We start from the raw sequence: 115,343 nt of genomic DNA, 5'->3' as shown, positions 1-115,343 counted from the left end.
ACAACAGATAGTGGTAGCGGCAGTGGTAATGACAGCGATACCTCATCTCTACTAACTCCTCCACCAGAGTCAAATTCAAGCAGTTCAAGCCAATTTGATCTTGGTAGTAATTCAGCTTATGATGATAAAGTTAGCAGTGGAAGTGGTCAGTCATCTGACTCAGGTTCGTCCTCAGATGTTACATCACCCCAGTTTGGATCAACGTGATTAAAACAGCTCGCGCTAATTTATTGATTTATCTTTCCAATAATTTATGCGGCAAACTTTCTATACGTCCAGCCTGAGTGACAATGACATAGTTTAATTTTCTTTGTAGTTCACTGATAGAATCGGCTCCAGCATAGGTGAGGCCAGATCGTAATCCCCCTACTATATCGGCAATAATGCCATCAGGATTCTCTTTAAATGGAACTTCAGTTGCAACGCCTTCAGCAGTTTTCCATTCATGCATTTGTCCAAGGAATTCTTCTTGTGCTTCCCGGGATGCCATGCCTCTATAGCGTTTGACTTTAGTGCCGTCGTCTTTTTGAATGACTTCTCCAGGAGTTGGTGCAGAGCCAGCTAACATGCCGCCTATCATGACAAAATCCGCGCCGAAGGCTAACGCTTTGACGATATCGCCAGATGTTTTTATGCCTCCATCGGCAACGATGGAGCGATCTGCGCGTGAGCAATCTTGAATACAGGTCAACATAGGTACACCGAAGCCAGTTTTAATTCGTGTACTGCACACCGAACCTCCTCCAATACCTGCTTTTATGATATCAGCACCGCAAGAAGCAAGGTAATCTGCTCCTGCATAAGTAGCCACATTTCCAGCCATAATGCAGCGGCTCCCCAAGAGCTGACGCAAGCTTTTTAAAGTTTTGCCCACGTACTTGGCATGAGCATGAGCGACATCAACGCAAAAAAAATCCGCTCCTGCATCCCGTAATGCTTCAGCTCTTTGCAGTTCAATTTCGGTACAACCAACCGATACAAAGACATGTCCCTTGCATTTTTTAAATTCCTGAATGTTTTCTTCTATGGTCATAAAACGGTGTAACGCTCCCATGGCTCCTTTACTGTGCATAAAATTAGCCATATTGCTTTCGGTAATAGTATCCATATTGGAACTGATTACAGGAAGATTTAAAGTAAGTTTTCCTAACCTGTCTGTACTGCTGGTTTCAACGACTCGTCTTGATTCATGATGGTTGTATGATGGAACGAGTAGGATATCATCGAAAGTGATCGCTTGATCAGTCATTTTTAATCCTCATAAACAAATACTATAAATGCTCAGCGGCATAAAACGCCAGCCTTGAGCGCTCACCTCGAGTTAAAGTCATATGAGCACTGTGTTCCCAACTTTTAAACCGGTCTACTGCAAAAGTAAGGCCGGAAGTTGTTTCAGTTAAATAAGGAGTATCAATTTGTTTGATATCTCCCAAACAAATGATTTTACTACCAGGACCGGCTCTTGTAACCAGCGTTTTTATCTGCTTTGAAGTAAGGTTTTGGGCCTCATCAATAATGATGTATCGATTTAAAAAGGTTCTTCCTCGCATAAAATTTAATGAACGTATTTTAATTTTATTTTGCAATAAATCCTGAGTAGCTCCGCGTCCAAAACTGCCACCTACTTGAGAGCTATGAAGTACTTCAAGATTATCCATTAAAGCGCCCATCCAGGGCGTCATTTTTTCTTCCTCAGTACCTGGCAAGAAGCCTATATCTTCACCAACGGGAATCGTAACTCTGGTCATTAATATTTCATTATAACGATTTTGATCCATAACTTGAGTTAATCCTGCTGCTATGGTTAATAATGTCTTACCTGTCCCTGCTGAACCTTGCAAACTTACAAAATCAATATCAGGATCAAGTAACAAGTTTAAGGAAAAATTCTGTTCACGATTTCTTGCGGTAATGCCCCAGACTGAGTGTTTGGGCTGAGTATAATCACGTATTAGTTGAACTATGGCATTGCTTCCATCAATTTTTTTGACTAGCGCTTGAAACTGATCATCTTCTGTACTAAGGCAATCATTTGGATTCCATTGTGCTACTAATGGACCTGTTACCTTATAAAAGGTTTTTCCACTTTCTTGCCAGGATCCCATATCTTTAGCATGAGTATCCCAAAAATTATTATCCAGAATATGCAATCCTCGGTGAAGCAGGTTGACATCATCGAGCACTTGGTCATTGTAGTAGTCTTCGGCATGAATACCTAATATTCCAGCTTTAATACGCAAGTTGATGTCTTTTGAAATAATGACAACCTGTCTTTTTCCAAGATATTTTTTTTGTAGACCTAAGGCGGTTGCCAATATTGTATTGTCCACTTTATGGCCTGGTAATGTGGATGGGACCACTTGATCAAATTCATCAGTTTGAAAAAACAATCTACCACTGGATCTATTGTTGCTATTACTGATATAGGATGGAATAGGTAATCCCGAGACAATTTGCTCATGAGTCGCGTTACTCATCAGCTCAACCAACATTCTATTAGTTTGTCTAACGTTTCTGGCAAGTTCTGATGTACCTGTTTTATGACTATCTAATTCTTCCAGCACTACCATAGGCAAATAAATATCGTGTTCATCGAAATGATAGATGGCTGTGGGATCATGCATTAGAATGTTAGTATCAAGCACAAACAGCTTAAGTCCAGTATCGGTATTATCCATAGGTTCATCCTGTTAGCTAAAGTATTCTTCTTTTCATTGTAACCCGAGTTTGGAGTTTTTATGCTTTAAAATCTTCGATAAATCAACGATTATTTCGTTAAATACTCTAAAAATGCTCATATTAGCCCTGCTAGTGCTGCGTTTTTTTAGAGTGTTTGCCTTGTACTCGTGGATTTCCCCGATTTGAAAGCATAAAACTCCGAACTGGGGTTCAAGTAGAATTTGTTGCCTGCCCATGCAGGCAGGACGTTTAAATTCTTGAACTCCAGGTTCTATCTTCATTGTGATGAGCTATAGTAATTACGTCAAGAATTATATTAGGGGCTGTTTATATATAAATATAAAACCGCTTATTTGGTAAAATATTTTTCAATTTTTGCTTTTTTTGTTTCCACAACATTTTTATCGGGGGCATTTTGTGAAAATATACTCGGATAGCTCGGCTTGTTTAAAATTTGATTCTCATCACTTTTATCCAGGCTTTCATTAGTCGCATTGGTTACTTCCGTCGGCTGTTGATTTGATGCATTAAGTTTGTAGATGAAGTTGTGGTAAGGAGTTAAAAAGTTACCAAAATCTTCAATATATAGATCTGCTTCCCTAGGAGTATAATCTTCAACAATATGCTTCAGATTGATTGTTTTCGGGAATTTATAAAATTGGCCTTTGAATATTTCTGGCACAAAGATCAATGTCGACAATAGTATCGGTATTTTTGGTTGAACCAATGTTTAACTTAAATTTTGCCACTTAATTTTAATGCGGTATTAGTTTATATGTTAAATATAGCATGTTTAAATATTTGTTAAAGTGATATATGTTTGAGCAATGATTTTTACGTGTCCAATCTGAGTCTTGCCATCGTGAACAATTGGTTACCCTTCAGTTATATACGTCGAGGCTTTTGCCCGAGTTGTGCCGCAAAACGCATGGCAATGGACTCAGCTTGGCAAAATGTTGGATTTTGTTTTTAAGTTAAATGGTGGCTTCTCCAGCGAGTCGTTCTGTTTTTAATTCCTTATTATTGAAAACAATCAATGCAAACAAAGCCATAAAGAATAAAAACAACCCAACCGGGTAGAGGCTATTATGATTGACTAATCGACCCGAATAAGTGCCAAAAGCAGCAAAGCACAATAATATCAAACTGCGAATGGCGGATGCTGAACCTCTATAGTCATCAAAGCACTGTAGGGCTCTTGAGGTTGTTGCACCCCATAACAGAGCTGAACTCAGGATATAAATACCAATATCTATGGCGTTATAGAACTGATATTGACTCCAATGGAAGTATTCTCCTATCAGCAGCATCAGACTACTCATTAAAGCCAATTGGATCCCCAATGCAATGGTTTTATCGATCCCAAAGTGTTTAAATAGTCTTGACGCCAGTAATGAGCCGCTAACAAACCCCATTGAGGTAACCATTAATAAGATCCCCATTTTGTCGGGAGCAATATTAGCATGTGAATAATAAAATGGAGCTACAGTAAGGAAGCACCACTCACCACAGTTTAATAATCCAAATAAAGCGATGTAGGAAATAAACGTTTTATTTTTTATAATTCGAATATAAATATTTAGTTTTTCTTTTAAATTTGGGTTTCGTGAGTTTTGTACCGGGATATGCTTTGGTAAAAACAGCATAATCATACACAGAATGAAAGAGTAAAGTGCAATACAATAAAGGTTTGATCGCCAACCATATAATACATCTAATTTACCCCCTAATGCCGGGGCAAAAAGTGGAATGACAGCAGTAAGTGTTCCAATCCATGTCATGATGCGAGCCCCTTCGTCTTTTGGAAAGAGATCTTGAATCAAGGCCCAACCAGCAACAGGAACGACGACTGCACCTGTTCCTTGTAAAAAGCGACAGGCTAGCAACAGTTGTATTGAGTCAGCTCTTAAACTTAAGATTGATCCAATACAGAAAATCAGCATCCCCAACAACAATGTTTTTCTTCTTCCCAATTGGTCCGCAATGACTCCCCAAATAAGAACAGTAGTAAATTGCCCTAACATGAAAATAGAAATGAGCATCTTGGCTTCATTTGATGATACTGCGAGTGAGTGGGCAATATGTGGCAGGCTAGGTAATAAAATATCTGTACCAATTAAAACCAGTACACAGGAGGCAACAACAATAAAAAGTTGCAGGTTGCGGATAAACATAGTGAGCTCTTAAGAAAAGGGTGGATTTGGTGAAATTTACCCTCTGCAATAATAGCAAAAATTAATTAAATATTCTATAAAAAGTACTATTTTAGATCATATCAACAAATATCATTATTCATCACGCTAATGATTTTATCGTATTAAGAACTTCTTCCACGTGACCATTAACTGTCACTTTGCGCCATTCGTGAGTCAAGACTCCTTTTTCATTTATAAGGAAAGTACTTCGTTCTATTCCTCTGACTTGTTTGCCATACATGGATTTCATCTTAATGACATCGAACATCTGACATAATTTTTCATCACTATCACTGATTAATTCAAAAGGAAAATTTTGTTTGGCTTTGAATTGTTCATGGGACTTCAAACCGTCTCTGGAAATCCCGAAAATGATTGCGTTTAAATCTTTAAATTGCGGATAAGTATCTCTAAAATCTTGACCTTCGGTAGTACATCCCGGGGTAGCGTCTTTAGGATAAAAATAAAGTACGACTATATGTCCTTTATAATCATCGAGATGTGCCTGCAGGTTGTTAGTAGCATTAAATGCAAAATCAGGAATAACCTCACCAACTTTCATAAATTATTTCCTCAAGTGTTCTTTTTCATTATTCGTGAACGGTCTCTTTGCCACTCTCTGTCTTTGATAGTATCCCTTTTGTCATGCTCTTTTTTTCCTTTGGCCAGAGCAATTTTTATTTTGATTCTGTTTTTCTTCCAATACAAGGAAAGCGGAACTATCGTATAACCTTGTCTTTCAACGCTACCTATCAGATGGTTTAATTCTTTTTTATTCATTAGTAACTTACGTGTCCTTACTGGATCTGGAATAAAATGAGTTGATGCTGTTGGAAGTGGTTGTATTTGAGCACCTAATAGATAGGCTTCACCATATTTAATAATAACGTGCGAGTCTGATAAGTTGATTTTGCCAGCTCGCAGGCTTTTTACTTCCCAGCCCTCCAAAACCAGACCGGCCTCGTATTGATCTTCAATAAAATAATCAAAACCAGCTTTTCTATTTAAGGCTATGGTGGAATCCGGTTGTTTTTTGGTAGTCATAATTTATCTGGTTTATTGAAAAAAGCAGCGTAGCAGTATAACTGATGTGTTGTCATTTGACTGCTTTTCTGAATCGCTTGCTGATTTGAATGGTTTTTGGCAAACATAAAAAGTATTTTATACTATTTCCGTTCTCTTTCGTACTTATAATCCTGTGGTAATTGTGGATAAACACGCTCGAGCTTTTGATCAACCGCGACACGGTCATCAAAAACAAAACACTTTCCTTCCCATAGGGATTCACTTTCAGGAATAGACTCAATATAGTTCAGTATACCATCATGAAGTTGATAAACATGTTGGAAGCCTTGCTCCTTCATAAAGGCAGTCGTTTTTTCGCACCGGATGCCTCCTGTACAAAACATAGCTATTTTTTTGTCTTTTTTGTCACTTAAATTTTTCTGGACATAGTCAGGAAATTCTCTGAAATTTTCGATGTCTGGATTAATTGCATTCTTGAAAGTACCGAGTTCGTATTCATAATCATTGCGTGTATCTAATATAATGACATCGGGGTCTTGAATAAATTGATGCCATTCCTTAGGGTCTAAGTAGGTACCTGTATTTTGGTTTGGATCAACATTGTGTATCCCCATAGTGACTATTTCTTTACGGAGTTTTACTTTGGCTTTATCAAAAGGATTTTTTTTATCGTGGGTTTCTTTAAAATGCAGGTCGCCAAATCGTGAATCAGAACGCAGGTAATGATAAAAAGCATTTATTTGCTCGCTATTTCCCGCGAATCCACCATTGATCCCTTCATGAGCCAGGATGATAGTACCTTTTATACCGATTTCATGCATTTTAGTGAGCATGGGTTCTCTCATAAACTCAAAATCATTTAGCGGGATAAATTTATAAAAAGATGCAATGATAATTTCTTTCACTTTGCTACCCAAAATTAACAAAAATTAATCCGCAAAAATTATCATTTACTCACAATTTAATCAATAGGAATGAATTAAATGCATTTCAAGGAATTTGGTTTTAGTCATGTTAGTCAAGATTATTAAAAGTTTGTAGATAGGGATTTTGGTTGCTTCGTTAGCGTCGTAATGACTTGATTTCTAGTTTTGGTGTTGTGAAAAGATTTAAATTTAAAGAATCGTTGACAATCTTTAAATTACGATCATATTCTAAAGGTTAAGCTGCCGTTTTTTGTTTTGCTAGCTTTGATATAAGGAGATTTTTATGGTCCAAAACAATAGGATTTGTCGCTGGCTCTTTATTGCACTACTATCCCTGCCCTTAGCCGGATTCTCATCTACACCCGTGAAATCAATGGTGGTATTTGGAGATAGCCTATCTGATAACGGTAATACCACCCACTTGCTTAAAAGCTTGCGTCAGGAAGAAGATCCCGCATTTTTAGTAGCCCCGTTCAAGATTTTTGTGGTAAACAAAATGATAGAGTTTGCTAATGAATATTATGTCCCACAAATAGTACTTGATGCAGGAATTTCAGCAGTCACTGATTTTTTTGATCATGATTTAGCTCCTTATATTGCAAACTTGGTAAGCAAAGTAAAATTAGTTCCAGTTCTACCCGGTAAACCATATTGGAAAAACCGATTTTCTAATGGTCGTGTATGGATTGAGTACTTGGCTGAAATGTTATCCATACAGAAAAGTGATGAAGAAGTTTATCTAAATAAGGCATTTGGTGGTGGTTGGGCAGCAACTTATGATTATCAATTAACAGTTTGGAATTTGATACGCCATCCATTGGGAACAATTAAAACTTTAATAGTAGGAAAATTAATTCCTCCCAGCCTTGGTTTAACTGTTCAAGCTTATTTGTTAGAGCATGGGCAATTAAGTGATGAAACACTTTATTTTATTTATTCAGGAAGCAACGATTACATTAATGTTTTGTTTTTTGAAGACAATTACAATACTGAAATAATGAGCACCTATATTGACAACGTCGTGGATGGACTAAGTTCTGCCGTTCTGAAACTGGCTAATGCAGGAGCAAGACGCTTTGTAATTATGGGAATCCCTCATGTCGGAGATACCCCCAAGTTTGTGAGAACTACAGACCGTGAAGTGTTAAATGCTGCGGTGGATCTACATAATGAGCGTCTCGCAAAACGGGTTGAATCCTGGAAAGAGCGATACCCGACCGCTGACTTCTTGTTTGTAGATACAGAGCAATATCTGAAAAAAGCATTTGATGATCCTGAAAAATATGGATTCTTCAATGTGAAAGATGCTTGTATTGATGTTAAATTCCCTATGTTTAATGCATTTATTCACTCGCCATTTGCTCGCAACTATGTATTGCAATACGCGCAGGTTCTACAATATCGAGATAAGCAATTTGCTCCAGGAGAAAATAACTATCATATGTGTAGTGAGCCAGAAGACTATTTATTCTGGGATGAAATTCATCCGACAACACGGGCACATAATTATCTTGCCTATGAAGTTTGCTCAGCGATGGAAGAACATGGTTATGAAGTGACTTGTAAAATGCCAGAATCTGCATAATGATAAATGTTACTTATCACCTGAATCACTTTAAGTGTCTTCAGGTGATTTGATCAGGACTTACGATAAACTCCAATCTCTTCGTTAAAAAATTATTTTGTCTCAGCCCTGGAGTTTATTGTAAGCCCTATTCATATGTGGTTTGCCAGTTTTAGTTGTCATTTGAGTAAGTCCGAAGTAGTTTGCAAGTTGCTTTGGATTACCGAAATGCTGGCCCAGCTCAATTTGTCTTAGTGATTTGTAAATGTTTATGTCATAATTCCCCTTTTTTATTGATATACTTCATTCATATGAGGGAATATTATTTACAAAATTAAGAGCGCTAGGTACTTAAGAAATTAGCTCTATTCTTATGCATTTCTTCTTTTCTATTGTAGATAGAAGACAGTATTAATGAAGTTAGCTGATTTCTAAAAAGCGGTTGCTGAAAAGAGGAGCAGGTTATGTGCGGGATTATGGGAGCAATTTCAGAAAGAGACATTAGTAAAGTTCTACTGGAAGGTTTGCGCCGATTGGAATATAGAGGATATGATTCTGCAGGTATTGCTGTTATAGATAACCAGGCACGTTTAAAACGTGTAAGAATTCAGGGAAAGGTACAAAATCTGGCTGATGCCATGCAAGAGACAGCCATTGCTGGAAATACTGGAATAGCCCACACCCGTTGGGCAACCCATGGCAAGCCCTCTGAACAAAATGCTCATCCCCATTTATCTCATGGAGAGATAGCATTGGTTCATAATGGAATTATTGAAAACCATGAGCATTTACGTCAACAACTCATTGCCAATGGTTATCAATTCACATCTGAAACTGATACAGAAGTTGCTGCCCATTTAATTCATTATCATTATCAACAGCACGAAAATTTACTACTGGCTGTACAAACAGCGGCCGCAGAAATGCAAGGGGCTTTTGCTTTAGGAGTTATTCATCAGCAAAGACCAGAAGAGTTGGTCGCTATTCGCAAAGGGAGTCCTTTGGTTTTGGGATTTGGTATTGGTGAGAATTTTATTGCTTCAGATGCATTAGCATTAAGATCTTTTGCTCAATCTGTTATTTATATGGAAGAAGGTGATAGCGCTTGTATCACTACACATGAGATTCAAGTATATAATTCAAGTCGGGTGTTAGCCAAGCGACCAATCCATACATTAACTAGTGATTCCGAGATAGTGAATAAAGGCCCATATAGGCATTTTATGCTGAAAGAAATATTTGAACAGTCCAAGGTTATTACTGACACCATAGAAAGTCGAATTAATAGTTTTGAAGTGCTGAGGGCAAGCTTTGGCGAACGAGCGTCACATATTTTTCCAAAAGTGAAACAAATACATATTGTAGCGTGTGGAACCAGTTATCATGCAGGCATGATAGCCAAATATTGGCTTGAATCACTGGCAGGGCTGCCTACTCAAGTTGAAATTGCAAGTGAATACCGATATAGAGATGTTGTGGTTCCAAACAATACTTTATTTGTAACCATTTCCCAGTCAGGGGAAACCGCAGATACTCTTGCTGCATTATTTAAAGCAAAACAATTGAATTATTTAGCGAGTTTGGCCATATGCAATGTTGCGACCAGTACTTTGGTCAGAGAAGCAGATTGTGTGTTCTTAACCAGAGCAGGAATCGAGATTGGTGTTGCATCTACCAAAGCATTTACCACTCAATTAGCAGCATTTTTGATGTTGGCGGCATCACTTTGCAATGATGATCGTGCACAAGAGGTTCTAAAACAATTACAGGAATTGCCTGCAAATTGCGAGCGTGTCTTACAGATGAATGAAGAAATTGAATCTTTGGCTTCTTTGTTTGTGAATAAAGCTCATGCCTTATTTTTAGGTCGTGGTGTTCAATATCCCGTAGCTCTGGAAGGAGCTTTAAAACTTAAAGAGATCTCTTATATACATGCCGAGGCGTATCCTGCTGGTGAGTTAAAGCATGGTCCTTTGGCTTTGGTTGACAAAGACATGCCTGTGATTGCCGTAGCTCCAAATGATGAGTTGTTAGATAAATTAAAATCTAACTTACATGAAGTAAGTGCAAGAGGAGGTCAATTATTTGTATTTGTTGACGATTCTCAAAGTTGGAAAGCAAATGGTGCTCGCTTAATTAAAGTTCCATCTTGCGGTGTTTGGATTGCACCTATTGTTTATACTATACCTTTGCAATTGCTGGCTTATCATGTTGCTGTGGCTAAGGGTACCGATGTAGATCAACCTCGGAATCTTGCGAAATCGGTGACTGTGGAGTGAATAAAGGTCAACTTTTTTGGACTGAATTATGGCGTGAAGGGCGAATTTCTTTTCATAAGGAAGAAGTAAATCAGGATTTGATTAACATCTTTCCAAATCTAAATATACCTGCCAGAGGAAGAGTCCTGGTCCCTTTATGTGGAAAAAGTCTGGACATGCTTTGGTTAATTCGACAAGGGTATCATGTAGTTGGTATAGATCTTATTGAACAGGCCATTCATCAGTTTGCTCAAGAACATCAAATTGCATTTCAGCAAGAAATTATAGGTCAAGTAAAGCATTTCTTTACAGATAATATGGATTTATGGGTTACTGATATTTTTGCTTTAAATTCAGAATTGATACAGTCAGTTGATGCGATTTATGATAGAGCAGCTTTAATTGCATTGCCAAAAAAACTGAGGTCAGAGTATGTAGATATTTGCCTCCAATGGCTTAAGCCCAAGGGAAGCATTTTGTTAAAGACTTTGGAATATAACCAAGAGGAAATTCAAGGTCCTCCTTATAGTGTTTCTCCTGAAGAAGTCGCTTTATTATATCGGCAATGTGCAAAAATAGAATCATTAAAGTCGCAAATACGTGAACCAAACCGCAATGATCCTTTGTTTACGAAAGGCATAAGTCGAGCTAATGATCATGTATGGTGTATTAGAAAAGAGTAAAACTTAGTGAAACGATATACACTAGGGCAGGTTGTTTGGATATTTGGTCAATTTCTATATCGCATTATGGTATGTGATAAGTATATAATAAGACGATTTTATCATGTTTTACGGGGATATGAATGGCACAAGTAATGTTGGCGTCAGCCGCAATTATTGCGCAAGAACTTAAAGTCAAAGTATCGCAGGTAGAAACTGCTATTCGGTTGTTGGATGAGGGTGCAACAGTGCCTTTTATTGCTCGTTATCGCAAAGAGGCAACAGAGGGGCTTGATGACGTTCAATTACGGTTTCTTGCCGAACGGCTAATTTATTTGCGTGAGTTGGATGAGAGACGTGGAGTCATTTTACAATCTATTCGTGAACAAGAAAAGTTAACACCGGAATTGGAAAATAGCATATTAGCTGCTGAAACCAAAACACGTTTGGAAGATTTGTATTTACCTTATAGACCGAAACGTCGTACAAAAGCGCAAATGGCAATTGAAGCTGGATTGGAACCATTGGCTCATGCTTTATGGAAAGATCCTACTTTGGAGCCAGAAGAACAGGCGACACAGTTTATCAATGCTGAATTGGGAATTGAAAATACCCAGGCCGCACTTGAGGGTGCACAACATATTTTAATGGAACACTTTGCTGAAGATGCTGAGTTGATTAATGAGCTACGAGAGTATTTATGGCAACATGGCATAGTCAAATCAGTAGGAAACAGTAAGAAAAAAGAACAGGTCAATAAATTTTCCGATTATTTTGATTATTCTGAAGCCATTAAAAAGATTCCATCCCATCGCGCATTAGCACTGTTCCGTGGTCGACGTGAAAGTATTCTGCAAGTAGGACTAATTTTACCTGAGCAAGACGCTAATTATGGTGAAAACAAAGTTGCAGCGTATTTTAATATTACTGATAATCAAAGAAAAGCAGACGGTTGGCTTTTAGATACTGTCAAACTGACATGGAAAATTAAATTATTTACTAAATTGGAACTCGAGTTATTGACTCGTCTACGTGAAATAGCCGATGAAGAGGCAATCAAAGTGTTTTCCAGGAATTTACGGGACTTGTTGCTTGCTGCTCCTGCAGGCCCGCAAGTAACAATAGGTCTTGACCCGGGCATTAGAACTGGAGTCAAGGTGGTTGTAGTAGATTCTACAGGAAAACTGTTGGATTACTCTGTTATTTTTCCATTTGCGCCTCAAAATGAATGGCATCAATCCATTGCGGATCTGGCCAAACTTGCTGTGAAATATCAGGTTAATTTAATCAGCATAGGAAATGGTACTGGTTCACGTGAAACAGAGCGTTTGGTAACAGACTTAATTAAAATGTACCCTGATTTGAAATTAATAAAAATGATTGTTAATGAGGCGGGGGCATCGGTTTATTCTGCTTCAGAAATAGCGACTAATGAATTCCCGGATTTAGATGTTTCTCTAAGAGGCGCAGTATCCATTGCACGAAGGCTGCAAGATCCATTAGCTGAATTAGTAAAAATTGAAGCCAAATCAATAGGTGTTGGTCAATACCAACATGATGTTAATCAGGCAAAATTGGCACGATGTCTGGACGGTGTTGTTGAAGACTGTGTGAATGTAGTTGGTGTTGATGTGAATACCGCTTCTGCTGCTTTGTTATCACATATTTCTGGATTAAATGATACTTTGGCTAAAAATATTGTGCAATTTCGAGATGAAAACGGTGCTTTCATAAACAGAGCTCAATTAAAAAATATCAATCGAATGGGTGAAAAGGCCTTTCAACAAGCGGCTGGATTTTTGCGTATTATGAATGGGGATAATGCCTTGGATGCCTCGTGTGTTCATCCTGAAGCTTATCCTTTAGTAGAAAAAATTATTTCAGATCAAAATGTTAGTATTAAAGAAATAATAGGTAATAAAGAGTTGTTGCAAAGTATTAATGCCGAACAATATGTGGATGAACATTTTGGTTTGCCAACAATAAGGGATGTTTTACGTGAGTTGGAAAAACCGGGGCGAGATCCGAGACCAGAATTTAAAACTGCCCAGTTTAAAGAGGGAGTTGAGGATATTAATGATTTACATGAAGGAATGATTCTTGAGGGTGTTGTAAGTAATGTTACTAATTTTGGTGCTTTTGTTGATATTGGGGTGCATCAAGATGGTTTGGTACATATTTCAGCAATGACTAATCGGTTCATTACGGATCCTCGTTCTGTTGTTAAAGCAGGTGATATTGTAAAAGTGAAAGTGGTTGAAGTGGATAAAGAGCGTAGAAGGATAGGTTTAAGTATGAAGCTCAGAGAAGAGCAGGATTCCGCAACACCACGGAAGGTCAACAAACAACCAGCAGCTAAAAAACAAGTAGAACAGAAACAACCTGAATTTAAAAATAAGCAAGAGATTAAGAAAAAACAAGAGAAGATAAAAAAAGCAGAACCAGTCAGAAAAACGGTGTTCAATACTGCTATGGCTGATGCATTAGCCAAATTAAAGCGTGGTGGAGAGTAAACATGTTAACACCCAAAGGAGAGCTAACTATCCAGACTCTGGCTATGCCCCTAAACACTAATGCCAATGGCGATATATTTGGGGGGTGGATAGTATCACAAATGGATTTGGCTGCAGGTGTTTTAGCAAAAAGAATTTCACAAGGACGTGTTGCTACCGTTGCAATCAATTCGATGACTTTTTTAAAACCAGTTCATGTGGGCGATGTGATCAGTTGCCATGTTGAGTTAGTTAAAGTGGGTAACACCTCTATGACCATCCGTGTTGAAGTATGGGCTTTCTCATCGATAAAAATGGAAAAATATCAGGTTACTGAAGGTGTGTTTGTTTTTGTTGCAATTGATGAAAATGGAAAACCAAGGCAGGTACCAAAAACACAATGACTAATAATACTCAAGAATTGCAGCGAGTAATTGCTGACATGGCTGTGCTGATTGAGCAAAATGCAGAACCCGACCCTCAATTGTATGCCTTTTTTTTTCAACATCCAGAAATCGGCTTTGAATTAATACAACTAATTAATAATTTGGGTGAAGAATGGGTTCATGATGGCCCTCCTATATACTCAGCATGCGTTTTCGCTCTGGATATTTGTATCGCCCAATTGCAAGCTTCCACAGAAGCAAATAACAAAAACGCAGCAAAATTATTATCTCAACTGATGAATTACTTAGCGGAAGTAATTGATACTCACCACCATAGTTTAAGTTTTTGGTTGCCTGTATTGAACGCCTTTTATGAGGTGCATGTTGAATTAACTGACGAGTTGAAAGATGCTTATTATGATTTAGCGAGTCAAGAAGATAATACGAGCGAAGTCGATGATCACTTTGATCATTTGGATTCAATAAAAGATCTAATTCATGAATTATCTGACTTAACTATTTTTGATATAACAGAGAATTTTTTTGCACAAAGTTATGCTATGCCGCCTGATTTTTTTGCAGATTTGATAGTTGATTTATACAGTATTGAAGAGGGGAAAGATATCGCATTACTGACTTTGCTGCATCCTAAGGCAGAAGTACGGGAGATTGCAGTAACTACTATAGATCAATTAATGAGTACAATTACTCTGACATCAACATCACTCTCCAGACTACAAATTATAAAATATTGGTATTCTGCCCATTATCATGCAATTTTTGATCGATGGATTAAAATTCAAAGAAAAAAGGGAGTTGTATTTGAAGCAGAGCCTCTCCCAGCAAAAATGGCTATCAAAGCAACAGAAGTGGACGGCAGCGGTTCGCAAGGTGTTTTTATTCACGGACGAAAAAATAAAAAAAACAGACTTTGTGGTTTATTATTAAAGCATGAATTAGGGATAAAAGATGCTTGGATAACTCCAGATATTCCAGCGGCAGAAGTGGCGGATTATTACAGTAAAGCTTTTGAAGACAGTGTGACATTACGTGAAGTAGATCTTCCCTATCTTCAAACCATAGCGGAGCATTTTCTAGCGATTACAGTTGAAAAGGGTGATATTCCTAGTTTGCATTTTTTAGAGATGTTGGAGTTTTTAGGAATTCGTTTTAGACCTAATAAGATTGATTTGGATTATTTGTTTGAGCAATTGAGCGTTCAAATTATTCCTTTTACCCAAGAGAAAATAACGGAGTCTTTACAACGCTCAAAATCCTGGCTTAAAACCAAACAATTTACTGAGTCATGGTATATTGAAAATCCAACGATTGATAAAATTGTTAACCACAACAGTAGCTTTGTTGAAGGGGTGAAAGTATGCCGTTTGGCAGACGCGATGGATGCGGTATTTTCTGAGGAAATGGAGTTAAATAGAGATAAGTGGCAGTTTCATTTTTTATGGATAGCGCTTTGGGTCAAAGCAAAACCTAGGAAAAATGAAAAGGTTTGGCAAGACAGTTTTCTGATAGCTTATGCTATTCATCAGGGATATCCCTTAAAAGATATTCCTGTCATGAAAGAGATATGTTATCAAACAGTTATCAATAGTGTAGAAACCATGCAAGAAAGAAGAACACATTTGAGCAAGGAATGATTTTAATCCCTTAATTCTTTTATTACGATTTCCTTTTTTAACATTTTTCTGCCATACACTTATATAGCGTGACTAAAACTAATATAAGCACATGATAACTATACAGTTGCGTTTTTATGAGGAATTAAACGATTTTTTACCTTTAGAAAAACGCAAAAGAAGTTTTCCTTATACTGTTATTCATCCATCTACAATTAAAGATGTGGTCGAATCACTAGGTGTTCCACATACTGAAATAGAGCTAATTTTGGTAAATGGTCGATCAGTAGATTTTGAATACCTTATTCAAAATCAAGACTATATTTCTGTTTATCCAGTTTTTGAGTCCCTGGATTTAAGTCATGTTGTCCACCTTCGCCCTAAACCTTTAAGACAACTTCGCTTTATACTCGATGTTCATTTGGGAAAGCTTGCAAAATATTTACGATTACTTGGTTTTGATGTGGCATATGAAAACAACCTTTCAGACGAAGTAATAATTCAGCGTAGTCAAAAAGAAAAGAGAATTGTTTTAACGAGAGATGTGGGCATATTAAAGAATAATAAGATAACTCATGGTCATTGGATGCATGATACAGATCCTGAGAAACAGGTGATAGAAGTATTAAAACGATTTGACTTAACAAAACAATGTCATCCATTTACTCGTTGTTTGACTTGCAATGGGTTGCTTAAAAAAGTGGAAAAAAATGCAATTGCCTCAAAAATACCACTATTAACCCAAAAATATTATGAAATATTTATGCAATGTCAATTATGTCAAAAAATTTATTGGGAAGGATCTCATTATAATAAATTGAAGCATTGGATTGAAAAAATTATTCCTGAATGTTAAGGAATTAAGTCAACATCTAACCGTATTAAGTATCAATGTTTAGAAATTGTTTTTCAAAGACCAAGAATTCATCATTGCATAAAATAGTACTAAACTTTAGTTTATCCCCCTCTTGGCAAAGCTTCATTAGCTATTTGTTGTAAAAAATCTAAGATACAATATTCCCTTATGAAAAAGTAAAATTGATTTATTAGCTTAAGATACGATATGAAACAACAATATCCTTTTTTTGTTAGTCAGAATGAACAGGAATTTTTTCCAGAGGTCAGTTGTGTGGTACAGCTTATCTAATGATGCTTTTAAAAGCGTCAAAATTTAATAATATTCCGAATTATTGCTGTGATACAGACAGGGGCTGAACTTTTCTCTAATCCACGTATCGAACATTATAAAGTTCTAATAAGCAAATTTGGTTTCGAAAGTATCAATTAATGTTTTTAAACGTCCGTCCATCAAGGCTATCCTCTGAAAAAAACTTAGCTGAACAGGAATCCCTTGAATCCCCTGTTGTATTTTTTCAGCGGCTTCACATTTTGTTTGCCCAGAAGGTGAAATGGGAGAGAATCTTGGGCGCGGATCTTCTTTACGATGTATTTTATATTTTTCTAAACAAAAGTAATAGAGGGCATCATGGACTATTTTTCTTTCTTTCTTTGTCAGGATAATGGTCTGAGTTTTAAGTATGTTAATGGCAAATTTCAAGGCTGAGGGATATGATTTATCAGTTTCTGATGCGAAATCAACATCTAATAAACGTACTGTATAGTTTAGCAAATCATGTCTGGAGTTTAAGGCATCTGTCCTGCTTTTTTGGATAAAGAGATATATCCACCGATCTTCATTGGTTTCTTTAATAAAATTCTTACGTGCCGTTGGAATGAGATGACATACTTGTTCTAAAGCACTAATTTGCTTAAATGACCTTGTGTCAATGTAATATTCATTGGCGCTAAAAAAATCAAGGCAACCTGTCGTTTTTTTTGTTAACCAGTTAAAAATAGCTAATTCAGAGCGTCTTTCTTCATCAGTAGTGAAATTACGAAAATAAATGAGGTAAGGAATTAAGGCTAATTGCTCAATAGTGCAAAAATGATAAATTAAATAGAAACTGGATCTTAAAAGACATATGATATCTTTTAGTTTTGTTAGTTCCTGAGGTCTTTTCGCTTTGATTTGTTCATTCAACCGTGAAAAAGGATAATTACTAAGGTCTTGTGGATCTTTATTAGCATAGCCTGTCATCCGACTGCTGCAAATCAGCAACGGCATTAACCTATCAATTCCCAATGGACTGTTGCCAAAATTTTCATATTGACTCTTTAAGCGCTGGTATAAAATAGGGTGGTGAAAATCTTCCGGGAGTATGTCTGCTTCAGATAATGAACGTTGGAAAGTGACCCAGGGAGCAACTTGATTGTCATTTTGCCATTTTTCGTAAGGTAATGTATTACTAACTAATCTCCAGAAATCACAAATTACTTCTTCTATTTGGTGTATGAGTTCAGTGCCAACATCCTCTTCTTGGTTAAAACGTTCAATGATTTCCGATAAATTGGCAGCTAAAGTAATTATGTCCACAGAGCCGGTTTCCAGTAAAACCTCTTTATTTAACTCAGTAACGATTTTTTTTAATTCACTAAATTTCATTGTAACTCCATGTCTGAATAATTAGTGTTTTAGAGAATATCTGAAAGGAAATTAAACTGGTAGAAAAATTTTTTGAACTTTTATTTTAATAAAAAATCTCCGCCATCATACATCGAGTACTTCCGCCTCCGATAGCTTCTATTGTGGGAATATCTATTGATAGTAATTTTGAATATTGTTGGATGATTCGTAGCTGCTCATGTGTAAAGTGTCGTTTCGCTTGTTCTGATAGAATTAAAAGACTATCACCTCTTTTATTATAAAGCTCCAAAACATTGCCGCACATGTGCTGAACCTGATCCCAACTAATATCTATAATTGTTTTTCCCGCTTTTTTGAAACTTTCTAAAAGTATCGATCTTTGTTGATAATCATTAATAGAATCTAAACAAATAATAGCGTAATGCATGCCAAGACTCATTATAACATTCGTATGATAGATGGGCTTGTTCTGCTTATCTAAGCTACTAAACAGGATTGAAGTATATCCTAAAAAGTTAGCCACTTTGTTTACCAAATTTGTGGAAGTTCTTGGGGATAATGAAGCATAAAGAAGACGGTTTTCTCTATCCAAAACCAGGCTGCCAGTTCCTTCAAGGACTTCATTATTATCATTTCTTAAATCTACTATTTCATTGACTTCAAATTGAGCTTTCTTCAGTACTTCTATTAATCCTTTAATGTTTACTTCTGCTTGTCTGTTTTTAGTTAATAAAGGATAAATAATCAGGATATTATTTCCTTTGGAATCGATGTGTGTTGAAAACCAGTTATTTGGAAAGACTGCATCTGGTAAATCCTTGCTTTGGGAGAGGGTTAGTACCTGTATATCTTCTTTCTTTAATTGCATTACCATGTTGGTAAATTCTTCTAATGCTTTGCTACTTATATCTTTGATAGGAATTAGTGATTGGAAGGAGTTGCTGCATGCAGTTTCATAATTAAAGCAAAACCCTTCCGGAGGAACCATTAATACGGTAGAGCTTTTTAGATTCATAAACGCGTCTGAGGAAAAATCATTTTGCTTAGAATACTGATAGTATTTCCAAAAAGCCATATCCAAGAGGTTCATTTTAAAGGAATTTTCATTCCTGGCCCATTAATTTTTATTCTTTATTTTTTGCAAAGTGATTCGCTTGGATTTAATGATGCTATAAACTGCTGGCAAAACAAATAATGTAAATATTGTTCCAAGACAGAGACCTCCAATGAGTACAGTTCCTATAGCATGTCGCGATTCAGAGCCTGCATCATGCGATAACACTAAGGGGATAGCACCAAAGACCATAGCTCCTGTTGTCATTAATACGGGTCGTAAACGTAAAACGGCCGCCTGTTGTATAGCATCAAGCAACGAGACCCCTTCTTTGTGGAGTTTATTAGCAAATTCCACTATTAAAATACCATGTTTGCTAATGAGACCAATTAAGGTAATAAGACCTACCTGAGTGTAAATGTTTAAGGATTGTCCGAATAGATAAGTGAATATTAAGGCGCCTGAGCAGGCTAGTGGTACAGTAAAAAGAATAATGAACGGATCGGTAAAATTCTCAAACTGTGTGGATAAAATGGCATAGATGAAAGCTAAGGATAAGAAAAGCAAAAATAGCATGGAATTGGATGACTCATGGAGTGCTTTGGCTGCGCCTGTCCAGGTCAGTTTATAGTGTTGGGGCATCGCTTCTTTGGTTATGGTCCATAGTTTTTCAATGGCCTTAGCCATGGAATCTCCCTTATGTAATTGTACGTGTAGAGTGGTTGAACGCATTTGCTGGTAATGATCCAGGGTAGCGGGTTGAGCTTTGGGTTGCATTTTGGTAATGGCACCCAATGAAACAGGTTTTCCGTCATTGGTTGTTAAATAAAGTTCATTCAAAGTCCAGGGGGATGAATCTCCTCTAATCGATAAATTATAAACAACCCCATCCTTTTCAAAGGTTTGTGATTTGTCACCACTGAAAAATACTTCAATAGTTTTTGCAACCTGACCAGCTGTAAGTCCTAGTTTTGCCAGTTGATTATAATCGAGTTCAATATTATATCCCATGGTATCAAGACGAAGGTCATAACTCACTGTTTCAAATAATTTGCTTCTGTCCAGAATTCCTTTTAATTTTTCGGTTTCATCAAATAATTGCCTGAAGTTATCTGGTGTAGAAATCACCAAGGTCAGTTCTGAGCCATTGCCCGCATCATCAATTCCTGGTAAACCAGTATCCCAACTCCATACATGAGGATCCATGGAAGGGAAGTGATTAAAAGAAGGTTTTAATTTATCAACAATCTGACTGGAAGTTTGATTACGTTGAGAATGAGGTAATAATGGTAGTACTATTGATCCGCCCCAATCACCAATAAAAGTCAGGCGATTAGTAGACTCGTGTATGGCATTAAGGTTTTTTTCAAGTTTGGCTGTTTTGTTATCCAGTATACCTATGTCTTCTCCCGCTACGGGTGGGATATAAATACCTACTAAACCTCGATCTTCTTTAGGGGCAGTCTCATGATTAATTAAATTATAAAATCCGATACACGCTACAATGGAAATCAGAGCCATTATAAAAGTAATCTTTTGGCGTTCCAGAACGAATTGCAAGATATTGGCGTATTGTTTTGTTATCTTTTCAAGAAAATTATCAAATTGCGGCCACCAGTTTTTAGAATCTTTACTTAAAAAATTGGCGCACATCAATGGTGAAAGAGTGAGGGCAACAATGCCTGAAATAAAAACACTACCTGCGAGAGCAACTGCAAATTCAATAAAAAGTTGTCCTAACATACCTTGAATAAAGGCAATAGGTAAATAAACGCTGGTAAGGGTAAAGGTCATTGCTACAATAGCAAAACCAATTTCACGTGCTCCTTTAAGTGCTGCTTCAGAAGGAGATAAGCCGTCTTCAATATGACGCCAAATGTTTTCCAAAACAATAATCGCATCGTCTACAACTAAACCAATTGCCAACACCATAGCCAGTAATGTCATTAAATTAATGGAAAAACCAAATAATTTAAGAAAAAGCAAGGATCCTAATAATGAAATTGGAATAGTAATCAGAGGAATGATGGTCGCTCGAATGTTACGCAAAAAGAGAAAAACGATGATTAAGACTAAAAAAATGGCCTCACCTATCGCCGAACGAATATTTTTAATCGATGCATTAATAAAGTCAGATTGATCAATAATTGTATTAATTTTCAGGTCGTCTGGTAACCCTTGTTGTAATCCTTTAATGACTTTGCGAACTTCTTTAGAGACTTCAAGAGGATTCGCATCGTTTGCTTTATTGATGGAAAGTACGACCCCAGCATGACCATTGACACGAACACGCATTCGTGTGTTGTCGGTTTCCAAAGCAATTTTGGCAAGTGATTTGAGCAAAATTGGGTGCCTGGAATTTGTTTTAACTAACAGATTCTCATAATCCTCGCGAGTTTTCAGATCGGAATTAAGAGTGCTGGGAATTTGATTTCTATAATGACCAGCTGGCAGTGAAATACGACTTTTTACAAGTGCATTCACTATTTCGTCAACATTAACCCCAAAAGAAAATAATTTTTCGGGTTGAAGAAGAATATTGTAAGTATAAGGTTGTCCCCATACTTCAACTGAAGCGACTCCTTGCACACTGCGAAAGACATTTTTTAAATTAAGATTAGTGTAATGAGTCAGTTCTCCAAAGTCTTTAGAAGTTGATTCCAGTGAAATTCCAATAAATGGAAGGCCATTCGATTTGCGTTGGCGTTCGACCGAGGGAGATTTAATTTCTGGGGGCAGGAGAGCTTTTGCCATCCCAACTGCATCTTGAGTGGCACTAAGTGCTCTATCCATTGATGTGCCAGGGCGAAACACCAAGGTGATTTGTGTATTGCCAGCGCTTGATTGGGAAGTAATCGTTTCTAAACCTTCAATTCCAGCCAGATGGTCTTCAAGTACATTCGTCACTGTTGTTTCTACTAAATCAGGACTTGCATTCGGATAGTTTGCTGAAACAGTTATTGTAGGAAAACTGATATCAGGATATTCTCTAACGGATAAGCTATAAAGACATAACAACCCCAAAACAACAATCATAGAGTTTAAGACAATAGCAATGACAGGGTGTTTGATGAAATAGCCAGTTAGTTTCATAATATTAGCTGCTGGTAGTAATAGCTGGATGATAAATATCAACGGCCATTTCAGGATATAAACGCTCCTGTCCTTTTATAACCAGTTGTTGCCCAGCGTTTAATCCTTCAACAATTTCAATTTTGTCCTGTTGCTGGAGTCCAGTTTTTACTGAAACCAGAACAACTTTTCCTTTTTTTACGATATAAACAAAAGGTTTACTATTTCTCAAAAACAGAGCTTGAAAAGGAATTACAATAGTGTCGTTTTTTTCAGCAACAACAAGCTCAACATTCGTTGTGGCGCCAATAAGACATTCTTCGCATTGTATATCCACATCGGCAGGGCACATATGAGTTTCTTCGTCGAGCATTTTTTGTAAATGACTTAATGAATACTGTTTTTCCATTACATAAACAGGTTGGCCTTCATTAAGGGTAGTTAAATTACTGCAAGGAATATCAAAATCGACAACTAATGAAGACGGATCGTAAATACTTACAATGGGTTCACCTGCATTGACCTGTGAGCCTTCTCGCTTTTTGTATGCTCCAATTATTCCATCAAAGGGGGCATAAAAACGTAAGTTGTCTAACTCAATTTTAGTTTTTGACAATTCTTTTTGAGCATCAATCCAAGCTTGTTTTTTTTCCTCTACCTCCTTAGTACTTACATATCCTGATTTAACTAATGGGTTTATGCGCTCATATTGAGCTTTGGCTAATTCAACTGCACTTAATGAAAGCAGTAGATTTTTTTCCAGATCGGGGTTGTCAATTTTTGCAATAAGAGTCCCTTTTTTGACTTTTTGACCCGTTGGAATAAGAGAGTCTAACATACCCGCTTCCTTGGCAATTAATACCGTTGTATGTTTTGGATGAATAGTACCTAATAAATGAATGGTTTGTTGTAAACGTTGTTTTTTAATGAGTTCTACTTCAACCAGCTTATTGGGGGTGCTTTCTGATACACTCTTTACGTGGAATAATTTTTTACTGATGAAAAACAGAACACTAATAAAAACTAATATCAGCACTGCTATTTGCCAATAATAGTTCAAACGCCATTTATTTCTGCCGAATCGAATTCCCAACACGTTTTTCCACAATCGAATTGAACGATGGCACAAATTTTATCATATAATTGAACCTATCTTAACCAAAATTTGCTAAAGCATCTTCTTATTGAACTGGATTTTTCTGTAATGTAGAAAAGAACTTGGGGATTAACGCACTTTAGATAAAAAAAGCCCTGTTTCCTTAAGAATAAAATTATCCTTAAAGAAGCAGGGCTAATATAAATAAATTAGACTACTTCAACTTCCTCAGCTTGAGGCCCTTTTTGACCATTGCAAGCTTTGAACATTACAGTAGCACCTTCAGCCAGGGTTTTAAAACCGCTGCTTTGGATTGCACTAAAATGTACAAAATAATCTTTACCGCCACTTTCTAAAAAACCGAAACCTTTGGACTCATTAAACCACTTGACTGTACCACGAATTTTTTCTGACATGTTAATTTCCTAAATTGTTACGTGAGTATTGTAGCATTATTTTATTAATTGTGCTGTTTTTTTATTAATTTTTTTTAAAAAAATTAAATTTATTTAGATTATATATAAAAAAATTAGCAAGTTCATCATTAATTGGGCTAATAAGGCTACGGATTGGTTATTAAGATAGTTGCTCATTACTCAAAAATAAAAGCTCTTTGGCATGAGACAGGGTTTGTTCAGTTATAGTGAGCCCACCCAGCATTCTGGCAATTTCCGCAATTTTGTCGGATGATTTTAGCAAAGTAATGTTGGTAAACGTTTTATTTTTATCACTTTTTTTTGTGACAACGAAATGATTATGTGCTGAGGCAGCAACTTGAGCCTGGTGAGTAACACAAAAGACTTGCAACCTTTCGCTTAGTTTTCTCAGCATTTGCCCTACTAAGGCTGCTGTTGAACCTCCAATCCCGACATCTACTTCATCAAATAATAAGGTAGGAGTTGAACCTTTTTGTGCGGTGATCATCTGTATTGCAAGACTAATACGTGATAATTCCCCCCCAGAGGCAATTTTGCTCAATAAATCAGGCTCCATACCCGGATTGGTACAGACCTTGTATTCCACTCTGTCTAAACCATATGCTTGCATTTTCTCTAGAGGAGTTATTTCAATTTCAATCCAACCTTTGGGCATACCGAGTTGTTGAATGCTGAGAGTTATTTCTTGGGCTAATTTTTTGGCATGAATTTTACGTGATTCTCTCAGTTTTAACGCAGCACTTTCGTAAGTTTTATTGATTTGGGCCAATTGTAAATTTAGATGAGCTAATTGGCTTTCTGTGTTTTGCAGGCTCACCAATTCATTTTGTAATGTTTTTTCATGCTCCGAAAGAGATTTGCTGTCAAGGTGATATTTCCGTGCTAATTGATGAATAGAACTGATTCGTGTTTCCACTGCATGTAATCTTTCGGGATCCAGTTGAATTTTATCAGCGAATTGTTGCATTTCACTAATCGCTTCTTCACATTGAATTAAAGCAGAATTAATTAATTCAATGGTGTTTTTTATTTGTGTTTGTTCTTGGGGAAGTTGCTGAATAAGTTGACGTACATGATTTAAACCTGAACAAACATTGGGCTGATCTTCGCTGTTCAATAATTCATTGATGTGTTGACTTAACTCCAGGTATTCTCTGGCATGATGTAATATTTGGTGCTCTTGATTTAAAGCCTCAATCTCCCCTTCCTGGATATCCAGAGCTTGTAATTCATCAATTTGGAATTGCAATAATTTGATTCGGTCAGTTTGTTGCTCCTGATTTTGCAGTGAATTAATTTCTTGCTGTATTTGCTGATGCTGTTTATAGAGTTTATTTACATCATGTAACAAGAGATGGTTATTGCCATAACGATCTAATTGTTGTCGATGTGTGGCATGTTGCATGAGTGTTTGGTGTTGGTGTTGGCCATGAATATGTACCAGTTTTTCACTTAATTCTTTTATTTTGTGTAAGGGAAAAGGTTGTCCATTAATATAAGATTTGGAGCGGCCTTCTGCGTATATGATACGTCTCAAGTAGATTTCACCGCCATCACAAGGGACGTCGTGTTCCGTTAACCACTGGGCTGGTTCAGAGGATTCATCAAAATGAAATCCTGCTGTTATATCGCATTTTTCTTCACCCGGGCGAATTACGGAAGTATCTGCCTTTTCACCCAATGCCAAGAGTAAGGCATCAATCATGATTGATTTGCCGGCACCCGTTTCACCAGTAAAGGTGGTCATGCCTTGTGTAAAGTCTAATTCGAGTTGTTTAACAATAGCAAAATGTTCAATGCGCAGTGTCGTGAGCATATTTTATCCCTGATGCTTTGATTCCCAACCAAGTTTGCTTCGTAATGTATCATAATAATGGTAATCAAGGGGGTGTAGCAAACGCAATCGATTACCGTTTTTTTTGACAGATACTCTTTGCCCCGGTTTCACTATTCTGGATTCATGGCCATCACAACTGATGCGTAAATCGGATTCATTAAACTCACTGATATAGAGTTCAATTTCTGCCTCCCCACCAATGACTAGTGGTCTGGAGCTTAGACTATGTGAAAACATGGGTACCAGGACAATAGCATTGAGCTGTGGATGCATTATGGGTCCCCCTGCTGATAGGGCATAGGCCGTAGAGCCTGTTGGGGTGGATAAAATCATTCCGTCTGAGCGGTAATGACTAACCAGCTGCTGATTGATGTAAACATCGAACTCGATCAAATGTGTTTCACTACCTCTTCCTAATACCACATCATTAAGCGCGTCCCCTTCAAAATAAATGTTTTCTTTATCATATATTTTGGTGTGCAACAAAAACCGTTCTTCTTCGTTATATTGTCCTCTGAGAACAGGACCCAGATGGGATTCAATGTCTTGTGGCAAGATATCAGTTAAAAAACCTAACCTTCCTCTATTAATACCTATTACTGGTGTATTAACTTTTATAGCCATTCGTGACGCGGAAAGCAAACTGCCATCACCACCAACGACAATAATCAAGTCGTGCTTTGCCCTCATATTTTCTCTTGGCAATACAGGGATTTTTAATTCAAAACTAGCCGCAGTATCTGGATCCTGATAGATTTCTATGTCTTGAGTATTTAAAAAATCAACCAATCGATGCAAGCTTTCACTAACCCCCTGGTTGGCTCTGTGTTGGCGGGCATATAAGATGGCTCGTTTAAATTTTTGTTTCATAGTCTTTATTATTCTTCATTTGTGGTAGTTCGAGAGGCTTTTTTTCTATCGTGTTCCTTTAAAAATTTCTTACGCAAACGAATAGATAAGGGGGTCACCTCAACTAACTCATCATCATCAATAAACTCCAGAGCTTGCTCAAGAGATAATTTTACTGGAGGGGTAAGTATGATGTTTTCATCCGAACCCGAAGCCCTGATATTGGTTAATTGTTTTTCTTTGGTGACATTAACAACCAAATCATTATCTCTGGCATGAATCCCTACAATCATTCCTTCATAACATACTGATTGTGGCTCAAGAAATAACCTTCCACGCTCTTGTAAATTAAATAAGGCAAAAGCACGGGCTGTTCCTGGGCAATTCGCTATCATGACACCATTGATACGTTTCCCTATGCGTCCTTTAATCAAGGGGCCATAATGGTCAAAGACATGATACATTAATCCTGTGCCCGAAGTACAAGATAAAAATTCATTATGAAAACCAATTAATCCTCGAGTAGGTATGAGGTAATCTAAACGTACTCTGCCTTTCCCATCTGGCACCATGTTTTGCATTTCTCCTCGGCGTTCACCTAATTTTTCCATTATGGTGCCTTGGTGGTTTTCTTCTACATCGACCGTTAAATGTTCATAAGGTTCTTGTTGTTCGCCGTCTAATTCACGAATAATCACTTCTGGTTTGCTTATGGCTAATTCATAGCCTTCACGACGCATGGTTTCAATGAGAATAGACAGATGTAATTCCCCTCGCCCTGAAACTCTGAATTTGTCGGGGTCGTCACTGTCTTCGACACGAAGTGCCACATTATGTAGTAATTCTGTATTTAATCGCTCACGAATTTTTCTGGATGTGACAAATTTACCTTCTTGCCCGGCAAGTGGAGAATCATTGACCTGGAAAGTCATACTGATTGTTGGTTCATCTACTAAAAGTGCGGGCAATGCTTCTACTTGATTGGGATCACAAATGGTATCGGAGATATTAAGACTCTCAATTCCCGTTATTGCTATGATATCTCCTGCGCTGGCCCCTTCAATTTCAACGCGTTCGAGACCTTTAAAGCCTAATAATTGTAATAGCCGTCCGCTGCGCATATTGCCGTCTTTATCAATAATTTTAACGGGAGATTTTGCTTTGATTTGCCCACGTGTAACGCGGCCAATGCCTATGGTGCCTACATAAGAAGAATAATCCAGAGAACTGATTTGCATTTGGAATGGGCCATCAGCATCGACACAAGGCGGTGTTACTTTATCTATGATTGTTTGCAGTAAAGCCGACATATCTGATGTATTATCCTCTAATTTGAGTTTGGCGTAGCCATTTAATGCAGAGGTATAAACTACTGGAAAATCCAGTTGTGTGTCATTGGCGCCTAAATTATCAAATAAATCAAAAACCTGGTCCATTACCCAATCAGGCCGTGCTCCTGGCCTGTCTATTTTATTAATCACTACAATAGGATTTAATCCACGGGCAAATGCTTTTTGGGTAACGAATCGAGTTTGCGGCATTGGTCCGTCAACGGCATCAACCAGTAGTAAAACGCTATCTACCATAGAGAGTATACGCTCAACTTCCCCACCAAAATCAGCATGACCCGGGGTATCTACAATATTAATTTGATACCCTTTCCAGTAAACACATGTATTTTTGGCTAGAATAGTGATCCCGCGTTCTTTTTCAAGTGCATTGGAATCCATTACTCGTTCAATTTTGGGTGCTCTTTCATTTAGCGTTCCTGTTTGCTGAAGGAGTTTGTCCACGAGTGTAGTTTTGCCATGGTCAACGTGTGCAATGATGGCAATATTGCGAATTTTTTCAATCATAAAAAACCTTTAGTTGGGGAATAGCGAGATTTAATTATTTAAGGTAGTAACTGACGATTGTTCATAGATTTAACATTATACACTATTCACTCATTAAAGAATATCACCTCAAGAATTTAGGATTGTCTTGAATAGTAAAAACCTTTTACATAGAATGCATTCGAGTTATCTAAAGGGATTTATCATGTGCTTTAAGGGAGTTAAGGTTGTACTTTTAATATTATTATCGATACAAGGTTATGCATCCAAGCAGGCTTCTTCCAGTATTTGCGATTCAACTACGGAAAACCCATGCATTGTTCAAGACAGTAAAACTCAATTTTCACCTGTAACCAGATTTCGAGACGCCTCCTTGATTGCTGAGGTTTACAGCGGTAATACTAGAGGGATCAAAGGTTTTCATTTATCAGGTAGTGAACAACCCAGTGAGAAGGGTTGGGGAATGATCACGGATTATATTGCTAAAAAAAGAAATTCTGACGCACAAAAGGTCATAGTAGTGGATCTTCGACAGGAGAGCCATGGTTATTTGAATGGTAGGGCAATTACTCTGGTTAATTCTTATAATTGGATAAATTTAGGTAAGACAAACACTCAAAGTGCTCTGGATCAAGAAAGTTGGTTGGCTGCTTTAAGAGGCAAGAAAATTGTGGCTGGAGTTTTAACTGTACCTCAATATGTAGCTAAAGAATATTCTCAAGGCAAATCCATGGTGGTCAGTACAATAAAAAACGAAGAGTATTACATTAATAAAAAGGGATTTGACTATTATCGTATTTTTATCTCCGATCATCGAGCTCCTTTAGATTCTGAAGTCGATGCACTTGTGGCATTAATAAAAAATAATCCTGAAGACACCTGGTATCATGTTCATTGTCGCGGAGGGAAAGGTCGCACTACAACCTTTTTCGCTATGTATGATATGTTAAAAAATGCGGATAAGGTTAGCTTTGAGGAGATTATTGCACGACAGGCCTCTATTTCACCTTTTTATAATTTGATGGTAACTAATCGAGAAGTTCCTGAATTAACCCCTTATTATGAACAAAGACTTCAATTTTTAATTAATTTTTATGAGTTCGCACGTCAATCTCGAATGGGATATTCAGGTACCTGGACAAAATGGAAAAAACTAAATACATAGGGCAGGACTTACGAAAAACTCCAATCTCTTCGTTTAAAAAGGTTTTTAATTCGGTCATTTAGTTTGCCTAAACTCTCTCATTAAAAACCTTTTTTGCCTCGACCTTGAAGTTTTTCATAAGCCAGCAGGGCTGCAAATAGTCAATACGGCGTGCCTTCAGTGCCAGGTAATATTATATACCATTTTGATTTAATTTAACCCACCTGTTCTGCCCAAATTATCGTCATCCTGAGCGTAAAGAAGGATCTTCTGGTGAAAATTTCTTATGTCCAAACGAGGGGATCCTTCGGTCTCGCTCAGGATGACATCGTGTTGTTTATATTGTAGGCAAAATATGATTTTGCTCTGCCCTCAGTGCTAAGAAACTTGAATAAATTATAAAAATATATTACGAATTAGTTATTAGTCATAAAAACAATTGGTATTTGTTTGCTAGACTAATAGTAAGAAGTAAACAAGGGGGATATTTATGAAACAACTAATATTACATCCCACCGATATTAGCCAATGGCACGCCTTGGTTAATGAAGCACAAGCTGCTACGAGGCTGGTATTGAATGAAAACACGGAAAGTTATTTAGTGTTTTTACTGATGCGTTTCTCACACGGTCCGAAACTTATAGAGTCCGTTGTTGCACTTGATTTTCTTGAGTCCATGCGTAAACCTCGCCAATTACAACTAGAATTATTACGGGATGTGGGCGACAAGAGCTTGTTATTTTGTGGCTTGTTTCCCGGTATTGCTGAAAAGCGTCATGTGAGTTTGAGTTATTTTTCTGACATGGGTCAAGCGGCCTATTTGACAGTGGGAGAGCTCGAAGAGAATCAGACAGCAGATTTATATTTTCAATTAAGTCAACAATTTATTACCTTGCAACAAGTATTGCAGGCTATGAGAGGAGAATATTTCCAATTTAGTCAGTCTGATTGCGGGATAATAGCGGATCCTGATTTGACTTTACAGTAAATCAGGACTTACGAAAAACTCCAATCCCTTCGTTTAAAAAGGTTTTTAATTCGGTCATTTAGTTTGAACTCCCTCATTAAAAACCTTTTTTTGCCTTGACCTTGAAGTTTTTTGTAAGTCCTGTAAATATAAGTTTTTTTATTTGTGAAACAGCATAGCAACGTCTATTGAATCAAAGGTGTATTTTTGGTTACAAAAATCACAAGTGATTTCTATTACACTTTTTTCTTTAATTAAATCTTTGGCTTCCTCCTCTCCCAAAATAGTAATGACTTGTTTCATTTTTTTCTCATTACAACGGCATTGGAAGCGAGTAGTACGACTTTCAAATATTCTTATCTCTGTTTCATTATAAAGACGATACAGTAGTGTTTGGTTGTCTATGGTTAGTAATTCGTTTTCAGTAACCGTTTGCCCCAGTTGGACGGCATACTCCCAAAATTGTTCTCTTTGAATTGTATCTTGGCCTGGCATAAGTTGTAAGAGCATACCTGCAGCCATATCTTCGTTGACCGCCAACCAGACGCGAGTAGCAATTTGTTCCGATTGTGCAAAATAGGTCATCAGGTTTTCACTCATAGAAGTGGATTGAAGCGGAATGAGACTTTGATAAGCCTGGGTTTGGTTGTCTTGGTTGATGGTAATGACCATTCGACCTTGCAGAAAAGCTGTGGCGTAATCCGTAATTTCAAGACCTTCAGTAAATTTGGCAAAGCCCCTTATATTTAAGTTATGATCGCACTGAACAAGAAGTAGTGATAATCTTTCATCACTTTGAAATTGTAGACTCAAACTTCCTTCAAATTTGATACTGCTTGCCAAGAGTAGACAAGAAACCAGAGCTTCACCTAAAAGATTTTTTACCATGGGTGGGTATTCGCGTTGGTTCATGATGTTTTGAAAGGTTTTTTTAATATGAACTATTTCGCCACGGATATTCGCATGTTCAAAAATAAATCGTTGTAAGGCGTCCGCTTCTTTCATTTCAAACCTATAATACAAAATTATCTATTCTATCATAAAAATGTTCATCTATACGTGATCATTCAAAATGATTGATTTTTGGTTTGTAGAAGATCATATTTGTCAGCATACAAAGAATTTACCTGACAGAAGAAAAAAAATCAGCCTTGGAACAGTGTCATATTGCCTATACTAATTCAAAGGAAAATGACCATATAAACACAGTACTATTACGTTCAGAAGGCTGGATAGTCCCGATAATATTCCTAAGTATTTTGTCGTCATGAGAGTACGATTAAACACCATTTACCCTCTACTGTTTGCTCTTATTGAGAGGATATTTTCAGAGCGATTGGAAATATCAGGATCAGCCTTAAAGAAACCAAATTCAGTATTTTGATAGAAACTTACTTCACCTGTTGAAATATCATGATTGCCTCCAACAATTCCACACTCGCCTGTTTCAATAAGCTCTTTTAAAATGGGACTTCGCTCCATGACGGCATGCACCGTTCTTTGTACATTAATAGCTGTAACCTTTTCCACAAATTCATCGTTGCTTGAAGTGCGATTTTCGATTATGGTTTTTTCAGCACTAACTGCCGGTTGTATTTTACTTAACAAGGCCGTCAAACTACCCATCTCCACGTGATCGCATGCACCTTTTATTGCGCCACATTTTGTATGGCCTAAAATCACTATTAACTTAGCCCCGGCTACTTTACAAGCGAACTCCATACTGCCTAAAATATCTTCATTAATGATGGTTCCAGCAATGCGTGCACTAAATACATCTCCTAAGCCTTGGTCAAAAATCAACTCAACAGAGGTCCGCGAATCAATGCAGCTTAAAATGATTGCAAAGGGATTTTGTTCATCAGAGGTTTCATTAACTTGTTGCAGCAGGTTGCGATTAACTTTCAAGTTATTTACAAATCGTTTGTTACCTTCTTGCAATAGATGCAATGCAATTGCTGGTGTAATCGCTTTTTGCATTTCTTTAGTCAATGTTTTCATTTTTCATGCTCCTAAGTAGGGTTTGAGTATTAAGCCGGCTCAATAAAATCGATTGTTTCAACAGCAATATTTTTCAGTTTTGCGTTTACTCTATAATCACGTATGTATTCAACTACATCGTAGGCAATAGACTTAGAGTTTGAGCAATCAATAATCACTTTTGAATGAGATGGGATAGCATCAAGAGCCTGAATGATGCTTGCCTTATTAAAGAAAGATACCTCTTCTGCCAATACGAGATGATGAACTGCATGCTCATTTTCCTTGGTGATTATATCTTTCATATAATAGGCATTGCGATAACTGTGGCGTAAGGTGTAAAAAATACCAAAAGCCATACCAATACAAATTCCTTTAAGTAGGTCAGTTGCCAAAATGCCAACAATAGTAGCCATAAAAGGGATAAATTGCTCGGAGCCTAATTGATACAATTGTTTAAACAATACAGGTTTAGCTAGCTTATAACCTACCATAATCAGTATAGCTGCAAGGCTTGCAAGAGGAATCAAATTTAGAAATTTAGGGATAGTGGCAGCACTGATTAATAAGAAAATACCATGAAATATTGTAGAAAGTTTGGTTTTTCCACCAAATGCAATGTTTGCAGAGCTACGAACAATGACTTGGGTAACAGGTAATCCACCACACAGTCCCGATACTATATTACCAAGTCCCTGAGCCTTTAGTTCTCTATTTGTCGGCGTTACTCTTTTAAAGGGATCTAACTTGTCGGTGGCTTCTACACAAAGCAGAGTTTCTAAACTTGCAACTATGGCTAAAACAATAGCAATTTTCCAGATCTGAAGATGGGTTATTGCAGAAAAGTCTGGGAAGGTAAACTGTTTGAAAAATTCGATTAAATTATTCGCAACAGGGATCTTCACTAAATGGTCTGGGGCTAAACTAAAATTTAATATATTCGATTGAAACATCAGGTTCATTGCAATTCCCATTAAAACAACCACTATAGGGCCTTGTATTAATTGAAAAACCTTATGTTTTTTGGCTAAAACAGTTTCCCAAAATATCAGTATTACTATTGATAAGGTAGAAATTAAAATTGCCCCTGGCGTAATGGCATTGAATGCGCTGCTAATCGAGGTAAACGTGGTTTCGCCATCCGTTTGAAAGTATGAAAGGTCTCCAACTAAATCATTATCATAACCTAAGGCATGGGGGATCTGTTTTAAAATAATCAATAGTCCTATACCTGTAAGCATCCCCTTTATGACTGAAGAAGGAAAAAAATAAGCAATAAATCCGGCTTTTGCAAAGCCCATAATAATTTGAATAATACCGGCTAGAATCACGGCCAATAAGAATGCGGGCCAAGACCCCAATGTATTGATGGCCGTAAATACAATAACTGCTAATCCCGCGGCAGGTCCGCTAACCCCTAGCGGCGAGCCACTCGCTACCCCAACTACAATCCCACCAACTATCCCTGCTATAATACCGGCAAACAAAGGGGCGCCAGATGCCAGGGCGATACCAAGACATAATGGCAGAGCTACAAAGAATACTACGATACTTGCCATAAGGTCGCTTTTAAATTCTTTGAACATATCATATATCTCCACAGGTGAACGCATGTTGCTTGCTAATTGTTGGAAAGCTTAGATTTTTTAAGTGTCTAGAGCATGATATTTCATATATTTGATTCACTATCCTTAAAGGGATTATCTGGAGTATGACTCCAGATAGTCTTTACTTCATTAACTGCTGAGCGGATGGCTTCATCAGACTGCAACCCACCTTCAAGATAGGCTAGCCCTTGAAGTAGCCAGTTTGCTAATTCTGGTTGAGCCAGTTGATAATAAACCTGGTTCCCTTCTTTGCGTTGTTTGACTACCTTTTTGGCTCTTAAAATAGACAGATGTTGTGATACTACCGAGTGACTCGTCCCTAAAATGGCTTGCAGACTGTTGACGTTTTGTTCGCCTATATGCAGTTCTTCAATGATTCGAATGCGATGTTGGTGAGCTATCGCACTTAAAAATTCTGCCATTTTCTCGGAAATTAATTTTCTAGCAGGCATAGTACATTCCAATATTATTACATTCTAATATATTAATATATATATTGTTCTTTGCAACTTAAAGTTAAAACTTTCGTATTTTTTCTTGCTAATACAGAGGTGTGGTAACTACTTAACCTACTTATTGGAAATACACTGAACGATAGAACTAACGACAATTTTCAAATGTTGAAAACTTAGCATTTTGAAGTTTATTGTGTATATTTCAGATTAGATCTCTTTCAAATTGGTTATTTTGAACAAGCTCTCGTATAAAGAACGATGTTTTTGTATCGAATTTATGTTAATTATTTTTTCAATTTCCCTGGAGAAATTTATTTCATGGACTATTCTTAAAAAACCCCTTTTAAAAATTCTAAGGAGTTATTATGAAAAACAACAGCTTACTTCTCCCTTTGTTTAAAACAATAGATAAATTACTGTTTGGTATTGAAGAAATTAATGAAATAGAAAAAGAACCAGAGTACATCGTATGTGACAATGAAGAGGAGTTTGATGTAGAGCGCTCAATCAATTAACCCTTGCGTAAAAAAGTGAGCCTGGGCGATAATGCCTTTTTTTTGAACGAGAATAATGTATGTTGAATAGCCAACAAATGGCTGCAGTAAAATATATTGATGGGCCTTTGTTGGTGCTTGCCGGTGCTGGAAGTGGCAAAACTCGAGTGATTACCCAAAAAATTGGGTATTTGATCAATACATGCGGCTATGCTGCTAAATCGATTTGTGCGGTCACTTTTACAAATAAAGCGGCTAATGAAATGCGGGCCAGAGTGGCGGCTTTTTTACCACAGTCCAGCAGGCGGGGATTAAAAATTGCAACCTTTCATACATTAGGTTTGAGTATTGTGAAACGTGATGTCGAACGTTGTGGTTTAAAGTCTGGATTCTCGATTTTTGATAGTGAAGATTGTTTGCAAATTCTGCGGGGTTTTCTGCCTGTAAATAAAGCAACGGACAGAGATTTTATCCTAAGAATTCAACAGCAAATTTCATTTTGGAAAAATAATTTATTAAGCCCTGAATCAATACTTCAAAATCCGCCATCTGTGCTTTCATGTGAGGAAGCAGTAATGATTTATCCACGCTATCAACAGGCATTAAAAGCATATAATGCTGTTGATTTTGATGATCTCATTCGCTTGCCCGTCAGTTTATTGAGTGATTTTCCTGAGGTGTTAGAGTATTGGCAGAATAAAATTCGGCATTTGTTGGTGGATGAATATCAAGATTCAAATACCAGCCAGTATCTCTTGGTTAAAAAATTAGTCGGTGTCCGCGCCCATTTTACTGTAGTAGGTGATGATGATCAGTCAATTTATGCCTGGCGTGGTGCCAAACCAGAGAATTTGGCACAGCTGCAAAAAGACTATCCGCAATTGAAGATTATTAAATTGGAACAGAATTACAGATCGACCAGTAGAATTTTACATGTTGCAAATCATCTGATTGCCCATAACCCGCATTTATTTGAAAAGAGATTATGGAGTGACTTAGGGCATGGCGAATTGTTAAGAGTTATTAGTTGTAAAGACGAACAGGAAGAAACTGAGCACGTCGTAGCTGACCTGATAAGTCATAAATTACGCGCACGTACCAATTATCGTGATTACGCCATTTTATATAGAGGAAATCATCAAGCCAGAGTTTTTGAAAAGGTATTAAGGCATTACGGCATTCCTTATCACATCAGTGGAGGCCAATCCTGGTTCGCCAAACTGGAAGTGCGGGATGTTTTTGCTTATTTGAAATTACTTTGTAATGATGCCGATGATGCGGCTTTTTTACGAGCAATCACCACACCTAAACGAGGGGTAGGAGATAGCAGCCTGGATGCTTTAGGTCGCTATGCTCAATCCAGAGGAATAAGCCTATATAATGGAGCAGATCATTTGGCTCTGTCGGAGTTAATTGCTGATAAGCAAAGAATCGCTTTACATAGTTTTAAATCATGGCTGGAAGACATTAAAGCACGCATCAGTTCAGGTTTTGCCTTGGAGCATTTGAGACAAATGGTCGAAGAGAGTGGATATGAAGCTCATATTTACGAACAAAGTGATGCTCCTGCCAAAGCGCAAAAAAGAATGGATAATGTATGGGAGCTTTTAGAGTGGATTGATCGTTTGTATAGCAAGGAACCCGAGCAATCACTAGCGGATGTAGTGAACAAATTGATATTAATCGATATATTAGAACAATCAGAAGAATCTTCAAGTGATGTCGTTCAATTAATGACACTTCATGCATCAAAAGGATTAGAGTTCCCCTTTGTCTATTTGGTAGGAATGGAAGAAGAGTTATTGCCCCATCGAGTCAGCATTGATGATGATCAAATTGAAGAAGAAAGACGATTGGCTTATGTAGGGATTACCCGTGCACAGAAGGGTTTATGCTTCACTTTGGCTAAGCAAAGACGTCGTGGTGGGGAATTGCAGGATTGTGTTCCAAGCAGATTTTTAGATGAATTGCCTCAAGATAGTCTGGAGTGGTATGGAAAAGGAACAGAGCGTTGTGAAGAGCAATCAAAAAAACTGGCTAAATCCCACCTGGATGGGTTGAGGAGCTTGTTGACTTAGAAAGAGGTTATATTTTGATTTTCAGATCGATGTGATATCAAAAAAAACAAATCGTTAATATTTTGTTAATATTGTTGCTTTAAAATATTTCCCATTAATAATTAGACCAAAGGTATTATTATGGGAAAAGTTATTCTGGTTCATGCCAATTGTCATAATCCAAAAGCAAAAGGAGATTTTACTTTTGCTGGAAATATCGCAAAGGATATTATGCGCGAGCTCACTAGTCAGTCGATATATGATATCGATGTTATTTTAGTAAGTACGCTTGATGGAGTTAGCAAATTTGAAAGTTTGTATGGTAGAGATGGGCCTGACCGTGTAGACGTGGAAGGTACTAGTATTGGCCTTTCTTCTCTGGAAGAGTTTGACTCTGTGGAAAATACTGTTATAGCTTTTATTGATGCAAATCGCTGTAAGCATTCACCAGGGGATATTGTAAAACGAGTGCTTTCTCCTGACAGTAAATTTTTATTTGTGGGGAATGTAAACCAACAGGCCTATTCGGACCTATTCATACAAACTCTATACCGTATGCAAGTTAAGAAGGATCAACCTGGCGTCTATGATTATTTCGATGATAACGATATGCTGATTGGTAGTTCCGGTTTTGGTATTGACAGGCTAGGATTACCCACAATTACCAAATCAGAGGATTTGCCTGAATTAAGTCAGACACAAAAGCAAATGGTTCCCTCAGGCCAATATGGTTTTATGTATGTTAATGCAATAGATAGTTCGAAAGATTACAAATTGATAGCGCAGTATATTAAGTTGACTGGCCATGATCAATATATTCTTGTAGGAGATTTCAGTGGCAAAAAAACCGAAATTCAACAAGCTTATGGGCTGGATACTACTTTGATGACCTCAAAGTCTTTTCCGCAAATTCAATATCATCAGTCATTACCTAATGGAGTGATGCGTAGATCAATCGCAAACACAGAGGGTCCTTTGGTTTTAACAACAGGGGTCACGAGTACTTTGGAAGCGATGCGAGATAATAAGCTGCCTTATTATCAAGACATGTCTAGCAATGCCGAATTTGTAGCGGCTTACCTTATCGCAGTAAAATCCATTGTTTCAAGCGACAACTCCTTGTTTGGAGCTATGCCACAGTTGATTATGGAACTGTCCAACTTGTTATTTACAAGCAAACCACTTAATAAGACAGATATGCAACGAACCCATGATCTCTTGGAAATGTCTTCCGTAAGTTCAAGATTGGTTAGTACAAACCAAACCATTATTGACCAATCAAGCGGAAAGATCTCGACAAAACTTCTAGGCTTTATAAGTGGTTCACGAAGCACTAACGACCAAATTCAATTAGCTACTGTTTGTGCTTCGTTACGTAAAAAGGGTGAGCTTGGTAGTCCAGTTCATGATCAAGCTTTAAGAAGAGCTGCTGCCTGGGGGCGATTATTTGAACTGAAGGTATTGATTAAATCCATGCCGACGGTTGATCTAAATAAAAAGGATTCAAATTTAGAGCGCACAGCATTGCATTGGGCTGTTGTTAGCAAGCATTTAGATTGTGCACGTGCTTTAGTAAAAGCGGGTGCTATTCTGGATGAGCAAGATAAAGAAGGTAGAACACCCCTGCATATGGCTGTCAGTCTTGGTGACAGAGCAATGATTAAAATGCTGATAGAGGCAGGCGCTTCTATAGATATTCATGATAAAAGTAGCCAAACTCCTAAAGATTGTTCTCAGGATCAAGGTCTAATATTGTATGTTCAGCAATGTCATGATGAAGTCATTTCAAGAAATTCTTTTTATTAGTAATATGAAAATATCGGGCTTTGTCTTATAGCCCGATATTTTGTCTCGCAGTTAACACGTATAGCTGCAGTGTATTATCAGTCTTAATAAAACAACCAATAAATTCTAACCATGGGCTATAAGAACTTTAATAGAGTCAAATCCCGGCTTCTTTGTTTCTGGATCAAAAACCTGTCTGGGGCTATTATTTACAGACAGGTATGTTGATACGCTCGGGTAGTTCTTCAATAAAGTTTTGAGTACAGGTTTTTTCACCTTTTTGTCCGAATAGTCGATGTTGATTGTAGACTGATTGTTTTTTAGCTTTTTCCAGAGTATCACTCAATGTGTCGCCATGTTCAGGATAGCGTATTTTTTCTTTTAATTGATTAAGCGCAAAGATCTTTTTATCTGCTAATTCACGGCCAACAACTACTTCTTTAAGATGCTTTCTTTCAAATTTTTCTATTTGTGTAACAGCATGTTCAATTCGCCATTCTTTTGAGGGGCGCTTGGCATTTGGGTTTATCTCAACGTTACTTTCTTTTGCAATTCCCCATTGTTTATTCCAGGCTTCCTTAAGAGTTAAAACTTGAGGTTTTTTGTTAGATGGTAAATCTTTTGTTTCAGGTTGATTCAATTGACTGAACGAAAAGTCCCAGAGTGCTGCCAAGCCATATATTGGTGAAGCGATAGTTTTCAGGAGCCAGGTAGGAATATCCATATTATGCTCATGGCCTGAATCAGGATCTAGTCTTTCTTTTAAGAGTTGCCCAAAATTGTGATGGTTATGGTGTCCATGTTCTTCATCATTTTCCTCTCCATGGCCGTGTCCTACAAAATAGTGAGCATCTTCAAAGCCTTCACTAATAATGGCAATGAGAGCGGAAAGAATTTGAGGTACCCCAGGCATGCGATCTGCTGTTACTGCAACACTAATCAAATGCCCCATAAACAGAAGAATTCGTAGTGGGGTAAGCGTTAACTTTAAAATGATGCGAAAAGGGTTAAATATTTGTAACCAATTTTCCGTTTCACGTAAGTGTTGATATCCACTGGTGATTGCGTCGTAAATTGTTTGGAATATATTTTTATTGCTATGTGTTGCCTCATCGACCATTTCCAGTGATTCAGCGGAATTTTGTATGTTAAAAAATATGGCAGAAGCACCAGTTATGATGGGATTGATAACACCCATAATAAAACTGGGCATTTTTTTCATCCAGTCAAATAAAGGACGAGCATTTGTAGCTATGGTCCACCATGTTCCCGCGGTACAAATAGTGAGTGCTATAGCTAGCCCAACAAGAAAAACTGCTGTAGTTGCTATGAAAACATTACGTATTGTTAAGCCTTGACTTAAGTCATTACGAATTTTGTTATACCATTTGATAATGGTGTTATTGTTGATCATATCCGTGACGGCATTATAGGTCAGCATTCCATAGGCTGCCCCAGCAATGACTGCCATTGGAAGGATTAGAATTGGCCAAAATGTGAATGGAATGGCTGCAAAAAATGGGATTACTGTGAAGGCTTCAACAATGAGATAGGTGCTTCCCAGCCCCATGAATAGACCGGCAACAATGCTGAAACCTTTGACGATGTTAAATTGAAAACGGCGCTTTTCCCATTGCTGTATCCACTTACTCTGTTCATGTGAGGCGAGCCAATCAAGCAGGTCTTTCGTGTATTTGGATTCTTTAATAGTGGGATTCTTTTTTTCTTTAAATAATTGTAAGGCAAACCACTTTTCCATATCCGAAAGCGTTTTTTCAATTTGTTTTTTTCTTTTTTTACTGTCGCTATTTAATTCCTTATGTCCGAATTCACTCAACAGGTTCAGTTGTCTTTTATAATCCTTGAAAAATTGTGGGCAGTTTTCTTCTTTGGTGTCAGGGAAATGGGCCAATAAGTATTCTTTGGCCAGGTGATTTTTCAGGTAGTTAAATTTAAAAAGTTTATTAAGTGCGCCCTTTATATTTTGTAAATAGATTTCACCTTCATAAGTAACAGACAATGCAAAAGCTGCAAAAGCTAACGGCAGAGCAGGTAAAAGAGCGTACATTCCGCTAAAGCTTAAAAAGCCAAGAATTAGGCTTGCACCCATGGTAAGTAGAAGGAGAAGCAGATAATAAGGAATTTTTTTGGGGTTGATAGGTATATTTTTTATATTCATTGTAGTATATTTGCTCATCAATACGTAATGCAAAACTTTATACCAAATGAAAATGATTATCAATAGCATTGATGGTCGATTAACATTTTTTATTTTTTTGTTTCAATTCAGCAATAAAGTTTGTTTGCAATATTCGTTTCATCAGGTAGTATCAAAAACGATTTAAATTAACTTAGGAGAGGATATGCGTTTTAACCAATGGATGACCTGTATCGCATCAGGATTAATACTCACTAGTAATTCAAGTTTTGCAAGCCCTGCCCCGGTTCATGAACAATTGCAAGTTCCACAATGCCTTGCTGCAAAACTAACCGTACCTCATACAGTTCTAGCAGAGAATAAAGAATTTAAGATTATTGATGTACTGTCAGCTGATGTAGAAAATCTCACTCTTCTTGCAGATAAGGTAAACTGTGGTCATTTTGTGAATGTAAGCCATAAGCTAACAGGCACATTGCAAGAGACTAAACAGCAATCGGCTCAACAATTACTTCAAAAAAAATTAATTAAGCCGTTCGGTATATTTAAACTTCGAAATGATGTTTATGAAATTAAACATGAAGAAGAAGTCAATACAGCATTAAAAGAAGTCGTTGCTGATAATATATGGCAAACTCTGACACATTTAACTTCCTACTATAATCGCTCTGCCACTAAAGACACTGGAGTTGAAGCCGCAAATTGGTTGAAATCCAGATTTGAAGAGATGTCAGTTGAGTATGGACGTACTGATACTTCAACTTTTTTTGTAAAAACAGGGTGGTATAAACAACCTTCATTAGTTACCGTGATAGGAAAGGATATTCAAGCACCTGCTGTTGTTATTGGCGCTCACATGGATACACTTGATGGTCGTATGCCTGGTGCTGGTGATGATGGCAGCGGTTCATCCAGTGTTATGGAAGCGGCAAGAGTCTTATTGTCGTCCAAAACTACTTTTAAACGTCCCATATATTTCATTTGGTACGCCGCGGAAGAGAGGGGTCTGGTCGGTTCTCAACATGTAGTAGAACACTTTCAGGAGCAATCAATTCCGGTAAAGGCCGTTGTTCAATTTGACATGACAGGCTATCGTAATGATGCAAATGATCCAACCATGTGGGTATTTACTGATTACACGGACAGAAATTTAAGTAATTATGTAGCCAAATTAATTGATCATTATATTCATGTCCCAGTGGATTATTCACGATGTGGCTATGGTTGCAGCGATCATGCTTCTTGGAATGAGGAGGATATCCCAGCAGCTTTCCCATGTGAAACCAGCTTCGCTGATCATAACCCTTATATTCATACCTCTTCTGATAAAATGGATTTAATGAATTTGGAACATATGACCAATTTTTCTAAATTAGCAGTAGCTTTTGCGATTGAATTAGCTTCTGAGTAAGTTTTTATGCTTCCCTGGATGTTTTTTTCGGGGAAGCAATTATTTTCTTGGTTTATGGTATTTTATACACATTTGTTTTCTTCCTGCTTTCTCCCAATTGATAACATCTTTTATTTTCACTTAATAATGTCTTAATAGTGACCATATATACTTGATATTATTTAACAGAGTTGATGGTTATCATGACTAAGAAAGTAATTCAATCGTTAAAGGATTCTGATGTTCCTCATTTGTATTTGTTAAACGTAGGATTAGCGCAAGACGAATACAACGATACCGCAAAGATGAGTAGTGAAGAGAAGCAGAAGCTGGCTATTAAAATAATAGATATGGCTTCACACGAAGAAACCCTCAGAATTATTAATGATTTGATGGCACTGGAGCTTTTCATCGAATCCAGTGATCCCATCCGAACAGGTAACCGTCTGATAGGACAATTAATACTTGCTTATATTACTAAACTTGATCAGGACAACTTCCTTCACTTTTATGACGAAGAAGTAAAAGGTAAAAATAAGACATTGGCAGATTACATGATTCCGGATCCAGTAAAGCAAATTTGGATGGTTATAAAAAGCGCGGCGGAAAAATATTTTACTGAAGCCAAAAAAGAAGAAGATTATAGAGGGTTCTTGGGGAAAGGCTTTAGAATTATGCCATTATTTTACTATCAACAACAATTCCCTGAAATTACCCCAGAACAATTTATGAAAGGTGTAAGGCCAATTGAGTTAACTAAAGCAAGTAAAGAAACTATAGATGCATTCCATAAAAACCTTGCAACTGGCGCAGCAGTTCCTGAACCAGTAGAAAACAAAGATTTAATGATTCGATTAGAACAGCTGAAAGAGCATATTCTGGTGACAGAATGGAAGGTAGGAAATTATTTTTTATTTAAAGGTGGAGTAATGCATGGGGACAAACGTTTACCACATCGAGTAAACGATATCCTTAATTTAATTGAAGATGTTGAAAGCAATAAGTTACAGCCTAAAGCCGCCTATGCACAAATTATTGAGAAAGCAAAAGAAGCCATAGATAACCCACGAACAGGAAGAGCTTCCCAAACAACGGATTTTTATCAAGATATTTATAGTCACCACATCCTTCACGAAAGCTATCTATTAAATAATTCGGAATTATCAACAAGTGTACATTCGAAGTTATTATAGGCTATCATTGGATAGCTAATTACATTTCGTTAGTGCTCGTTTTATTATCCGTAACAGGCGGGCAACTAAATTCCTCAATGATTTTATTTTCAGTATCCACGGCCTGTAAAATGACTGGAAATTGCCATAAGGAATGCAAGTGTTTTAACACTTCATTGGTAGTATTTCCAAGCGGAACTCTGCTTTGCTGTGAATATCTTAGGGTCAAAGAGCGATTTCCTTGTAAGTCCACAGAATAGACTTGAATATCAGGCTCCAGGTACCCTAGATTATATTGTCTTGATAATGCCTCTCTTATTTTCTGGTAGCCTGAATCATCATGAATGGCATTCACATATAATTCTGGATTTCTATCGTCATCAACAATATGAAATAATTTTAAATCGCGTATTAATTTTGGAGATAAATATTGAGCGATAAAGCTTTCATCCTTGTAGTTGCGCATGGCTGTATCAAGACTGGTTAGCCAATCTGTATTGGCAAGATATGGGAACCATTTTTTGTCTTCGTCAGTAGGATTCTCACAAATTCGTTTGATGTCTTGCATCATGTGATAACCAAGAGTATATGGGTTTATGCCGCTATAATAAGGACTGTTGTAAGGAGGTTGCATAATAACATTGGTATGACTTTGCAACACTTCTAGCATAAATTCATCAGTTACCAATCCTTCATCATATAAAGCATGCAAGATAGTATAGTGCCAGAAACAAGCCCATCCTTCATTCATGACTTTGGTTTGTCCTTGAGGATAAAAGTATTGAGCCAGTTTTCTTACAATTCGTACTATTTCTCTTTGCCATGGTTCTAATAAGGGGGCATTCTTTTCGATAAAGTATAAAATATTTTCTTGAGGTTCTTCGGGGAAGCGTTTTTTTTGTCCATTTTTATCGACTTGCTTACTAAAAGGTATAGTACGCCATAATTCGTTAACCTGTGATTGCATGTATACTTCACGATTTTGTTGACGTATCTTTTCTTCCTGAATGGATAAGGGTGTCGGATGCTTATAACGATCAACTCCATAATTCATAAGGGAATGGCAAGCGTCTAATATAGATTCTACCGCATCTATGCCATGACGTTCCTCACAATCACTAATGTATTTTTTAGCGAACACTAAATAATCAATAATGGCATCAGCGGAGGTCCACATTTTGAATAAGTAGTTGTTTTTAAAAAAAGAATTATGTCCATAGCACGCGTGAGCAATGACTAATGCTTGCATGGCAATGGTATTTTCTTCCATCAAATAAGAAATACAGGGGTTGGAGTTAATTACAAGTTCATAGGCCAATCCCATTTGCCCTCGCTTGTAACTTTTTTCAACACTGACAAAGTGTTTTCCAAAAGACCAATGATGATAGCCGATGGGCATGCCCACCGAAGAGTAAGCATCCATCATTTGTTCTGCAGTGATAACCTCTATCTGATTCGGGTAGGTATCCAAATTAAAGCTTTTGGCAATACGTGCAATTTCGCGATCATAGGCCTGTATTAACTCGAAAGTCCATTCTACACCAGTTGATATAGGCTTTTTCTTCATACCGTTTTCCTCTTAAATAATTCGCGAAATACGGGATAAATATCAGCAACATTATCAATGTTTTCCATTGCAAAATTAGAATAATGTTCTTTGATTTGTTGATATACTTCCCACAGACTTTGATGATGGCGAGGCATGATTTCAATATATGCAAAATATTGCAATAAAGGCATAATCCTTTCCTGCAGCAATTCCTGACAATAAGGGGAATCTGCATTCCAGTTATCACCATCTGATGCTTGAGCAACATAAATGTTCCATGCTTGGGGAGGGTAGCGTGTCTCAATGATGGTATTTAATAATTCAAGAGCGCTCGAAACAACGGTCCCTCCAGTCTCGCGTGAATAAAAAAATTCTTCTTCGTTGACTTCCTTTGCTGATGTGTGATGACGAATAAAAACCAATTCAATTTTTTCGTAATTTTTTGTAAGAAACATATAAAGTAAGATAAAAAAGCGCTTGGCTATGTCTTTTTTCGCTTCATCCATGGATCCTGATACATCCATTACACAAAACATCACTGCCTGTGTAGAGGGAGATGGCACTCGTACGCGATGATTATAACGAAGATCAATGGTGTCTATAAATGGTACGGTTTGTATCTTTTTTTTAAAAAACTCAATGTCTCTTTCCAGCTTTAAAATGGCCATTTTATCTGGATTTGCCAATTGCTTCAGGCGCTCAAGTTCTTCTTCAGCTTCCTTCAACTGTTTTTTATAAGGAGAGGCTAAGGCCACACGACGCCCTGTAGCTTGTTTCATTGAGCGAAGGACATTGATATTATTTGGTATTCCACTGGTAGTTACACCGGCTCTTACGGTTTTATAAGTGCTGATTCTCGCCAATTCTTTTTTGACTAAATCAGGCAGTTCAAGATCTTCAAAATAAAGTTCTAAAAATTCTTCGCGAGATAATTCAAAAACAAAATTGTCTTCGCCTTCACCGCTATCGCTGGCATTACTTCCTTCCCCTCCAGCACCACCGCCACCTGGCCTCTTTATTCTATCTCCGGTGATGAAGTTATCATTTCCTGGCAATATTCGTTCGATATGTCCACCATGGCCTCTGTGAAATTGAGGTTCAGAAATGTCTTTGGCTGGGATAGTAATTTGTTCACCCTGATCTATTTCCGTGATACTACGTTTTCCCACGGCATCAGAAACAGCCCGTTTAATTTGATTTTTATAACGGCGTAAAAAGCGTTGGCGATTAACCGTACTTTTTTTCCCGGCATTTTGTCGTCTATCAATTAATTGCGACATAATTGTTAGCTCCACACCTTCTACAAGGTCAGTATTCTTTGAGTCAAGGCCAAGTTGTGTCCAACTTTTGTTACCTACGCTATTCCTTTAGCAGTCACTATAACCTTGACTATTTTCATAACGCATGGCGTTATGGCTTATACTATTATTGTGACTTCCTAACTCTCAAGTACCATTCACAAAGTAACCGAACTTGTTTTCGTGTGTAGCCTTTTTCCACCATTCGAGAGATAAACTCTTCATGTTTTTTCTTGTCTTCTTCAGACGCTTTGGCATTGAAAGAGATAACAGGTAACAAGTCTTCGGTATTGGTAAACATTTTTTTCTCAATGACCGATTTCAATTTTTCGTAACTATTCCAGACAGGATTTTTACCTCTGTTATTTGCTCGTGCCCGTAGTACAAAATTGACTACTTCATTACGGAAATCTTTAGGATTAGAGATACCTGCCGGTTTTTCAATTTTTTCCAGTTCCAGATTTAAGAGGGCTCTGTCAAATATCTCTCCTGTATCTGGATCTCTGTAATCCTGATCCTGAATCCAGAAATCGGCATAGGTAATATAACGATCAAATATGTTTTGCCCATACTCAGAATAAGATTCCAGATAGGCTGTTTGAATTTCTTTGCCTATAAAATCTACGTATTTGGTAGCCAGATATTCTTTAATAAAATTCAGATAGGTTTCATGCAATTCCTGAGGTAATTGCTCTTGTTCAATTTGACGCTCCAATACATACATTAAATGAACCGGATTGGCTGCGACTTCAGCATGATCAAAATTGAATACTTTAGACAGGATTTTAAAGGAAAATCGTGTGGAGATACCGCTCATACCTTCATCAACCCCAGCAAAATCGCGATATTCCTGGTAAGATTTTGCTTTAGGATCAGTGTCCTTTAAACTCTCTCCGTTATAGACACGCATTTTTGAGTAGATACTGGAGTTTTGAGGTTCTTTTAAACGAGTTAATACTGAAAATTGAGCTAACATATCCAAGGTGCCGGGTGCGCAAGGAGCCTTGGCTAAAGAACTGTTATCGATTAGTTTTTGATAGATTTTTATTTCTTCAGAAACCCGCAGACAATAAGGTACTTTTACTATGTTTATTCGATCTATAAATGCTTCATTATTTTTGTTGTTTCTAAAGGATTGCCATTCTGATTCATTGGAGTGTGCCAATATAATTCCTTCAAAAGGTATGGCTGACAATCCTTCTGTGGCGTTGTAATTTCCTTCCTGGGTGGCAGTCAATAAGGGATGAAGAACTTTGATCGGTGCTTTAAACATTTCAACGAATTCCAGAAGTCCTCGGTTAGCTCGACACAAGCCACCAGAATAGCTGTAGGCATCAGGATCATCCTGGGAAAATTCTTCCAATTTACGAATGTCTACTTTACCAACCAAAGAAGAAATATCCTGATTATTTTCATCACCTGGTTCTGTTTTAGCAACTGCAATTTGCTTGAGGCGAGACGGTTTGACTTTAACAACTCGAAACTTACTAATGTCGCCGTTATATTCTTGTAATCGTTTAACAGCCCAGGGTGACATTAAATAGCGCAAATAACGTGTTGGGATTCCAAAACGTTCTCTGAGCAATTCACCATCCTCCAGGGGATTAAATAAAGACAGGGGGGACTCGAATACCGGGGAACCTTTTATTGCATAAAAAGGTATTCTTTCCATCAAGTCTTTCAATTTTTCTGCAATTGATGATTTACCACCACCAACAGGGCCTAAGAGATATAATACCTGTTTTGTTTCTTCTAAACCTTGAGCGGCATGTTTCAAAAAGCCAACAATTTGTTCTATAGGCTCTTCCATCCCATAAAACTCTGTAAATACTTCATAATGATGGATTACTTTATTTGAGAAGATACGTGACAAAACAGGATCATGTCGAGTATCAATTAGTTCTGGTTCACCAATAGCCATAAGCAAACGTTCTGCTGGGTTGGCATAAGCTGTCGGGTCCGTTTTGCACAACTCCAGATACTCATCCAAACTCAAGTCTTCTTCCTTGTTATCAACAAATCGTTTGGTATAACCCGCTAAAAAATCTTGTGTATTCATGCGCCATCCCCTTTTACTTAACCCTGAGAAGGATATAATGTGATTCTTTTTATTTTTCCTGATAAAAGCAAAAATTGCTTCTTTTAATTCATAGTATAGTAGACTAACCACTTAATTAAATACATAAATCAATTAAACTTATTGGTTTTTTTTATAGGAAAGCAATGACTATGCCAGACACAACCATTTATTTGAAGAATTATCAAGCTCCTTCTTTCACAGTTGAGACAGTAGAGTTAAATTTTGATTTATACGATGACCATGCTTTGGTAAATAGTACTCTTAAGTTGACACGTCAAAAAGATGGTGCATTGCATTTGTATGGTGAAGAACTGGAATTGATTTTATTGACCTTAAATGGTCGGCAATTAGAGGTGTCTGAGTATGTTTTGACTAAGGATACCCTTATTATAGAGCAATGCCCTAATGAGATAGTTCTTAACATTGTGACTCGCATTAAACCACAAGAAAATACACAGTTATCAGGACTTTATCGCTCAAACCATTTGTTTTGTACTCAATGTGAAGCAGAAGGATTCAGACGAATTACTTATTATCTTGACAGGCCGGATGTATTGGCAACTTTCACCACACGAATTACTGCTGATAAAAAGCAATATCCAATTTTATTGTCAAACGGTAATTTATTGGAGGCGGGAGAAAGTCATGATGGTCGTCATTGGGTAGTTTGGGAAGACCCTTTCAAAAAACCATCTTATTTATTTGCTTTGGTAGCAGGTGATTTAGCTTGTGTTAAAGATAATTTTGTCACTTGTTCCGGGAGAACTGTTGATTTACGTATTTATGTTGAACCAGGGAATGAAGATAAGTGCTCACATGCGATGGAATCATTAAAAAAAGCCATGAAGTGGGACGAAGAGGTTTATGGTCGCGAATACGATTTAGATATTTATATGATAGTCGCTGTAAGCGATTTCAATATGGGTGCAATGGAAAACAAAGGATTAAATATATTTAATTCCAAATATATTCTTGCTCGTCCTGATACAGCCACTGATCAAGATTTTGCAGATGTTGAAGGTGTCGTAGGCCATGAATATTTTCACAACTGGACTGGAAATCGAGTGACTTGCCGTGATTGGTTTCAATTGAGTTTAAAAGAAGGGTTGACTGTATTCAGAGATCAGGAGTTTTCTCGAGACATGAACTCTCGCGATGTTAATCGAATTATGGATGTTAAAGTATTACGTACTGCGCAATTTCCAGAGGATGCAGGAAGCATGGCGCATCCTGTAAGACCTGAATCCTATCAGGAAATTAATAATTTCTATACGGCAACAGTGTATAACAAAGGTGCAGAAGTTATTCGAATGCAACATACTTTGCTAGGAAAAGAAAAATTTAGACGAGGCATGGATCTCTATTTTAAACGTCATGATGGCCATGCCGTAACAATTGATGATTTTGTTGCTGCCATGGAAGATGCCAACGGAGTCGATTTAACACAATTTAAATTATGGTACAGTCAAGCCGGAACTCCTGAAATACAGGTGGAGAGCCATTTTTCAGAGGGGCGGATGGAAGTTATTATGCAGCAAAGTTGTCCCCCGACACCTGAATGTCATGATAAAAAACCGTTTCATATACCAGTTCGTATTGCTTTATTTGATTTGAAAGGTGAAATGATTCCTATAGAAAATGAGCTTCTGGAATTAAAAGAGAGTGAGCAACGCTTTATCTTTTCTGGACTCAATGAAAAACCTGTTTTGTCATTATTGAGAGAGTTTTCAGCGCCCGTAAAAATTTACGATGATCTCAATCAGGATGATTTGTTATTTTTATTACGATATGAAACGGATGGGTATGCCAAATGGGATGCAGCACAACGCTTGGTTCTTAACTGTCTGAATGAAAATTTGAAATCACCTGCGAGCACATGGCAAGTGCCGAATGCACTCATTTCTGCTTTTCAGCATGTTCTGTTTGACGAGTCACTGGATATGGATTTGCGGGCTGAATTGCTTACTCCTCCAGGATTTGAGGAGATTGCAGCCACTCTGAAATTGGTTGATGTGAGCAAAGTTGAGAAAGTTCGGGATCATTTTCGTCAACAATTGGGTTTAGGTTTATATGAAAAGGTATTCCATGTTTATAAAACATTATGGGAGGCAGAGGATCATCGCATGCATGGTCAAGCTTATGGGCGAAGAAAATTAAGAAATGTTTGTTTATGGTTAATGATGAAAGCGAAAGAGACTGACGCTTTAGAAGTATGCCTGGAACAATTTAAAACTTCTCGTACTATGACAGATCAAATTGCCAGTTGTAATTTGTTAGTGAATTGTTCTAGTGAATCTTATAGGGGTGAAGCGATAGAAGGATTTTACAAGCAGTGGTCTCATGATGAACTGGTTCTGGATAAGTGGTTTGCTATGCAGGCTACTTGTGAGTTACCTGAGACATTGAGTCATGTAAAAGAGTTAACTCAACATCCCGCTTTTAGCATTAAAAATCCAAATAAAGTTCGATCAGTAGTTGGTGCTTTCTGCATGGCAAACCCTCGAAATTTTCATGCTCTAGACGGCAGCGGATATGCTTTTTTAGGTGATATATTGGTTAAATTGGATAAAATAAATCCTCAGGTCACTGCGAGGCTTGCGACCCCTTTTACCCGTTGGCAAAGTTTTGATGAGCCAAGACAAAAGTTAATAAAAAATCAGTTGAGTCAACTTGCGAAACTGGATTTGTCACGTGACTTGCGTGAGGTTGTGGATAAGTGCTTGGCAAGTGAAGAGAAATAAATAATTTGAATATTAAGAAGACAAATGGTAAAGGAGGGTTTTGTGCTTAGTCGTTTTGCAGTGATAGGTAATCCAATTGCACATAGTTTATCTCCAGCCATTCATCAATTGTTTGCTCAAGAAACCCAAATCGATTTGATTTATGAAAAAATACTGGGGAATGATATTGAGTTTGAACAGCAAGTATCGGATTTTTTTATTCAATATGGCAAGGGTCTAAATGTTACTCTGCCATATAAACAACGAGCATATAATCTGGCTAAGGTACATACCCGGCGATGTGCCTCAGCTGGTGCAGCTAATACTCTTTGGATGCAAGAAAATCAATTACATGCTGATAATACAGATGGTATTGGCTTGATACGTGATTTAGCTCGATTTATTGAGTTAAAAGGTAGAAACATTTTGGTGCTAGGTGCTGGTGGAGCGGCACGAGGGATTATTTCTCCTTTATTAGAAAGCAGACCTTTAAAGGTAACTATTGCTAATCGTACATTGGAAAGAGCAGAGGAGCTACAGCGTCAATTTCCTCAAATTAGTGTCGCAAGGTTTGATGAATTATCAGGAGCATTTGATTTAATCATCAATGCGACTTCAGCGAGTTTATCAGGTAATTTGATTTTATTCCCTGCGGAGATGTTGTCACAAAAGCCATTTTGCTATGATTTGGCTTATAGCCAAAAAACAATCACACCTTTTGTTGAGTATGCTCGTAGCATGGGGTGTGATGCTGTCGATGGATTAGGTATGCTAGTAGAGCAAGCTGCTGAAGCATTCCATATTTGGAATGGCGTCATGCCGTCCACTAAAGAAATATTAGAGCAATTGCGGTTATTTTGAGGCTGGTTACCTATAAAAGCCGTCGCGTGCTTTTTATATAGGACTCTCGTTAATCAAAAAAAGCGCTTACCTCGGCCGCTGCAGCAATTGTATCTTGATAACCTAGTTCTAACAATTCACGGGTAAATTCTTTTTCAAAGAGTAAAAAACTAAGCAAGTCTCCTGAATGACTTCTGGCCCCCATAATATTTAATAGAAATCGAAGAAGTACGGGCATGCTGGTATAATGGTTTTGTGCTACTGAAGCCATTGCCCTGCTTGGACGTAAATGCAATGTTGAAATAGGTCTCCAGGGAGAGCGTCGTTTTTTCCACATAGATAGGAGGGTAGCTATTTCATTCATACGATTGACCATTTCAATGTCCCTATCCAGATTATCCAAAAAGAGTCCATTCATCATGTTTCCTAAAATATGTGCAAATGCAATTTCACCGTTACGCAAGGTTTCTGGATCAGTAAATTCTGGTAATTCTCTGGTGCCTAAAATAAGAATTCTATCGACTTGAAATCGAATGGCGCCACGAAGAGGGGCGACTAAGCCTATGCTTCCATCACCATAATGAAATCCATTCAGACTTACAGGAGGAAAAAAAAGAGGTAAGGCACTTGATGCTAAAATATGTTGAGCCTTGATAATTGCACGTTGACTGCTATGTCTTGGATAATTCCAATCTTCAAATTCTGATTGGTTGTGAGCATAGAATGAGATAGTTTGATGTGTTTCATAACAGGCACTTAGAACCTCAAAGGAATCCAGATATCCTTCATCTATATTTTGCTCAATTCGAGTAAAATCAATGCTTTCATCTAGAAATTGCCTTAATGGAGTTGTATCAAGCAAATGTCCTGATTGACGTTGTTTGATAATCAAGGTACTTAGATTACGCATGACCGATTTACTTAATTCATAATTGCTTGCTTTATAGATTTGTTGGCAATGAATCTCACTCCAAATAGCTTCCAGCTTATCCAGAGCAGCAGGGAAATCATTAGCATTTTCAGCGAGAACAGCAGCATTAATACTCCCTACACTGACGCCACTTACTAAGTTGAAAGGCAGAGTCTTTGTTTGAAGAATATGACCGATTGCTTTGAGTACTCCGGCTTGATAAGCACCACGAGCACCACCACCGGCTAAATATAGAGCTTTTTTAACCATCATGTTTTATTTTATTTATTATACTTAAGAATATAGTTGAACTTAGGCCTAATTAGCAAGAAAGAATTACCGACGTCATCTTTTCTTAATTTTTAATTGATATATTTATTATATCAGTACTTTTTTGAGAGTTACTATGGGAATGACAAAAGACGAAATAAACAAGAAGTTTGAAATCGAAAAAAATCTTCAGCTTTTGCAGTCCATGCAGGATACTGTTAAATACTCCATAACGCCTTTGGATAAACCTTCTTTATTAAGAATTGCTGCGAATCGAATCCCATGGCTTTCAAAATTTTTACAAGCAGTTGATGATACAGGGGACTCTGTTGTCAAAATAGGAGAGCGAGTAGCTAATTTACCGGATATTCCAGGTAAAGAATCCTTATCGCAAGGCTTCAGTTTTGGAGGAATCGCGATGGCTGCTTTCGACTTTCTTCGAGTTCCGATAATTTATTTATCAGCTTATTTACTAGGTCAAGAAGTACCTGTTAATTTGAATAACAATGCCAGATGGCTTTATTCGGCGTTGTTGTTAGCACTGACAATAACTGCCATTGCAGCACCTGTAACGGCACCATACATTGCGTTTATTGCAGCAGGTATCAGTTTGACAGTCGGTGTATTTTTATTGGGAAAAACTCTTTATGAGAGATATCGGTTAGGTAAAGAAAGAAAAAAAATAGAAACGGAGATACGAAGCGAAGAAGAAGAAATGCATACGATTCAAAAGGAAGTGAAGCGTTTGAAGTCCCTTTTGGAAAAGGCCACAGAAGAAGAGCAAATTGCAAAGATTTTATTTGAAATTGCTGTAATCCAGGAGCAATATAATGCTCAGAAAAAGCAAATTCAGGATTTAAAAAATAAAGAATTTCAATTAGAACAGCAAATTAAAGAAATAGGGGTAATGCAGGTTGTTGACAGAAGCATAGCAATTGGCTTGGCAGCGCTAACTATTATTAGTTTGGTTGTTTCATTATTTTTTCCACCCGTAGGTTTATGGATGCTGACTGGAATAGCCATTTTTGGCGGTGCCTATCTGGCGGCCAGACTAGCTACCCCCTTTATTAAGTCTCTAGGTAGTTGGATCTATAATAAATTAAATCCTTCAACAGAAGAGAACCCCCAATCTGAAGAAATAATCAATGCTCCGTCGTTAAGCAATCAACATGAGAAGCAAAAAGATGCTTCTGCTCAAGTTAGCTCCGATTTGGTTTCACATAAGAATGTCGCAGAGCCGATAGATGTTGACTCTTCTGCTTCGCATACGGATGAACACGTCCATGAATCTACTCAAGATGTATTAACGGGCTTATCAGGTAGCGTTGATACATTAAAGAAAGACGAGGAGGAAATAATACCATCGAGCAATGTTAATTATACATCTCCACTTGTATTTTCTCTTACTCCAAAGCCACATTCCAAACAGTTATCCAAAAAGGAAAGTGATGAAAAAGGTGAAAGAGAATCAAATGACAAGTATCCAGAACCCCATTAAATTTAATTCCGCGTTGCAAAAAGCAAAAATTTCCTTTAAGTTAAAAATTTACTATCAAGGAATGACAATTCATGCTGAATTTATTTCGCGAACAACCCCGCGCATTTCATATGATTTTTATGTTGGAATTGTGGGAACGATTTGGGTTCTATACGGTTCAAGGAATTCTTACCCTTTATTTTATTCGCTATTTAGGTTACAGCGACATGGAATCTTACTATACCTTTGGCGCTTACTCTGCTTTAGTATATGGTATGGTGGTTATTGGCGGATATTTAGGAGACAGGATTCTCGGTACGAAAAGGACTATAGTCCTTGGGCTTGTTGTTTTGGCTTCAGGTTATTTTTCTTTAGCAATTACTGACAAACAGCATGTGTTTCTTGCTTTAGGTCTGATTTGTGTTGGTAATGGCCTGTTTAAAGCGAACCCATCCAACTTATTATCCAAATGCTATGATGACAACGATCCACGATTACATGGTGGGTTTACCCTTTATTATATGGCTATCAATTTGGGTAGTATGGTTGCTTTATTTGTTGGTCCAGCAGTATCAAGCGCTTATGGTTATTCTTATGCTTATATGATTAGTGCGATTGGCTTGATCTTGGGCATCGTGAATTATTGGTATCAACGTCAACATGTAGCTCATATCAACACAGAAGCAGATCTTCGCAAAATAACATTGCTTCATTGGGGAATGGTAATAGTAGGTGTTTTAATTCTTACAGAAATTTCGGCTTATCTCTTACAACATGTGATGCTTGCCAAAAATTTATTGTGGGGTATTACCCTATTAGTGATAGGTGTTTATGTTTATTTAATGCGAAAACAAGGCCATGCTTCTTTCATGAGAATGTTAGTCGCTTTGGTTTTAATGGTTGAAGCAGTAATATTTTTTACTTTATACCAGCAAATGCCTACCTCACTCAATTTGTTTGCTGTAAATAATGTAATACCTACTTTCTTTGGTATCACTATCGATCCACAAAGTTTCCAGGCTTTAAATCCAATATGGATCGTATTAATGAGTCCAGTGCTGGCTTATTTCTATAGAAAATTGAATCAACATAATATTTTATTTGCTATACCTTATAAATTTGCATTGGGTATGACTATGTGTGCAGTGAGCTTTTTAGTGCTGTATTTTGCCCGTTATTTTTACATTGGAAATGGGATGGTTTCTTCCTGGTGGATGATTATCAGTTATCTCTTCCAAAGTCTTGGTGAATTACTGGTGTCGGCTCTTGGTGTTGCAATGGTTGCTGAATTAGTTCCAGCTGCTAATGCTGGGTTTGTTATGGGAATGTGGTTTTTAACCTCTGCTGTTGCTGGATTTATTGGAGCAACCGTGGCTTCTTTTACAGCACTTCCTGAGAACATCAAGCCAGGAGTAGAATCTTTATTAATTTACTCAGATGTGTTTGCTTGTATTGGTATTGTTACTTTATTTATTGCCATAATTATGTGGTTACTATCACCCAGGTTAAGTCGTTATATCGCCCCTCCTTCCTTGAAAACAGATAATGATATAGAGACAGTGGAATATTCTACAACTTACATTCCTAGTCATTGAGCTGGTTGATTTTTTTTCGGCAATCGGATTCATTTTGATATTACTGATTGCCGTTTTTCTTTTTATTTTTTATCGTGATCATGACCTTAAACATCGTGAAATTGTAAATAATTGAGCATGATCATTGCTCTATTATCTGACTCTTAATGTTAATTTAATGTAAAATGTATAAACTATAGACTTATGGCCAATCTTTTCCCTAAAGAATAATGGGTTGATCCTTCCTAATTTCAAGGAATTAATTTGAGTGGAGTGAAAAGTGGGGTTGGGAAAAAAAATTGAGTTAAGTCCGCGCTCTATAGAATTATTAAATGAATATTTAAATTTGAGTGGTTCTAAGTCTGCTAGCTTTCAGAATATTAGTTCACCTATTGATTTTTCAGTTCTGATTCAATTACTAACTGATTCTGAATCTTCCAAGGTTTCAAAAAGAATACAAAAGAAAAGAGAATTTATTTTAGCAGCTATACATGCTGAGTTGTTGCGTGATTTAAATATCTCATTGAATAGAACGAAACAAGAAATTAAGCCAGCTGAAAAAAAACCTTCTGCTTTTACCAGGATGAAGTTTTTTCTTTTGGCAATAGCGGGGACACTATTAGCAGCTTGTGAAGGTTTTGACAGCATTACTACCATGATGGCCGTTTTACCTTTTCCTTCGTGGGTTGTGCTTGGTGCAGGTATTTTATTCTCTGCTTTATCAGTTGTTGTATTTTATGGATTTGATTTAGTCCAGGTCTCTCAAAATTTGGGAATAAAATTAAGCGATGCTCCCAAATTATTAGATATATACCTACTACAAATGGCAGAGATCAAAGCGATTAGAAAAAAAATTAATGGCTATTGTCTCGCATCTATGTCAATTGATGAGCTGGGTGAATTACATGATGCCATTAATATGTTGCAAATGCGTGTTAAATCATTGGACAAAATTGGTCAGCAATTTGATTCAGCCGTTAATAATAAAAAAGTGAAAGTTGCCAAAACAGTTGTTTCCGGGATATCAGGAATACTTTTTTTTGGAGGTGGTTTTTTTGCTGGGCAATCAGTAGCCACTTTCTTGTTGGCTCTTGTTATGACTTCTGTTACTCCTACTTTTTGGCCAGTGATATTATTCAGTACTGTTATTGGTTTGGCTGCTTTTAGTTTGTACTGGTATGTACAGCGTGTTGGAGTGACTAAGCTTGTTAGTGGGTGGTTTGGGCTGGATGAAGATAAAATGGAGAAATTATGTGGAAAGTCCAATATGGATAAAGAATTAAAGGAATTAGAAAGTTTAAAAGAAAAGGTAATGACCACTTCCAACTTAATTTCAAAGGTGACTCGCTTAGAGAATAAACTGATAGAAATTGATGCACAAGCTACCCATATTCGTTTACTTCAAGTTTCTGAAGAGCCAGAAAGTGTTGTTCTAAAGACAAGTTCTAATGTCCATTCTTTTCATTTTAATTCCTCAAGTCGGAAGAGTTTCTCTTGCGATGAGACGGTACTTGATGTCGCTTCTGGTTATGGCATGAGATAGCGTCATAACGATTTAAGCCATAACTGATATTGGCTAAATGCAAAGGCATATATACTAATAGTGAATTTCCTTGTAGATAATCCGGGTTAGCTGATATATAAAACTCCTTTAACTCGCTGCTTTCTTCATTAACATTTGAAAGCTGACTTCTTATTGGGATTAAGGGAGAGTTTACAACCATAGGGTGGTTGTTTGTTGAAATCCAGCTGTTTTGATTTTTAAAGGTATTAAGAATATTCAATATTTGATCTGGAACTCTTTGCGATGGCTTAGGGTATATGAGGTCACTCAACTGGTAGATGAATTCATAAGTTAATGGATTGTTAGCAAAAGCTATATAAACCAGTTCTTCTTGCGGATTAGCTAATTTGTATTTTATTGCCTCGGTGATGCCAGCACTTTTAATGGATGCTTCAATTTGGTACTCGGGATTCAGATAAACATAAGCGATATAGCAAGTAACTTGTTTTTTTCCGAGATCGATAGATTGTCTGCAATTACGGCTAAAACCGGCAATTTCTTTATTTTCTCCATAAAGAACTGTTAATTCACCATACAAATCAGGTTGGATGATTAAACGTAAGAACTCTTCCTGGTTTGCCAGGTGATAGTATTTGGAGAGGAAGAGATATAGTTTTTCAATTAACTTGGGTGAAATTTTTTTATCTTCTTCATCCACAACATAAGAGTGAATAGCTTTAACATCGTGTTTTTTCATTGCGCTCTCCATGAAACATTTTTCTCGCTTTAATGATTCGCTTCTTAATTTATCCATAAATTATCTAATAGCGAACAGCAGATAAAAAATTGTGCAACTATATAAATATAGACTCATTTTCATTTTTGTCAAATGGACGTCAATGCGACGTAAATGTGTGTGCGTTCATATAATTTGACATGAATGCGTAGCTATTTTTTCCTGATTGGCTGATGTAGTCAATTCCTCGGAAGATTTTGCCGGCTGGTTCTTCTTAAAAAAGGTATTGGTATAATACCCTTGCTCGCTGCGCAGAGCAGGAATAAGCTCAAGAATGGTTGTCAGGGATTCCGGGGCGTAAGCTGCCTTATGCAACACCGTCTCGCCATGTTTATTTTTAACCTTCACCGCATCCAATCTCTCTTGTTCAGGAATCAGCTCAAGAATGGTTTTAAGGGATTCCGGGTTGTATGCTGCATAATGCAACACCGTATTACCATCTTTATCTTGAACCTTCACCGCATTCAATCTATCTACTTCAGGATAGAGCCCAAGAATGATTTTAAGGTATTCCGGGTGGTATGTTGCATTATGCAACACCGTGTTGCCATTTTTATCTTGAACCTTCACCGCATTCAATCTGTCTTGCTCAGGAATGAGCCCAAGAATGATTTTAAGGGATTCCGGGTGGTATGCTGCCTTATGCAACACCGTGTTGCCATCTTTATCTTGAACCTTCACCCCATTCAATCTTTCTTGTTCAGGAATAAGCCCAAGAATGATTTTAAGGGATTCCGGGTGGTATGCTGCCTTATGCAACACTGTGCTACCTTCATCATCTTTAACCTTAACGGCATCCAATCTATTTTGTTCAGGAATAAGTTCAAGAATGGTTTTAAGGTCTTCCGGGTTGTCTGCTGTTTTATGCAACACCGTGACACCATGTTTATTTTCAACTTTAACGGCGTCCAATCTGTCTTGTTCAGGAATAAATTCAAGAATGATTTTAAGGGATTCCGGGTTGTATGCTGCATAATGCAACACCGTATCACCATATTTATTTTTAACCGTAACGGCATCCAATCTGTCTTGTTCCGGAATGAGCTCAAGAAGGGTTTTAAGGGATTCTGGGTAGTTTGCTGTATCATGTAACACCGTATTATCCCATTCATTTCCAGCCTTCACTGCATCCAATCTATCGTGTACAGGAATAAATTCAAAAATGGTTTTAAGGGATTTTGGTTTGTCTGCTGCATAATGCAATACCGTATTACCCTGTTTATTTTTAACCTTCAATGCATCCAATCTATTTTGTTCAGGAATCAGCTCAAGAATGGTTTTAAGGGATTCGGGGTTGTTTGCTGCATTATGCAACACTGTTTCACGCGAATAATTGTCCACCTTAACGGCATCCAATCTATCTTGTTCCGGAATAAGCTCAAGAATGGTTTTTAGGAATTCCGGGTTGCCTTCTGCAGCATGCAACACCGTATTACCATTAATACCTTTAACCTTCACTGCGTCCAATCTATTTTGTTCAGGAATAAGCTCAAGAATGGCTTTAAGGGATTCCGGGTTGCGTACTACTGTATTATGCAACATCGTATTACCCCGCTTATCTTTACCCTTAACCATATCCAATCTTTGCTCTTGAGGTATGGATTCGAGAGCTTTGGTTACATACAAGGCATTGTTTGTAAGAATTGCCCAATGCAGAATATTGCCATTGGGGTTGAGTTCCTTGTAATAAGTAATGACGGCAGAGGCCAGTGCGTTCACTTGCTCTGCTGTCAGCCATTTTTGTTTGATTAACTCGGCCACATCATCTAACGCTTTATCGGGTTTGGTGAGATTGATGTTTTTTAATAATTCCTCATATAAGGTTGGCGGGAAATTCATAATGAGGCTGATGAATTCAAAGGAGTTCTTGGGTGCGATGCCTTGAATGGCTTTTTTAATGAGTTCTTCAGGCAGTTTGCGGTAGCCTGTATCGTCTTGCAGGGTAGTAGTTCCGTGTTTGTATTTTTTTTCTAATTGCTTCAGGCTTTCTTTAGTCATGTGGGCGGGTTGATTGAATAGCGGTGTGTTTTGATTGGCTTCTACGACAGAGCGTAAATGCATGGCTGCTGTCTCAACACAAGTCCCTTTTTTTATCTCATTATCGATGATGCTACCTAAACTGCCATGATTGCCTTGAGCGTTTCTTAAATGGTCTTGTGTCTCGGAAGGCAGGCTTTTCATAAAAGAAAAAAACATTTTAATGGCTTCTTCAGCAGTGTCACTCGCATATTCACTGCCTGTCATCCTCTCCCCGCCCAAGGTCAATCCTTTGATTAACAGTTCCAGGGCTTCCTTAGGAGTCGTCCCTTGATTCTTAAAAAGAGTGATGCCATCTTTTAAGGTTCTGAGCACATGGTTATGTTCATACAAGGCATCAGCAAGTTTGGGATAGTCTTTCTTTAAGTATTTATATAATTTGACCTGACTGCGTAACGGGAAATTTTGTATAGACCGAACATCAAAAATCATCTCCCCGCTTATCACATAATGGGACAAATCAGACAGAAGAGCTTGGTTTGTTAAATCCGATGTATCTTTTTTTAAGTCCAAAACGGGCTCTATGTCTTTAAATGCTGCTTTAAATGAGCCTGAGAATGTGATGTCTTGTGGAAGCGTTACCAGAAGTTGTTTTTTCACATGCGGCACCAGGATAGCCAGCATGTCAGTCATAGTTCGGGGTTTAAAAACAAGTTCTGCTATTTCCCAATACAGTTGATTGGTTGCAGTAGACGATATTTGCTTAAAGCCAATGGCATCGACGGTATCCTTTTCTCTTTGAGCACATCGTTCTTTAAATCGGGCTTCGAATGTGTCCGGGGTTTCAAGAAGCTCGGATAAATACGTTATCTCGTTCTCTAACTCCAATTGCAGCACGCGCTGTTTCACGCTGGCATAATCATGGGGCTCTGATACCCGAGTACTGATTAATTGTTTCTTTTCTTGTAATAAGGTATGAGCCTCATCGAAAACAGTCATTTTGCAATCCCGTCAAATAAAATAGTAAAGCGCAAATTTTACATTAAAATCATTAACAAAAAATTAACAAAAAGATTTATTATTGAGCAAACAGTTTTATAAAAGAATTGTAATATACCCTACATATGTAAGATATTTTTAACAAAAGGTATGGTGATTTTACGATGAGCCTCCAAAGAGGCATCATCTAACCGGTTGAGAAGTTGATATAAATCATGCATGTTTCTAGAGCAACGGTTTAATAAAAAATGTCCCACACTCTCAGGGAGTTCAAATCCACGTTTTGTCGCACGCATTTTGAGTGTATTTATTTTTTCATCATCGTTTAATTCATTCAACTGAATCACTAATCCCCAGCTTAGCCTGGAGCGCAAATCTGCAAGTTTAATATCGCATTTTATTGGTGGTTGGTTTCCGGAAATAATTAAAAGCGATTGTTCAGAGTCTTTTATTTTATTGTATAAATGGAATAAAGCCTCTTCCCAGGCCGAGTCGTTAGCGATGGCATTAATATCATCGATACAAATTAAGGTTTGATCTTCTAATCCTTCAATACTTTGTGGTCCCCATTCTTTTAAAAAAGTTAAGGGAAGGTAAATGGCGGATTGGGTTAAATTGATGGCTTGGCAACATGCTTGCAGTAAATGAGATTTGCCGCTTCCTCTAGGGCCCCAAAGATAGAGCAACCTATCCGCTTTGAAAGTAAGCATTTCCATTAGTTGTTGTTGCAACAAGGTATTATTTCCCCAATTAAAATCATTCAGGGTTGCTTCATCATTTAATTTTATTGCTAAGGCCAGCTGCTTATTCATTTTAATGATTCTTTAGGAGACCAGGCTTTTCTTCCCCAAGTCCAAATATAATCAATATAGGAGGTAGCTGTGGTAAAGGCAGTTAAGTAGATGAGTATGTCAACTAAATCGTAAGGAAATTTGAAGTAGGCTAATTCAAACAAACATAAAGTCACTAAAGTTAATTGAAAGCCTGTATTGAACTTGCTTATAAGGGTAGGCTCGAAATCCAATTTGCGTTGGATAAAGTAATACCAGGCCAGTACCCCCATTGAAATAGTGAAGTCTCTTAAAAAAACAAGCAGGACTAACCACCACGGTAAAGAGTCTAATAGAGCCAGGGAGATGAAACTGGAAGCAACTACCAGTTTATCAGCAAGAGGATCGGCAAAGGAGCCAAAAAAACTTTGCCAATGAAAATGCCTGGCTAGCCAACCATCCAAACCATCAGTTAATCCTGCTATGATAAATATATAAAATGCTTTAACGTATTCATGATGAAATAAATACATTAAAAATGGAGCTATTAAAACCAATCTTAGCAATGTTAAGGCATTAGGAATATGTTTTAGTATCATCTGTCATACGATAATTAATGCCTCCTCTTAAATTAATAGAGGAGGGAATGTATTAAGCCAACAACCACTCTGTTATTTGAGTGTTTCAGATGGCATAGTATAAGTTAGTTTATACAATACCATTGTTTCTGTCACCTTATTGAGAAATCAATCTGAATTTATCCCATTACACTAATTGATCTTGGCATGGTTCTGATAGGGTTAGATTTTAGTATTGTTGGGGAGACTTTGTAGAGGATTCGGCTCCTTTATCGTAATATTGGTATTTGGATTTGAGTGTAAACTTAATGTAAACGTAGGTTGGTGTTCCCAATCATCATGCAACATGAGATGCTGTTGCCAACTTAGAATACGAGGATCGATGTCTTTGGATAATTGTTTAAATATAGTTTGTATTATTTGACGAACCAAGCCCCATAATTTTTTCGCAGAGATCTGATACTCATCACACAAACAGTTAATCAAATGGTACAAATTATTTTTTAGTGTTCCCTGAATGACGAGTGCTCTGGCATTATTGAGATCTTTTGTATAGATAGACAGGTGATCTGGCAAATCAGGTTTTTGAATATTTTTAAATAACTCATGATTGCATATTGTAAGGTTGCTTAGATCTCTTATTATTGTTCCCACCGGTTTATTATCATCAAAGATTATTAGAATATTGTGATGTTCTACTTCTAGCGCCACTCCATATTTTAGTAACAGATGCAATTGCCCAAATAATAATTTATGGCAGTATTGAGCGAAAAAAATCATTGGTTGTAGACCACTTGCCTTAATGATTTCAATAACTAATGGTTTATTAGTACAAGCCGAATTAGCAAATAAACTTGGTAACGGTACTACCCTTTGGTTTTCTGTTATTAGATGGATTGGATTTTGATGAAGACCGACTGATAATTTTTTTCGATTGTACTCAGAAATGCTTTCATCGTATACGCTAATATTCTCCATGTGTTTACTTAAAAACAAGGTATTTTCATAATAATTTGTTTTAGTTAACAATGAATCGATCCAACGGCTCACCTGAACCATATCATTAGAATTATCAAATTTTTTGGTAGAAGAAGATCCTGAAGTTGTTGTCAGTTTGAATAAGCATGAAGCGGAGTTCATGGGCATCATAACATTATGAGATAAAGAAGGGATGAGTGTTTGGTGATGTGGTAACAGGAGGAGTGATTTATTATCAATTAAAGGCGAAAAAGCCATTTGTACTTGATTTCTCCATTGCCACGGGTGTACAGGAATAGGATAATAATCATCAGGATTTATATGGCTAAATAATAGCCTTTCTCTCCAAAAAAAATATTCTCTAGGGAATTCTTCTGCAATTAATTGGGCGTAATCAATACTGTGATTTTTGGCTTGGATTTTGGCTTTTCTTAATGCGCACCAGTGCACACTGATTTTGGCCTGGAACTCTGGAGAATTTTGTAGCACTTCCCTTCGTGTAAATCCCATCTTTGCCCTAAATGCCGGGTGATATGGATGTCCTATGCAACCCCATTGATCCAAAAATAACAATGTTTGATAGGGTGATAGCTCATGGTTTATCCAGGCCCATAGGCTTTTGTATGGCATTGCTTCATTTCGTAATTGAGTGTTCCAGTTTTGTCTATAGGCTTGAGCCAAGGCTTCATTGGCAATGGATTCATCTAATTCTTCCCTGATTTTGCTCCATTGAAAGAATTGACTTTCCGGCATTGAGTTTTTCAATTTTACTTGCAATTGGTCAATAAAATCATGAACGTGGTGACTGGCAATGGTCGACTTTATTAATTTCTCATTGAAGGATGCTTGTTGCAAACGGTTCAAGGTGTTTTTATGAGCTAAAGTAATAAAATAATCAATACTATTTTGTGGCAGTCCTATGCCAATTTCAAATAATAAAAAGCGTAATTGATGGCTGAGTTCATGAAAATTACCATACGCTAAGGCCATTATTATCTCCTGAATAAACTAAAATACATTGTTTTTATCAATATAAATGATAATCATTCTCATTTGCAAGAGGTATTCAATAAATTAATGGATCTAATTGATTGGGTTTGAATAAAAGTTTCTGTCTTTAGAGTTAAATGATATTATTTTAAATTTTGATTATTTTAATGAGTAAAAGTATGAATTATAGACCGGATATTGATGGACTAAGGGCCATCGCAATCCTATTGGTCTTAATTTATCATGGTAGCCTCTCACTTTTCCCATCAGGATTTGTGGGGGTTGATATATTTTTTGTTATATCCGGTTTCCTAATTACAACTATCATTCATGAGTCAATCAATACGGGCAGTTTTTCATTTTTGGATTTTTATAATCGCAGATTATGGCGCTTACAACCCGTTTTTATTGGCCTTATTTTTGCGACTACATTATTAAGTTTACTATTTTTTTTACCCGAGGATTTAATAGAGTTTAGTCGGAGCGCGCGAAAAACATCACTATTTATTTCCAATCTTTTTTTTAATAAAACAACTACGGGGTATTTTTCACCTGATACTCACCAGATCCCATTATTACATACTTGGTCGCTTTCAATAGAGTGGCAATGTTATTTGATTTTGCCAATAGCCCTGTATAGTTTCTCTAGAGTCTTGAGTAAGCGACAGGTTATATACCTTGTGTATGGTTTGACTGTTTTATTTTTGTTACTGACTCTGTATAACTCAAAACACAATCCTGCTCAGACTTATTATCAATTTTCCAGCCGTATTTTTGAGTTTTTAATAGGTTCCTGTATTGCTTTAAGCCCTCGAATTGAACTTTCAATCAATAAACAGTTTTTAGAGATTTTAGGTTTACTGGCATTACTCTTTATTTTTTGTATTGCTGCGTTTGATCACATTCTTCTTGGATATCCTAATGGGTATGCTTTTTCTGTGTGCATTGCGACTGGTTTGTTGATTGCATTAGGAAAAAATTTTCCCTCGCTTTCTATAGTAAATATTCTCTCTCTTCGACCATTAGTTTTTATCGGTGTTTTATCTTATTCTCTCTATGTTTGGCACTGGGTTGTATTTTCAATTTTAAGATACCAAAGTATTGAAGAGCGTCCTGTGATTTTGTTTTTGGCCTATGGAATTACTTTTGTTTTAGCTTATTTATCGTGGCGGTATATCGAAAAACCTACAAAACGCTTCAAGAATATTCCATTTCGATACACCTTCGTTATTTTGTTGTTAGTACCCATTTTATTTTCCCATTTCAGTTCATTTGTTATTAAATCTCACTCTGGATATCCACAACGGTTCAATCAGGAGCTCGTTACCATATACAATCAATTGAAAAACCTCGAAAGTCCCAACAGAGCATTATGTATTGGCAATAATAAGACAGCTACTGATTTGAATTGCAGAATTGGGTCTAATGCTGAGTACAGTAAAACAGGTTTTATGATAGGAGATTCTTTTTCTAATCATTATTGGGGGTTTATGGATGTGATGGGGAAGGCTGCTAATGTTTCAATATTAGCTTTGGGAACCTCCTCGTGCATCACTTTACCTGACATATATCTTTATGATTGGTGGTACTTTAAAAATCAAATATATCAAGAATGTTATGAGCAAACAGAAAAATACTATCGTATGATTCGGCAGAACCATTATGACTATGTGATCATTGGTCAGGTATGGAGTAATTATGTTTCCGCTCATATTATCAATCGATTAGGAGATGAATATTCTGCGAAATTAACTAAAAAGCGTTTGGCGACTGCTTTGGACAGAGCACTTGAGATTATTGTATCTTCTGGAGCTAAACCTGTATTAATTAAGTCTACTGCACAGGCTCAAAAAAATTTGCATGATTGTTTTTTTAAACATATTAAGTTGAGACAGAACTATAATTCGGAACAGTGTCGCTTTACTCTGACCTTATCAGACAACGAGATTTGGTTAAACCACTTGTTTGATAGGATGCAGAGAAAATATCCTCAATTGGTAATAATGGATCCTAAAAAAGTGCAATGTCAGGATAATGTTTGTAATTCTGATTTGAATGGCATCCCTGTGTACAGGGATGAAGGACATATTACCGACTACGCGTCGTATCAATTTGGTTATTTATATTTGCAGAAATTTGGGAATCCGTTAGGGTAATGCTGATATTAATTTGATTCTTCATTTTTTCGGTACAGAACAAGCGTGTTGCCTATCATTTGTACTAGTTCGGCATGTAATTGTTCACATAACTCCTGAGCCATTTCAATTCTATCTTCCTTTTCAGCACCATTAATTTTGACTTTAATTAACTCATGAGCTAATAAGGCTAGGTTTGTTTCCGCTAATATCGCTTCTGTTAATCCTTTAGCACCAAGGAGTACGACTGGCTTTAAATGATGCGCCTTGGCTTTAAGGGATTGTTTGAAAGATGTATCCACTGTGATGTTCCTGGATGATAAAATGGTAAATTATTGCACGTTTTGCTGGGAAAAGGTAGCAAAATTCGGTATCATAATGAAAATTGTTTTATATACATAATTTATGAGTCGTACTAAAAGTAGTAAACGTTGGCTGCACGAGCATTTTGATGACGTTTATGTAAAAAAAGCACAAGCTGAAGGATATCGTAGTCGCGCCGTATATAAACTTAAGGAAGTAGATGACAAAGAATCTTTGATTAAACCGGGGATGACTGTGGTGGATTTGGGAGCGGCTCCTGGTGGATGGACTCAATATGTTTCGGAAAAAATGAGAGGAGAAGGCCGTCTTGTAGCATTAGATATCTTGCCTATGGATGCCTTACCTAATGTAGAATTTATTCTTGGGGATTTTCGTGAAGATAATGTTTTGCAAGAATTAATTAATTTAATTCCTCAAAGGACTTTGGACTTGTTATTATCAGATATGGCCCCAAATATGAGTGGAAGCTCGGCGATAGATATTCCAAGGGCGATGTATTTGGTAGAGCTGGCTTTTGATTTTGCTGAGAAAATGTTAAGACCTGGTGGTAATATGTTAGTTAAAATTTTTCATGGCTCAGGTTTTGATGAATTAGTGAAATTGGCTCGAGCATCTTTTGAAAAAGTAGTGATTCGTAAGCCATTGGCATCACGATCTCGTTCAAAAGAAACCTATTTGCTGGCAAAGGGCTATAATTTATAGTAGTTTTATATATATTTTTATAAGAATATTTAGCATTGTTTAAGATAGTATAACTGGGCAAGGGCTGTTTTTGGATCTCACAACAAAATTGTAAGTAACTAACGAGGTTAATACATTGAACGACATGGTTAAAAATTTATTTTTATGGCTGATAATTGCGATAGTTCTTGTCTCTGTTTTCAGTAATTTTGGTCCTCGTAGCTCGGTCGCCGAGAAAATTTCTTACAGCCAATTTTTGCAAGAAGTGGATCAAGGGATGGTTAACTCAGTTACAATCGAGGATAACAAAATCATCAAAGGCGTAACCAAAAATAATAAAAGATTCGTCACTTATATGCCAATGCAGGACAATGCTTTACTAGGTGAATTATTGAAAGGTAAAGTGGATGTCAGTGGGCAAGAAAAACAACAAGAAAGCTTCCTCTTGCATTTATTTATTAATTGGTTCCCTATGTTGTTATTAATAGGGGTATGGATATTCTTCATGCGGCAAATGCAAGGTGGCGGTGGTCGAGGAGCTATGTCTTTTGGCAGGTCAAGAGCTCGATTACTAGGTGAGGATCAGGTTAAAGTAACCTTTGCTGATGTAGCTGGTGTTGATGAAGCCAAGGAAGAGGTGAAAGAACTTGTAGATTTTTTACGTGATCCGACCAAATTCCAAAATTTGGGAGGACGTATTCCTCGTGGAGTCCTATTGGTTGGCTCACCCGGAACTGGTAAAACCTTATTAGCCAGGGCTGTTGCTGGCGAAGCGAAAGTCCCTTTCTTTACTATTTCAGGTTCTGATTTTGTTGAAATGTTTGTTGGAGTGGGGGCGTCACGAGTTCGTGATATGTTTGAACAAGCAAAAAAACATGCCCCTTGTATTATTTTTATAGATGAAATTGATGCAGTTGGTAGGCACAGAGGTGCAGGCCTTGGTGGCGGTCATGATGAACGTGAACAAACACTTAACCAATTACTTGTAGAAATGGATGGATTTGAAGGTAATGAGGGAGTGATTGTAGTCGCTGCAACTAACCGTCCTGACGTTCTGGATCCTGCACTTTTACGTCCCGGTCGCTTTGATCGTCAAGTAGTGGTTCCTCTGCCTGATATTAGAGGTCGTGAGCAAATATTAAAGGTTCATTTACAGAAGGTTCCTGTTGATACCCATGTAGAGGTAAAGGCTATCGCTCGTGGGACCCCTGGGTTTTCAGGAGCAGATTTAGCTAACCTTGTTAATGAAGCAGCCTTATTCGCTGCCAGAGCTAATAAGCGTAAAGTCGGTATGATTGAGCTGGATAAAGCGAAGGATAAAATTATGATGGGAGCTGAAAGACGCTCCATGGTGATGGATGATAACGAGAAAAAACTAACGGCTTATCATGAAGCAGGACATGCTATTGTTGGTTTGTCGGTTCCCGAACATGATCCAGTCTACAAAGTATCAATAATTCCTCGTGGACGCGCTTTGGGTGTTACTATGTTTTTACCAGAGCAGGATAGATATAGTCATAGTAAACGCCGCCTTGAAAGTCAGTTATGTAGTTTATTTGGTGGACGAATTGCTGAGGAATTGATTTTTGGTCCTGAAAGTGTGACTACTGGTGCCTCTAACGACATTATGCGATCCACAGAAATTGCTCGCAAAATGGTTACAACTTGGGGATTATCTGCTTTGGGCCCTCTTACTTTTGGTGATGAAGAAGAGGAAATATTTTTAGGACGTTCGGTGAACAAGCATAAAGAAATGTCAGACAGAACTGCTCAACAGATTGATGATGAGCTTCGTGCAATCATTGATCGAAATTATCAAAGAGCTAAGGAAATATTAGAAACCAACATCGATAAGTTACATTTAATGGCTCAAAGCCTTATTAAATACGAAACTATAGATTCTAATCAAATTCAGGAAATTATGTCTGGGAAAGAACCTACTCCTCCAGAAGACTGGGGATCAACAAAACCCATGGATAAGACTGAACCAGTGAATGATGTGGCAGCAAAACCTGTTAACGGTGAAACAATAGAAAAGCCAGCAGAAGGGCATTAGTTTTATCAGTAAGTTATTTATCGAGAGAACCCAGTGAAGTTCGAACAATTTCTTGGTTGGCTTGACCGAAAAAGCCAACCCAATTCCCTCCCTACGTTTGAGAAACCATTGATTATGGGAGTGCTGAATGTCACTTCAGACTCTTTTTATGATGGTGGCAAGCATTTGTCTATGGATAGAGCATGTGAGCATGCTTTTCAATTAATTGCTCATGGAGCCGATCTTATTGACATTGGCGGAGAATCAACCAAGCCTGGCGCTACCCAAGTTCCTTTGAATGTTGAGCTATCAAGAGTTCTTCCCGTAATAAAGCAAATTCGCAAGAATACTGATATTTGTATTTCAATCGATACTAGTAAACCCGAAGTAATGCATGCTGCAATAGAGGCGGGTGCGAATATCATAAATGATGTTTATGCTTTACGAAGGGAGGGTGCTCTTGCTATGGCTGCAAAATTAAATGTACCTGTTTGTTTGATGCATATGAAAGGTGAGCCACAAAATATGCAAGAGAATCCTTCTTATCCGGATGGGATAATGAGAGAATTACATCATTTTTTTGAAGAGCGCATTCAAGCTTGTCAAAAAATGGGACTTAATAAAAAACAATTAATTCTCGATCCTGGTTTTGGTTTTGGAAAGCGTGTGAAAGATAACCTGGAATTAATTTATCATCTGAATGAGTTGAATTCTTTTGGGTTGCCAATTCTTTTGGGAGTTTCTCGTAAAAGTACAATTGGCGCAATATTGAATAAAGAGGTTGAGCAGCGTTTAATTGGTAGTATAACCTTGGGTGTTTATGCTGCTCTAAAAGGTACAGCGATAATTAGAACACATGATGTTGAAGAAACAAACCAGGCATTCACTATGATTACTGAAATTTATCAGGCAGGTAAAGAAATAAATTGATGAAATCAAAGGATTGATGAAATGATGATTAGGCTGAGAAGATTAAATAAATTAAGGTAGGTAAGGATGAGTCAACGCAAATATTTTGGTACTGATGGCATACGAGGCCACGTTGGATTGTCGAATATTAACCCTGAGTTTGTTTTGAAATTGGGTTGGGCAGTTGGCCGTGTTCTTGCAAATGGTGAAAGAAAGAAAGTTGTAATTGGTAAGGATACCAGGGTATCTGGATATATGCTGGAATCTGCTTTAGAAGCAGGATTATCCGCTGCCGGAGTGGATGTTGCATTATTGGGTCCTATGCCTACTCCCGGGATAGCTTATTTAACGCAAACTCTTAGGGCTAATGCAGGTATTGTCATTAGTGCTTCTCACAACTTATTTGAAGACAACGGAATCAAATTCTTTTCGTCTGATGGAGGCAAATTGCCTGATTGTGTGGAGCTTGCAATAGAAGCTGAATTGGAGCAACAATTGCAAACCGTTTCTTCAGCCAAGTTAGGTAAAGCAGCACGAATTAATGATGCAGCGGGTCGTTATATAGAGTTCTGTAAATCTACAATTCCTTCCCTGTCTCGCTTATCCAATTTAAAAATAGTCGTGGATTGTGCCAATGGAGCAACCTATCATATTGCTCCAAATGTATTTTCTGAATTAGGTGCTGATGTTGTTTCTATGGGGGTAAAACCTGATGGTTTTAATATCAATCAAGATTGTGGTTCTACAGCACCGGAAGCATTAAGAGAAAAGGTCATTAGCGTTGGCGCTGATATTGGTATTGGTTTGGATGGTGATGGTGATCGAGTTATTTTAGTAGATTCCTTTGGAAATCTCGTTGATGGTGATCAAATTATTTATATGATTGCTAAAGACAGACATCAACGAGGTGTATTGAACGGGGGAGTAGTAGGCACCTTAATGAGTAATTATGGTTTGGAGTTAGCAATTACATCGTTGGGAATACCATTCCAGCGTTCTAAGGTAGGGGATAGGTACGTTCTGGAGGCGCTAAGAGAGAAAGATTGGAAAATTGGAGGGGAAACTTCTGGCCACATTGTTTGTCTAGACAAAACGACAACAGGCGATGGAATTGTAGCAGCACTACAAGTGCTTGCAATTATGGTGAAGCAGAATAAAACTCTGCATGAACTAACCGAGGGTATAAATTTGTTACCTCAAACTTTAGTTAATTTAAAAACTAATAATGCCGCATTATTAGCTTCCAATCCTGATGTTATTCAAGCAGTTAAAAATTTGGAAAGTAATCTGAATGGCGAAGGTCGAGTGTTACTCAGGCCTTCTGGCACTGAACCACTATTGAGGGTTATGGTCGAAGGCGCTAATGAGTCTGTTGTCAGACAACAAGCACAAATGTTATGTGATGATATCAGCCTGATTGATAAACAATTAACTGAGAGCCAGCCTTCCATTTAAATATCAGCTTTTTTAGCGTTGATAATATTAAAACCGGCTAACAATTAATTTGCCAGGATCTATAAAATTGTATGCACCATAGTTTTCGTAACTGTTCACGCTGTATCACTGGAATGTCATATGCGTTCAACCTGGTCATAAATATGGAATTCCACCAGGATTCAAGATATATACCCTGAACGGTTACTGGTTTTCTGCGGTATCTATGATGAACTCTCTGAGAATTTATTTAAGCGCGTCAGGTTAATGCTGAAGAGGCTTGTCAATAGCCTCTCCAGTTTTTTAGTTTCAATTGCTTATTGGAATCATGGAGTGAATCATTGTATCAGCCTCCTCGAGTAACTTGTCAGATCTTGTTTTGAAAAAACAAGGTCTTTTGGAGTACTCATATTCTTCTTGTCCTCTTAACTTGCCGATTATCATTCTGAAAAAATCTTCCAAATATTCCCATACTCTCATAAACCCTCTATGGCGCTTTAAAGACTCATATCGGGGATCTTTGGTAATAAGAGGTATGTTCTCTTGATTTGAAATTTTAGAATTAGGTTGCTCCATCAACTGTTTAATTGAAATAAGCGAACGTGTCGCTTGAATGAATAATTCAGCCTCTAAGGGGTGTTCAGTTTTCAATTTTATATACTGCTGGTGAAGTTTTTGTAATTCTTCGGGCCAATTAGTGAATTGTTGCTCTTCATCGATGGGCTCATCAAGAATAGGCAGAGCAGGTTTTAAACTGAGAAGGTTATTTAGATCTTGTGCTGGATTAGGACACAGACGCTTATAAGCCAGTAATACGGCTAAGTCCTTCTTATTTTTTAATTCAAACAAGATGTCCTTTAAAAGATGGAGTGCCTTAAGCCTTAAAATCTCATTTACAGAAGAGCTCTGAATTGTCTCATGTAAGTCCTTATACCACAGCTGTATTTCCTCTGGATGTTGTTTTATACATTCCAAGTTTTGTATATGGAATGAATTTAATTTTTGTTTGAATAGGTTAGAGGAGGGGGGCAATACCATGATTTTGGGATCAGGGCCAAAATGGGGGTTTACTCTTTTCTGTTCATTCTCAATGGTAAGCAACTCAGAATCTTCTTCTGAAGAGATACTAATTTGATTACCTGCCTCATCAAAAAAGGATAACAAATTGTCTTCTGATGATTCATTATGGCCTTTGGGCTCTGAGTGCGATAATGGTAAACCTTTTGGTTTCCTGGAGGTAACTACTTCAGGGGTTAATGGTCTTAATGGATCAGACTGCGTTGATTTTACATCAACTTGCATTATTTGCTCTTTTTCTATTTGTTGTTTTTCAACTAAAGAGTCAGTACCTTTCTGAACCAATTGGGTAGGTTGAGTTGATTTCACGACAACGGGTACTTCCAGTTCTTTCTTTTTTTGCTGTTCTTTTACGGGAGAGTCAGTCCCTTTCTGAACTAATTGGGTAGGTTGAGTTGATTTTACGACAACGGATACTTCCAGTTCTTTCTCCTTTTGCTGCTTTTCTATGGGAGAGTCAGTCCCTTTCTGAACCAATTGGGTAGGTTGAGTTGATTTCACGACAACGGGTACTTTCAGTTCTTTCTCTTTTTGTTGTTTTTCTATGGGAGAGTCAGTACCTTTCTGAACCAATTGGGTAGGTTGAGTTGATTTCACGACAACGGGTACTTCCAGTTCTTTCTCTTTTTGTTGTTTTTCTATGGGAGAGTCAGTACCTTTCTGAACCAATTGGGTAGGTTGAGTTGATTTCACGACAACGGGTACTTCCAGTTCTTTCTCCTTTTGCTGTTTCTCTATGGGAGAGTCAGTCCCTTTCTGAACCAATTGGGTAGGTTGAGTTGATTTCACGACAACGGGTACTTCCAGTTCTTTCTCTTTTTGTTGTTTTTCTATGGGAGAGTCAGTCCCTTTCTGAACCAATTGGGTAGGTTGAGTTGATTTTACGACAACGGGTACTTCCAGTTCTTTCTCCTTTTGCTGTTTCTCTATGGGAGAGTCAGTATCTTTCTGAATCAATTGGGTAGGTTGAGTTGATTTCACGACAACTGATATTTCTTCGTTTATTGTTACTGTCTGTTTTTCCACTGAAGAGTCAATTCTTTCCTTAACTAGACTAGGTAGAGGTAATTTATTTAATTCAGACACAAGTGGTTGGATTTGATTTTCAAGAGAAGATAAATCCTTTTCAATAGAGGTTATGTTTTCTTTTTTTAGCAGTTGATTTGAAGACAATTGCAATTGCTTAATAAGAACTTTTGCTTCACTGGTAGCCAGCCCATGGTCCTTAAGCAGAAGATCAATTTGTTTCGCAGCTTCAATATAGGATTGGCATAAAATAACTTGCTTTTGTAAATCATCTTTCAGCGGATCTTCAGTATTCAAAGAATCCTTATTTTTTTCGGCTTCTTGTAGATTTGGAAGCTGGTCATCCATAGTTGTTAACAAATCATGTTCGTTTCTTAATTGGTTTATTTGTTTACTAAGGGAAGACAACTCTCTATATTTACTCAGTGCCTGTAAATTTAAATCACGCTTTTCCAAAACACGAGGCATGTTCATGAGTAGTGATAAATAAAAATCAGCAGCTGAAGATTCATAAGAAAGATCACTGGATAAAGAAAATGTTGGTATATCATTTATTGGTATATCATTGATCAGACTAATAGCATCGGATACCAATTTTTGGAGGTTTTGTTTATCTTCTTCATTAGATGGTGCTTCGGGTAAAGCTTTTACTAATAATTCTTGCTGTCTTAAAAAATCTTCGTGCTTTACTTTCAAGGCTTTTTGTTGTTCCAATAATTTCAGGTAGCTGACGGAGTCCTTAAATTTTTGCTGCTCCTCATTATATTGAGGATTCGAATACCAGGCACTCCAACCACCCAGAGAGAAAATTCCATCAATTTTGCTTTCATGTTGCTGTATTAGCTCGGGCACATTACTGCTGTCTTGAAACTGTTTGGTTAAATCCTCTTTTAAATTTTGAGCGATGGGGTGGGTAGTTATTGCAGTTTCAATACTCCTTTGAACTTCAGTTGAGTTTTCAATTTCTTGATTTAATTCAGATTCCTTTTTACTAATAGCCGATGCGGATAATTGTTTGGCAAATCGTTTTTGCAATTCATCCCAGCTTTCAGAGAGACGAGTTAATTTTGCTGTTTCCCGTTCAACTGAATTTATAATTTCTTGAAAAGAATCTAATGTATCTTCTGTACGGCATTCGATACCTAAATTAGATAAATCTTGTATCAAACCATCAAATTGATTTTTAAGTAGCACCAGCTTTACTTTTGCTTTGTGAGTGTCTATTTCTTTAATGGATTTGAAAAGGTAACTATAGTGGTTAACTACAACTGACTTTTGCGCTCCTCCATATTCTGGAAAGTTATAAGGAACAGCCAATGGATCTTGTCTGGACAAACCTTCGTTGGCCTTTGGTTCAATTTCTGTATACAGAGGTGCAATCTCTTTTTTAGCTAGTTCAATTGCTTTGGCTATTTCAGAAATTTTTCTTTGAAGCTCATCCCCTTTTTTCATTAATTCATCAAGTTTTAGCTTTTTCTCTTTGTGTTCTTCAAGCTCAGCTGTTAAATTGGAATATTCATTTGCATATTTTTTAAGTGATAATAACAGATTAAACTGGAGTTCAAGTTCTACTGGGGCTTGTTCTTCTGGTAGCGGGGTAGAACTAAATATTTGTTTTAAATTTAAAGGGTTGATTGGCGGAGTTAAGGTAGAGATTTCATTCATTAAATGCAGTATGATTTCGTTCATTGTAAAACCCTCCTGGTTAAGTCATTTAGGATTCTATCGAAATAAAGCGACTAAGCAAGTAGAAAAATGTAATTTATGCAAAAAAAATGAATAAATAATTCTGAAAAAAAACATAAGATAAAGCTACACATCTGAGTGAAGTTTCGGTATAGTCCACAGCGGCTTACCATAGGCTGGTATTATAAACCTTCGTAATAAAAAATAGATTGATGCCTGTGTTGAAAACTATTGGAGGAAGTGTGAGACAAAAGATAGTTGCTGGTAATTGGAAAATGAATGGATCAATTCAACAAGTTACCCAATTAGCTTCTGAAATGAAAGCGCTATTTAATTTTGATAGTGCTGCTCAAGTTGTAGTGATTCCTCCTAGTATATATATACCTCTGGTAAAAGACAGTTTTGGTCAGGGAAAAATAGCGGTGGGCGCACAAAATGTCTATCCAAAGGATTTTGGTGCTTATACCGGTGAACTATCGGCACCAATGCTAAAGGATTTTGGATGTCGATATGTATTGGTAGGACATTCAGAGCGCAGGCAGTATTTTCACGAAGATGAAAATTTTGTAGCACAAAAATTCCACCATGCAAAAGATCATGGTATGATACCCGTTCTTTGCGTTGGTGAGACGCTGATTGAAAGGGAAAGTGGCAGGACAGAACAAGTCATTGCAAGACAGTTGCTTGCAGTGAGTGCAAGAGGAAAAGATTGTTTTAGTGATTGCGTAGTAGCTTATGAGCCTGTATGGGCTATAGGTACAGGTCAAACTGCAACACCTGAACAAGCTCAAAAAATTCACCAGTTCATTAGAAGTCTGGTTAGAGAAATAAATGATAGTGATGCTAAGCGTTTAACACTCATATATGGTGGCAGTGTTAATGAAAATAATGCAAAAGCATTATTTTCCATGCCCGATATTGATGGAGGGTTGATCGGTGGAGCATCATTGAATGCAAAACAATTTGTGGACATCGTGAAATGTATCAACTGATATTAATGATTCATGTGTTAATTGCCGTAATTTTAATTGGCTTGGTTCTTATTCAGCATGGAAAAGGTGCTGATATTGGTGCTGCATTTGGTTCTGGAGCATCGAATACTTTATTTGGAAGCCAAGGTACTGGCGGGTTCTTGTTTAAATTAACAGGCGGTTTGGCAATGACATTTTTTGTCACTAGCTTAATGCTGTCGTATTTAGTTTCTACACAGCACCAAAAAACAGAACAACTAGCTATCCCTCAACAAACTAGTGTTCCTGTAAATTCAGTTCCTGTACCGGTTGAAAATAATAAAAAATAAGCTATAAAGAAGTAATGTCTTAGGGGTGCTATTTATGATGAACTATAGATAGCAAGGTAAGAATCAAATTAATTATGCCGAAGTGGTGAAATTGGTAGACACGCCGTCTTGAGGGGGCGGTGGCGCAAGCCGTGCCGGTTCGAGTCCGGCTTTCGGCACCATGTTAAATCGAGCAAGGAGAACTGATGCTATTTCAATATCTACCCGTTCTCATTTTTATAATCGTTGCCTTGGTTTTAGGAGTGGCAATGATAGGAGCTGGATCACTGCTTTCCAAGCATAATCCTGATAGTGCTAAAAACTCTCCTTATGAGTGTGGGTTTGGTGCATTTGAAAGTTCTCATATTCCGTTTGATGTGCGATTTTATCTGGTCGCCATACTATTTATTATTTTTGATTTAGAAACGGCATTCTTTTTTCCATGGGCTTTGGCTTTACGTAAAATAGGATGGTTTGGTTTTTGCGCTATGATGTTATTTCTTGGGTTGTTGGTGATAGGTTTCATATATGAATGGAAGAGAGGCGCTTTAGAGTGGGAATAATTTTCTTTCATTCCTTTAAGAAATTTGATGGAATTTTTGGTTTTAGCCACCATTAGGGTAAATAAAAGATGTTTTACAAGCCAGTATAAAACCTCAAACTTTTGAGGACAGCATGATAGTCTTGGCTATGTTTGCGAAACCTGGTGGCTTGCTGGTAAAACGATGATCAATGTCATGCTTTTATATTGTCATGATGATGGTTACACACGTTAACAATATTAATATTTAACTGCTTAGAGGCGAACTATGGCGGTTGCAGAACCACAAAAAAAAGGGTTTGAGTTGACTACGGTCGAAAAACTGGTCGGATGGGCGCGTAGTGGCTCCATGTGGCCAATGACCTTTGGTTTGGCTTGTTGTGCTGTGGAAATGATGCATGTTGGAGCAGCACGCTATGATTTGGACAGGTTTGGTGTTATTTTTCGCCCTAGTCCACGGCAATCAGATGTCATGATTGTTGCAGGAACTTTATGCAATAAAATGGCCCCAGCTCTCCGAAAAGTCTATGACCAAATGCCAGAGCCGCGCTGGGTTATTTCTATGGGATCTTGCGCCAATGGAGGAGGATACTATCATTACTCTTATTCAGTAGTTAGGGGTTGTGATCGCATCGTACCAGTCGATGTGTATGTTCCTGGCTGTCCACCGACAGCAGAAGCATTATTATACGGCATTATCCAATTACAGAATAAAATCAGGCGGAAACCTGTTTTAGAAGCATAAGCTCATCATCAAGGGTGCAATTAGATGACAAAAAATGACTATTTGGTTAAAAAACTACAAACTGATTTAGCAAATCACATAACCGAATTGAGTTCCGCTTATGGTGAAGTAACCATTGAGTGTGAAGTACAAAATTTATTGCCTATAATGCTTGAATTGAGAGATAGAGAAGAGTTTTCTTTCAATCAATTGATTGATCTATGCGGTGTGGATTATTTGCAATATGGTGACTACGACTGGGAGACTGAGTCTGCTACAGAACATGGTTTTTCAAGAGGAGTAGAGCGTCAAGAGGCAAAAGCTTATGCCTTAAATAAACCTCGATTTGCTGTAGTTTACCATTTGCTATCAACTAAAAAAAATCATCGTCTACGTGTCAAATTATTTGTGGATGAAGCTCATTTAGTTGTTCCCTCGGTTCACCATTTATGGAAAGCTGCTAATTGGTTTGAGCGAGAATCTTATGATCTGTATGGTATTTTGTTTGAAGGCCATCCTGATTTAAGACGTATATTGACTGATTATGGATTTATAGGTCATCCATTTCGTAAGGATTTTCCACTCAGCGGGGAAGTGGAAATGCGATATGATGCAAAACTGCAAAAGGTAATATATGCCCCTGTAGATATCGTGCCAAGAATTGTAGTTCCCAAGGTTATTCGCAACGATAACCGCTACATAGGTAATGAGGGTAGCGAAAAATGATTGAATTAAAAAATTACACCTTAAATTTTGGCCCGCAACATCCCGCGGCGCATGGTGTTCTACGGCTTGTACTTGAACTTGAGGGTGAAACCATCGTTCGAGCCGATCCCCATATTGGGTTATTACATCGTGCTACCGAAAAACTGGTTGAAACAAAACCCTACATCCAAAGTATTGGTTACATGGACAGATTGGATTATGTATCCATGATGTGTAACGAACACGCTTATGTCATGGCGATGGAAAAATTATTGGGAATTGAACCCCCATTGCGAGCAAAATACATACGCACTATGTTTGATGAAGTAACGCGAATATTGAATCATCTCTTGTGGTTAGGCGCTACTGCACTGGATATTGGTGCAATGACTGTATTTTTATATTGTTTTAGAGAACGAGAAGATTTGTTCGATTGCTACGAAGCAGTTTCAGGGGCTCGTATGCATGCCACTTATTATAGGCCAGGGGGTGTAGCAAGAGATCTCCCGGATACTATGCCCCAATATAAACCATCAAGATGGCATAATGAAAGAGAAGTTGAAAAAATGAATTCCAATCGTCAAGGAAGTCTTTTGGATTTTCTTTGGGACTTTACTGAACGATTTCCTCGATGTGTAGATGAATATGAAACTTTGCTAACGAACAATCGCATATGGAAACAACGTACGGTAGATATTGGTGTTGTTTCACCTGAAAATGCGCTTCAATGGGGATTTACTGGACCAATGTTAAGAGCTTCGGGCATTGCATGGGATTTACGTAAGAAACAAAGTTATGCTGCTTATGACCAGGTTGAATTTGATATCCCGGTAGGTAAAACCGGAGATTGCTATGATCGATACCTTGTAAGAGTTGAGGAATTGAGGCAATCAAATCGAATTATAAGACAATGTATTGAGTGGTTAAGACGACATCCTGGACCAGTAAAAGTTGATGACTATAAAATAGTCCCGCCCCGTCGAGTAGTAATGAAACATGATATGGAAGCATTAATACATCATTTTAAATTATTTACTGAAGGCTTTTGTTTGCCTCGTGGTGAAGTATACTCTGCTGTCGAAGCTCCTAAAGGTGAATTTGGTATTTATTTGATTTCAGATGGTGCTAACAAACCTTATCGCATGAAAATAAGAGCTCCAGGTTTTGCTCATTTATCAAGTTTTGATGAAATGGTAAGAGGCCACATGTTAGCTGACGGTGTAGCTATATTAGCCAGTCAAGATATAGTATTTGGAGAGATAGATCGTTAAATTAACGACATGTTTATTGAGAGTGCGTAAGAGATAATAAACGAGATAAAGGTTTCAAAATGTCTGATAATTCAGCAAAAATATTACATCAATTTATGCCAGCAAAGCGTATGCGAGAAATTAATCTCTGGATAGCGAAATATCCGGACGATCAAAAGCAATCAGCAGTAATGAGTACTCTTCGAATAGTGCAAGAGGAACATGGCCATTTAACAACTGAATTAATGAATGCGGTAGCTGAATATCTTGATATGCCGCCTATTGCGGTTTATGAAGTAGCGAGTTTCTACACAATGTATGAACACAAACCTGTTGGGAAACATCTAATTAATGTTTGTACGAACATATCTTGTATGTTGAGAGATTCAGCAGGTGTAGTTGAGCATTTAGAAAAAAAATTAGGCATTAAATTGGGTGATACAACAGAGGATGGTCGATTTACTTTAAGATCTGTTGAATGCTTGGGAGCTTGTGTTAATGCACCAATGATGCAAGTCGATAAAGATTATCATGAAAATCTGACCACTGAATCTATAGATAAAGTGTTGGAACAGTACCCATAGAAAATAAAGGTGGTTGCCATGGTTGAACTAAATCAAGTTTGTTATCGAACATTTCATTTACCAGAACCCTGGTCGCTATCAGCTTATGAAAGTATTGGCGGCTATAGTGCCTGGCGAAAAATTTTAAAAGAACAAACATCACCTCAATTCATAATTGAAGAATTAAAAACTTCTGCCTTGCGTGGACGAGGAGGCGCTGGGTTTCCAACTGGCTTAAAATGGAGTTTTATGAATAGAAATTCTCCTGTACAGAAATATGTAGTATGTAATTCTGATGAGGGTGAGCCAGGTACTTGCAAAGACAGAGAAATACTTGCTTTAAATCCTCACCAATTGATCGAGGGAATGGCTATAGCTGGTTATGTTATGGGTGCAACCGTTGGGTACAACTATATTAGAGGTGAGTTTTGGTTGCCTTTTGAGCGTACTGAAGCGGCATTAAAAGAAGCATACAATGCCGGGTTGCTCGGTAAAAATATACTGGGATCCGGGCTTGATTTTGATCTCTATAATCATTTGGGTGCGGGCGCATATATTTGTGGGGAAGAAACGGCATTACTGAATTCTATAGAAGGTAAAAAGGGAATGCCTCGTTTTAAACCACCCTTTCCAGCCAATTATGGGCTATATGGTAAACCCACAACGATAAATAACACAGAAACATTTGCTTCTGTGCCAGTTATTATGGAAAAAGGTGGGGAATGGTTTTTAAAATTGGGTAAGCCTAATAATGGCGGGGCAAAATGCTTTAGTGTCAGTGGGCATGTTAACAAGCCAGGTAATTTTGAAATTCCTTTAGGTACTCCATTTAAAACGTTGCTTGATTTGGCGGGCGGCGTCATTAAAGGGCGAAAAATAAAGGCTGTAATTCCAGGAGGTTCTTCTATGCCAGTGCTCCCAGGTGATGTGATGCTTGGGTTGGATATGGATTATGACAGTATACAAAAGGCAGGTTCAGGTCTCGGTTCAGGCGCAGTCATTATTATGGATGAAACCACCTGTATGGTGGACGCTTTATACCGTATTTCTGAGTTTTACATGGATGAGTCTTGCGGGCAATGCACCCCATGTCGTGAAGGCACTGGTTGGTTAGTAAGATTATTGCATAGAATTAAAAACGGTCATGGTGAACCGGGAGATGTGGAGAAATTAGTTAATGTGGCGAATAACATAGAGGGAAGAACCATTTGTGCGCTAGGTGAGGCTGCAGCTTGGCCTGTACAGAGTTTTGTTAAACATTTCTATGATGAATTTGAATATTTCATAAAGCATAAACGCTCGATCGTCGCAGCATAATTGAGAAGGTTAGACCATGGCTACTATTGAAATCGACGGTAAAACATTTGAAGCAGAAAACGGTAAAATGATTATAGAGGTGGCAGATGAAGCCGGAATCTATATTCCACGTTTTTGCTACCATAAAAAACTATCAGTGGCTGCAAATTGCCGTATGTGTCTAGTTGAAGTGGAGAATGGCAGAAAACCTGTTCCTGCTTGTGCAACTCCTATCACAAATGGGATGAAGGTTTTCACCAAATCAGAACAGGCTATACATTCTCAAAATGTGGTAATGGAGTTTCTATTGATAAATCACCCATTAGATTGCCCTATTTGCGATCAAGGCGGTGAATGTGAGCTACAAGATATTTCAATGGGATTTGGTGAAGACAAATCAGAATATACAGAAACCAAGCGCGCAGTCGATGACGAAAATTTAGGAACCCTGATTTCCACTGAAATGACTCGTTGCATCCATTGTACACGATGTGTTCGTTTTGGTGAGGAAATTGCGGGTGTAAGAGAATTGGGAGCCACTGGTCGTGGCGAAAAAATGCAGATTGGTACTTATGTACAGCACAGTATGACATCGGAAGTATCAGGGAATATTATCGATCTATGTCCTGTTGGTGCTTTAACTTCCAAGCCTTATCGTTTTAAAGCCAGAGCTTGGGAATTGGTTCAACATGATAGTGTAGCACCGCATGATTGTTTAGGTTCGAATATTCATATTCATACTAGAAATAATAAATTAATGCGTGTTGTGCCAAGAGAAAATGAAACAATTAATGAAACCTGGCTTTCCGATAGAGATAGATTCAGCTATTTAGGATTAAATGTAAGTTCCAGGGCAAGCAAGCCACAAATTAAAAGAAATGGCCAATGGGAAACAGTTGATTGGGAAACTGCATTGAAATTTGCTGCAGAAGGAATCAGCCGAGTTATCAAACAATCTGGCCCAGAACAAATGGCAGCTTTCGCTTCCAGTTCTTCTACTTTAGAAGAGATGTATTTGCTACAAAAATTGATGAGAGATATTGGTGTTCAAAATATAGATCATCGTTTACAACAAACTGATTTTAGAGATGAAGCACATCTCCCTACAACACCAATAAGTACACTGCCCTATGCGGAAATAGACCATCAACATACTATCGTGTTAATAGGATGCAACATTCATAGAGAAGTGCCTTTAGCTGGAACCAGAGTAAGAAAGGCATTTCGCAATGGGGCAAAAGTTTATGCGATTAATCCTGTAGACTTCGATTACCATTTTGATTTGACTGATCGCATTATAATTTCTCCTATCGAAATGCCCATGCAATTAGCTAAATTAGCATTAGCCCTTACAGCCGATTTAACAACTCTTCCAGAGGAAGTGCAAAAATTATTAATAGGCCTGGAGGTTGATAAGCAAACCAAAAAAATAGCTAAATCGTTAAAAGACGAAAAAGCTTGTTTGATCACAGGTGCAATAAGTGAAAATCATCCTGAGTCATCATTACTACGTACCTTAATTTCGGTCATTCAAAAATTAAGTGGAGCCAAACTCGTACGATTGACTAATGGAGCAAACAGCGCCGGTGCATGTGTAGCTGGTATGCTGCCACATAGAACAGTAGCGGGAAAAACAGTTATCGAACCTGGCTTAAATGTGCAAGAGGCATTAAATGCTAAATTAAAGGGCTATTTTCTTATGGGTGTCGAGCCTGGCTATGATTTTGCAAATCCATACGGGGCTAGGCAATCTATGTTAGCTGCTGAATTTGTTGTGATGTTATCAGCATATAATCACGAATCCATGCATGATTATGCGGATGTGATTTTACCCGTTGCTCCTTACTCCGAAACATCAGGGACCTATATCAACATTGATAATACTTGGCAAACGGTAAAAGGTGCTATGCCACCATTTGGCGAATCTCGGCCTGCCTGGAAGGTTTTAAGAGTTTTGGGGAACTTATTTCATTGTAAAAAGTTTGATTACACATCGACTGAAGACATTTTGTCTGAAATAAAAGAGTGTGTGGCCATGACAATGGAGCATGAATATAAACCTTATTACCCGCAATCATTACCTGTTATTAATCAATCATTAGTAAGAGTTGGAGAGTGGCCTCTTTACAGAATAGATGCTATTGTAAGGAATTCAAAAGAACTACAATTATGTGCCGCATCTGACTCAGCTTGTATAAGGATTCACCCTTCAACAGCAGACAAGTTGAAATTAGAAGAAATTGCTACTGTATCTCAGGGAGATATTGAGATAACATTGCCGCTAAAACGTGATGAGCGCATTGCAGCGGATGTTATATGGGTAGCAAATGCAATGCCAGAGACAGTAGACCTCGGTCACTCGTTTGCAGCAATAACAATAAAGCGCTAGAAAGGTATAAAAATGCTTCATAATATTGGCATATTAATTTGGATTATTATTAAAATTCTTGTGATAGTAGTACCTTTACTCCTTTGCGTTGCTTACTTAACCTATGCAGAGCGTAAAGTTATTGGCTATATTCAGGTCCGTATAGGCCCTAATAGAGTTGGCTTAAAAGGTTTGTTACAACCATTTGCTGATCTTCTCAAGTTGATAACCAAGGAAATAATAGTTCCTACCCGATCAAACAAATACCTTTTTATTATTGCCCCTCTTTTTGCATTAGTGCCCTCATTAGTGGGCTGGGCTGTAATCCCATTTCAGGAAGGTGTCGTTTTGGCAAACATCAATGCCGGTGTTCTGTACTTGTTTGCTATGAGTTCACTAGGGGTATATGGGGTTCTTATCGCAGGTTGGGCATCAAATTCTAAATATGCTATGTTTGGTGCATTGCGAAGTACCGCTCAAACAGTCTCCTATGAAATCGCTATGGGTTTTGCTTTGGTCGGTGTGTTATTGGCCGCTGGAAGCATGAATTTGAGTGATATAGTCTTTTCTCAAAAAGGCGGTATTTTGCACTGGTGGTTTATACCATTGCTGCCTCTATTTTTAGTATTCTGGATCGCTGGTATTGCTGAAACCAACAGAGCGCCTTTTGACCTGGCAGAAGGAGAGTCAGAAATAGTCGCTGGTTTTCATGTGGAATATTCTGGTATTGGTTTTGCTTTATTTTTCTTGTCTGAATACGCTAGCATGATCTTGATTTCTACAGTTTTGGCACTCCTGTTTATGGGGGGATGGCTATCACCTTTCGAGGGTATTTCGTTTCTTGATCAAATCTTTTTTGTAGTACCGGGATTTGTTTGGCTCCTTCTAAAAATTAGTTTCTTTCTTTTTGTGTATTTGTGGGTAAGAGCCACTTTCCCTCGATATCGTTATGACCAGCTTATGCGTTTAGGCTGGAAGGTACTTATCCCTGTTACCATAGTTTGGTTAATAGTAACTTCCTTGATGGTGGTTGCTCATGTTAAACCCTGGTTTTGACGGTTAGAAGAGAAGCCAATGAAAAAAGCATATCACTATATAATTCATTATGTTCGTACATACTTATTGTTGGAACTGTTAGCAGGCTTATGGGTAACAGTGAAGTATTTTTTCAGGAAAAAAATAACAGTGCAATTTCCTGAAGAACAAACGCCACTTTCTCCCAGATTTAGAGGATTGCTGGCATTACGCCGCTATCCAAACGGTGAGGAGCGCTGTATTGCATGTAAATTATGCGAGGCAGTATGTCCCGCTTTGGCTATTACAATTGAATCTGAGCAAAGGGAAGATGGGTCTCGACGCACTACTCGCTATGATATTGATATGTTTAAATGTATTAATTGTGGATTGTGTGAAGAGTCCTGCCCTGTAGATTCAATAGTTGTAACTCCAATCCATCATTATCATATCAGTGAGCGTGGCCAAAACATTATGACAAAAGAAAAATTATTGGCAGTGGGCGATTTAATGGAACCACAACTTGCAGCGGACAGAGCTGCCGATGAAAAATATCGTTGACGGGGTGATTTATGCATGATTGGCAAATACAAACAATTTTTTACATATTTGCATTATTGACTTTGGTGTCTGCATTAATGGTAATAAGTCAAAATAATCCAGTCCGTTGTGTTTTGTTTTTGGTACTTACCTTTTTTACAAGCTCCGTGTTATGGATTTTAGCTGAGGCTGAATTTTTAGCATTAATTTTAATACTGGTCTATGTCGGTGCTGTAATGACTTTGTTTTTATTTGTTGTCATGATGTTGAATATTGATGTAGAAAGTATGAAAAGTCATTTAATTAAGTACTTGCCATTTGGTTTAATCTTAGTGGCTTTATTGACTGGCTTATTAATGATTGCTATTCCTGGAGATTTGTTTAAAGCCAGTGTTCAAAGTCAAGAAAACCCCATGAGTGCCAGTTCACAATTGATGGATTTATCGGTTCAAACCGAATCAATTCCAACTGAAAGTACTATTTCAAATACTGAAGCATTGGGAATGGTTCTATATACAGATTATTTTCTTGCTTTTGAAATAGCAGCAGTTCTTTTGTTGGTAGCAATTGTTTCAGCAATTACTCTGGTGCATAGAGGTGCTATACGATCTAAACGACAAGACATTACTCAGCAGATTATGACTCGAAGATCAGAACGAGTAGAGTTAATCAGTATGAAACCAGAGAAATAGTTATTGAGGAACATCCTTATGATACCTGTTTATGATTATTTGATATTAGGCGTGATTTTATTCGGCTTGAGCCTTGTTGGTATTATGCTCAATCGCAAAAATATTATTCTATTACTTGTTTGTGTTGAATTAATGCTACTGGCAGTAAATACAAATTTTGTTGCATTTTCTCACTACTATAACGAAATAGGTGGGCAGGTATTTGTCTTTTTCATTTTAACTGTAGCTGCTGCTGAAGCAGCAATTGGTTTGGCCATAGTGATGTTGCTTTATAGAAATAGAGGCAATATAGACGTTGACAAAATGAATCATTTAAAAGGTTAAGATCGTGAGTATTCAACAAATTTGCTTAGTAATTGTTTTGGCTCCTCTTATTGGTTCTGTTATAGCAGGATTTTTTCGCAACCAAATAGGTAGGGTGGGCGCCCACACAGTAACCATTTTAGGTGTGACAGTTTCATTTATATTTTCAATTATTCTTGCGTGGGGCGTATTCTCTGGGCTGATACCTAATACAAGTAGCCTTGTTTATCAGTGGGCCAGTGGCGGCACTCTTATTCCTTATGAATTTAACATTGGTTTCTTAGTCGATCCTTTAAGTGTGGTCATGCTGGTTATAGTCAATTTTATCTCCTTACTAGTTCATGTTTATAGTATTGGCTATATGGCTGATGATGATGGTTATCAACGTTTCTTTAGCTATATTTCGCTATTTACTTTTATGATGCTGATGTTGGTTAGTGCAAACAACTTTTTACAATTGTTTTTTGGTTGGGAAGGCGTAGGACTTGTCTCATACTTACTAATTGGATTTTGGTATCAGAAAGAATCTGCTATAGAGGGCAGCCTGAAAGCATTTCTTGTAAATCGTGTAGGTGATTTTGGATTTGTATTAGGAATAGGATTAATTTTTGCTTATACTGGAAGCCTCGATTATGAAAAAGTATTCGGTAGTGCAAGCTATTTAGCAAGCCAAAATATAGAACTATTCAGCGGTTACTCATGGTCATTAATTACTGTAATCTGCTTGTTGCTTTTTGTAGGTGCTATGGGGAAATCGGCACAAGTTCCATTGCATGTATGGTTACCTGAATCCATGGAGGGTCCTACCCCTATTTCTGCTCTGATCCATGCGGCAACCATGGTGACAGCTGGCGTTTTTATGGTTGCCCGCATTTCCCCATTAATAGAACTGTCAACGCCTGCATTGAGTACTGTATTAGTGATAGGAGCAACAGGCGCATTATTTACCGGAATACTTGCTCTGGTCATGAATGATATTAAACGTGTAGTAGCTTATTCTACCTTATCGCAATTGGGATATATGATGGTTGGAATGGGCGCTTCAGCATACAGTGCCGGTATGTTTCATTTGCTTACTCACGCTTGCTTTAAGGCTTTATTATTTCTCGGCGCTGGCTCGGTTATTATAGGTATGCACCATGAACAAGATATGCGAAAAATGGGTGGTTTGTGGAACAAAATGCCTATTACTTATGTAACCTTTCTTATAGGTGGTCTGGCACTGTGTGCATTTCCACCTTTTGCTGGCTTCTATTCGAAGGATACTATCATCGAGGCGGCACAACTTTCTCAGATACCAGGAAGTAGTTATGCCTATTTCTGCGTCACAGTCGGTGCTATGGTTACAGCTCTATACACATTCAGATCATTGTTTATGACATTTCATGGTAAACCACGAATGGACGAGCATAACCTGAGCCATATTCATGAGTCTCCGTGGGTAGTCTGGTTGCCTTTAGTTTTGCTGGCTATTCCATCAATAATTTTAGGATATATACTTTACATGCCGATGCTGTTTGATACACCTAGCTTATTAAGCTCATCAATTTTTGTTTTGCCTGAACATAATGTTTTGGCGGAGCTTGCTCATGAAGTAACCTCCCCATTTGAAAGTGCAATTCACTCCATCTATTCAATAACATTTTGGATTACCGTGTTAGGAGCAGTTATTGCCTGGGTTTGCTACATCGCCTTTCCAGCTTTTCCAGGTTTCCTAGCTCGGTATTTTGCAATAGTCTATTCAATTTTAGTAAATAAATATGGTTTTGATCGCTTTAATGATTTGGTTTTTGTGAAAGGCGCAAGAGGGTTAGGACAAACCTTTTACAAAATTGGCGATCAGAAATTAATTGATGGTGCGGTAGTCAATGGTAGTGGACGCCTGATTCGCTGGTTCTCTGGAAAGGGGCGAAATATACAAAGCGGCTATCTCTATCATTATGCAACAGTAATGGTATTAGGATTATTAGCTTTTCTGTGCTGGTTGATCCTGGGCTGAAGATAAGGTGAAGGTATGCATTATTTGCTCAATTTATTAATTTGGTTACCGATACTTGGCGGGGTTTTTGTTCTACTGACGGGTGATGATAAAAATCCTAATGTATCGCGTTATTTAACACTGTTCACCGTGCTTCTATGTTTGTTGCTTTGTTTGCCATTAGTAACAGGATTTGATTTGCAATCTTTTGGCATGCAATTTATGGAAGAAATTCCTTGGATGCCAGCATTAGGTATTAATTATAGCCTTGGTATTGATGGGCTATCTCTGTTACTAATAGTTTTAACCATTTTTACTAATTTAATAGTAATACTGGCTACCTGGGACAGCATTAATAAAAGGGTTTCTCAATATTTGTCAGCCTTTTTGATTATGCAGGGATTATTGGTCGGTGTGTTTTCTGCAATGGATGCCATCGTATTCTATATTTTTTGGGAAGCGACTTTGATTCCAATGTATCTGATTATAGGTATTTGGGGATCTGATAATCGAGTTTACGCTGCAATTAAATTTTTCTTATATACTTTTTTAGGCTCGGTTCTTATGTTAGCGAGCTTTTTGTATATGGGCTATATTGCGGGATCATTCAAGATTGAAACTTTTTATGCCATTAAACTAGGCATGACTGCGCAAACATTGATTTTTATTGCTTTTTTCTTAGGGTTCGCAATAAAAATACCAATGTTCCCTGTTCATACATGGTTGCCAGATGCTCATACAGAAGCCCCAGCTGGAGGTTCAGTAGTCCTGGCGGCAATTTTGCTAAAACTGGGTGCTTACGGATTTATTCGTTTTTCTCTTCCAATAGTGCCAGATGCTTGTAGCAAATATGCTCCGTTGATGGTCGCACTATCTTTAATTGCAGTGGTTTATATAGGATTAGTGGCCATTATTCAGAAGGATATGAAAAAGCTTATTGCTTACTCTTCTATTTCACACATGGGATTTGTAACCCTGGGTTGTTTTGCAATATTCACCATCGCACATCAAACTGGATTAAGTAATGCTGGTTTGATCCTGGAGGGTGCGATCGTAGTTATGATATCGCATGCATTTGTTTCAAGCGCAATGTTTGCCGGGGTAGGATTTATTTATGACCGTATGCATACAAGACTTCTTGCTGATTTCGGTGGAATAGTTAACACTATGCCAATATTTGCTTCATTTTTTATGCTGTTTGCTATGGCTAATGCTGGTTTGCCAGGAACATCCGGATTTGTTGGTGAATTTATGGTTATATTAGGAAGCATAAAGGCTGGTTTTTGGGTCGCTTTCTGGGCCGCAACAACCCTGATTGTTGGAGCAGCATACACATTATGGATGTATAAACGAGTTATATTTGGCCCAATCGCCAATGATAAGGTAGCTGCTTTAAAAGATATATCAGGTTTCGAGTTAAGTGCTTATGTATTGCTTGCGTTAATGGTTATCGCACTGGGAGTTTATCCAAAACCGATGTTAGAGTTTGTGCACCAAACTGTAAGTCATACTTTAGCATTAGCAGATAAATCAAAATTGTAACAAAGGACTATGAATGTATTTAATTGCAATCAGGCTCCGTAGCAAGGTTAAATATGATGACATTACTTGAAAATACCCATGTAGCAATTCCAGAAATGATTATTTTGTTTACAGCGTGCTTGGCATTGCTAGCTGATTTGTTTTTTCGTCATAAATTCAAATCAATCGCTTTTATTATCGCATGTACCGGAATTGTGATATCAGCATTAGTCAGTTACCTCTTTATAGGCACTTTTAAAGTACTTATATTTAATAAACTATTTATAAGTGATGACATAAGCCATTTGATGAAATTATTCATTGATATCACAGTATTACTAAGCTTTATATACTCTCGAAGCTATCTTGATGAACGTCAGATGCCTTCGGGTGATTACTATGTTTTAGGACTTTTTTCAACTTTAGGTATGATGACTTTAGTATCAGCTCATTCCTTGCTATCTCTTTATTTGGGATTGGAATTAATGTCATTACCTTTGTACGCTATGACAGCGATTCGCCGAACAGATAGCGATGCCTCTGAAGCCGCAATGAAATATTTTGTGATGGGTGCCATTGCTTCAGGTATGTTGCTGTACGGAATGTCGTTAGTTTATGGCGCTACAGGGAAACTTGATCTGTTAGATATAGCTAATGCAATTGCTGTAAACTGGCAACAACAAAATACGCTTTTTACCTTTGCGATGGTATTTATATTGGCAGGAGTTGGATTTAAATTGGCAGCCGTTCCATTTCATATGTGGGCTCCAGACGTGTATCAGGGTGCACCAAGTTCCGTAACCCTATTCATTAGTACGGCTCCAAAGATTGCTGCTTTGGGTATGGCACTTAGATTGCTTACTATTGGATTAATTGATATTACTTCTCAATGGCAGCAAATTATTTTAGTCATGGCTTTACTATCCACTGGTTTGGGTAATTTATTTGCAGTAGTGCAAACCCGAATTAAACGTTTGCTAGCCTATTCAGCCATTTCACATATAGGATATTCTTTGTTTGGGGTATTAGCAGCGAGCACTGCTGGCTATGCAGCCGCTTTGTATTATATTTTGGTATATGCCATCATGTCGGCTGCAGCCTTTGGCTTGGTGGTATTAATGTCAAACCAAGGAATGGAAATTGATAATATTGATGACTTGAAAGGTTTGAACAAAAGGAATCCATGGCTGGCATTTATGATGTTGTTGGTTATGTTTTCAATGGCTGGGGTTCCACCAACCGTTGGTTTCTTTACAAAACTACTGGTTTTAAAAGCATTAGTTGATGCACATATGACCTGGATAGCTGTAGTGGGTTTGTTATTTACTGTAGTTGGAGCTTATTATTATTTACGTATTGTTAAAGTGATGTATTTTGATCAGCCAGAACAAGAACAAACAGTAACGATTAGTAAAAGTAATACCATAGTGTATTCTCTTAATTGCCTCTCTTTACTCTACTTAGGAATTTTTCCAGGCGCGCTTATTGCCGCATGCATCAATGCATTTGCGAATTAATTCATAAACTTTGGTAAAAGTACTTGCTTAGGAGCTCAAGTCCCAGTATACTTGGCCTCAGTTGACGCGGGGTGGAGCAGCCTGGTAGCTCGTCGGGCTCATAACCCGAAGGTCGTAGGTTCAAATCCTGCCCCCGCTACCAATATTTTAAAACCCCATTTATGGGGTTTTTTATTATGTTGAATTGGATACTGTCAGAATCTAAGTCAGTTATCAGGCTTGGGCGAGTGCGCCCTTTTTTTGTTTGTAAATACTATGATTAAAGATGAGTTGATAAAGCTCTTAGAGCCAACAATTAATGCTATGGGGTATGAACTTTGGGGTTGTGAATATCTTTCCCAGGGGAAACACTCATTATTACGAATTTATATTGATAAAACTGATGGAATAGGAATTGAAGACTGCCAGGAGGTTAGCAAACGAGTTAGTGCTTTACTTGATGTAGAAGATCCTATTCCGGGCCATTATAGTTTGGAAATATCATCTCCCGGGATACCACGGCCATTGTTTAGTAGTTGGCAATATCAACGTTATATTGGCTATGAGATTGAGGTTAAAACTTTTAAGCCAGTAAATGGAAAACGTAAATTATCAGGTATTATTGTTTCAGCAACTGAGAGTACAATAGTATTAGATATTAATAATGAACATCAAGAAATGCTTTTATCAAATATTGTGAAAGCGAATTTGACAGTCTAGAGAGGCGAACGATGAGCAAAGAATTGTTATTAGTTGCTGAGGCATTATCAAACGAAAGGGGTGTTAGTAAAGACGTTATTATACTTGCCATTCAGGCCGCACTGGAGTCTGCAACTCGAAAAATCCTTGGAATGGATATAGGCGTCCGCATAAAGATAGATTCTAAAACGGGTGAATATGAAACTTTTAGATATTGGGATGTAGTTAATGAGGATGAATTAGAATATCCAGATCACCAATTGACATTGGATCAAGCAAAAGAACGAAATCCCTCAGTAGCTCTTGGTGATCGAATTGAGGAAATTATTCCCTCTATAGAATTTGGAAGAATTGAAGCACAAACGGCACGACAAGTAATTATGCAAAAAGTGCGTGAGGCTGAACGTGAATTGGTAATCGATCAATTTCGCACTAAGCTTGGGCAATTGGTTTATGGAACTGTTAAAAAAGTAACGCGCGATAATATAATAATTGATTTGGGTGGCAAAGCCGAAGCATTCTTGCCTCGATCTGAGATGTTGCCTCATGAAATGTTTCGCCCGAATGATAGAGTTCGAGCCTATCTGTACGAAATTACCCCACAAGCCAGAGGACCACAACTGTTTGTAAGCAGAACTCGGAATGAAATGCTTGTTGAGTTATTCCGAATTGAGGTTCCAGAGATTGGTGAAAACATAATAGATATCAAAGCCGCTGCTCGTGATCCTGGAAACAGAGCGAAAATTGCTGTGAAAACCAATGATGGACGCATTGATCCCATTGGTGCCTGCGTCGGTATGCGCGGTGCAAGAGTCCAGGCTGTTTCAAGTGAGCTAGGTGGTGAACGAGTTGATATCATTTTATGGGATGATAATCCCGCCCAATTAGTTATCAATGCTATGGCTCCAGCAGATATAACATCGATAGTTGTTGATGAAGACACCCATACTATGGATTTAGCAGTGACAAAAGAGCAGCTATCACAAGCAATCGGTCGAAATGGACAAAATGTGCGTTTAGCCAGTCAATTAACAGGATGGACATTAAATGTGATGACCGCTGAGGAGTTTGAAAATAAGAATCAGGAAGAATCCGGTAAAATAGTTAATCTATTTACCAACGCTCTGGAAATTGATGAAGAAATAGCATCATTATTGGTGGCTCATGGATTTTCTTCCCTTGAGGAAGTCGCTTATGTTCCAAAGGAAGAGCTGTTGGCTATTGAAGAGTTTGATGAAGAGATAGTTGAAGAGTTAAGGAATAGAGCAAATGATAAACTATTAACTATGGCGCTTTCTTCAGGTAAAGGTTTATCAGGTACTCCAGATGAATCACTGTTAAATATGGATGGAATGACAGAGGATTTGGCAAATAAATTAGCAAGTAAAGGAATTACGACAATGGAGGAACTGGCAGAGCAATCTGTAGATGAATTAATGGAAGTCGATGGCATCACCGAAGAAAAGGCAGGTGCTTTAATTATGAAAGCAAGAGAACCATGGTTTCAATAAAACATGGTTATCATAAATTCACTAACATGGTGTTAGACGTATTTAGAATATATTCAGCTTTATAAAAAGTTGCTGAGAGGGGATTAAAATATGGCGGATGTGACGGTTAAACAATTAGCTCAAGTCGTTGGTATCCCGGTTGAACGCTTATTGAACCAGTTACAGGAAGCAGGATTATCTTTTACTGATGATCAACAGACTGTGAATGAAGAGCAAAAGCGGATCTTACTTAATCACTTAAAGGGTAGTTCCAGCCGTGATATTAGTGCTGCACCCGAAAGAATAACTTTAAGACGTAAAAGCCTGTCACAGGTAACTGTCGGCCATGATATTCATAGTGGGAAAACGGTAAATATTGAGGTTCGTAAGAAGAAAACTTTTATAAAAAGAAGTTCGCTTCCTGAACAACCCGAGATTGAAGAGTCTGTAGCATCTCCTGTTGTCGAAGAGCCGATTCATGAAGAGATTCCTGAAGTTAGCGAAATCCCTGCTGAAACTCCCGAGTTGAAAGAGACTGAAGAAAACACAGTGACGGAATCAGTTGCCGAGGAAGAGGTCAAAGAAACTCCAAAGAGTGAACAGGAAATTAACGTAGAGGAAGAAACAGAAAAAGTAGAGTCCTTAGCACTATTAGACTCTGATGTTTTAGTGGATATTGCTGAAGTTTCTGAAATTGTGACACCTGCTTCTAAAAAAGAAGAAATTAAATCTGAGAAACCGAGTAAAAAGAAACATTTGGAGCAATCCGACTCAGATATCTCCGAATTCAAAAAAGGTAAGAAAAAACCTAAATATCAAACATTTGATCGTGATGATGAGGAACAGGATACACACAGACGCGGTGGGCGCAGCAAATTCAAAAAGCGCAAGGGTACTGAAAAATCTGATAAATACAGAGAAGCGGAAGAATCATTAACTCATGGATTTGCATTACCTACTGCTCCGATAGTTAGAGAAGTGCATATTCCAGAGACAGTAACTGTGGCAGAACTGGCAAAGCGTATGTCAGTAAAAGCAGCTGAAGTGATTAAAATTATGATGTCCTTGGGTGCCATGGCAACAATTAATCAGGTAATAGATCAGGAAACAGCCATAATTGTTGTAGAAGAAATGGGCCATAAGCCAGTAGTTATCAAAGAAGATGCCATAGAGGTTGGTTTAGGTGAAGCCATTTCAAAAGGTACTAAAACCGAATCAAGAGCGCCAGTTGTTACAATTATGGGGCACGTAGATCATGGTAAAACTTCCTTGCTCGACTATATTCGTCGCACAAAGGTAGCGGCAGGTGAAGCAGGTGGTATTACTCAACACATAGGTGCTTACCATGTCAGTACACCAAAAGGGAATATTACTTTTTTAGATACTCCAGGACATGCGGCATTTACCGCAATGAGAGCTCGTGGTGCGCAAGCAACTGATATCGTGATTTTGATCGTAGCCGCTGATGATGGTGTTAAACCTCAGACTATAGAAGCTATTCAACACGCTAAAGCTGCAAAAGTTCCAATTATTGTTGCGATCAATAAAATGGATAAGCCTGATGCTGATCCAGAGCGAGTTATGAATGAATTATCAGTTCATGAAGTGATACCTGAAGCATGGGGTGGTGATACCATGTTTGTTAATATTTCAGCAAAAGCAGGTATGGGTATTGATGACTTGCTTGATGCTATTTTATTACAGTCAGAAGTGTTGGAATTGACTGCTATGACAGATGGTGCTGCAAAAGGGGTCGTTATTGAATCACGTTTGGATAAGGGACGTGGTCCTGTCGCTACTGTTTTGGTTCAAAGTGGAACTTTGCATAAGGGTGATATTTTATTAGCAGGATTCCAGTATGGACGTGTTCGAGCATTAGTTAGTGATAATGGTGATTTAGTTGATAGTGCTGGACCCTCTATTCCTGTCGAAGTGTTAGGGTTATCAGCCATTCCTCATGCAGGAGACGAAGCAGTTGTTGTTTCTGATGAGAAAAGAGCCAGAGAAGTTGCATTGTTTAGGCAGGGCAAGTTCCGTGATGTTAAATTGGCAAGACGTCAAAAAACATCTATTGAAGGCATCATGGAAAACATGACAGCCACAGAATCCAAGGTATTGAATATTGTTCTAAAAGCAGATGTTCAAGGATCGCTAGAGGCAATTTCTGATGCATTGATTAAATTATCAACAGATGAAGTCAAAGTAGAGGTAATATCAAGTGGCGTAGGTGGAATAACTGAATCGGATGTTCATCTAGCTATAGCTTCGAATGCTATTTTAATAGGGTTTAATGTGAGGGCTGATGGCACAGCCAAGCGTTTGGCTGAACAAGAGTCCGTATCGATTCATTATTATAGTGTTATCTATGATATTGTGGATCAGATAAAAGGCGCCTTAACAGGTATGCTTGCCCCTCAATTTAAAGAAGAAATCATTGGTATTGCCGAAGTTCGCGATGTATTCAAATCACCCAAAATCGGTGCCATTGCCGGATGCATGGTGGTTGAAGGTAGTGTTAAACGTAATAATCCTATACGTGTATTACGCTCAAATGTTGTGATTTATGAAGGAACATTAGAATCATTAAGACGATTTAAAGATGATGTTTTGGAAGTACGACAAGGTTTTGAGTGCGGTATAGGTGTAAAAAATTACAATGATGTAAAACCTGGTGATTTAATTGAAGTGTTTGAGACAGTTGAAATTCAGCGTGACTTATAAAAAATGAGTAATAATTTTAAGCGAACTGATAGAATTGCTGAGATGATTCAACGCAAATTGGCTTTGATAATTCCTCAAGAAGTAAAAGATCCTCGTTTAAAAGGATTTGTTACCATCTCAGCGGTCAAAGTGACTGCTGATTTAGGTCATGCCAAAATTTATTTTACTGTTCTTAATGACGATAAAATGGTTATTACCAACATTTTAAATGGTGCATCCAGTTATTTAAGAAGTGCTTTGGCAAAGAGCATTACATTACGAACCGTACCTCAACTTCATTTTATTTACGATGAGTCTATAGAATATGGAAAACGGTTGAGTCGATTAATTGATGAAGTAAATCCACCTGATTCAGATGACAATGACAACAGTTGAATCACAATGTTCTATTGACGGGATTCTGTTACTAAATAAACCAAAAGGGATGTCATCGAACGCCGCTCTTCAGAAAGCAAAGCATTTGTTTGGGGCTAGAAAAGCTGGTCACACGGGTAGTTTGGATCCTTTAGCAACTGGTATGTTACCTATATGTTTTGGCGAAGCAACCAAAATTTGCCAATATCTTCTAAATGCGAATAAATGCTATGAAACCACTGGGAAATTAGGGATAAAAACAAACACATCAGACTCTACTGGCGAAGTGATATTTCGTTGTGAAAACTATGCCGTTAGCAATGAACAATTGATTGACGTATTAGAGAAACATAAGGGTAAAATCAAACAAATTCCATCTATGTTTTCGGCTTTGAAATACAAAGGTACACCTCTGTATCGGTTCGCCAGGGAAGGCATAGAAATAGAGCGTGAAGCGAGAGACATAGTAATAAGCCAATTAAAGTTAGAAGAATTTGATGGTGAACATTTTTCATTAACAGTGACCTGTAGCAAAGGAACCTATATACGTAATTTAGTAGAGGACATTGGCGAAGCTTTGAATGTTGGGGCTCATGTGACTCGACTGCATAGACTTTATACCGAAGGCTTTCAAAATAGTCTGATGTATTCATTTGATGAATTGCAAGATATGTCTTTACCCCAAAAACAGAATTGTTTAATCGCAATGGATCAAGCAATCAATTATTTGATGTCAGTAATTCTTACAGAGTTTGAAGTGATAGCAATTCGCCAAGGCAAGGTAATTCCAAATAAAATGGATGATATTAGAGAAGGAAGTTATTTGCGTCTCTATGATGAGAAATCTGAATTTATTGGGATTGGTGAAGTTTTAATTAATGGTGATATTAAAGCAAAAAGATTGCTATCGTTCATATTGTGACCCCAATTATTAGATAAGTTGATGTCTATTTAGAAATAAATATGAATTTTTTTACACAAATTAATATTCACTACTTGTTTCATTTGGCATGCCTTGGTAGAATGTTTGCCTTTAAAAGAATACTTAGCTTAGTTCCAGGAGTAAATAATGTCGCTAAATAGCGCGGAAAAAGCAGAAATTATTAATGAGTACAAACGTAATGATAAAGATACAGGTTCACCAGAAGTCCAGGTTTCTTTAATTACTAATCGTATTAAATATTTAACTGACCATTTTAAAGAAAACAAAAAGGATTTTCATTCCAGACGTGGCTTGCAAGAATTGGTTAATAAGCGCCGTAAGCTACTAAAATATTTGAAGCGTAATGATCAATCTCGCTATCAAACATTAATCCAAAATCTGGGATTGAGAGATTCCTATTGATTGATGAGATCATTGTCCCTATAGGGACGTGTCAAATTAATAAATACAGTTTTAAATTAAAAGGCGCAGCGTTCTGCGCCTTTTTTTTCTTTATATTTACTTAATGAGGAACATTACGTGGCAAAAATTATAAAAGAAATAGCATTAGGTAACCACAAATTAATATTGGAAACCGGTGAAGTTGCACGGCAAGCCGATGGTGCTGTAATGGCAAACATGAATGGTACTCAAGTGCTGGTTACGGTAGTTTGGAAAAAAGACGGCGGTGAAAGCAATGACTTTTTCCCATTAACAGTAAATTACCAAGAAAAATTCTACGCAGTTGGTAAAATTCCTGGTGGATTTAATAAGCGAGAAGGTAGGCCAGCTGATAATGAAACCTTAATTTCGCGTTTGATAGATAGACCGATCCGGCCATTATTCCCAGATAACTTTTTTAATGAAGTACAGATAATCGCTACTGTTCTATCTTTAAATCCTGAAGTGTCTCCGGACATTATTGCAATGATTGCGGCGTCTGCTGCACTTTCAATTTCTGGCGTACCGTTTAATGGTCCTATAGGGGCTGCTCGAGTAGGCTATAAAGATGGGATTTATTTGCTCAATCCAAGTAGAAAAGAGCTGGAAGAGTCCAAGCTTGATCTGGTTATTGCAGGTACAAAAGATGCCATTCTGATGGTAGAGTCAGAAGCGCAAGAATTAAGTGAAGACATTATGCGTGGTGCCATGACTTACGGTCATGAAATGATGAAAAGCGTTATAAAAGCAATAGAAGAAATGGCCAACGAGGTTGGTAAAGCCAAAGTCGAATGGAAAGCACCTGGGGTCGATACGGTATTGCAAGCACGAGTAGATGATGTAGCGCGAAACGAAGTTGAAGCAGCTTATCTTATTAAAGACAAACAACAACGATATCAACGATTAGATGATTTGAGAGAGCAAACTATTGCTGCATTACTGGTTGAAAATGACGAATTAAAAGCAGAAATTATTGCTAACATGTTTGGTGAATTAGAGCGCTCCATAGTACGCAATCGCATTCTTAATGGTGAGCCCCGCATTGATGGTCGAGACCATAGAACTGTTAGGCCAATTTCTATTCGTACCAAATTTTTAGAAAGAACACATGGTTCCTGTTTATTCACCAGAGGGGAAACACAGGCTATTGTTGTGGCCACTTTAGGTAACGAACGTGATGCTCAAATATTAGATGGGATAAGTGGTGAAAGTAAAGACCGATTTATGTTGCATTATAATTTCCCTCCTTATTCTGTTGGAGAAACTGGACAAGTAGGTAGTCCTAAACGCCGCGAAATTGGCCACGGTCGTTTGGCAAAACGTGCTTTGATGGCTGTACTACCTGAATCCAGCGAATTTCCTTATGTATTACGTGTTGTATCCGAGATTACAGAATCCAATGGTTCCAGTTCCATGGCTACTGTTTGCGGTACTAGTCTGGCATTAATGGATGCTGGTATTCCTTTAAAAGCTCCAGTTGCTGGTGTCGCTATGGGGTTAATTAAGGAAGGTGATCGTTATGCTGTTTTAACGGATATATTGGGTGATGAGGATCATTTGGGTGATATGGATTTCAAAGTAGCAGGTACAGAAAAAGGTATTACCGCTTTGCAGATGGACATCAAGATTTCCGGGATTACCAATGAAATTATGGAACAGGCTTTGGAGCAAGCTTTAGAAGGTCGTATCCATATTCTTGGCGTCATGAACAACTCACTTTCAGAGCATAGAACTGAATTATCTCAACATGCACCAAGGATCTCAACTATGAAAGTAGCTGAAGATAAAATTCGCACTATTATTGGAAAAGGCGGTACAACGATTAAAGGACTTATCGAAAGTACTGGCGTATCTATTGATATTGATGATTCAGGTGTAATTCAATTGTTTTCACCAGATAAAATGGCCTTGGAAGAAGCACAAAAACAAATTAAGGCTCTAATTGCTGAGATTGAAGTAGGACAAACTTATCAAGGTAAAGTGAGCAAAATAGTTGATTTTGGTGCTTTTATTAATCTACTGCCTGGTAAAGATGGGTTATTACATATTTCTCAGATATGTGCTGATAGAACGCAAAAGGTAGAAGAAGTATTGCAGGAAGGTCAAGATATCGAGGTGTTTGTTGCAGGAGTTGATAAACAAGGTCGAGTCAAGCTGGAGTGGAAAAACAAACCACAAACTGAAACCAAAGATGACAAAGGCAATTCAGACTCAGCCTCCTTCCCTGCAATAGAAGAACAATCCGAAGAAATTAATACGGATACTAAAATCTCTGAAGAAGAGGAATAATAGTACTTTGGATTTCTGTTAATTATAACTCGCAAGAGGCTGGCTCCGCTTGCGAGTTATAAGTGTATATTGCAAAATTGTATAATTCCAGGATGTGGTTATTCTTTTGAGAGGACTCTCGCTGGATCGCATACCACAAGGGTACTTTTCCTCTTCACTAATATTATGTTTTATGAGATTTCTATAGCAAAAAAGCAAGTTTAGTATTGCAATTGAAAGCCTAAGTAACAAAGAAAATTAAATTGCGAATGATTAGATAAACCAGTTGTTATTTCCACTGAAATTGATCTTATATATTAGGAATTATTTTTAAATAATATTGAATAATGAAACGGATATTTTTCTTTTTTGCATTGATAAGCTCTACCAGCTTAGGGCAAAACTTACCTTTGAATCTCTTAAAATATCCCGCTGGATTTACTGTGAGTATTTATGCGGAACCCGTTGTTGATGCCCGTGAAATGGTATTAGGTACTAAAAATATTGTCTTTGTAGGTTCAAGAAACGCTGGGAAAGTATACGCCATCATACCAGATAAACAAAATCCTCATGGTACCCGAGTTCTAACTATAGCCTCAGGATTGAATATGCCAAATGGAGTTGCATTTCATAAAGGAGCTCTTTATGTTGCTGAAGTTGGACGTATTTTACGATTCAATAATATTGAAGCCAATTTAAATAATCCACCGAAACCAGTTGTAGTTACCTCAGAATTGCCAAAAGAAAAGGCTCATGGCTGGCGTTTTATTCGATTTGGGCCCGATGATAAGCTTTATATTGGAGTGGGCGCTCCTTGCAATGTATGTTTAATGAAAGATCCGCGTTTCGCTACTATTATGAGAATGGATGCCGATGGTCAAAATTTTGAAGTTTATGCTAAAGGGATACGCAATACAGTTGGATTTGATTGGGATCCTGTTCATCACAATCTTTGGTTTACAGACAATGGACGTGATTGGTTAGGGGATGATTTGCCTCCAGATGAGCTAAATGTTGCCCCAAAAAAAGGTATGAATTTTGGTTTTCCGTATTGCTATGGTAAAAATATAGCAGATCCTGTTTACGGCAAATTATATTCTTGTGCTGAATTTACTTCTGCTGCTTTTGAATTCCCAGCTCACGTAGCTCCTCTCGGAATGTCATTTTATACTGGCGAATTGTTCCCATCCGATTATCAGGGACAAATTTTTGTTAGTGAACATGGTTCCTGGAATCGCAGTCATAAGATAGGCTATCAAGTGATGACAGTAAAAATTAAGAATAATTATGTAACCGAGGTTAAACCATTTATCAGTGGGTGGTTACAGGGTGAAAAAACATGGGGAAGACCTGTTGATACACTTGTAATGCCAGATGGGTCATTATTGATCTCGGATGATTATGCTAATGTAATTTATAGAGTCGGCTATAAACAATAAAGTTAGCAAATGTTTGGCGTAGGTTGAATTGAGTACCAACCTACGATGAATGTTTTAATTTTTTATAAATGGGTTAGGGTCTGTTTATATTACTACATCTCGGTGCTTTTAGACTAAAGTCAGCGAAACGACAAAAGACCCAATTCATTCTTTAATGAACTAAATTCAAAAACTCCATACGGCTACTTGGGCTGTTGCGCATTTCACCAAGCATAACTGAGGTCGTCATTACGGAATTTTGTTTTTCAACACCACGCATCATCATGCAAAGATGTTTTGCCTCAATGACTACTGCAACTCCACGAGCTCCAGTAATCGATTCAATACAATGGGCAATTTCCCCTGTCAATCGTTCTTGAATCTGCAGTCGTCGTGCGTAAAAATCAACAATACGAGCAATTTTAGATAAACCTATTACTTTACCATGAGGCAAATATCCAACATGGCATTTACCGAGGAAAGGCAATAGATGATGCTCACATAATGAGTACAGCTCAATGTCTTTGACGATAACCATTTCACTCATGTCAGAATCAAACAATGCACCATTAATGATTTCGTCAAGATTCTCATTGTAGCCCTTAGTCAAATAACGTAAGGCGTTAGCTGCTCTTCCTGGAGTGTCTTTTAGTCCTTCGCGATTTATATCTTCGCCTAATTCTTTAAGCAAATTTGAGTATAATTTTTCCATAGCAAGGATTCCTAACCTGGCGGCCAAGTCATTTGACGTCCACCGAGTAAATGTAAATGAATGTGGTAAACTTCCTGCCCTCCACCGGAATTAACGTTAAAAACCAATCGATACCCTTTTTCGCTTAGACCTTCATCTTGAGCTAATTTTTTTGCTCTTATTATAAGATTAGCAACAAGATCACTATCACCGTCATGCACATCATTGATGGTTGCAATATGCTTTTTGGGTATAATCAATAAATGAGTTGGCGCTTGAGGTCTAATATCGCGAAAAGCCAATATATTATTGTCTTCAAAAACCACTGTTGCAGGAATTTCACCCTGGGCAATTTTGCAAAACAAACAATTCATAGGTAATCCGATTGTTAGATTCAAAATGATATTATACATTTCCTTTATTATATTGCGAACGCTTGTCTTTGCCTTTTGACGTGATTTTTCGCATAATACCTCTTTTTTATTATTATAAAGGTGCGTAAATGAGTTTAATGGAAATTCAGAGCGGTCGTGATGTACCCAATGAAATTAATGTGATCATAGAAATTCCTATGCATGGAGAGCCTGTAAAGTATGAAGTTGATAAAAAAACTGGTGCTTTATTTGTTGATCGATTTATGACTACTGCAATGTTTTATCCAACCAATTATGGATATGTACCTCATACTTTATCAGAAGATGGTGATCCAGTAGATGTATTGGTTATCACTCCCGTTCCGTTGATTAGTGGAGCTGTGATTTCATGCCGTGCGATTGGTATGTTAAAGATGACGGATGAGTCTGGGGTGGATGCCAAGATATTGGCTGTTCCAACTACGAAATTGAGCAAAATGTATGAATCCATGCAAACTTATCAGGATATTCCTCAGCATTTGTTGTTATCCATTGAGCATTTTTTTAAACATTATAAAGATTTGGAAGAAGGGAAATGGGTTAAGATCGATGGTTGGGTAGGACCAGATGATGCTCGAGAAGAAATACTATCTAGTATTAAACGTTATAATCAAGTGAAAAAATAAGATAGTTACTACAAAATTAAGTTGAGTGTTGAGCATCGCTCAGCACCCACTCTATTCTATAGTCATAATGACTCTCTTTTTTTATCCTACTCCCAAATGACAAGTTCTATTGTATAATTTGTCATTCCTCAAAGCATAAGGATATTAAGTGCAATTCCCTATTTCTACTCTATTGATTTTATTATTTTTCCTAATATGTTTATCGGCTTTTTTTTCTGGTTCAGAAATAGGCATGATGTCTATCAATAGATATAAATTGCGGCATTTAGTAAAAAGCAATGATAAGCAAGCCATTAGAGTTAACCACATGTTGTCTCGACCTGATAAATTGCTAAGCGTAGTCCTAATCGGTAATACTTTAGCAAATATAGTGGCATCTACTCTAGCTACTTTAATTGGACAACGTTTTTATGGAGATGCTGGCGTTGCCATAGCGACCGCCCTACTGACTATGCTTGTCCTGGTGTTTGCAGAAATGACGCCTAAAACACTAGCGGCTATTTACCCTCAACAAGTAGCTTTTGTTACTTCATTGCCATTGAGCATTTTGCAATGGATTTTTTCTCCCTTAGTACATTTAATCAGTTTTATTTCTAACGCCATCTTAAGGTTGTTTGGGATATCTGTGAAGCGGATTCAAAAAGAAATGTTAACTGGCGAAGAATTAAGATCGGTGGTTCATGAGGCGGGTGGCTTAATGCCTGTGGAACACAAAAGTATGTTGATTAGTTTATTAGATCTGGAACAAGCGACTGTTGAAGATATTATGGTTCCTAAAGCAGATATCGTTGGAATTGATTTGGATTTACCATGGATTGAACTTTTGGAACAGCTAGAAACGGCGCAACATACAAGATTACCTATTTATCATGGTTCTATTGAGCATTTAGTTGGGATGATTCACGTCAGGAATATTTTGAATTTGGCGTTAGAAGATAAATTGAATATTGATAATTTATTAAATAGTGCAGAAGCCCCGTATTTTATTCCTGAAGCAACGCCATTAAATATTCAAATATTAAATTTCAGGAAAATGAAAAGACGAAGTTGTTTCGTTGTGGATGAATATGGCGATATCCAGGGGCTTGTCACTATGGAGGATATTCTTGAAGAAATAGTTGGAGAATTTACAACAGATATAGCAGCCTTGAGTCGTGACATTGTTCCTCAACACGATGGGTCAGTCATAGTTGATGCCAGTATAACTATTCGTCATTTAAACCGTATGATGAGTTGGAGCTTACCGTTAATAGGGCCAAGAACTCTAAGCGGCTTGATCATTGAACATTTGGGATACATCCCTCCCCCAGATTCTTGTGTCGCCATCGATCATTATCGTATTGAAATATTAAGGGTCAGCGATAATATCATTAGAGGAGTGAAGATGATTAAAAGCAATAAGAAAAGAATATAACATCATAATCTGGCTCTAGTATCAGGATGTTAGATAAAATATTTTATTATCCTGATTAGAAGCGTACCAAACACTGTAAGGTGAGTCGTCATTAATAAATGGTAAAGGTTTAGCGGTTTTTTTTAAGAAAATAAAGTTTAAATCTATACAATCCATTTACTATGATTCTGTCTTGCTAAAAAAGAATTAAATAATTGACAAATTAATTTTTTAAGCTAATCTTGTTTTTGTGCAATGCAACATATGGAGAGTGTAATGAAAGAGCAATTTTTTCAGCAAAAAAATTTAAATACTATGGTTCGTTCTATTGAAAGACCGATGCAGGATTTATTAGATCTGAATCTTAAAACATTGCAAAATATGTCTTATGTGACTCCTGTCGAATTTTTAAATGTTTTAAAACCAGAGCAGATCCTGGAAAAAAATATGAATGTATTAATCCAGAATAGTCAGAAAGCCATGAATTACATGTTGAATGTATTTCAGATAATGGAACATCATTGGATTAATATTTTTGATCAGATTGCTGAAAATCCATCTGAAAAGAAAAGCAGTCTGCCGATAGCAAAATCAACTCATTTGGCTGATTCCAAAGTAAAAAAAGCGTCAGCCAGTAAAGCCAGTTCAGTTAAAAGTAAAGCAAAGCCTGTTGCTAAGAAGACGAAGACAAGTAAAGCAAAACCTAAGAGTAGCAATCAAATAAAAGCGAAGGAAAATACCCAAAGCTCGCCAAGCGTAGCCAAGCAACAGCCTCAAGCATCGTTATCTTCTTCGCAACAAAATGTAGAAAAACAGGGTGCTAATGATCCTGGCAATTTGAAAAAATCTGTTCTTTTGTTAAAACCAGAATCAAAGGATATGGGGTCACCAATTAATAAACCTAAATAATTGACATCTCATCTTGTCTATTTTTTATACTTCTATAAAAATCACAGTCAATATAAGTGTGATTGAGAGTACGAAGAGTAGAATGATAATGTACATGAGACAGCAGCAGTTCACTCCCTATCTCCGGAATGCCATAGCTGCGTCCAGTCTTCCAACCTGGATGCAACTATGGTATTCCACCAAGATATCAAGATATACACCCTAACGATTACATGCGGTATGGCATCATGCCGGCAAAGCAATTGTCTATTACATAATGAGTATATTTCTATTAATCAGGGAAGATAATTAGAATGTGGCATCACTTTCTTTAAGGGTTACAACTCGGGCGGTGAACATATAACCACCATTGCGAATGGTTTTAATTAAAGCTGGCTTTTTCTTATCTATTTCAATTTTTTGACGCAAGCGACTGATTTGAACATCGATTCTTCTATCAAAAGGAACCAAATCTGTGTTTTTGGTAATTTGTAATAAAAACTCCCTATCCAAGACACGTTGTGGTTGTTGAACAAAAGTGAGGAGTAAATCATATTCACCAGCACTTAATTGTAATTCCTCATTGTTGTCTCCAAATACTTGTCGGGATGCTGGGTAAAGTCGCCAATTTGCAAACATTAATACTTCTTTGCCAAGATCTATCTTTTGTTGTGCTCTTACTACTCGTCGAGAGATAGCCCCAATTCGTGCATGTAACTCACGGGGGTAGAGAGGTTTTGTCATGAAATCGTCAGCTCCAGTCTCAAGCATTGTAATACTTGATTCTTCATCAGGCTTATTATTAATAACAATTAATGGTACTGGATACAGGTTGTAAAATTGCTTAATTGTTTCTGGCTCAGTTTTTAAAATGGACCAATTGATTAAAATTGCAGTGGGCATTCCTTTTTCAATGTGAATAGGAAAAAGATTTTTCTGTTGTACAATATCCAGATTAAATTTTTCAAAATAGTCTTTCAGGTCTTCACTGACTGTTTCAGTATCAATAAATAGCAAATAGTGGCGTTTTGGCATCAATTTGCCTCAAAGGTCAAAAAATACTTTGCTTTAATTTTGGCAAGTTTATTAATTGCTTGCAATTATTTTTATACATTTATGATTAAATCACTAGAAACAGGGAACAATTTATTTTGTATCGATATTGATTTGGCAATAAGAATTAGGCAAATTTTTATTTTCAATGTAACAAGACCCATGAAACGCAACAATCTCATCATTATACCAGTTTTTAGTTCAGTGACTTAGTTTGTCTAACCTCCCTCATTTTAAAAATTTTTTTGTTTCAACCTTGGAATTTTTCGTAAGTCCTGTGTTATTGTTAAAGTTCGAGCTTCAGGATGATGCTTGAGGAGAAATGGATGACTCAAAATACACCTACCTTATCAAATTGGTTTGTAACGGATAATTATAGAGCCAAAGCACAAATTAAATATAAGCTAAAACACTTAGAGAATCGACTTGGCAAGTGTTTTGATCAACAAGAGGGTGATATTTGCCCTGTAAAAGACATACATTTACTGTGCATGATTTTATCCAATAAATATTGGGATTATTTAAAATTAATAGACGCTCACTCCAAGTTTAAGCATTTGGAACTGCCTGAAGTACTTAATGAAATAAGTTGGTTAGATGCTTATAGCCGAATTGAAACACTAAAACAAAAACTTTCCAAGGTAGTCGATTCATTAGAAGAAGTTCAGGTTATTGTGGAAATATCGCTACTGTATAAACATATTGCGAAATCAATTGAATCCAAAGATTTTTCTGGGAAAATAAATGATTCAGTTGAGGAGTATATTGACGAATTCAAGCAGTTATTTAAGAAAGAAAAACTTAGATTATGGTTATCTAAGTTGGTTGATATTTGGAATCAAAAATCTATTTTATTCAAGGAACCTGCAAAATTGTTTCGTAGCTGGACAATTGAGGAACAGTCGGAGGCTTTGGAGTTTTTTTCTGAATCTGAGTTAGTCAATTTAGTCAATGCTATCTTTTTCTATAAATTGTATCCCGATAAGTTATTTAATGAATTGATTCATCCTGAAAAATTAGTTTCAGTAAGTATGCGTTTGGGTTTTTTGCACGAATTCATCGAAGTTCTACAAAGGCAATTACATAGCAATGCACATCAGTATGGATTAAATCCTGGTATTGATTTTTTATTTCATGGGGATGAACTTCCTCAAGGAATTATGATTGAGGTGAATGAAGTATATAGAGAAATAATCCAATTAGCTGTTAAAAATCTTAAAGTATCATGCACACCTGAGAATAATGAAAAAGTTACTTTAGAACGTTTGCATGACTTGGGGCGGGCTTACAAATTTTGGTTTAATCCTAATAGGTTGATAGATGCTGTGATGGTATTGCAGCAGCGTTTGGTTACAGAGGGTAAATCTCACGAGGAAGATTTGGCAAAATTTCACCAGGAAATGCTCATTCTATATCGCCAACTTACTACAACAGAATGTTTGGATTTATATGGATATTTTGCTAATAATGACAGTCGATATCTACTTTATACTTTGTATTCCATTATTAATGGGTATTCTTTAGATTGGTTACCATCACTAAATGAAACTGAAAAAAAAGCTATAGACAGAGTGTATAACGCATTAAAGTGTGTCATGGAAGCATTACGGGTTGAATTAAAAAACAGATGTGTTACAACCGAACCTTGTGCATATGATTTGGGAAAAAAACATGTTCAGGTGGGGCGGCGTAATCGAGAAGCCGTGTTTCGAATCATTGCAATTTATGGGTGTGAAACAATAACAGTCAGTGACACATTAGAAAAATTGTTTAGCTTCATAGAAGAGCCAAACAGAGAGCTTTAGATTTTAAGCCAAATTACCTTGGAGTATAGGGGCGAAGTATGGTTTATGCAGATTCCATGAAACAAAAGTAAGCAACTCTTACTGAACCTAATCTTTTCTTAGGTTACAGAGGGCATTTATTGAATAGGATAAACCAGTTTTTTACCATAGAATTTTTGAAGTTGTTCCTTTAGTTTTTCTGCAGGGCTTGATTTGGCAAAATCGCTTTCTAAATTATCAATCCATTCTCCAGTTGAGAGGTTCAGAATGACAGGTATATAGATATTATCATCAGGGTATAAAGCTAAAATCCAATTTCCGCTTATGACCCCATACAACTTTTGATTATTTACATTGATTAATTCGTTTGGTTTTAACTCAAGCTCACCAGTATCCGGGTTAACTTCGTAGATTTTTTTTCCTAATTCAATGGCTTTTTCTTTAGTAAAATCTTGATTTGGAAACATGCCACTTTCAATAAAAAACGTGCGATTTGGTAATGGCGCATTCGGGTGAATTATCGCTGGTAACAATGATATACCATCCATTTTTTGTTTATTGGTAATATTTAGGAAGTCAAGAATAGTTGGTGCCAGATCAAATAATGCTATTCTCGTTTTTATTTTGCTTGTTTTTGTAAGTAATCTTCCATTCTTGTAAATATTAAAAGCCAGAAGACTATGATATTGCATGGGACTTAATATGTCGGAACCATGACCAGCGCTTTTATCCAATTCAGTTGCGGTTTTTGTTTTAAAGTAATCTGCAAGTTTGCTGGTTAACGGGCTTTGATATTTCTGATAACTGGTTAATCGTGTGTTTGGGTAATAAAGTACTTCTCCATGGTCACTTAATATAATGAGCAGGCTATTTTTAAAATAATTATGTTGTTTTAGATATGAGAAAATGGCTTTAAATTGGTTGTCTACTGCTTTCAGTGCACTTTGATAAAGAGCATCGCGTTTACTGAGGCTGAATTCGTTGTTCACTTGATTCGGTAATGAAGCTGCCCAGGCATAAGGCCAATGTGGAAGAGCAAAATGTACAGCAAGAAAAACAGGGCGTTTTTGCTGTAAAGACAGTTCTTTTTCTAATTGGATAGTAAAGGTTTCGGGGTAGTATGATATGAAACTGGCTCTATTACTGTAATTGTAGGGGAATAACCAGGAGCCAATTCGAAAGTTAATCAGTAAATTCCCAAGAGGAAAATCATTATAGGAACCTAACATGACATCATTCACACCTGTTTTAGGTCCAATGATTTTTTTAAAACCGAAATCTTTATCTATACTATTAAATCGTCTGTCATCTGTTGCGTATATTGTGTTATACCCTAGTTTTCTCAATTTCCATACAATACTGAACTGACTTTTAACTCGATTTCTTTCTACCAAATTTTCTTCTGCAAGATGGTGTTTAGGGTATAAGCCAGTCAAGATAGAACTCCATGCTGGATAAGTTCTGGCCAAAGGACTGATGGTGTTTGTAAATTGAAGGCTGTCAGTGAGCACTTGATAAAGAAACGGCATGTTTCTGGAAGTGACACTTTCTGGGCTTAAGCTGTCTATCCCCAGGATAATAATATTAGGTGACTGGTTAAGATTTTGGTTGGGAGTGGGTTTCAAATAATGATTTAAGATAATAATACAAACTACAAAAGGAAGCGCTATTAATAATATGCGAATGCTATACCGATAAAACAAACAATTTAATAATAAAATACTCAGGCAAAACAAAGAAAAATAAAGTAATGTTAAAAAAATAAATGCAGGGATCGGTGGTGAAAATAACTTGCTGAAGACACTAAGGGGAAAATAATAAGCGTTGGCACTTAATATAAAGCAAGCAAATAGAGACCAAATGATGGTTTGCCATTGATCAACAGAGAAATAATGCCATGAACGTTTTAAAATTCCGACAAGCATTATTGTTTGAACCAAAGAGATAATAATATACAGGCTGAATTGAATAATTATTGTTCCAATAATTTCAAAGTAGATTGTCCAAGGTAGTTTGATGGAACTGATTAAGCTTTCAGCGTGGGAATAAAGAAGGAGTAATTGTAAACCAAAAAAACAAAAATTAAATAATAAAAACTGCCAAAAATAAGAAAAGATGGAGTGATTTTGTTTCATGACGGATTGTCTGCGGGACAGTTGATATGCCAGTTATAAATATAACTATCAATAGTATTGATATGTTTTAGTTGGCTGCGCAAAGGTTCCTGTGAGAATTGTAGTAAATGTTTAATGACATATTTTTTAGTACCACCAAAATCATCTTCATACCAATCATATAGCTTAGAGACAATTAATTTACCTTCAATGACTTGCACCCCTCTAAGAGAATTAATATATTTAGAAGCGGCATTGTTAAGCTGTTGCTCTAGTAATTCTCCTTGGTAGGCCTGCTTATTAAGATTGGGGGCACCTATTGTTGCATTATTTAATGCGTAATGTGTTCTAGGGTCATTCCAAATTGGGCGAATAATCCTGTTATTAATATCATCTAAAGATAAGCTGGTATTTTTGATAGTAATAATATTTGCTCCCCAAGGGCCAACACTGAATAAACCAGGGGAAATATTGATCTCCTGTATGTTCGCGATAGGATAATAGTTTGCTACTGTTAATACAGTAAGAGCATTATATAAATTGATCCAATACGCTAATTGTTCTTGACGATTATAATTATCGATATCGATTTGTGATAAAGTTTTTATATATTCTTTTAGTGAAGTTAAATCCTTTTCGCTTAGGTTAGCATAGTCGACTAAGTTGATGTCCTCTTCATTGGTGATTACATGGTGATCAAGAAAATTTTGCCATACCTGGTGAGAAATGACTTGTTTAGAAAGGGGATTATTGACTAACCACTTGGGCCATAAACTTCTGTGAAAGGAAGCATGGGCTGTGCTTGTCATAAGACTTATAGATAATAAGAATAATATGAGTATTTGTTTTCCGAGTAAAATGAACGTGGACTTAGATTTAAACATTAAGTACTGCTCTATTCTTAAGGGCGCTGCTTATAGTATTTCCATCTAAAAATTCTAATTCGCCGCCTGATGGTATCCCATGCGCTAATTGACTGATGTTGACTGCTTCATTTTTTAGTAATTGATGAATGAAATGGATTGTGGTTTGACCTTCAACACTAGGGCTTAATGCAAGAATAACTTCCTGAATTTTTTCTTTGATAATGAGTTCCTTAAGTTTTGGTAGTCCTATGTCATCAGGCCCTAATCCATCAAGAGGAGAAATTTTTCCCATCAAAACAAAATAATTACCTTGAAAGGCGTTGCTTTGTTCTATAGCAGAAACATCGGCTGGACTTTCCACCACACAAAGTAATGTTGGATCTCGATTGGGATTTTGGCAAAGAGCACATAGAGCTTGTTCGGTGTAATTATTACACCGCTGACAATGGCTGATGTGTTTCATCGCTTGTTCTAAACAGGAAGCGAGGTGTAAGCCTCGCTGTCTTTGGTGTTGCAATAAATGAAACACCATTCTTTGTGCCGATTTTGGTCCTACACCTGGAAGGCAGCGAAGCGCTTCTACCAAGCGGTTTAGAGCATCCATAGTTAGGCTTACTCTCCTTCTTTGTCACCCATTAAATCAGTTGGAATATTAAGGCCAGCAGTTAGTTGGCTAATTTTTTCTTTGGATGCTTTTTCAATTTTGCGCACTGCATCATTGACTGCGGCAGCAATTAAATCTTCTAGCATTTCAATGTCTTCATCCATTAAGGTTGGCTTGATTTTAACTTCTGTTACATCATGACGCCCGTTCATCTTAATGGTAACCATGCCACCACCAGATTCGCCACTGACTACCAACTGGCTTAATTGTTGTTGCGCTTCTTGCATACGTTGTTGCATTTTTTGCGCTTCTTTCATTAAATTACCTAAATTTTGATTAATATCCATTACAGCCTCGTTTGGTTATGGTTAGTTAAAGTATTATAAGTCATCTTTTAACAGGACAATAGAATTTTTGACCAATTCTGCTGAAAATTCTTGTTGTAACTGTTGAAATACAGGATCAGTATGTAAGGCAACCTCGGCTTTTTCTTGTTTTTTTTGGGTAGCCTTTTCTTTTTGTTGTGCTGGAGATGCATGCACTGCATCTTTACAGTTTAAAATGATTTTTACTGGACTTTTATAATAATCAGTCAGAGAGGACTCAATTCGGCTAATTGTTGTGGGGGTGAATAACGACTGATGTCCTTTATTAACTCCCAATGTTACTTTTTGCCCTTCTTTACTAATGAATTCGGCATTTTCTATGGCATTGAGTGCCAAACCAGACAGTTTTAACTGGGGTATTATGTTGGTCCAGTCAATTGACTCAGTAGTGAAAGTAGTATTATTTTCTTCGATTTGCATTGATTGAGATAAATTAGGAACAGAGTCGCTTGTTGCCTCTCTAACGACAGGTATTGCTTCAATTGCTGTATTAGTATTTCGCTCATTCGTATTGTCAATAATGGGCAAGCTGGTTGTGTTATTTTGCTCGAACATTAAAGGTGGCCTTGTTGTATGGTGTGCTGGTTTAAAAGTGTACATGCGAAGTATTGTCATGCTAAAACCAATGGCCAGAGTTGGGGCAAGATGAATTTCCTCGCGTCCTTTAATGCCTATTTGATAAAATAGTTGGGTATCTTCAGCGGAGAATTGTTTTGCCAGCTCTTTAATTCCTGCTATTGGATTAATTAAAGGATTGCTCTCAGTCAGGCATTGATAAATACTAATTTGGTGCAGGTAATTAAGTATTTCATCAAGAACATATTGAAAATTTCCCCCTTCAACAATAATTTGCTGACTTAAGGCCAGCATTGCTGAAGCATCTTGTTTTGCTAGTGCTTGCAATAGTAGTAATGCGTAATCTTGTTGGGTATAGCCCAAGATCATTTTTACATCACTGGCCAGTAATTTCATTTCACAGCTGGTAATTGCCTGATCGAGCAAGCTTAATGCATCACGCATGCTCCCACGGGCTGCTTGAGCTAATATATCCACTGCTTGAATCTCAAAATCCAATTGCTCTTCATGGAGGATTGATTGTAATTGTCGGCTTATTAACTCGGCAGACAAATACTTCAGATTAAATTGTAAACAGCGGGACAAAACAGTAACCGGTAATTTCTGTGGGTCAGTTGTCGCCAGAATGAATTTCACATGAGAAGGAGGTTCTTCTAAAGTTTTTAATAATGCATTAAAACTATGCTGAGACAACATATGGACTTCATCAATCAAATAAATTTTGAAGCGGCCATTGGTTGGTGCATATTGTACGTTGTCGAGCAAGTCTCGTGTGTCTTCAACTCGAGTTTTCGAGGCACCGTCAATTTCAATGAGATCAATAAACCGACCCTGCTCAATTGCAATACAAGTATCACATTGGAGACAGGGTTCTGATGTGATTCCTTTTTCGCAATTTAGAGCTTTGGCTAAAATACGGGCGATGCTGGTTTTACCGACACCACGGGTACCAGTAAATAAATAGGCATGATGCAATCGTTGCTGGTTCAGCGCATTGATCAATGCTTTATTAATATGTTCTTGGCCAACCAGTTGGGAAAATGTGCGTGGTCG

91 protein-coding genes, 2 tRNA genes and 2 pseudogenes (2 of these 95 cut by a window edge) are annotated in these 115,343 nt (G+C 37.4%); 56 read left to right on the top strand and 39 right to left on the bottom strand.

Annotation, left to right across the window (positions count from 1 at the left end):
- On the top strand, positions 1–207 hold the 3' portion of the coding sequence (locus ACZ5EK_RS15005; RefSeq protein ID WP_464430503.1) for a hypothetical protein. The gene continues 867 nt to the left of window position 1, outside the view; 207 of the gene's 1,074 nt are visible here — the last part of the coding sequence; its start codon lies off the left edge, out of view; it ends in the stop codon at positions 205–207.
- Between the two features lie 28 nt (positions 208–235).
- Here ACZ5EK_RS15005 and ACZ5EK_RS15000 read toward each other — a convergent pair whose 3' ends face one another.
- From ACZ5EK_RS15000 to trhO, 7 genes are all read right to left on the bottom strand, one after another.
- Positions 236–1,249 carry a guanosine monophosphate reductase gene (locus ACZ5EK_RS15000; protein ID WP_464430502.1) on the bottom strand — a complete coding sequence of 338 codons (1,014 nt, stop codon included), beginning with the start codon at positions 1,247–1,249 and terminating at the stop codon, positions 236–238.
- A gap of 22 nt (positions 1,250–1,271) precedes the next feature.
- Positions 1,272–2,678 (bottom strand): PhoH family protein, encoded by a 1,407-nt coding sequence (locus ACZ5EK_RS14995; RefSeq protein WP_464430501.1) that lies wholly within the window; start codon positions 2,676–2,678, stop codon positions 1,272–1,274.
- Positions 2,679–3,028: 350 nt separating this feature from the next.
- Complete coding sequence (locus tag ACZ5EK_RS14990) at positions 3,029–3,361, bottom strand: hypothetical protein (protein WP_464430500.1); 333 nt, start codon at positions 3,359–3,361, stop codon at positions 3,029–3,031.
- Between the two features lie 292 nt (positions 3,362–3,653).
- Complete coding sequence (locus tag ACZ5EK_RS14985; protein WP_464430499.1) at positions 3,654–4,853, bottom strand: MFS transporter; 1,200 nt, start codon at positions 4,851–4,853, stop codon at positions 3,654–3,656.
- 121 nt (positions 4,854–4,974) lie between these two features.
- Positions 4,975–5,436 carry a peroxiredoxin gene (locus ACZ5EK_RS14980; RefSeq protein WP_464430497.1) on the bottom strand — a complete coding sequence of 154 codons (462 nt, stop codon included), beginning with the start codon at positions 5,434–5,436 and terminating at the stop codon, positions 4,975–4,977.
- 11 nt (positions 5,437–5,447) lie between these two features.
- Entirely contained in the window at positions 5,448–5,918 is a 471-nt protein-coding gene (smpB, locus tag ACZ5EK_RS14975; protein ID WP_464425621.1) for an SsrA-binding protein SmpB, read from the bottom strand.
- A 122-nt stretch (positions 5,919–6,040) separates the two neighbouring features.
- A complete protein-coding gene (trhO, locus tag ACZ5EK_RS14970; RefSeq protein ID WP_464430496.1) occupies positions 6,041–6,805 on the bottom strand; it encodes an oxygen-dependent tRNA uridine(34) hydroxylase TrhO in 765 nt (254 codons plus the stop codon).
- Positions 6,806–7,109: 304 nt separating this feature from the next.
- Between trhO and plaC the strand changes: the two genes are divergently transcribed.
- The 7 genes from plaC to ACZ5EK_RS14935 all read left to right on the top strand — a co-directional run bounded on the left by plaC (position 7,110) and on the right by ACZ5EK_RS14935 (position 16,678).
- Positions 7,110–8,411, top strand: a complete 1,302-nt coding sequence (gene plaC, locus ACZ5EK_RS14965; protein ID WP_464430495.1) for a lysophospholipase/glycerophospholipid:cholesterol acyltransferase PlaC — start codon at positions 7,110–7,112, stop codon at positions 8,409–8,411.
- Positions 8,412–8,854: 443 nt separating this feature from the next.
- A complete protein-coding gene (glmS, locus tag ACZ5EK_RS14960; RefSeq protein WP_464430494.1) occupies positions 8,855–10,669 on the top strand; it encodes a glutamine--fructose-6-phosphate transaminase (isomerizing) in 1,815 nt (604 codons plus the stop codon).
- Positions 10,666–11,331, top strand: coding sequence for a thiopurine S-methyltransferase (locus ACZ5EK_RS14955; protein ID WP_464430493.1), 666 nt, complete (start codon positions 10,666–10,668; stop codon positions 11,329–11,331). Before glmS ends, ACZ5EK_RS14955 begins: the two co-directional genes overlap by 4 nt.
- Positions 11,332–11,453: 122 nt before the next feature.
- Positions 11,454–13,823, top strand: a complete 2,370-nt coding sequence (locus ACZ5EK_RS14950; protein ID WP_464430492.1) for a Tex family protein — start codon at positions 11,454–11,456, stop codon at positions 13,821–13,823.
- A 2-nt stretch (positions 13,824–13,825) separates the two neighbouring features.
- Complete coding sequence (locus ACZ5EK_RS14945) at positions 13,826–14,206, top strand: acyl-CoA thioesterase (RefSeq protein WP_464430491.1); 381 nt, start codon at positions 13,826–13,828, stop codon at positions 14,204–14,206.
- Positions 14,203–15,843, top strand: coding sequence for a hypothetical protein (locus ACZ5EK_RS14940; protein WP_464430490.1), 1,641 nt, complete (start codon positions 14,203–14,205; stop codon positions 15,841–15,843). The genes ACZ5EK_RS14945 and ACZ5EK_RS14940 overlap by 4 nt, the downstream gene beginning before the upstream one ends.
- 91 nt (positions 15,844–15,934) lie before the next feature.
- Positions 15,935–16,678, top strand: coding sequence for a Mut7-C RNAse domain-containing protein (locus ACZ5EK_RS14935; RefSeq protein WP_464430489.1), 744 nt, complete (start codon positions 15,935–15,937; stop codon positions 16,676–16,678).
- A 396-nt stretch (positions 16,679–17,074) separates the two neighbouring features.
- On the opposite strand, the gene ACZ5EK_RS14930 is transcribed toward ACZ5EK_RS14935, so the two are convergent.
- From ACZ5EK_RS14930 to typA, 8 genes are all read right to left on the bottom strand, one after another.
- Positions 17,075–18,325: a lpg2828 family Dot/Icm T4SS effector gene (locus ACZ5EK_RS14930; protein ID WP_464430487.1), complete on the bottom strand. Its 1,251-nt coding sequence runs from the start codon at positions 18,323–18,325 to the stop codon at positions 17,075–17,077.
- An 85-nt stretch (positions 18,326–18,410) separates the two neighbouring features.
- Entirely contained in the window at positions 18,411–19,382 is a 972-nt protein-coding gene (locus ACZ5EK_RS14925) for an arginine deiminase-related protein (protein ID WP_464430486.1), read from the bottom strand.
- A 42-nt stretch (positions 19,383–19,424) separates the two neighbouring features.
- The gene (gene lpeB / locus ACZ5EK_RS14920) at positions 19,425–22,454 is read right to left on the bottom strand and encodes a multidrug efflux RND transporter permease subunit LpeB (RefSeq protein WP_464430485.1); all 3,030 of its coding nucleotides are present in this window, start codon (positions 22,452–22,454) and stop codon (positions 19,425–19,427) included.
- Positions 22,455–22,458: 4 nt separating this feature from the next.
- Entirely contained in the window at positions 22,459–23,529 is a 1,071-nt protein-coding gene (gene lpeA, locus ACZ5EK_RS14915; protein WP_464430484.1) for a multidrug efflux RND transporter periplasmic adaptor subunit LpeA, read from the bottom strand.
- A gap of 209 nt (positions 23,530–23,738) precedes the next feature.
- Positions 23,739–23,945, bottom strand: coding sequence for a cold-shock protein (locus ACZ5EK_RS14910; protein WP_464425603.1), 207 nt, complete (start codon positions 23,943–23,945; stop codon positions 23,739–23,741).
- Positions 23,946–24,105: 160 nt separating this feature from the next.
- Positions 24,106–25,782 carry a DNA repair protein RecN gene (gene recN, locus ACZ5EK_RS14905; protein WP_464430482.1) on the bottom strand — a complete coding sequence of 559 codons (1,677 nt, stop codon included), beginning with the start codon at positions 25,780–25,782 and terminating at the stop codon, positions 24,106–24,108.
- A 3-nt stretch (positions 25,783–25,785) separates the two neighbouring features.
- A complete protein-coding gene (locus ACZ5EK_RS14900) occupies positions 25,786–26,673 on the bottom strand; it encodes an NAD(+) kinase (RefSeq protein ID WP_464425600.1) in 888 nt (295 codons plus the stop codon).
- 8 nt (positions 26,674–26,681) lie between these two features.
- On the bottom strand, positions 26,682–28,508 hold the full coding sequence (gene typA / locus ACZ5EK_RS14895; RefSeq protein WP_464430481.1) for a translational GTPase TypA: 1,827 nt from the start codon (positions 28,506–28,508) through the stop codon (positions 26,682–26,684).
- A 184-nt stretch (positions 28,509–28,692) separates the two neighbouring features.
- Here typA and ACZ5EK_RS14890 point away from each other — a divergent pair, with 184 nt between their 5' ends.
- Both ACZ5EK_RS14890 and ACZ5EK_RS14885 read left to right on the top strand, forming a co-directional pair.
- Positions 28,693–29,652 (top strand): phosphatase domain-containing protein, encoded by a 960-nt coding sequence (locus tag ACZ5EK_RS14890; protein WP_464430480.1) that lies wholly within the window; start codon positions 28,693–28,695, stop codon positions 29,650–29,652.
- Between the two features lie 469 nt (positions 29,653–30,121).
- Positions 30,122–30,619, top strand: coding sequence for a hypothetical protein (locus ACZ5EK_RS14885; protein ID WP_464425595.1), 498 nt, complete (start codon positions 30,122–30,124; stop codon positions 30,617–30,619).
- A 138-nt stretch (positions 30,620–30,757) separates the two neighbouring features.
- On the opposite strand, the gene hslO is transcribed toward ACZ5EK_RS14885, so the two are convergent.
- The 4 genes from hslO to ACZ5EK_RS14865 form a co-directional block, all read right to left on the bottom strand.
- On the bottom strand, positions 30,758–31,603 hold the full coding sequence (hslO, locus tag ACZ5EK_RS14880) for an Hsp33 family molecular chaperone HslO (RefSeq protein ID WP_464430479.1): 846 nt from the start codon (positions 31,601–31,603) through the stop codon (positions 30,758–30,760).
- A 285-nt stretch (positions 31,604–31,888) separates the two neighbouring features.
- Positions 31,889–32,599 (bottom strand): carbonic anhydrase family protein, encoded by a 711-nt coding sequence (locus ACZ5EK_RS14875; RefSeq protein WP_464430478.1) that lies wholly within the window; start codon positions 32,597–32,599, stop codon positions 31,889–31,891.
- A gap of 29 nt (positions 32,600–32,628) precedes the next feature.
- Positions 32,629–34,164, bottom strand: coding sequence for a SulP family inorganic anion transporter (locus ACZ5EK_RS14870; RefSeq protein WP_464425589.1), 1,536 nt, complete (start codon positions 34,162–34,164; stop codon positions 32,629–32,631).
- Positions 34,165–34,247: 83 nt separating this feature from the next.
- Positions 34,248–34,637 (bottom strand): ArsR/SmtB family transcription factor, encoded by a 390-nt coding sequence (locus ACZ5EK_RS14865; protein ID WP_464430477.1) that lies wholly within the window; start codon positions 34,635–34,637, stop codon positions 34,248–34,250.
- Positions 34,638–35,005: 368 nt separating this feature from the next.
- Between ACZ5EK_RS14865 and ACZ5EK_RS14860 the strand changes: the two genes are divergently transcribed.
- From ACZ5EK_RS14860 to ankY, 3 genes are all read left to right on the top strand, one after another.
- Positions 35,006–35,155, top strand: coding sequence for a hypothetical protein (locus ACZ5EK_RS14860; protein ID WP_464430476.1), 150 nt, complete (start codon positions 35,006–35,008; stop codon positions 35,153–35,155).
- Between the two features lie 59 nt (positions 35,156–35,214).
- Entirely contained in the window at positions 35,215–37,212 is a 1,998-nt protein-coding gene (locus tag ACZ5EK_RS14855; protein ID WP_464430475.1) for a UvrD-helicase domain-containing protein, read from the top strand.
- A 120-nt stretch (positions 37,213–37,332) separates the two neighbouring features.
- Entirely contained in the window at positions 37,333–38,997 is a 1,665-nt protein-coding gene (gene ankY / locus ACZ5EK_RS14850; protein WP_464430474.1) for a Dot/Icm T4SS effector AnkY/LegA9, read from the top strand.
- 184 nt (positions 38,998–39,181) lie between these two features.
- Here the strand turns inward: ankY and iroT are convergent, their stop codons facing one another.
- Positions 39,182–41,155 carry a T4SS effector ferrous iron transporter IroT/MavN gene (gene iroT / locus ACZ5EK_RS14845; RefSeq protein ID WP_464430473.1) on the bottom strand — a complete coding sequence of 658 codons (1,974 nt, stop codon included), beginning with the start codon at positions 41,153–41,155 and terminating at the stop codon, positions 39,182–39,184.
- A 184-nt stretch (positions 41,156–41,339) separates the two neighbouring features.
- Here iroT and lapA point away from each other — a divergent pair, with 184 nt between their 5' ends.
- Complete coding sequence (gene lapA / locus ACZ5EK_RS14840; protein ID WP_464430472.1) at positions 41,340–42,545, top strand: aminopeptidase LapA; 1,206 nt, start codon at positions 41,340–41,342, stop codon at positions 42,543–42,545.
- A 182-nt stretch (positions 42,546–42,727) separates the two neighbouring features.
- Positions 42,728–43,717, top strand: a complete 990-nt coding sequence (locus ACZ5EK_RS14835; RefSeq protein WP_464430469.1) for a hypothetical protein — start codon at positions 42,728–42,730, stop codon at positions 43,715–43,717.
- A 19-nt stretch (positions 43,718–43,736) separates the two neighbouring features.
- Here ACZ5EK_RS14835 and ACZ5EK_RS14830 read toward each other — a convergent pair whose 3' ends face one another.
- The 3 genes from ACZ5EK_RS14830 to ACZ5EK_RS14820 all read right to left on the bottom strand — a co-directional run bounded on the left by ACZ5EK_RS14830 (position 43,737) and on the right by ACZ5EK_RS14820 (position 48,602).
- Positions 43,737–45,263: a SpoVR family protein gene (locus ACZ5EK_RS14830; RefSeq protein WP_464430468.1), complete on the bottom strand. Its 1,527-nt coding sequence runs from the start codon at positions 45,261–45,263 to the stop codon at positions 43,737–43,739.
- Positions 45,260–46,525: a YeaH/YhbH family protein gene (locus ACZ5EK_RS14825; RefSeq protein ID WP_464430466.1), complete on the bottom strand. Its 1,266-nt coding sequence runs from the start codon at positions 46,523–46,525 to the stop codon at positions 45,260–45,262. The genes ACZ5EK_RS14830 and ACZ5EK_RS14825 overlap by 4 nt, the downstream gene beginning before the upstream one ends.
- A 145-nt stretch (positions 46,526–46,670) precedes the next feature.
- Entirely contained in the window at positions 46,671–48,602 is a 1,932-nt protein-coding gene (locus ACZ5EK_RS14820; RefSeq protein WP_464425572.1) for a PrkA family serine protein kinase, read from the bottom strand.
- Positions 48,603–48,772: 170 nt separating this feature from the next.
- Here ACZ5EK_RS14820 and pepN point away from each other — a divergent pair, with 170 nt between their 5' ends.
- Positions 48,773–51,364, top strand: coding sequence for an aminopeptidase N (pepN, locus tag ACZ5EK_RS14815; RefSeq protein ID WP_464432510.1), 2,592 nt, complete (start codon positions 48,773–48,775; stop codon positions 51,362–51,364).
- A gap of 42 nt (positions 51,365–51,406) precedes the next feature.
- Entirely contained in the window at positions 51,407–52,204 is a 798-nt protein-coding gene (gene aroE / locus ACZ5EK_RS14810; RefSeq protein WP_464430465.1) for a shikimate dehydrogenase, read from the top strand.
- 49 nt (positions 52,205–52,253) lie between these two features.
- Here the strand turns inward: aroE and ACZ5EK_RS14805 are convergent, their stop codons facing one another.
- The gene (locus ACZ5EK_RS14805; protein ID WP_464430464.1) at positions 52,254–53,366 is read right to left on the bottom strand and encodes a patatin-like phospholipase family protein; all 1,113 of its coding nucleotides are present in this window, start codon (positions 53,364–53,366) and stop codon (positions 52,254–52,256) included.
- A gap of 133 nt (positions 53,367–53,499) precedes the next feature.
- Between ACZ5EK_RS14805 and ACZ5EK_RS14800 the strand changes: the two genes are divergently transcribed.
- The 3 genes from ACZ5EK_RS14800 (at position 53,500) to ACZ5EK_RS14790 (ending at position 57,957) form a co-directional block, all read left to right on the top strand.
- Positions 53,500–54,861, top strand: a complete 1,362-nt coding sequence (locus ACZ5EK_RS14800) for a hypothetical protein (RefSeq protein ID WP_464430463.1) — start codon at positions 53,500–53,502, stop codon at positions 54,859–54,861.
- 71 nt (positions 54,862–54,932) lie between these two features.
- Positions 54,933–56,435 carry an oligopeptide:H+ symporter gene (locus ACZ5EK_RS14795; protein WP_464430462.1) on the top strand — a complete coding sequence of 501 codons (1,503 nt, stop codon included), beginning with the start codon at positions 54,933–54,935 and terminating at the stop codon, positions 56,433–56,435.
- A 259-nt stretch (positions 56,436–56,694) separates the two neighbouring features.
- Complete coding sequence (locus ACZ5EK_RS14790; protein WP_464430461.1) at positions 56,695–57,957, top strand: Dot/Icm T4SS effector Lem29; 1,263 nt, start codon at positions 56,695–56,697, stop codon at positions 57,955–57,957.
- Here ACZ5EK_RS14790 and ACZ5EK_RS14785 read toward each other — a convergent pair.
- The 5 genes from ACZ5EK_RS14785 to ACZ5EK_RS14765 all read right to left on the bottom strand — a co-directional run bounded on the left by ACZ5EK_RS14785 (position 57,881) and on the right by ACZ5EK_RS14765 (position 65,006).
- Positions 57,881–58,675, bottom strand: coding sequence for a hypothetical protein (locus ACZ5EK_RS14785; RefSeq protein ID WP_464430460.1), 795 nt, complete (start codon positions 58,673–58,675; stop codon positions 57,881–57,883). The two genes, ACZ5EK_RS14790 and ACZ5EK_RS14785, sit on opposite strands and share 77 nt — an antisense overlap.
- A gap of 165 nt (positions 58,676–58,840) precedes the next feature.
- Entirely contained in the window at positions 58,841–61,690 is a 2,850-nt protein-coding gene (locus ACZ5EK_RS14780) for an ankyrin repeat domain-containing protein (protein WP_464430459.1), read from the bottom strand.
- A 119-nt stretch (positions 61,691–61,809) separates the two neighbouring features.
- Complete coding sequence (gene hda, locus ACZ5EK_RS14775) at positions 61,810–62,502, bottom strand: DnaA regulatory inactivator Hda (RefSeq protein WP_464430458.1); 693 nt, start codon at positions 62,500–62,502, stop codon at positions 61,810–61,812.
- Positions 62,499–63,059, bottom strand: a complete 561-nt coding sequence (locus ACZ5EK_RS14770; protein WP_464430457.1) for a CDP-alcohol phosphatidyltransferase family protein — start codon at positions 63,057–63,059, stop codon at positions 62,499–62,501. Before ACZ5EK_RS14770 ends, hda begins: the two co-directional genes overlap by 4 nt.
- A gap of 201 nt (positions 63,060–63,260) precedes the next feature.
- Positions 63,261–65,006: an IucA/IucC family protein gene (locus tag ACZ5EK_RS14765; protein WP_464430456.1), complete on the bottom strand. Its 1,746-nt coding sequence runs from the start codon at positions 65,004–65,006 to the stop codon at positions 63,261–63,263.
- 179 nt (positions 65,007–65,185) lie between these two features.
- On the opposite strand from ACZ5EK_RS14765, the gene ACZ5EK_RS14760 reads away from it, so the two are divergent.
- The gene (locus ACZ5EK_RS14760; RefSeq protein ID WP_464430454.1) at positions 65,186–67,162 is read left to right on the top strand and encodes an acyltransferase family protein; all 1,977 of its coding nucleotides are present in this window, start codon (positions 65,186–65,188) and stop codon (positions 67,160–67,162) included.
- A gap of 8 nt (positions 67,163–67,170) precedes the next feature.
- On the opposite strand, the gene yhbY is transcribed toward ACZ5EK_RS14760, so the two are convergent.
- Complete coding sequence (yhbY, locus tag ACZ5EK_RS14755) at positions 67,171–67,443, bottom strand: ribosome assembly RNA-binding protein YhbY (RefSeq protein ID WP_464425554.1); 273 nt, start codon at positions 67,441–67,443, stop codon at positions 67,171–67,173.
- A gap of 103 nt (positions 67,444–67,546) precedes the next feature.
- Here yhbY and rlmE point away from each other — a divergent pair, with 103 nt between their 5' ends.
- The 4 genes from rlmE (at position 67,547) to glmM (ending at position 72,545) form a co-directional block, all read left to right on the top strand.
- The gene (rlmE, locus tag ACZ5EK_RS14750; RefSeq protein ID WP_464430453.1) at positions 67,547–68,167 is read left to right on the top strand and encodes a 23S rRNA (uridine(2552)-2'-O)-methyltransferase RlmE; all 621 of its coding nucleotides are present in this window, start codon (positions 67,547–67,549) and stop codon (positions 68,165–68,167) included.
- A 124-nt stretch (positions 68,168–68,291) separates the two neighbouring features.
- The gene (gene ftsH / locus ACZ5EK_RS14745) at positions 68,292–70,202 is read left to right on the top strand and encodes an ATP-dependent zinc metalloprotease FtsH (protein WP_464430452.1); all 1,911 of its coding nucleotides are present in this window, start codon (positions 68,292–68,294) and stop codon (positions 70,200–70,202) included.
- Positions 70,203–70,235: 33 nt separating this feature from the next.
- On the top strand, positions 70,236–71,111 hold the full coding sequence (gene folP, locus ACZ5EK_RS14740; protein WP_464430450.1) for a dihydropteroate synthase: 876 nt from the start codon (positions 70,236–70,238) through the stop codon (positions 71,109–71,111).
- A gap of 66 nt (positions 71,112–71,177) precedes the next feature.
- On the top strand, positions 71,178–72,545 hold the full coding sequence (glmM, locus tag ACZ5EK_RS14735) for a phosphoglucosamine mutase (RefSeq protein ID WP_464430449.1): 1,368 nt from the start codon (positions 71,178–71,180) through the stop codon (positions 72,543–72,545).
- Between the two features lie 288 nt (positions 72,546–72,833).
- Here glmM and ACZ5EK_RS14730 read toward each other — a convergent pair whose 3' ends face one another.
- Positions 72,834–76,316 (bottom strand): Dot/Icm type IV secretion system effector LepA, encoded by a 3,483-nt coding sequence (locus tag ACZ5EK_RS14730; protein WP_464430448.1) that lies wholly within the window; start codon positions 76,314–76,316, stop codon positions 72,834–72,836.
- 239 nt (positions 76,317–76,555) lie between these two features.
- On the opposite strand from ACZ5EK_RS14730, the gene tpiA reads away from it, so the two are divergent.
- From tpiA to ACZ5EK_RS14595, 27 genes and pseudogenes are all read left to right on the top strand, one after another.
- The gene (tpiA, locus tag ACZ5EK_RS14725; RefSeq protein ID WP_464430447.1) at positions 76,556–77,305 is read left to right on the top strand and encodes a triose-phosphate isomerase; all 750 of its coding nucleotides are present in this window, start codon (positions 76,556–76,558) and stop codon (positions 77,303–77,305) included.
- Positions 77,293–77,613 (top strand): preprotein translocase subunit SecG, encoded by a 321-nt coding sequence (gene secG, locus ACZ5EK_RS14720; RefSeq protein ID WP_464425544.1) that lies wholly within the window; start codon positions 77,293–77,295, stop codon positions 77,611–77,613. The genes tpiA and secG overlap by 13 nt, the downstream gene beginning before the upstream one ends.
- A gap of 76 nt (positions 77,614–77,689) precedes the next feature.
- Positions 77,690–77,774 (top strand) — tRNA-Leu (locus tag ACZ5EK_RS14715).
- Positions 77,775–77,798: 24 nt separating this feature from the next.
- A complete protein-coding gene (locus ACZ5EK_RS14710; protein WP_464430446.1) occupies positions 77,799–78,155 on the top strand; it encodes an NADH-quinone oxidoreductase subunit A in 357 nt (118 codons plus the stop codon).
- A gap of 246 nt (positions 78,156–78,401) precedes the next feature.
- Positions 78,402–78,878: a NuoB/complex I 20 kDa subunit family protein gene (locus ACZ5EK_RS14705; RefSeq protein WP_464430445.1), complete on the top strand. Its 477-nt coding sequence runs from the start codon at positions 78,402–78,404 to the stop codon at positions 78,876–78,878.
- A gap of 24 nt (positions 78,879–78,902) precedes the next feature.
- Positions 78,903–79,583, top strand: a complete 681-nt coding sequence (locus ACZ5EK_RS14700) for an NADH-quinone oxidoreductase subunit C (RefSeq protein ID WP_464430444.1) — start codon at positions 78,903–78,905, stop codon at positions 79,581–79,583.
- Positions 79,580–80,833, top strand: a complete 1,254-nt coding sequence (locus ACZ5EK_RS14695; protein ID WP_464425537.1) for an NADH-quinone oxidoreductase subunit D — start codon at positions 79,580–79,582, stop codon at positions 80,831–80,833. Before ACZ5EK_RS14700 ends, ACZ5EK_RS14695 begins: the two co-directional genes overlap by 4 nt.
- A gap of 59 nt (positions 80,834–80,892) precedes the next feature.
- The gene (nuoE, locus tag ACZ5EK_RS14690; protein ID WP_464430443.1) at positions 80,893–81,396 is read left to right on the top strand and encodes an NADH-quinone oxidoreductase subunit NuoE; all 504 of its coding nucleotides are present in this window, start codon (positions 80,893–80,895) and stop codon (positions 81,394–81,396) included.
- 18 nt (positions 81,397–81,414) lie between these two features.
- The gene (gene nuoF / locus ACZ5EK_RS14685; RefSeq protein ID WP_464425534.1) at positions 81,415–82,692 is read left to right on the top strand and encodes an NADH-quinone oxidoreductase subunit NuoF; all 1,278 of its coding nucleotides are present in this window, start codon (positions 81,415–81,417) and stop codon (positions 82,690–82,692) included.
- Between the two features lie 16 nt (positions 82,693–82,708).
- Positions 82,709–85,060, top strand: coding sequence for an NADH-quinone oxidoreductase subunit NuoG (nuoG, locus tag ACZ5EK_RS14680; RefSeq protein WP_464430442.1), 2,352 nt, complete (start codon positions 82,709–82,711; stop codon positions 85,058–85,060).
- Positions 85,061–85,072: 12 nt separating this feature from the next.
- Positions 85,073–86,095, top strand: a complete 1,023-nt coding sequence (nuoH, locus tag ACZ5EK_RS14675; protein WP_464425532.1) for an NADH-quinone oxidoreductase subunit NuoH — start codon at positions 85,073–85,075, stop codon at positions 86,093–86,095.
- 18 nt (positions 86,096–86,113) lie between these two features.
- Positions 86,114–86,614: an NADH-quinone oxidoreductase subunit NuoI gene (nuoI, locus tag ACZ5EK_RS14670; protein ID WP_464425530.1), complete on the top strand. Its 501-nt coding sequence runs from the start codon at positions 86,114–86,116 to the stop codon at positions 86,612–86,614.
- An 11-nt stretch (positions 86,615–86,625) separates the two neighbouring features.
- A complete protein-coding gene (locus tag ACZ5EK_RS14665; RefSeq protein ID WP_464430441.1) occupies positions 86,626–87,285 on the top strand; it encodes an NADH-quinone oxidoreductase subunit J in 660 nt (219 codons plus the stop codon).
- Positions 87,286–87,303: 18 nt separating this feature from the next.
- Positions 87,304–87,609, top strand: coding sequence for an NADH-quinone oxidoreductase subunit NuoK (gene nuoK / locus ACZ5EK_RS14660; protein ID WP_464425528.1), 306 nt, complete (start codon positions 87,304–87,306; stop codon positions 87,607–87,609).
- A 4-nt stretch (positions 87,610–87,613) separates the two neighbouring features.
- Positions 87,614–89,587, top strand: coding sequence for an NADH-quinone oxidoreductase subunit L (gene nuoL / locus ACZ5EK_RS14655; protein WP_464430439.1), 1,974 nt, complete (start codon positions 87,614–87,616; stop codon positions 89,585–89,587).
- Between the two features lie 15 nt (positions 89,588–89,602).
- A complete protein-coding gene (locus tag ACZ5EK_RS14650; protein ID WP_464430438.1) occupies positions 89,603–91,108 on the top strand; it encodes a complex I subunit 4 family protein in 1,506 nt (501 codons plus the stop codon).
- A gap of 53 nt (positions 91,109–91,161) precedes the next feature.
- On the top strand, positions 91,162–92,604 hold the full coding sequence (gene nuoN, locus ACZ5EK_RS14645; RefSeq protein ID WP_464430437.1) for an NADH-quinone oxidoreductase subunit NuoN: 1,443 nt from the start codon (positions 91,162–91,164) through the stop codon (positions 92,602–92,604).
- A gap of 65 nt (positions 92,605–92,669) precedes the next feature.
- Positions 92,670–92,746, top strand: a tRNA-Met gene (locus ACZ5EK_RS14640).
- A gap of 113 nt (positions 92,747–92,859) precedes the next feature.
- Positions 92,860–93,303 (top strand): ribosome maturation factor RimP, encoded by a 444-nt coding sequence (rimP, locus tag ACZ5EK_RS14635; RefSeq protein WP_464430436.1) that lies wholly within the window; start codon positions 92,860–92,862, stop codon positions 93,301–93,303.
- A gap of 11 nt (positions 93,304–93,314) precedes the next feature.
- Complete coding sequence (nusA, locus tag ACZ5EK_RS14630; protein ID WP_464430435.1) at positions 93,315–94,793, top strand: transcription termination factor NusA; 1,479 nt, start codon at positions 93,315–93,317, stop codon at positions 94,791–94,793.
- A gap of 90 nt (positions 94,794–94,883) precedes the next feature.
- A pseudogene (locus ACZ5EK_RS14625) lies at positions 94,884–95,403 on the top strand (translation initiation factor IF-2 associated domain-containing protein); the annotation flags it as partial.
- A gap of 68 nt (positions 95,404–95,471) precedes the next feature.
- A pseudogene (gene infB / locus ACZ5EK_RS14620) lies at positions 95,472–97,493 on the top strand (translation initiation factor IF-2); the annotation flags it as partial.
- Between the two features lie 3 nt (positions 97,494–97,496).
- Positions 97,497–97,868: a 30S ribosome-binding factor RbfA gene (gene rbfA / locus ACZ5EK_RS14615; RefSeq protein WP_464430434.1), complete on the top strand. Its 372-nt coding sequence runs from the start codon at positions 97,497–97,499 to the stop codon at positions 97,866–97,868.
- Entirely contained in the window at positions 97,855–98,769 is a 915-nt protein-coding gene (gene truB, locus ACZ5EK_RS14610; RefSeq protein WP_464430433.1) for a tRNA pseudouridine(55) synthase TruB, read from the top strand. The genes rbfA and truB overlap by 14 nt, the downstream gene beginning before the upstream one ends.
- Before the next feature lie 147 nt (positions 98,770–98,916).
- A complete protein-coding gene (gene rpsO, locus ACZ5EK_RS14605) occupies positions 98,917–99,192 on the top strand; it encodes a 30S ribosomal protein S15 (protein ID WP_464425518.1) in 276 nt (91 codons plus the stop codon).
- 117 nt (positions 99,193–99,309) lie between these two features.
- Positions 99,310–101,499 (top strand): polyribonucleotide nucleotidyltransferase, encoded by a 2,190-nt coding sequence (pnp, locus tag ACZ5EK_RS14600; protein WP_464430432.1) that lies wholly within the window; start codon positions 99,310–99,312, stop codon positions 101,497–101,499.
- Between the two features lie 326 nt (positions 101,500–101,825).
- Positions 101,826–102,917, top strand: coding sequence for a PQQ-dependent sugar dehydrogenase (locus tag ACZ5EK_RS14595; protein WP_464430430.1), 1,092 nt, complete (start codon positions 101,826–101,828; stop codon positions 102,915–102,917).
- 151 nt (positions 102,918–103,068) lie between these two features.
- Here ACZ5EK_RS14595 and folE read toward each other — a convergent pair whose 3' ends face one another.
- Both folE and ACZ5EK_RS14585 read right to left on the bottom strand, forming a co-directional pair.
- On the bottom strand, positions 103,069–103,608 hold the full coding sequence (gene folE, locus ACZ5EK_RS14590; protein ID WP_464425513.1) for a GTP cyclohydrolase I FolE: 540 nt from the start codon (positions 103,606–103,608) through the stop codon (positions 103,069–103,071).
- An 11-nt stretch (positions 103,609–103,619) separates the two neighbouring features.
- Complete coding sequence (locus ACZ5EK_RS14585) at positions 103,620–103,961, bottom strand: histidine triad nucleotide-binding protein (RefSeq protein ID WP_464430429.1); 342 nt, start codon at positions 103,959–103,961, stop codon at positions 103,620–103,622.
- Positions 103,962–104,089: 128 nt separating this feature from the next.
- Here ACZ5EK_RS14585 and ppa point away from each other — a divergent pair, with 128 nt between their 5' ends.
- The 3 genes from ppa to ACZ5EK_RS14570 all read left to right on the top strand — a co-directional run bounded on the left by ppa (position 104,090) and on the right by ACZ5EK_RS14570 (position 106,928).
- Positions 104,090–104,626 (top strand): inorganic diphosphatase, encoded by a 537-nt coding sequence (ppa, locus tag ACZ5EK_RS14580; RefSeq protein WP_464425510.1) that lies wholly within the window; start codon positions 104,090–104,092, stop codon positions 104,624–104,626.
- Positions 104,627–104,774: 148 nt separating this feature from the next.
- A complete protein-coding gene (locus tag ACZ5EK_RS14575) occupies positions 104,775–106,040 on the top strand; it encodes an HlyC/CorC family transporter (protein ID WP_464430428.1) in 1,266 nt (421 codons plus the stop codon).
- 255 nt (positions 106,041–106,295) lie between these two features.
- The gene (locus ACZ5EK_RS14570) at positions 106,296–106,928 is read left to right on the top strand and encodes a hypothetical protein (RefSeq protein ID WP_464430427.1); all 633 of its coding nucleotides are present in this window, start codon (positions 106,296–106,298) and stop codon (positions 106,926–106,928) included.
- A 288-nt stretch (positions 106,929–107,216) separates the two neighbouring features.
- Here the strand turns inward: ACZ5EK_RS14570 and ACZ5EK_RS14565 are convergent, their stop codons facing one another.
- Positions 107,217–107,942, bottom strand: coding sequence for a winged helix-turn-helix domain-containing protein (locus ACZ5EK_RS14565; RefSeq protein ID WP_464430426.1), 726 nt, complete (start codon positions 107,940–107,942; stop codon positions 107,217–107,219).
- A 344-nt stretch (positions 107,943–108,286) separates the two neighbouring features.
- Here ACZ5EK_RS14565 and ACZ5EK_RS14560 point away from each other — a divergent pair, with 344 nt between their 5' ends.
- The gene (locus ACZ5EK_RS14560; RefSeq protein WP_464430425.1) at positions 108,287–109,765 is read left to right on the top strand and encodes a hypothetical protein; all 1,479 of its coding nucleotides are present in this window, start codon (positions 108,287–108,289) and stop codon (positions 109,763–109,765) included.
- A gap of 116 nt (positions 109,766–109,881) precedes the next feature.
- Here ACZ5EK_RS14560 and ACZ5EK_RS14555 read toward each other — a convergent pair whose 3' ends face one another.
- The 5 genes in view from ACZ5EK_RS14555 to dnaX are tightly spaced (at most 33 nt apart) and all read right to left on the bottom strand, a layout consistent with a single transcriptional unit that may run on beyond the window.
- Positions 109,882–111,879, bottom strand: coding sequence for a sulfatase-like hydrolase/transferase (locus tag ACZ5EK_RS14555; protein ID WP_464430424.1), 1,998 nt, complete (start codon positions 111,877–111,879; stop codon positions 109,882–109,884).
- Positions 111,876–112,742, bottom strand: coding sequence for a DUF547 domain-containing protein (locus ACZ5EK_RS14550; protein WP_464430423.1), 867 nt, complete (start codon positions 112,740–112,742; stop codon positions 111,876–111,878). Before ACZ5EK_RS14550 ends, ACZ5EK_RS14555 begins: the two co-directional genes overlap by 4 nt.
- Positions 112,735–113,328, bottom strand: coding sequence for a recombination mediator RecR (recR, locus tag ACZ5EK_RS14545; protein ID WP_464425498.1), 594 nt, complete (start codon positions 113,326–113,328; stop codon positions 112,735–112,737). Before recR ends, ACZ5EK_RS14550 begins: the two co-directional genes overlap by 8 nt.
- Before the next feature lie 8 nt (positions 113,329–113,336).
- Entirely contained in the window at positions 113,337–113,675 is a 339-nt protein-coding gene (locus tag ACZ5EK_RS14540) for a YbaB/EbfC family nucleoid-associated protein (RefSeq protein WP_010948445.1), read from the bottom strand.
- Positions 113,676–113,708: 33 nt separating this feature from the next.
- Positions 113,709–115,343, bottom strand: partial view of a DNA polymerase III subunit gamma/tau gene (gene dnaX, locus ACZ5EK_RS14535; protein WP_464430422.1) — the 3' portion only. Its footprint extends 30 nt past the window's final position; 1,635 of the gene's 1,665 nt are visible here — the last part of the coding sequence; its start codon lies beyond the right edge, outside the window — the gene reads right to left on this strand; the stop codon is at positions 113,709–113,711.

This window comes from Legionella sp. JM-2024, from assembly GCF_055389095.1.
Note: the sequence above shows the minus strand (reverse complement) of the source record. Positions and strands in the feature narration are given on the sequence as shown.

Coding starts and splice junctions, on each gene's coding strand:
- ACZ5EK_RS14710 (WP_464430446.1), top strand. CDS start 77,799: ATGCTATTTCAATATCTACCCGTTCTCATTTTTATAATCGTTGCCTTG.
- ACZ5EK_RS14765 (WP_464430456.1), bottom strand. CDS start 65,006: ATGGCCTTAGCGTATGGTAATTTTCATGAACTCAGCCATCAATTACGC.
- iroT (WP_464430473.1), bottom strand. CDS start 41,155: ATGAATATAAAAAATATACCTATCAACCCCAAAAAAATTCCTTATTAT.
- ACZ5EK_RS14875 (WP_464430478.1), bottom strand. CDS start 32,599: ATGAAAACATTGACTAAAGAAATGCAAAAAGCGATTACACCAGCAATT.
- ACZ5EK_RS14800 (WP_464430463.1), top strand. CDS start 53,500: ATGGGAATGACAAAAGACGAAATAAACAAGAAGTTTGAAATCGAAAAA.
- plaC (WP_464430495.1), top strand. CDS start 7,110: ATGGTCCAAAACAATAGGATTTGTCGCTGGCTCTTTATTGCACTACTA.
- ACZ5EK_RS14650 (WP_464430438.1), top strand. CDS start 89,603: ATGCATTATTTGCTCAATTTATTAATTTGGTTACCGATACTTGGCGGG.
- rlmE (WP_464430453.1), top strand. CDS start 67,547: ATGAGTCGTACTAAAAGTAGTAAACGTTGGCTGCACGAGCATTTTGAT.
- ACZ5EK_RS14780 (WP_464430459.1), bottom strand. CDS start 61,690: ATGACTGTTTTCGATGAGGCTCATACCTTATTACAAGAAAAGAAACAA.
- ACZ5EK_RS14805 (WP_464430464.1), bottom strand. CDS start 53,366: ATGATGGTTAAAAAAGCTCTATATTTAGCCGGTGGTGGTGCTCGTGGT.
- nusA (WP_464430435.1), top strand. CDS start 93,315: ATGAGCAAAGAATTGTTATTAGTTGCTGAGGCATTATCAAACGAAAGG.
- ACZ5EK_RS14870 (WP_464425589.1), bottom strand. CDS start 34,164: ATGTTCAAAGAATTTAAAAGCGACCTTATGGCAAGTATCGTAGTATTC.
- pepN (WP_464432510.1), top strand. CDS start 48,773: ATGCCAGACACAACCATTTATTTGAAGAATTATCAAGCTCCTTCTTTC.
- ACZ5EK_RS14860 (WP_464430476.1), top strand. CDS start 35,006: ATGAAAAACAACAGCTTACTTCTCCCTTTGTTTAAAACAATAGATAAA.
- rpsO (WP_464425518.1), top strand. CDS start 98,917: ATGTCGCTAAATAGCGCGGAAAAAGCAGAAATTATTAATGAGTACAAA.
- ACZ5EK_RS14695 (WP_464425537.1), top strand. CDS start 79,580: ATGATTGAATTAAAAAATTACACCTTAAATTTTGGCCCGCAACATCCC.
- ACZ5EK_RS14935 (WP_464430489.1), top strand. CDS start 15,935: ATGATAACTATACAGTTGCGTTTTTATGAGGAATTAAACGATTTTTTA.
- rimP (WP_464430436.1), top strand. CDS start 92,860: ATGATTAAAGATGAGTTGATAAAGCTCTTAGAGCCAACAATTAATGCT.
- ACZ5EK_RS14570 (WP_464430427.1), top strand. CDS start 106,296: ATGAAAGAGCAATTTTTTCAGCAAAAAAATTTAAATACTATGGTTCGT.
- ACZ5EK_RS14555 (WP_464430424.1), bottom strand. CDS start 111,879: ATGAAACAAAATCACTCCATCTTTTCTTATTTTTGGCAGTTTTTATTA.
- typA (WP_464430481.1), bottom strand. CDS start 28,508: ATGATTGAAAAAATTCGCAATATTGCCATCATTGCACACGTTGACCAT.
- ACZ5EK_RS14945 (WP_464430491.1), top strand. CDS start 13,826: ATGTTAACACCCAAAGGAGAGCTAACTATCCAGACTCTGGCTATGCCC.
- ACZ5EK_RS14665 (WP_464430441.1), top strand. CDS start 86,626: ATGCATGATTGGCAAATACAAACAATTTTTTACATATTTGCATTATTG.
- nuoK (WP_464425528.1), top strand. CDS start 87,304: ATGATACCTGTTTATGATTATTTGATATTAGGCGTGATTTTATTCGGC.
- ACZ5EK_RS14855 (WP_464430475.1), top strand. CDS start 35,215: ATGTTGAATAGCCAACAAATGGCTGCAGTAAAATATATTGATGGGCCT.
- nuoI (WP_464425530.1), top strand. CDS start 86,114: ATGAAAAAAGCATATCACTATATAATTCATTATGTTCGTACATACTTA.
- ACZ5EK_RS14700 (WP_464430444.1), top strand. CDS start 78,903: ATGACAAAAAATGACTATTTGGTTAAAAAACTACAAACTGATTTAGCA.
- nuoF (WP_464425534.1), top strand. CDS start 81,415: ATGGTTGAACTAAATCAAGTTTGTTATCGAACATTTCATTTACCAGAA.
- nuoH (WP_464425532.1), top strand. CDS start 85,073: ATGCTTCATAATATTGGCATATTAATTTGGATTATTATTAAAATTCTT.
- ACZ5EK_RS14730 (WP_464430448.1), bottom strand. CDS start 76,316: ATGAACGAAATCATACTGCATTTAATGAATGAAATCTCTACCTTAACT.
- ACZ5EK_RS15000 (WP_464430502.1), bottom strand. CDS start 1,249: ATGACTGATCAAGCGATCACTTTCGATGATATCCTACTCGTTCCATCA.
- ACZ5EK_RS14785 (WP_464430460.1), bottom strand. CDS start 58,675: ATGAAAAAACACGATGTTAAAGCTATTCACTCTTATGTTGTGGATGAA.
- nuoN (WP_464430437.1), top strand. CDS start 91,162: ATGATGACATTACTTGAAAATACCCATGTAGCAATTCCAGAAATGATT.
- ACZ5EK_RS14565 (WP_464430426.1), bottom strand. CDS start 107,942: ATGCCAAAACGCCACTATTTGCTATTTATTGATACTGAAACAGTCAGT.
- ACZ5EK_RS14885 (WP_464425595.1), top strand. CDS start 30,122: ATGAAACAACTAATATTACATCCCACCGATATTAGCCAATGGCACGCC.
- ACZ5EK_RS14795 (WP_464430462.1), top strand. CDS start 54,933: ATGCTGAATTTATTTCGCGAACAACCCCGCGCATTTCATATGATTTTT.
- smpB (WP_464425621.1), bottom strand. CDS start 5,918: ATGACTACCAAAAAACAACCGGATTCCACCATAGCCTTAAATAGAAAA.
- ACZ5EK_RS14830 (WP_464430468.1), bottom strand. CDS start 45,263: ATGAAGAAAAAGCCTATATCAACTGGTGTAGAATGGACTTTCGAGTTA.
- ACZ5EK_RS14985 (WP_464430499.1), bottom strand. CDS start 4,853: ATGTTTATCCGCAACCTGCAACTTTTTATTGTTGTTGCCTCCTGTGTA.
- nuoE (WP_464430443.1), top strand. CDS start 80,893: ATGTCTGATAATTCAGCAAAAATATTACATCAATTTATGCCAGCAAAG.
- ACZ5EK_RS14760 (WP_464430454.1), top strand. CDS start 65,186: ATGAATTATAGACCGGATATTGATGGACTAAGGGCCATCGCAATCCTA.
- ACZ5EK_RS14770 (WP_464430457.1), bottom strand. CDS start 63,059: ATGATACTAAAACATATTCCTAATGCCTTAACATTGCTAAGATTGGTT.
- ftsH (WP_464430452.1), top strand. CDS start 68,292: ATGGTTAAAAATTTATTTTTATGGCTGATAATTGCGATAGTTCTTGTC.
- ACZ5EK_RS14540 (WP_010948445.1), bottom strand. CDS start 113,675: ATGGATATTAATCAAAATTTAGGTAATTTAATGAAAGAAGCGCAAAAA.
- rbfA (WP_464430434.1), top strand. CDS start 97,497: ATGAGTAATAATTTTAAGCGAACTGATAGAATTGCTGAGATGATTCAA.
- ACZ5EK_RS14995 (WP_464430501.1), bottom strand. CDS start 2,678: ATGGATAATACCGATACTGGACTTAAGCTGTTTGTGCTTGATACTAAC.
- ACZ5EK_RS14585 (WP_464430429.1), bottom strand. CDS start 103,961: ATGAATTGTTTGTTTTGCAAAATTGCCCAGGGTGAAATTCCTGCAACA.
- recR (WP_464425498.1), bottom strand. CDS start 113,328: ATGGATGCTCTAAACCGCTTGGTAGAAGCGCTTCGCTGCCTTCCAGGT.
- nuoG (WP_464430442.1), top strand. CDS start 82,709: ATGGCTACTATTGAAATCGACGGTAAAACATTTGAAGCAGAAAACGGT.
- ACZ5EK_RS14705 (WP_464430445.1), top strand. CDS start 78,402: ATGGCGGTTGCAGAACCACAAAAAAAAGGGTTTGAGTTGACTACGGTC.
- ACZ5EK_RS14835 (WP_464430469.1), top strand. CDS start 42,728: ATGACTAAGAAAGTAATTCAATCGTTAAAGGATTCTGATGTTCCTCAT.
- lpeB (WP_464430485.1), bottom strand. CDS start 22,454: ATGAAACTAACTGGCTATTTCATCAAACACCCTGTCATTGCTATTGTC.
- glmS (WP_464430494.1), top strand. CDS start 8,855: ATGTGCGGGATTATGGGAGCAATTTCAGAAAGAGACATTAGTAAAGTT.
- ACZ5EK_RS14550 (WP_464430423.1), bottom strand. CDS start 112,742: ATGTTTAAATCTAAGTCCACGTTCATTTTACTCGGAAAACAAATACTC.
- ACZ5EK_RS14560 (WP_464430425.1), top strand. CDS start 108,287: ATGACTCAAAATACACCTACCTTATCAAATTGGTTTGTAACGGATAAT.
- truB (WP_464430433.1), top strand. CDS start 97,855: ATGACAACAGTTGAATCACAATGTTCTATTGACGGGATTCTGTTACTA.
- hslO (WP_464430479.1), bottom strand. CDS start 31,603: ATGAAAGAAGCGGACGCCTTACAACGATTTATTTTTGAACATGCGAAT.
- ankY (WP_464430474.1), top strand. CDS start 37,333: ATGGGAAAAGTTATTCTGGTTCATGCCAATTGTCATAATCCAAAAGCA.
- secG (WP_464425544.1), top strand. CDS start 77,293: ATGTATCAACTGATATTAATGATTCATGTGTTAATTGCCGTAATTTTA.
- ACZ5EK_RS14595 (WP_464430430.1), top strand. CDS start 101,826: ATGAAACGGATATTTTTCTTTTTTGCATTGATAAGCTCTACCAGCTTA.
- ppa (WP_464425510.1), top strand. CDS start 104,090: ATGAGTTTAATGGAAATTCAGAGCGGTCGTGATGTACCCAATGAAATT.
- ACZ5EK_RS14890 (WP_464430480.1), top strand. CDS start 28,693: ATGTGCTTTAAGGGAGTTAAGGTTGTACTTTTAATATTATTATCGATA.
- glmM (WP_464430449.1), top strand. CDS start 71,178: ATGAGTCAACGCAAATATTTTGGTACTGATGGCATACGAGGCCACGTT.
- hda (WP_464430458.1), bottom strand. CDS start 62,502: ATGAATAAGCAGCTGGCCTTAGCAATAAAATTAAATGATGAAGCAACC.
- ACZ5EK_RS14950 (WP_464430492.1), top strand. CDS start 11,454: ATGGCACAAGTAATGTTGGCGTCAGCCGCAATTATTGCGCAAGAACTT.
- ACZ5EK_RS14825 (WP_464430466.1), bottom strand. CDS start 46,525: ATGTCGCAATTAATTGATAGACGACAAAATGCCGGGAAAAAAAGTACG.
- ACZ5EK_RS14940 (WP_464430490.1), top strand. CDS start 14,203: ATGACTAATAATACTCAAGAATTGCAGCGAGTAATTGCTGACATGGCT.
- ACZ5EK_RS14910 (WP_464425603.1), bottom strand. CDS start 23,945: ATGTCAGAAAAAATTCGTGGTACAGTCAAGTGGTTTAATGAGTCCAAA.
- ACZ5EK_RS14900 (WP_464425600.1), bottom strand. CDS start 26,673: ATGAAACAAAAATTTAAACGAGCCATCTTATATGCCCGCCAACACAGA.
- ACZ5EK_RS14980 (WP_464430497.1), bottom strand. CDS start 5,436: ATGAAAGTTGGTGAGGTTATTCCTGATTTTGCATTTAATGCTACTAAC.
- folE (WP_464425513.1), bottom strand. CDS start 103,608: ATGGAAAAATTATACTCAAATTTGCTTAAAGAATTAGGCGAAGATATA.
- ACZ5EK_RS14820 (WP_464425572.1), bottom strand. CDS start 48,602: ATGAATACACAAGATTTTTTAGCGGGTTATACCAAACGATTTGTTGAT.
- ACZ5EK_RS14925 (WP_464430486.1), bottom strand. CDS start 19,382: ATGGCTTTTTGGAAATACTATCAGTATTCTAAGCAAAATGATTTTTCC.
- recN (WP_464430482.1), bottom strand. CDS start 25,782: ATGCTCACGACACTGCGCATTGAACATTTTGCTATTGTTAAACAACTC.
- ACZ5EK_RS14930 (WP_464430487.1), bottom strand. CDS start 18,325: ATGAAATTTAGTGAATTAAAAAAAATCGTTACTGAGTTAAATAAAGAG.
- ACZ5EK_RS14865 (WP_464430477.1), bottom strand. CDS start 34,637: ATGCCTGCTAGAAAATTAATTTCCGAGAAAATGGCAGAATTTTTAAGT.
- lapA (WP_464430472.1), top strand. CDS start 41,340: ATGCGTTTTAACCAATGGATGACCTGTATCGCATCAGGATTAATACTC.